Below are 112919 nucleotides of genomic sequence, written 5' to 3'. Positions count from 1 at the left end.
GCGCGCAAGGCCTTGCCGGAGCAGCGCAATGTGCGCTCGCGTCTGCTTTCCACGGCGCGCAGTTTTCTGTTCAATCAAGTGCTGGCCGCACGTGTTGCCGATGGCACCTGGCAGCGTGCCCTGGTGGGCGATCTGCTGGCATTCACCGACAGTCGTAGCTTTTTCCCGGCAGGCGAAGCCGAGTGCAGCGACCCGCGCCTGGCGATTCTCGATCTGCACCCGACCGGTCCGCAGTGGGGCGAAGGTGACTCGCCGGCCACTGGCGTTGTCCATGAACTGGAGCAGGCCATCGCCGCACGCGAAGCGGATTTGCGTGACTGGTTGATCAACGCCGGTATGAGCCACGAACGTCGCATCCTGCGGCTGCCCATTGGCGGGCTGACGTGGCATTATCCCGAGCCTGACATTCTGCAACTGGAATTCATCCTGCCGGCCGGATGCTTCGCCACCGTATTGGTGCGTGAGCTTGTTGATCTGGTGCCGGTGGGGCAGACGGACAGCCCATGCGTATTCTGATTTCTAACGACGATGGGGTAACCGCACCCGGTCTCGCCGCGCTTTATGCTGCGCTGGCGGATTACACCGAATGCGTGGTTATCGCCCCGGACCAGGACAAAAGCGGCGCCAGCAGTTCGCTGACGCTCGACCGTCCGTTGCACCCGCAAACCCTGGCCAACGGCTTTATCAGCCTCAACGGCACACCCACCGATTGCGTGCACCTGGGCCTCAACGGCCTGCTGGAGCGCGAAGCGGACATGGTGGTTTCCGGGATCAACCTGGGCGCGAACCTGGGGGACGATGTCCTGTATTCCGGCACGGTGGCGGCGGCCCTTGAGGGGCGTTTCCTGAAACACCCTTCGTTTGCCTTTTCGCTGGTCTCACGCCAGGTAGACAACCTTCCCACAGCTGCCCATTTCGCGCGCAAACTGGTCGAAGCCCATGCTGACCTGGATCTGCCACAGCGTACGGTACTGAACGTGAACATTCCCAATTTGCCGCTGGACCGTATCCGCGGTATCCAGTTGACCCGCCTGGGCCATCGCGCCCGTGCCGCGGCACCAATGAAAGTGGTGGATCCGCGGGGCAAGTCCGGTTACTGGATCGCGGCGGCCGGGGATGCCGAAGACGGTGGCCCGGGTACCGATTTCCATGCAGTGATGCAGGGTTATGTTTCGATCACGCCGCTGCAACTGGATCGCACGTTCAATGATGCCTTCAGAAGTCTGGATGGCTGGCTGGAGGGACTGCGCTGATGGGTCGCGAACAAGACGATATGCTGCGTCGCGGCATCGGCATGACCTCCCAGCGAACCCGGGAGCGGCTCATCCAGCGCCTGTACGAAGAAGGTATCTCCAACGCCAGGGTGCTGGAGGTCATTCGCCGGACCCCGCGCCACCTGTTCGTCGACGAAGCGCTGGCGCATCGTGCTTATGAAGACACAGCGCTGCCGATCGGCAATAACCAGACTATCTCCCAGCCATATATGGTGGCGCGCATGAGCGAGCTGCTGCTGGAGGCAGGTCCCCTCGACAAGGTGCTGGAGATCGGCACCGGCTCGGGTTATCAGACGGCGGTGCTGTCGCAACTCGTCGAGCGTGTGTTCTCGGTCGAGCGCATCAAGGTTTTGCAGGATCGTGCGAAGGAACGTCTGGTCGAACTGAACCTGCGCAACGTGGTGTTCCGCTGGGGCGATGGCTGGGAGGGCTGGCCGGCACTGGCGCCGTACAACGGGATTATCGTCACTGCAGTGGCGACCGATGTGCCCCAGGCATTGCTTGACCAGTTGGCACCGGGAGGCCGAATGGTGATCCCTGTCGGGTCCGGAGAAGTCCAGCAATTGATGCTGATCATTCGCGAGGAACAGGGTTTTTCCAGGCATGTTCTGGGTGCTGTACGCTTCGTGCCATTGCTCAATGGGCCACTGGCCTGAGCATTTGTTTCGGCACGCTGAATTCTCTGCGATTGCCTTTGTCTTACAGCGGCATCGTGCGGTTAAACGGGATTCATCGTCAGGCAGCAAACGTGTGCGCGACACCGATTCGCTACATTAAAGGTAAAGCGTGCACGGCCCGTTATACTTGCGACAGTTCATTGCCGGACTCCGGCATTTCACATTTTCAGCCACCACAGAGGGAGCGGCGGGTGAGTCTCACAGTCATTGCGCAGCGAATGAGTAAAACGAGCTTTCAGCGCCTGGTGACTGGCCTTGTCTTGAGCACCTTGCTGGTCGGTTGTTCCAGCAACAAATCCAGCGATGTTCGTGTCGTGGACCGCAACAATGCCGCGCCACAGCGACCGGTCGTGACCACCGGACAATACGTCGTTCGGCCCAAGGACACCCTGTTCTCCATCGCCTTTCGTTACGGCTGGGACTACAAGGCCCTGGCGGCACGCAATAACATTCCTGCGCCCTACACCATCCATCCGGGTCAGACGATTCGCTTTGATGGTCGCACTGATTCAACGTCGACGGCGGTGGTCAGTTCGTCCAGTTCAACACCTTCGTCGTCGAGTAAAACCACGGTCATCCGTCGCTCGGCAAACGGTACGACCACCAGTACAACGACGGTTGTACCGTCCGTCGCGAACAAGCCTGCACCCGCTCCATTGCCCCCTCCCGGACCAGCCCCGACCGGCTGGGGATGGCCATCTAATGGCATTCTTATCGGGAAATTCTCTTCAAACGGTAGTTTGAATAAAGGAATTGATATCGCCGGAGATTTGGGACAGCCTGTTTTAGCTGCGTCTGATGGGACGGTGGTGTATGCCGGGAGTGGCTTAAGGGGCTACGGCGAATTAGTGATCATCAAACACAGTGAAACCTACGTCAGTGCCTACGGACATAACCGCAGGCTGTTGGTTCGGGAGGGGCAGCAGGTCAAGGTTGGACAGACAATTGCCGAAATGGGGTCAACGGGTACAGACCGGGTGAAACTGCATTTTGAGATTCGCCGCCAGGGTAAACCTGTAGATCCGCTGCAATTCCTGCCACGTCGTTGATCGCTTACCAGCCTGTTCCGTCGCGTAGAGGGGACAGGCTCCAGCGTTGCCAGGGAGAAAGGCGCCGCTTGAGCTTGAGGTCGAACTCACCAAAGGACTATAACAATGGCTCTCAGTAAAGAAGTGCCGGAGTTTGACATCGACGATGAGGTTCTCCTGATGGAGAGCAGCATCGATATGGATTCGATGTCGAATGATGAAGGGGCGGCTCCACCTTCCGTTCGTGCCAAATCCAAACACTCCGCATCGTTGAAACAACACAAGTACATTGACTACACGCGGGCACTTGATGCCACGCAGCTGTATCTCAATGAAATTGGTTTCTCTCCCCTGCTGTCACCCGAAGAAGAAGTTCATTTTGCGCGCCTGTCGCAAAGTGGCGATCCGGCCGGGCGCAAACGCATGATTGAAAGTAACCTGCGGCTGGTGGTGAAAATCGCCCGACGCTACGTCAATCGTGGGTTGTCGCTGCTGGACCTGATCGAAGAGGGCAACCTCGGCTTGATCCGGGCGGTGGAGAAGTTCGATCCGGAACGCGGTTTCCGCTTCTCGACCTACGCGACCTGGTGGATTCGCCAGACCATCGAACGCGCAATCATGAATCAGACCCGGACCATCCGGTTGCCGATCCATGTGGTCAAAGAGCTGAATGTGTACCTGCGGGCCGCGCGGGAGCTGACGCAAAAACTCGACCATGAACCCTCACCCGAAGAAATCGCCAACCTGCTGGAAAAGCCGGTGGGAGAGGTCAAGCGTATGCTCGGCCTTAACGAACGGGTTTCTTCGGTCGACGTCTCGCTGGGTCCGGACTCGGATAAAACCCTGCTTGATACCCTGACTGACGACCGTCCAACCGATCCATGCGAACTGTTGCAGGACGACGACCTGTCCCAGAGCATCGATCAATGGCTCTCGGAGCTGACCGACAAACAACGCGAAGTGGTAGTACGCCGCTTCGGCTTACGCGGTCATGAAAGCAGCACCCTTGAAGATGTGGGCCTGGAGATCGGCCTGACCCGGGAACGGGTCAGACAGATTCAGGTGGAAGGCTTGAAGCGGCTGCGCGAGATCCTGGAAAAAAATGGTCTGTCGAGCGAGTCGCTGTTCCAATAAGGCGCTCACTGCGATGGCATAAAAAACCCCGACCGGCTCGGGGTTTTTTATTGTCTGGTCTGGGGATCGAATCCCCTCGGGATTTTGGTTTCGTGCTGTAAGCCTTGGCTTACTCTTGCGTAAGTGTTCGTTATTTTTACACTCTGGCAGTCGCCTATGTTGAGCGCTATTTGCCTCTATATTTTTGATTTATATAACTATTTTTTATTATTAATGATGTGTGACAGTTGGAGTTCGCGCCAAGGGGCGATTGATCCCGCAGGGGAAAGCTCTAGTATTCAGGTTGTGTCGACGGACAGACACGGCCTTCAAGGATGAGGGATATGGATATCGCAGGACGCGATTCATCAGGACGATGAAAAGGAACACAGGGAATAGGGAAAAAATGTGGGCGGGTCAAACCGCCCCTTTTTTTGCCTGCAAAAAAGCAAAAAGGCCCTTTTGGGGCCTTTTACAGGAACGCGGGGGTAATCAGCGTTCGAGGTCTTTGAGCTTGTTGCCAACAGATTTGTTGATGACGCGATCAAACTCTTCTGCATCAGGCAACGATTCTTTCTTCTCGGTGATGTTCGGCCAGATATCGGCCAACTCAGCGTTCAGCTCGATGAAGTTTTCCATGCCGGCCGGAACCTCATCTTCGGAGAAGATAGCCACGGCAGGGCATTCAGGTTCGCACAGCGCGCAATCGATGCACTCATCCGGGTGGATCACCAGGAAATTCGGGCCTTCGTAAAAGCAGTCCACCGGACAGACTTCTACGCAGTCGGTGTACTTGCACTTGATGCAGTTGTCGGTGACGACGAAGGTCATTTCTAATTTTCTCCTCAGGTGCGGCTTGCTGCGCCCCTTCTCGTAGGGGTCGCCAGGTTCGGGAGCGATAGTCTGCTAGCCAGGCTATTAGCCAGCAGCATCCCAAACCGCGCGAGATTCTAACAGCTTGCAAGCCGCTGCGTTAGATCCGTGTCTTAAGTGTATAGAGCATTTCGAGAGCACGACGTGGCGTCATGTCGTCCAGGTCGAGCTTGGCCAGGTCATCCAGCACCGGATGCGGCAGGCTGGCAAACAGGTCGCTTTGCTGCGGTGCCGCCGGTTTGCCTTTGGCCGGTGCCGGTGCTTCATGGGGCAGGGCGGTGTCTTCCAGGCGGCTCAAGTGCTCGCGAGCACGGGTGATGACTTCACTCGGTACGCCCGCCAGCTGCGCAACGGCCAGGCCATAACTCTGACTGGCCGGCCCGGGCAGAACGTGGTGCAGGAACACGATGCGTTCATTGTGCTCGGTGGCATTGAGGTGCACGTTGGCCACCAGTGGCTGGGCTTCCGGCAGGACGGTCAGTTCAAAGTAGTGGGTGGCGAACAGCGTGTAGGCACGCAGATGCGCCAGGCGTTCGGCCGCCGCCCATGCCAGGGAAAGACCGTCGAAGGTGCTGGTGCCGCGCCCGACTTCGTCCATCAGAACCAGGCTGCGCTCGGTGGCGTTGTGCAGAATGTTCGCGGTTTCGCTCATTTCCACCATGAAGGTCGAACGCCCGCCGGCCAGGTCATCGCTAGAGCCGATCCGGGTGAAGATGCGGTCGACCAGCGACAGTTCGCAACTGGCCGCTGGCACGAAGCTGCCGATATGCGCCAGGAGCACAATCAAGGCGGTCTGACGCATGTAGGTGGATTTACCGCCCATGTTCGGACCGGTGATCACCAGCATGCGGGTGTTGTCGTCCAGGCTCAGGTCGTTGGCCACGAATGGCGTGGTCAGCACTTGTTCGACCACCGGGTGACGACCCTGGCTGATGCGCATGCACGGTTCGCTGACGAAGCGCGGGCAGTTCAGGTCGAGGTTCAGCGCACGCTCGGCCAGGTTGCTCAACACGTCCAGCTCGGCCAGGGCGCCGGCGGTGTCCTGCAAGGGTGGCAGCTGGGCGATCAGGTCTTCGAGGAGTGCTTCGTACAGCATCTTCTCGCGGGCCAGGGCACGGCTCTTGGCCGACAATGCCTTGTCTTCGAACGCTTTGAGTTCCGGTGTAATGAAGCGCTCGGCACCTTTGAGCGTCTGGCGGCGAATATAGTCGGCAGGTGCCGATTCTGCCTGCTTGCTTGGCAACTCGATGAAGTAACCGTGGATGCGGTTGTAACCGACCTTCAGGTGCGACAGGCCGGTGCGGGCCTTTTCCCGTGCCTCGAGGTCGATCAGGAATTGCCCGGCGTTTTCGCTGAGCGACTGCAGTTCGTCGAGTTCGCTGTCGTAGCCGGTTTTCAGCACGCCGCCGTCACGAATGACTGCGGGCGGGTTGTCGATGATGGCTTTTTCCAGGAGTGCCGCCAGTTCCGGGTAGGTGCTGGTGATGGTCCCGAGTTGCTGGAGGTGCGGGGCTTCGAGCTCCGTCATTGCCACTTGCAGTTCGGGCAGTGCGCCGAGGGCGTCACGCAAACGGGCGAGGTCGCGCGGGCGGGCATTGCGCAGACCGATCCGCGCAAGAATCCGCTCGATGTCACCGATTTCCTTGAGTTGCGGTTGCAGTCTTTCGAAGCGGTAACCGTCGAGCAGGCAAGTGATCGAGGTCTGACGCGCCAACAGCACCGTCAAATCGCGTAACGGGCGATTCAGCCAGCGGGTCAGCAGTCGACTGCCCATGGCGGTCTGGCAACGGTCCACCACCGATTGCAGGGTGTTGTCGCGGCCGCCGGCCAGGTTGGTGTCGAGCTCCAGGTTGCGACGGCTGGCGCCATCGAGCACCACGGTGTCGTCCAGGCGCTCATGACGCAGGCTGCGCAAATGGGGCAGGGCGGTGCGCTGGGTTTCCTTGGCGTAGGCCAGCAGACAACCGGCGGCGCCGATGGCCAGGGTCAGGTTTTCGCAGCCAAAGCCTTTGAGATCCTGGGTCGAGAATTGCTGGCACAGGCTTTTGAGCGCCGAATCGCGCTCGAAATCCCAGGGGGCGCGGCGACGCACGCCACGGCGTTTTTCCGCCGGCAAGTCCTTGGGCCAGTCATCCGGGATCAGCAGTTCCACCGGGTTGACCCGCTCCAGTTCTGCCAGCAGGTTTTCCCAACCCTTGATTTCCAGCACGCTGAAGTTGCCGCTGGTGATGTCCAGCACCGCCAGGCCGAACAGGCGCTCATCGCCCAGGACGGCGGCGATCAGGTTGTCCCGACGCTCGTCGAGCAGCGCCTCGTCACTCACCGTCCCCGGCGTGATGATGCGCACCACCTGCCGCTCCACCGGCCCTTTGCTGGTGGCCGGGTCGCCGACCTGCTCGCAGATCACCACCGATTCGCCAAGCTTCACCAGTTTTGCCAGGTAACCCTCAGCAGCGTGGTAAGGAATTCCGCACATCGGAATCGCCTGGCCAGCCGACTGCCCGCGGGCCGTCAGGGTGATGTCCAGCAACTTGGCGGCCTTCTTCGCGTCTTCATAGAAGATCTCGTAGAAGTCGCCCATGCGGTAGAACATCAGCTGGTCCGGGTGCTGGTTTTTCAGGCGCCAGTACTGCTGCATCATCGGGGTGTGGGAGGACAGGTCGGAGACGGCTTTATTCATCGGATTGTCAGGAAGCTCGTTGAAAGAGATGGGGCAAAAGCGGGGCAACGGCCGGGCTTTTCCGCGATGGGCGCAAGGTTACCATGGGCGGTCTACCCGACGCAGGCATCACGGCCGGGTGACTTCCTTTGCCATTTAAAATCTGGATATGCATGACTTATGCAAATCGGCATTGTCTTCTTCGAGAAGAGCAAGCACTATGCGCGTTATGCAAAAACGCAACGTATCTACCGTATTAAGAGCATTGCTCGATCAGCACGGGATCTCCCCCACGGAGCTTCACCGTCGAACCGGCGTGCCTCAATCCACGCTCTCGCGCATTCTCAGCGGGAAGATCGTCGATCCTTCGGACAAACATATTTCGAAGATCGCCGAGTATTTCTCCTTGAGTACCGACCAGTTGCGTGGCCGCGCGGACGTCTCGTCTGCCGCAAATGCCGGGCGCGCTCCAGTGCATTCGGAACTCAAGGATATAAGTCTGTGGGATGACGATACCCCTGTCGATGACGACGAGGTGTCGGTCCCCTTTCTTCGCGAGGTTGAATTGGCCGCGGGATCAGGAAGATTCGTCATCGAAGAAAGCGAGCGCTCTAGCCTGCGCTTTGGCAAGCGAAGCCTGCGCCATAACGGTGTGCAGTTCGACCAGGCAAAATGCGTGACAGTACGGGGCAACAGCATGTTGCCGGTACTGCGCGACGGCGCCACGGTCGGGGTCAATGCCGGCAAGTGCGGCATTGGCGATATCGTTGACGGCGACCTTTATGCAATCAATCACAACGGTCAATTGCGGGTGAAGCAGCTGTATCGCCTGCCGTCCGGGATTCGCTTGCGCAGCTTCAATCGTGATGAGCATCCGGACGAAGATTACACCTTTCAGGAAGTCCAGGAGGAGCCGATTGTTATCCTGGGGCATGTCTTCTGGTGGGGCATGTACGCCCGCTGACACTCCCGGCGTTCAGATAAAGCCCGCTTCCCGAGCGGGTTTTTTTTGCGTGCTGAAAGCATTGGATGACATTTTCAATGCGTTAATGCATTGACTGACTATGCATCAATGCATAATCTGATGCCTGTCTATTCAAGAACGCGGTGTGACCGTTCACTCAAGGAGGCATGAAATGACCGCTGAGCAATATGCGTTGCTGGACATGCCTCTGTGGCTGGTCATCAGCCTGCCAATACTTGGTGGCGTTACCGGTGAAATGTGGCGTGCCGACAAAGAGGGCGTTCGTGGCTGGCCCCTTGTCCGGCGCCTGAGCCTGCGGTCCGGCTCCAGCATGATCTGCGGCGCCTCGGTCATCATGCTGCTGCACGCCGCCAATGTTTCCATCTGGGCTGCCTGTGCGGGTGGCTGTTTAGCGGCGATGGCCGGGACAGAAGTGGTTCTAGGGTTGTATGAGCGTTGGGTGGCCAAGCGTATGGGGGGCGGACATGTTCCGCCCGGCGACGTGGAAGATTGATTCTCCGACAGTCCCTTTCCAGAGCCTCTGATTCCTTACATTTTGATCGGCCCTGTCGCTTGCAAGTGCGGTCTGCTCGTGTACGGTTAACCTCATCCCGCCCGATCAGGAGATGACCGTGAACGAAATCACCCAGCTCGCCGCCGAACTCGGCAGACGCTTGCAGGTTCTCAATGCCCACGTCACCACGGCGGAGTCCTGCACCGGCGGAGGCATCGCCGAGGCTATTACCCGTATCCCCGGGAGTTCGGCCTGGTTCGAGGCCGGTTATGTCACCTACTCCAACCGGCAGAAAACCCTGCAACTGGATGTCCCGGTGGAGTTGTTCACCACCGTGGGCGCGGTCAGCCGCGAGGTGGTCGAGGCCATGGTCCGGGGGGCGCAGAAGAAAAACAGCGCGTATTTCTCCGTCGCGGTCAGTGGCATCGCCGGTCCGGATGGTGGAACGGCGAACAAGCCGGTTGGCACGGTATGGCTGGCCTGGGGCGTCGGAGACCAGGTGTTCTGTGAGCGGCAGCACTTCCCGGGTAATCGCGATGACGTCCGCCGACAAACGGTGAAGGCCGCGCTAGAGGGGCTGCTGCGGTATGCCGCGGCAGAAATCTCAAATCAGGGGTAGGCGATCCGGAATCGCTGTGGAATAATACTGGCTACTTATACAGGTGTTGGCCGTCAGGCCTTATTGATTACGTGAGGACTTTAATGGACGACAACAAGAAGAAAGCCTTGGCTGCGGCCCTGGGTCAGATCGAACGTCAATTCGGCAAGGGTGCCGTAATGCGTATGGGCGATCAGGACCGTCAGGCGATCCCGGCCATCTCCACGGGCTCTCTGGGTCTGGACATTGCTCTCGGCATCGGCGGTCTGCCAAAAGGCCGTATTGTTGAAATCTACGGTCCTGAATCTTCCGGTAAAACCACGCTGACCTTGTCCGTGATCGCCCAGGCTCAAAAAGCCGGCGCGACCTGCGCATTTGTCGACGCCGAACACGCCCTCGACCCTGAGTACGCCGGCAAGCTGGGCGTCAACGTCGACGACCTGCTGGTTTCCCAGCCGGACACCGGTGAACAGGCTCTGGAAATCACCGACATGCTGGTGCGTTCCAACGCGGTTGACGTGATCATCGTCGACTCCGTGGCCGCCCTGGTGCCAAAGGCTGAAATCGAAGGCGAAATGGGTGACATGCACGTGGGCCTGCAAGCTCGTCTGATGTCCCAGGCGCTGCGTAAAATCACCGGTAACATCAAGAACGCCAATTGCCTGGTGATCTTCATCAACCAGATCCGTATGAAAATCGGCGTGATGTTCGGTAGCCCGGAAACCACCACCGGTGGTAACGCGCTGAAGTTCTACGCATCGGTTCGCCTGGACATCCGCCGCACTGGCGCGGTGAAAGAAGGTGATGAAGTCGTCGGTAGCGAAACCCGCGTCAAGGTTGTGAAGAACAAAGTGGCTTCGCCGTTCCGTCAGGCCGAGTTCCAGATTCTTTACGGCAAGGGCATCTACCTCAACGGTGAGATGATCGACCTGGGTGTTCTGCACGGTTTCGTCGAGAAGTCCGGTGCCTGGTATGCCTATGAAGGCACCAAGATCGGTCAGGGCAAGGCCAACTCGGCCAAGTTCCTGGCAGACAACCCGGAAGTCGCGGCAAAGCTGGAGAAGCAACTGCGTGACAAGCTGTTGTCGCCTGCATCGGTAGCAGACGCCAAAGCTTCTGCGGTCAAAGAGACCGAAGTCGACCTGGCTGACGCTGATATCTGATCGAAGCGATGACCGCCGTACTCGATACACTCGTCGCGGTGCGGCGAACCGCAATGGACCTGCTCGCACGACGCGAGCACGGTCGTGTCGAGCTGACGCGTAAACTGCGTCAGCGCGGCGCCCTCCCTGAAATGATCGAAACAGCACTCGACCGGTTGACAGAAGAGGGGTTGTTGTCCGAAGCCCGTTACCTCGAAAGTTTCGTTTCCTACCGCGCCCGTTCCGGTTATGGCCCTTTGCGCATTCGTGAAGAGCTGGGCCAGCGCGGCCTGCAGCGCACCGATATTGAACTCGCCCTGCGTGAGAGCGGTATCGACTGGCAGGAGCAACTGGCCGATACCTGGCGGCGCAAGTTCTCCGGGCAATTGCCGACGGACGTCCGGGAGCGAGCCAAACAAGGCCGGTTCCTGGCGTATCGGGGATACTCCATGGAAATGATCAATCGCCTGTTCAGCGGTCGAGGAATGGATGATTGAACTGAAACGGCCCGCTATTTCGATAGCGGGCCGTTTTTTTATGCCTCAGGAAACCTTTGACGGCTCCCGCGTGCGTTGTTGTACCTGGGGTTTTGATTGTGCCCAGTTTTCCGGCAGGTTGATGTAGTCCACAAGTTCGCGCAGACGACCATGATTGCGGGCGTTGAAGTTGAAGACCAGCCGCGCCAGATGGCTGAACTCGGCTTCGTTGTGTTCTTCACCACTGTAAGCATGCTGATGGAAGTGATCGCTCAGGCACAGGTCGGCGAAAGCCTCCTGCATGTGTTCGAGTGCGTGGTCGCTGAGTGTGTGATTCATGCGAATCAGGAACTGATGCTTGAGCCAGCGACTGGAGTGGAAGTTGCTGTAGAACTGGTTGATGTGCTCTACCGCTTCTTCGACGTTGTAGACCAGTTTCACCAGCTTCATGTCAGTGGGCAGGATGTAGTGGTTTTCCTCCAGTTGCTGGTGAATGAAGTCCAGTGCGCCTTGCCAGAATTTGCCGCCCGGCGTGTCCAGTAGCACCACTGGCACCAATGGACTCTTGCCGGTCTGGATCAACGTCAGCACTTCCAGCGCCTCATCCAGCGTACCGAAGCCGCCGGGGCACAGCACCAGGGCGTCGGCTTCCTTGACGAAGAACAATTTGCGGGTGAAGAAGAAATGGAAGGGCAGCAGGTTGGTCGTGCCGTCGACAGTGGGGTTGGCATGTTGCTCGAAGGGCAGCGTGATGTTGAACCCCAGGCTGTGTGTCAGGCCAGCGCCATCATGGGCGGCGGCCATGATGCCGCCACCAGCGCCGGTAATGACCATCATGTCCGAGCGCGCCAGCGCAGCGCCGAGCTCCCGGGCCATGCTGTAGAGCGGATGTTCGGTGGGGGTGCGGGCCGAGCCGAAAACGGTGACTTTGCGTCGCCCCTTGAATTGTTCGAGTACGCGGAAAGCCTGTTCCAGTTCGCGCAGGGCTTGCAGGGTGATTTTGGCATTCCAGCGGTTGTGGTCTTCCTGGGCCATGCGCAGCACGGTCAGGATCATGTCGCGGTAGATCGGGGTGTTCGGGCTGTTGGGTGAAATCAGCTTGAGCTGTTCTTCGACCTTGCTGATGAGGTCATGGCCGCTTTCTTCAAAATGACGGCTCAGGAGGTCATTCGGTTGGTAAGGCATTCAACTTCTCCTTCTGCACAGAACCCTCGGCCCGACAACGTAAGTCGGTGCCACGACACTTCATGTGTCGCTGTCTGCCCAGGCCCATGCCTGGGCGATCTACTTGACCCGAAAGGTATCGGATCATCCAAACAGGCTCTGTTTTTCCCTTGGATGAAAGAAACGTTCGCACAACACGACAAGCGACGGCCAGCCCCTTTCCAGCCTGAAAAAGTGAACGTGGATACCCTGAAATCTAGACCTTCACAGTGATTTGCGCTGTCTTGATCATTGCGCCACAAAGTCTTTCCTGGCAACCGCTTATTGACGATTTGCAAGGTGCTTTCACCGCTCGTCTGAACGTACGTCGCATGTGCGGCACTCTGATTTACTAAGTTACAGGTGTCACACGACAACTTTGCGTCAACGACAGGGCGCACGGTACAAGCGGTTCAAGGATTTATCGCTCAAACATGAGTGAAGTGCAGGGAGGCGGGAAACCATGACCAGAGTCGTTCTGGAGATCGATACGCAACTGTATCGATTGCTGAAGTCATCAGCCGAGACCCATCATTTGAGTCTCGAAGAGGAGTGCTGCCGGCGTTTGCGCGGTGGCGAACGCCGTTCGCATTACTTGCAGGCGCTGCTGGCGGAATTGCGCGCCGAAGATGAACAACGGCGCGCCAATTCCCGGTGATTACTTTTTCTTCTTGGCCGGTTGCAGGCAATCCGACTCCTGGAAGCTTGCGGAGCCGACCGGGCGGTTGGTCTTCACCTCGGTGAAGTCGTAACGCATGATCGCCCCCTTGGCCATCAGCTTGCGAAACCCTTCGTTTCTGCAGACAGAAGCGCCCAACTGGAAGTACACCGCTTTCGGGTCTGCACGCATCTTGTCGGCGTGGCTGCTCTGCACGCTCAGATGGTTGATCAGCTGTTTGCCTTCAACGGTGTAGCCTTGATCGAGTATGTCTTCGTTGATCGCTCGTGGAGTGCCGACGCTGCTCTGGGTGGCGACGTTTTGCAGCATTTTGTTCAGTTCCGTGTCTTTCAGGGACGCAGCCTGAGCATTGAAGGACGACGCCAGCAAAATGGCCGCGGTAGGAACGATAAGGCGCAGCATGAAACTCTCCTGGTTCAGTGATGGGGGTTGGACCCGTCACGTGGCTGTGCGTTCAGTGGCGGCGAATTATAGGGGAGGCGGGCTGGACGGTACAGGCTTGCGCTGGGCGGTCTGGTAAACTGCTGGCACTTTTCACCCTGTCGAGTGTTTTTCGTGTCGATTTCCCTTCTCTGTGGGCGTTGCCCGCTATGAGTCATGCCCCCGCGCGCTTTGCCTTGAATGCCGTAGCCCGCTTGCGCGATCAGCGCGAGGAGGAGGGCATCAAGCCGATTCAGGCCCGCGGCTGGCGCGCGCCGCGTTGCCGCGACTGCCGGGTGATCGAGAGTCACTGCCTGTGTGCATGGCGTCCGCAGGTCGCTACCCGCTCCGGCGTGTGCCTGATCATGACCAACAAGGAAGTGTTCAAGCCGAGCAACACCGGTTGGCTGATCGCCGACGTGGTACCTGACAACCATGCCTTCATCTGGTCCCGTACCGAGGTCGATCCAAAGTTGCTGGCGCTGTTGTCCGACCCGCAATGGCAGCCTTACCTGGTGTTTCCGGGTGAGTACGTCGAGCCCGAGCGTGTGACAAACAGCGTGGATGTCGATGGCACGAAGCGTCCATTGTTCATTCTGTTGGATGCGACCTGGACCGAAGCGCGGAAGATCTTTCGCAAGAGCCCCTATTTCGATCGATTGCCGATCCTCAGCCTGCTGCCGGAGAAACTCTCCCGCTACCGGTTGCGCCGCTCGACTCGCAGCGAGCATCTGTGCACGGCGGAAGTGGCGGCGCTGTGCCTCGACCTTGCAGGCGATGTAACCGCAGCTTCGGCGCTGGATGCCTATTTTGATGTGTTCAGCCAGCATTACCTCGACGCCAAACATCAGTTGGACATGAACGTTTCGACCCCGGCGCACGCCGAGTTGATGCCCTATGTGCAGCCGGTCACTCCGTTGATGGGCTGATTGTTGCGCATTCTGCAATAACGTGTACCGGCCATGCTGCTTGACCACCCCGGCTTCGCTGGGCATGCTTGGCGCCGATCTGGGTGCGGCCAGAGTTTGCAACGTCGTTTTTTGCGTTGAGCGTGCTTTGTTGGTGCGGCTCCGTGGCTGTACCTTGAGTTGCTCTGGCGAAGCCCGAATGCATCGGGCGTCCCATGAAAAACAGGATCATTTGAAAAATGGCCACATACGAAATCCTGATTGCCGATGACCACCCACTTTTTCGTAGTGCCTTGCACCAAGCGCTGACCCTGAGCCTTGGCCCGGATGTCCGTCTGGTGGAAGTGGCGAGCATCGCCGAACTGGAAGTGCGCCTGACGGAAAAATCCGATTGGGATCTGGTGCTGCTGGACCTGAACATGCCGGGAGCCTACGGTTTTTCCGGACTGGTCCTGCTGCGCGGTCAGTATCCGCAGATTCCAGTAGTCATGGTTTCGGCCCAGGAAGAGCCGACCATCATGGTCAAGTCTCGTGAGTTCGGCGCCAGTGGCTTCATTCCCAAATCCAGCGACTTGAGTGTGATCCAGAAAGCCGTGCGTGCGGTTCTCGATGGCGACGTGTTCTGGCCGCCGCAGGCGTTCGAAGCGGTCAGCGTCTCGGATGAAGCCAAGGCAGCCAGCGAAGGCCTTGCCAGCCTGACGCCGCAGCAATTCCGGGTGCTGACCATGGTCTGCGAAGGCTTGCTGAACAAGCAGATCGCCTACGAGCTGAGTGTTTCCGAGGCGACGATCAAGGCGCATGTCACCGCGATTTTCCGTAAACTGAATGTACGGACCCGGACCCAGGCCGCGCTGCTCTTGCAACAACTTGAGTCAATTTCCAGCCATTAAAGGCTGGCAACTTCACGCTTTTTTGACTTTGGTTGATCTAGCTTTCCTACTTCTTTTTTGTCAGTTGCCCACTCTATGTCACCTTTCAAAGGCCAGACCGGTCTGAAACGTATTCTCAATGCCTCCAGTTATTCGCTGGACGGCCTGCGCGCAGCCTTCACCGGTGAAGCCGCCTTTCGGCAATTGGTATTGCTCAACGTCATCCTGATTCCCCTTTCGTTCTTCCTGAATGTCAGCCGGGTCGAACGGGCGTTGTTGATCGCGGTATGCCTGCTGGCGTTGATCGTCGAGTTGCTCAACTCGGCAGTGGAAGCGGCCATCGACCGCATTTCCCTTGAGCGGCACCCGCTGTCCAAGAATGCCAAGGACATGGGCAGTGCCGCCCAGTTCGTGGCATTGAGCATGATTGCCCTGGTGTGGGCGGTAATTCTGCTCTAGGCGATCGTCGGCAGCACGATCTCGTCGCTGCGCTGAACCCCGGCGGTGAAGGCGCGGCACAGATCGAGGAACTCGCGCATCGCCGAGGTCTGATACTTCTGTTTATGCCAGATGAAATAAAACTGTCGCGCCAGATCCAGATCCGGCGTCTCGACAGGCACCAGGCTGCCGCGGCGGAATGCGTCGCGCAAAGCCAGCCTGGAAATGCAGCCAATCCCCAAACCTGACTCCACCGCGCGCTTGATCGCTTCGGTGTGCTCGAGCTCCAGGCGAATGTTTAATGAAGTGCGGTGATGGCGCATGGCTTGATCGAAGGTCAACCGCGTGCCTGAGCCTTGTTCGCGCAAGATCCAGGCTTCGTGACTCAACTCATCCATGGTGGCCATGCCGCGCTTGGCCAGCGGATGCTGAGGGGCGCAAAACACCACCAGTTCGTCCTCGACCCAGCTTTGTACTTCGATGTCCGGGTGGCTGCAGTCGCCTTCGATTAGACCCAGATCAATTTCATAGTGGGCCACTTGTTGCACGATATTGGCAGTGTTCTGCACGTGCAGTTTCACCTGGCTTTCCGGATGGCGCTGCATGAAGCTGCCGATCAGCAGGGTGGCCAGGTAATTGCCGATGGTCAGGGTCGCGCCCACGGCCAGCGAGCCGAAACCGGACTTGCCGTTGAGCAGATCTTCGATTTCCTTGGCCTGGTCCAGCAGGGCGACAGCTTGCGGCAACAGTTGTTTGCCGAGCGCGTTGAGGCTCAGGCGTTTGCCGGCGCGGTCGAACAACTGGCAGCTGCACTGGCGCTCCAGCTCGGTGATCGAGGTGCTCGCCGCCGACTGCGAGAGGTTGAGCAGGCCCGCGGCACGGGATACGCTTTCCTGCTGGGCGACGGCGACGAATACTTGAAGTTGACGGAGAGTAAATCGCATATCTATATAACCGATAACCCTTATCTTAATAATCCATTTAACAGATATTGTCTCTGCCTTTAGAATGCGATGCAATTGCGCAGAGCTGGCTTTCTTTGCAGAGCACGCCGAACACGCGCAGACAAATCTCCAGGAGTCCCACGTACATGAGCAACATGAACCACGAGCGTGTCCTCAGTGTTCACCACTGGAACGACACTCTGTTCAGCTTCAAGTGCACCCGTGATCCGGGCCTGCGCTTCGAGAACGGTCAGTTCGTGATGATCGGCCTGCAACAGCCCAACGGCCGCCCGCTTATGCGCGCTTACTCGATTGCCAGCCCGAACTGGGAAGAGCATCTCGAGTTCTTCAGCATCAAGGTGCCTGATGGTCCGCTGACTTCGCAGTTGCAGCATCTGAAGGAAGGCGACGAGATCATCATCAGCAAGAAGCCTACCGGCACGCTGGTACTGGATGACTTGAAGCCTGGCAAACATTTGTACCTGCTCAGCACCGGTACCGGTCTGGCGCCGTTCATGAGCGTTATCCAGGACCCGGAAACCTACGAGCGTTTCGAGAAAGTGATCCTGTGCCACGGCGTGCGTTACGTCAACGAAGTCGCTTACCGCGAGTTCATCACCGAGCACCTGCCGCAGAACGAATTCTTCGGCGAAGCACTGCGTGACAAGTTGATCTACTACCCGACCGTGACCCGCGAGCCGTTCGAGAACGAAGGTCGCCTGACCGACCTGATGCGCAGCGGCAAGCTGTTCAGCGACATCGGCCTGCCACCGATCAACCCGCAGGACGACCGCGCCATGCTGTGCGGCAGCCCGAGCATGCTCGACGAGACCAGCGAAGTGCTGAACAGCTTCGGCCTGAAGGTTTCGCCGCGGATGCGCGAGCCGGGTGATTACCTGATCGAGCGTGCGTTCGTCGAGAAGTAAGAAGCGCGCAACACTGAAAAGCCCCCATTGTCTTCACAGGCAATGGGGGCTTTTTCGTGCCGGACACAAACCTTGTAGGAGCTGTCGAGTGAAACGAGGCTGCGATCTTTTGATCCTGTTTTTTAAAGCAACATCAAAAGATCGCAGCCTCGTTTCACTCGACAGCTCCTACACGTTGGATATGGGAATGACTTCCAGGACGCGGATCAGCTCCGGTGTCGGGTAATGCCAACGCACATCCAGATCCCAGAACTGCGCGCCGTATTCCCGCTCGGGTGCAGGCGTTTGATAGGCCGGGCGTGGATCCTGCGCCAGACATTGTTCGATCAGCTCAACCAAAGGCTCTTCCAGGCGCTGGGCATGCCCCTGAGCCTGTTGCAGTGCTGTATCCGTCCACTGCACGGGGATCAGCTGCGGCGCGGCGCTGGCGATGCTGTTGGTGGCTGTATCGATGATGTCGGCGTAGGGCACGTAGGGTTTGATGTCGAGAACCGGCGTGCCATCCAGCAGATCGATGCCCGAGATCCACAAGCGGTTGGCTTCGACCTTGTCCAGTTTCACCACTGACTGCCCGATGCCATTGGGACGGTGGGTGGCGCGGGTAGCGAACACGCCCATGGATTTGTTGCCGCCGAGACGAGGAGGGCGGACCTTCAGGCGAGGCTTTTCTTCCAGGGCCTGGTGGAACAGGAACAACAGCCATACATGGCTGACCTGCTCCAGGCCCTGTACGGCGTCCCCTTGATCGAACGGTGCCACCAGTTCCAGCACGCCACGGGCGGCCGGGGCCAGTTGCGGCTGGCGCGGAATGGCGAACTTCTCCTTGAAGCAGGAGCGCACGAAGCCGATGGGGGAAACGCTGTAGGTCATGGTTTGAGGTCGAGGTGGATTTAGATAGGGCATGATGCCGCAAAGATCAAAAGATCGCAGCCTGCGGCAGCTCCTACAGAGGAATTCGTTCGGCGTAGGAGCTGCCGCAGGCTGCGATCTTTTAAAGGCTGAATCCGCCATCCAGGGGAATGATATTCCCGGTCATGTAGGCCCCGGCAGTACTCGCCAGACTGATCGCCAGCGCCGCTACCCCTTGATAGGGTAGCTCTCCAGCAGTGCGCCGCAGGTGGTGCTGGCATTGTTCACCAGAATGTCCAGATGAGTGATCTGCTCGCCCAGGCGCCCGCCTCGAGATAGGCCTTGGCGATCATTTTACCGGTGCCGCGGGTGCCACCGGTCATCTGGGCAGTGCGGCCTTGCAGGGAAAAGTAGGGATGCATGGTGAATCCTGAGAGCTGAGGTCTTTACACCCTGGTCGTCAGCCGCGGTCAGCGGAGCCACTATTTTTGCGCGGAATGAGCGGGCATAGCGCCATGCGGGAACTGCGATGTGGCGTTCCGACTAGCCAGCGAAGGATGAGGGAACACCGCGTTCATACAGTCGGTACGCGTTATCGTTTGCGACCTTCGCTGGCAAGCCAGCTCCTACAGGCGAACGCGCAGGGTCAGGCCCTTGAGGAAATTGCGCAGCAACTGGTCGCCGCACGGGCGATAGTTGGTGTGGCCGAACTTGCGGAACAACGCGCTCAGTTCAGGCTTGGACACCGGGAACTCGGCGGCCTTGAGGATCGCGTGCATGTCGTCCTCTTTCAGCTCGAACGCCACCCGCAGCTTTTTCAGGATGATGTTGTTGGTCACCGGCACTTCGATCGGCTGCGGCGGACGGCTTTCGTCCTTGCCACGCTTGAAGATCACCAGACCGTCGAGGAAATGCGCCATGACTTCGTCCGGGCAGCGTACGAAGCCTTCCTCGTCTTCTTCTTTCTTGTCGAGGTAGGTCAGCAGGTCCGGCAGGGTCACGTTCAGGCCGCCGAGCTTGATGATCTCGATGACTTTCTTGTCGCTGATGTCGAGCATGTAGCGCACGCTGCGCAGTACGTCGTTATGAATCATGTGTGCAGTCCTGATATTCAGCTGTGGGCGTCGCGGCCAGGCGCGGCGCCGAAATGTGTGGCGGCGAGAAAAGCCTTAGAACTTCTCTTTGCCGGACAGGTAGCGCCATTGCCCCACCGGCACTTTGCCGATGGACACGCCGCCGATGCGGATGCGACGGATGGCGACGACCTTGAGGCCGACCGCCTGGCAAAGCAGGGCGATGATGCCCGGTTGCGGGTTCTTCATGGCAAAGCGCAGGCGGTTTTCGTTCTGCCAGCTGGCCTTGACCGCGGGCAATTCCTTGCCCTTGTAGGTCAGGCCGTGGTTCAGACGGTTGAGGCCGTGAGCCACCATCTCGCCTTCAACCTCGACCACATATTCTTGCTCGATCTTGCTGGAGTCAGCGGTGAGTTTGCGCAGGATTTTCCAGTCCTGGGTGAACACCAGCAGACCGCTGGCGTTGGCCTGCAGGTCGGTACTGGCGGTCAGGCGCAGGAAGTGCCCGCGCAACGGGCGCTTGCCGTAGCGGTGTTCTTCGCTCAGGGTTTCGGCGCCGAGGGTGGCCATGGCGGTATCTGCGTCCATGCCGGCGGGCACATTGAGCAGCAGGGTCACTGGTTCCGGTGCGGTGGCCTTGGCTTCGGGATCAAGCTCGACTTTCTGGGTGTCGACCTTGAATTGCGGCTCGTCGATGACCACACCGTCGACGGTGACCCAGCCGCCCTCGATGAACAGCTCAGCCTCCCGACGGGAACAGCCGACGAGTTCGATGAGACGTTTGGAGAGACGAATCGGGTCAGTCATGTCAGGGCCGTAACAAAAAGGGGGGAGGCATTGTACCTGCCTGGCGCCGGTTAATCCCGGTTCCATTTACACCGTAGAGCTTTTTGTAGGCGCTGGCTTGTCGGATCGCCGCACCGCAGCGAAAGCAGTGTGTCTGTGAAAACAATGCTGGATGTGCCGACGTCTTCGCTGGCAAGCCAGCTCCTACAGTTGTTCCGTGTTGTGTCAGCCATGTTGGGAGTGTTGCTGATTTTGGCGCATACGCATGTGCAACAACGGATACGGCTGCCCCATGCCATCGACCTCCGAGCGACCGATGACCTCGAAGCCCTGCTTGAAGTAAAAGCCCAGGGCTTGCGGGTTCTGTTCGTTGACGTCCAGTTCGTCGGCGTTCAGGTGTTCCAGGGCATAGCGCAACAATTTCTTGCCCAGGCCCTGGCCGCGATGGTCGGGGTCGATGAAGAGCATTTCGATCTTGCCGGCCGCGACGCCGGCGAACCCGGTGATGCGTTGGTTCGAATCCTTGGTGCAGATCAGCATCACCGCGTCGAGGTAGCGGGTCAGCACCAGGTTTCTCAGCAGTTTGATGTAGCTGTCCGGCAGAAAGTCGTGGGTAGCGCGTACCGAGGCCTCCCAGACCCGGGTCAATTCTTCGTAGTCGCCGAGTTTCGGCGTGTGGATGACCGAATGCTGACGCATGCCTGTCTGCCCCTGATGCGTGAGTGATGTGAGTCCGTTCAATCTCAAACGATAGCCGTAAAAAAGCCCCGCATCTCGTCAAGAGAGCGGGGCTTTGCGTATTTTTTGCGTTTAGATCTGTTCAGCCCACAGGTCGTATTCGTCGGCGTCGGTCACTTTGCACCAGACCTTGTCGCCCGGCTTGAGGTTGCTGCCGTTGTCGATGAATACGTTACCGTCGATTTCCGGAGCATCGAAGAAGCAGCGGCCGACCGCGCCTTGCTCGTCGACTTCATCGACCAGCACTTCGATCTCGCGGCCGATGCGCATTTGCAGGCGCGCCGAGCTGATGGCCTGCTGGTGCGCCATGAAGCGCTCCCAGCGGTCCTGCTTGACGTCATCCGGAACAACTTCCAGGTCCAGGTCATTGGCCGGTGCACCTTCTACCGGCGAGTACTGGAAGCAGCCGACGCGGTCGAGCTGGGCTTCAGTCAGCCAGTTCAGCAGGTACTGGAAGTCTTCTTCGGTTTCGCCCGGGAAGCCGACGATGAAGGTCGAACGGATGATCAGGTCCGGGCATATTTCGCGCCAGTTCTTGATCCGTGCCAGGGTCTTGTCTTCGAAAGCCGGGCGTTTCATCGACTTCAGCACTTTCGGGCTGGCGTGCTGGAACGGGATGTCCAGGTACGGCAGGATCTTGCCGGCGGCCATCAGCGGGATCAGCTCGTCAACGTGGGGGTACGGGTAAACGTAGTGCAGGCGAACCCAGACGCCGAGGGTGCTCAGGGCTTCGCAGAGTTCGGTCATGCGGGTTTTCACCGGCGCGCCGTTCCAGAAACCGGTGCGGTATTTCACGTCGACGCCATAGGCGCTGGTGTCCTGGGAGATCACCAACAGCTCTTTGACACCGGACTTGACCAGGCGCTGGGCCTCGTCGAGCACGTCGCCCACCGGACGGCTGACCAGTTTGCCGCGCATCGACGGGATGATGCAGAAGCTGCAGCTGTGGTTGCAGCCTTCGGAAATCTTCAGGTAGGCGTAGTGGCGCGGGGTCAGCTTGATGCCTTGCGGCGGCACCAGGTCGATCAGCGGGTTGTGGTCTTGGCGTGGCGGCACGACTTCGTGCACCGCGTTGACCACTTGCTCGTACTGCTGCGGACCGGTCACGGCCAGCACGCTCGGGTGTACGTTGCGAATGTTGCCTTCTTCGACGCCCATGCAGCCGGTCACGATGACCTTGCCGTTTTCCTTGATGGCTTCGCCGATCACTTCAAGGGACTCGGCCTTGGCCGAATCGATGAAGCCGCAGGTGTTGACGACTACGACGTCGGCGTCCTGGTAGGTGGACACCACGTCATAGCCTTCCATGCGCAGCTGGGTAAGGATGCGCTCGGAGTCGACCAGTGCTTTGGGGCAACCCAGGGATACGAAGCCAACCTTTGGATTGGCCGGCGCAGGAGTGGTGGACATGTCTAACCTCGGTATTTTGTGACGCCGCTTGCCGGGCAGGGCAAAACCGACGGACGGGCGCTTGAACTGCGCCTCTGATCAAAAAGTGCGCAATTCTAGCGATGAGTCGTTCACTTGACCAGCTTTATGCAGGGAAATACGACGAGTGCTGCGCTATGCTTCGCGCCGTTACGCTTTACTGATTTTTTACAGTCAACAAAACGTCTGTAACGTGAAGTAAAACAGCGCATGCTGCACGACAAAGCATAGTGCTTCTTTCAAAGAAGCCCGGGTCTGAGAAGTAGGAGTGGTGGATGGGTCAGGCAAGTAGTCAGGCTGCAGGTGCCGAGCATTCGGCGGTGAAGCCGATCGGCATGCTGGTCGCGGCAGTCGGGGTGGTTTATGGCGATATCGGCACCAGTCCGTTGTACACCCTCAAGGAAGTGTTTTCCGGCGGCTATGGCGTGCCGGTCAACCATGACGGGGTGCTGGGGATTCTGGCACTCATTTTCTGGTCGCTGATCTGGGTCGTGTCGATCAAGTACATGATGTTTGTGCTGCGCGCCGACAACCAGGGCGAAGGCGGGATCATGGCCTTGACCGCACTGGCCCGGCGGGCGGCGGCGGGGCACGCGAAATTGCGCACGTTGCTGGTGGTCTGCGGGCTGATCGGCGCGGCGTTGTTCTATGGCGACAGCATGATCACCCCGGCGATCTCCGTACTGTCGGCGATTGAAGGCCTGGGCCTGGCCTTCGATGGCATCGACCATTGGGTGGTGCCGCTGTCGCTGGTGGTACTGGTCGCGCTGTTTCTGATCCAGAGTCATGGTACTGCGCGGATCGGCATTCTGTTCGGGCCGATCATGGTCGCCTGGTTTTTGGTGTTGGGCGCGTTGGGCGTCTACGGCATCCTTCAACACCCGGAAGTATTGCAGGCAATGAATCCGGTGTGGGGCGTGCGCTTCTTCATCGACCACCCGGGCATGGGCGTGACAATTCTCGGCGCTGTAGTACTGGCATTGACCGGTGCCGAAGCGCTGTACGCGGACATGGGCCACTTCGGCCGCAAGCCGATCGCTCGTGCCTGGTTCATCCTCGTGCTGCCGGCGTTGGTACTGAACTATTTTGGTCAGGGTGCCTTGCTGCTAGGCGACCCGGAAGCGGCCCGCAACCCGTTCTACCTGCTGGCACCCAGCTGGGCATTGATCCCGCTGGTCGGCCTGTCGACCCTGGCCACGGTGATTGCCTCGCAAGCGGTGATTTCCGGTGCGTTCTCCCTGACCCGTCAGGCGATCCAGCTCGGTTACATTCCGCGCATGCACATCCGGCACACCTCCAGTGCAGAACAGGGCCAGATCTACATTGGCGCGGTGAACTGGGCGCTGATGGTCGGCGTGGTGCTGCTGGTGCTGGGTTTTGAATCCTCCGGTGCCCTGGCCTCGGCCTATGGTGTGGCGGTGACCGGGACCATGCTGATGACCACCATCCTGGTGGCGGCAGTGATACTGCTGTTGTGGAAATGGCCACCGCTTCTCGCAGTTCCGGTGCTGCTCGGTTTCCTGCTGGTGGACGGCCTGTACTTTGCCGCCAACGTGCCGAAAATCGTCCAGGGCGGGGCTTTCCCGGTGATCGCCGGTATTGTGCTGTTTGTGTTGATGACTACCTGGAAGCGCGGCAAGCAGCTGCTGGTCGAGCGCCTCGATGAGGGTGGACTGCCGTTGCCGATCTTCATCAGCAGCATTGCCGTACAACCGCCGCATCGAGTTCAGGGCACCGCCGTGTTCCTGACAGCGCGGCCGGATGCCGTGCCCCACGCGTTGTTGCACAACCTGCTGCATAACCAGGTGTTGCACGAGCAAGTGGTGTTGCTGACGGTGGTCTACGAAGACATCCCGCGGGTGCCACCACAACGGCGCTTCGAGGTCGACTCCTACGGCGAAGGTTTCTTCCGCGTAATCCTGCATTTCGGATTCACCGATGAGCCGGACGTACCGCAGGCGCTGAAACTGTGCCACCTCGATGAACTGGATTTCAGCCCGATGCGTACCACCTACTTCCTCAGCCGCGAGACGGTCATTGCCTCCAAGCTCGAAGGCATGGCCCGTTGGCGCGAGGGGTTGTTTGCCTTCATGTTGCAGAACGCCAATGGCAACCTGCGTTTCTTCAATCTGCCGCTAAACCGGGTGATTGAGCTGGGTACTCAGGTCGAGATGTAAGCCTCATCAAAAAGCCCCCGTTGCCATTGCGGCGGCGGGGGCTTTTTTGTGCCTGGGTTCAGCGTGATCCTGTAGGAGCTGGCTTGTCGGATCGCCGCACCGCAGCGAAAGCGGTATGTCTGTGAGACAAATGTTGAATATACCGACGTCTTCGCGGGCAAGCCCGCTCCTACAGGTTGGGTGGCGCACTCGAGAATGAAAAAGCCCCCGCTACCGTGAAGTAGCGGGGGTTCTTGTTCAGCGGGTCCGGATCACTCCTGAGCGGTCGCTTCGGCTTCCTTCGCCTGACGTTTCTCGATCACATCCACCAGACGCTTGGCCAGCGCCGGGTAGTTCTCGTCGAAGTGATGGCCGCCAGGCAGCTTGATGGCTTCGCCCACCGCAGTCTTGTCGGTGCAGCCGCTTTCGTCGGTTTCTTCTTCACCGTAGATGCACACCACTTTGGCGGCTGGCAGCTTGGCCATTTCCGGGCCGGTGGCGGCTTCCTTGCCGGCGTTGCCGAGCCAGCCTTCGACTTCGATCTCGAAGCTGCCGGTACGGGCGAAGGCCAGCAGGATGATCGCGTCGACGCGCTGCTGCTCCGACTCGGCCAGACGGTTGTAGATCGCTGGCAGGACATCGGCGCCGAACGAGTAACCGGTCAGGATGAAGCGCTTGGTGCCCCATTTCTGCCGGTAGTGTTGCATCAGTTCGGCCAGGTCCAGCGCGCTTTGCTCCGGGCTCTTGTGCTGCCAGTAGTAGCGCAGGGTGTCGATACCAACCACCGGGTAGCCGATCTTGGCCATCTCGCCCGCCACGTCGCGGTCGAGATCGCGCCAGCCGCCGTCACCGGACAGGAACAGAGTCACGGTGTCCCTGGCCTGGCCCGCCGGCACTTCGACCACCGGGATCTGCAGGCCGCCAGCGGCCTTGTCACCACCGACGAGGATCTTGCGCAACTCGTTGTTCAGCACTTGTGGCAGGTTGATGTCGTAGTCGCTGATGCTGGTTTCGGCATTGACCTGGTCGCGCACGAAGCCGGCGCTGGTGTCGTCCGGGTTGTCGTTCCATGCCACCAGCCAGTGGCCGTGGGCCGCGCTTTTCGGTAGCAGGTGCGTGCAGCCGGGCTTTTCCAGGGCCAGGTCCACCGAGACGGCCTGGGCCTTGTCGTTCTTCTGCTCGGACAACCAGCGCCAGGCCAGCACGGCGCCCGGGCCGATGCCGCTGACCAGGGTCGCCGGGCCTTTCAGTTCTCTCAGGCCCGATTGCAGGGCTCGGCTTTGCAGCAGGCAGTCCTTGGGCAGGATCACCTGGACAATCTGCGCCGCGCCACTGCGGCTGAGGGTCATCAATTGCTTGTCGCTGAGTTTCTGGTCTTCGTTGACGGCCACCAGTACCTGGGCGCGTGGCGTGGTACCGGGGATGACACGGGTCATCGCCGCACCATCGGCCGGGGTCAGCAATTCGAGGGTCGGTTCCGGTGCCGGGCGTTTCAGGTACCAGTAACCGCCACCGAGAACCAGGGCCACAATCACCAGTGTGCCCAATACATACCGCAAGGAGCGTTGAATCATCAGCGTTTCACCAATCCGGTCAAGCCACCCGCGATCAGGGCAGCAGTGTCGGCCAGCGCAACCAGCGGATCGAGTCCGGCGGGCACGGCCATATAACGGGGTTCCCAATCAGGCTGGAACTTGTCTTTGAAGCGGCGCAAGCCCTGGAAGTTGTACAGCTGCTCACCACGGCGGAATACCATCGAGCCCAGGCGCTGGGTCAATGGCGCGCCGCGACGGGGTTGCAACCCCGACAACGGCACCATGCCCAGGCTGAAACGCGCGTACCCATGGTTTTTATAATGTTGAATCAGGCCGACCATCATGAACTCCATGGTCAGCTTCGGGGCATCCGGGTGCGCGCGCATCAGGTCGAGGCTGGCCAGGTCATGGCCGTAGGTCTCGAGCAGGTTGGCGAACGCCACCGGGCGTCCTTCGAAGCGTATCACCGCGATGCGGAAATACTTGAGGTAGTCATCGCTGAAGCGGCCCAGCGAAAAGCCTTTCTCCCGGACGTTCTTGCCGGTCAGCCAGGCGTCGGAAATCACCTTGAGCTCATCCATCGGCGCGTGGCCCGGCTCATGGATTTCCAGGGACAGGCCGTCACGGGTGCCTCGGTTCCAGGTGTAGCGCAGGTCTTTCATCTCTTTGCCCTTGGCTTCGAGATCAAAACGCTTGAGGTCGACCCGGGCTTCTTCGCCGAGCTTGATCGCGGTCAGGCCGATGTCCATGTAGTACGGCAGGTTCTCTGCGCGCACTTGATAGAACACGGGACGGGCATGGTGGATGTCGCACAGATCGCGGAACTGCCAGATCATTTCCGCCCGTTGCTGGCCCGGGCCGATCGGGTCATACAACGCCACCAGGCTGCGGCCACGGCGGGCGTACATCAGGAACGCCTCGTCGTTGGGGTGAAACAGCAGCGCCTTGTCACCGGTCAGGGCCAGGCCGCCATCCGGTTGGGCCGATGCCATGAGGATCTTGCTGGCGCGCTCCAGTTCGTCGGGCGTCGGCAGGTGAATGACCGGACGCGCGGTGCGCAGCAGCCAGGTCAGCGACACCACCACCAACAGCACGGCAGCCCCGAGCAGCGAACGCAGGCCGCGGGGGGCATCGGCGTCCAGAGTGAACTGCCACCAGAGCTGGTGGCTGTACGGTACATCCTGGTAGGCGAACAGCAGCAACCAGATCGACGCGCCGAGCACGCACAGGCTGGCCACCAGGTACAGCGGCGAGAACGGTACTTCGGTCAGGCGGCTGGGGCGATAGAACGAGCGGCGGAATACCCCGAGCAGGCTCGCCGTCAGCACCATCAGGCTGGCTTCCTCCCAGTCGAAGCCTTTGAGCAGTGAGAGCAGGGCGCCGACCAGCAACAGAATGGTGGTCAGCATCCACGCAGCCGACAGCCGGCGACGCAGCCCCTGGGCCAGCAACAGGCAAAGAACGCCGACCAGGCTGGCACCAAAGTGCGAAGCATCGACCAGTCGATGGGGGATCAGAAACCCGATGTGTTCCAGGCGGGTGTCGATTTCCGGGGTGGCGCCGGAAAAGAGCAGGACAACACCGGACAGGAATACCAGCACCGCCAGTATCGGAGCCGCCAGGCCTGAGGCCGCGCGCAACGTCTGGCGTGTCTGGAACAGGCGCTGACCTTCGTTGATCAGCAACAGCAGGCAGGCCACCAGCAAGGGCAGGACCACGTAGATCAAGCGATAGAGCAGCAGGGCGGCCGCCAGTGGCGCAGCACCGAGGGTGTCGGAAAACGCCGCCAGCAAAATGGCTTCGAACACCCCGACACCGCCCGGCACATGGCTGAGCACGCCTGCAGCCAGCGCCAGCAGGTAAACCAAGAGGAAGGCACCGAAGGGCGGTGCTTCTGGCAGCAGCAGATAGAGCACGGTCGCGGCCGCCGCTACGTCCAGGGCAGTGATGACCAATTGCAGGAACGTCAGGCGACGCCCGGGCAGACGCAAGGTGCGGCGGCCGACCTTGACCAGCAGGTTGTCCGGGTAAGGCTGTTCCGGCAGCCGACGACGGTAGATACCAATGGCCAGCACCGAAAACAGTACGAGCACGGCGCTCGCCACCACGCCCAGCAACGTCTCGGAGAGACCCAGGGCGGTGGATGCCGCTGGCAGGTCGCTGAGCGTCGCCAGGGCGGCCAGCGGCGGCAGGGCGCAACCCAGCGAGAGGCTGGCGAACAGCGTCATGTGGGCGACTTCAGCCGCTCCCAGGCCATGACGGGCATAGAGGCGATAGCGAACCGAACCGCCCGACAGCATTGAAAGACCGATGGCGTTGCCGATGGCAAAGGCCGTGAAACCGCCTAGCGCCAACGTGCGCGGTGCCAGGCTCACCCCGGCATAGCGGCTGGCCGACCATTCGTAGCCGAGCAGAATGATGAAACCCGCCACCGTTGCGGCCAGTGCGCCCATCAAGGCAGGTTTTGGAACTTCGAGGATCGAGTCGTGCAGCGCGTAAAGGTCGAGTTCGCTCAACAGATGGCGACAGGCAATCAGCGCGATCGCGAACAACAGCAGGGTGACCGCCAGGCCAATGGGTTGACGGTATTTGCTTAATCGATCGAGCAGGCGCAGGCGCTCAGCCTTGATCGGTTGTGTCGCTGTGACAGTGTCTTGTGAATCAGACGAGTTGGCGCGCATCAATCACCTCTTGGATTGTGCGCGACAGGATGGGGGTATCCAGCCAAGTTACCAATCCCTGCAGAAAAAAATAATCACAAATATTAACGCCTATCACCGGGCAACGGGGACGGCGCGTCATCAGTCGTGAAGGCTTCAGCCTGCAATAGAGCATAGTCTGAACCCGGCGCATGGGTGCCCCCCAAACGGCTTGCTTCACAGTGACAGGTCATTGTTGCGAAAGGACTTTTTCAACAGATACAAAAAAGGCCACTCTTTCGAGTAGCCTTTTTTGATGTTTGGTTGCGGGAGCCGGATTTGAACCGACGACCTTCGGGTTATGAGCCCGACGAGCTACCAGACTGCTCCATCCCGCGTCTGTGTGGCGGCATTCTATAGAGATACGCCGGGGTGTCAACCGTTAATCCTGAATCAGGTCAAATAAACGTTGAATCGCGGCAAACGGTCGCGGCGATGGCCTAAGTTTCGGAATCAGAACGATTTCCGGTTTCGGTGTCATTGAGTATCCAGGCCTTGTTTCGGCGTTCGGCGCTACAAAACGAGCGCGCACAAAAAAGGCCACTCTTTCGAGTAGCCTTTTTTGATGTTTGGTTGCGGGAGCCGGATTTGAACCGACGACCTTCGGGTTATGAGCCCGACGAGCTACCAGACTGCTCCATCCCGCGTCTGTGTGGCTCATTCTATAGATATGCGCTCGGGTGTCAACCTCAAATTCCGATAAAATCTCTTCCCGTTCAATCGGTTAGCGTTCAAAAGGGGAGGTCGATCGGTCTGTGAGGCAGGCAGGACAAGGCCTGCGCGTCTATTGAAAGTAATTTTTCGATTGAGAAAATAAATTCACAATCGAATCTTCCTACGATTGGAAAAGAACATTCAGACTACTGGTGCTATATACAGGTGTCAGTGAGATACTGTTTGTCCGGCATGCCATGACGCCTTTTCTTTGCCATGAACACGGCTTTGCTATGACTCAACGCAAGATCATCCACGTCGATTGTGACTGCTTCTATGCAGCCATCGAAATGCGCGACGACCCACGCCTCGCCGGTAAACCACTGGCGGTAGGTGGGGCGGCGGACCGGCGCGGGGTGATCGCCACCTGCAATTATGAGGCGCGAGCGTACGGGGTGCGTTCGGCGATGTCCTCCGGGCATGCCTTGAAGCTGTGCCCGGACCTGACCATCGTCAAGCCACGCATGGACGCCTATAGAGAAGCGTCCAGGGAAATCCACACGATCTTTCGCGATTACACCGAGATCATCGAGCCGCTCTCGCTCGATGAGGCGTACCTCGATGTGTCGGACAGTGCGCATTTCGGTGGTAGCGCAACGCGCATTGCCCAGGACATCCGGCGCCGGGTCTCCAACCAGTTGCATATCACCGTGTCGGCGGGTGTGGCGCCGAACAAGTTTCTGGCCAAGATCGCCAGTGACTGGAAAAAGCCCAATGGCCTGTTCGTCATCACTCCGGACCAGGTCGAGGATTTTGTCAGTGGCTTGCCAGTGAGCAAATTGCACGGGGTCGGAAAAGTCACCGCCGACAAACTCGGCAAGCTGGGGATTACCGATTGCCTGCAATTGCGCGAGTGGGACAAGTTGGCGCTGGTGCGTGAATTCGGCAGCTTTGGCGAGCGACTCTGGAGCCTGGCCCGTGGGATCGATGACCGCGTGGTACATAACGACAGTCGCCGTCAGTCGATCAGTGTTGAAAATACCTATGACGTCGATCTGCCAGATCTGAAGAGTTGCCTGGATAAATTGCCCGAGCTGCTGGAGACCCTGGTTGGCCGCATGGCGCGAATTGACAGCAGCTATCGTCCGGGCAAGCCATTCGTCAAAGTGAAGTTCCACGACTTCACCCAGACTACATTGGAGCAGGCCGGGGCAGGGCGGGATCTGGGGAGTTATCAGTTGATGTTGACCCAGGCTTTCAATCGCGGCGGTAAACCGGTGCGGTTGTTGGGCGTCGGCGTGCGGCTGGAGGACTTGCGGGGCGGGTTCGAGCAGATGGAGTTGTTTGAGCGGTAAATTCTGAAACACAAAAGATCGCAGCCTGCGGCAGCTCCTACAGAAGAACGCGATCTGTTGTAGGAGCTGCCGCAGGCTGCGATCTTTTTTGGGGTTTAGTTCAGCCCCGGATTCGCCACCAGTCGCTCGCCATTGCGGGCCAGCGACTTCAGGAACTCGCTCTGCAATTCAGGATCATTGCGCGTCAGTTCGATCAGGCTCTGTTCCAGCTCACTGGCTTCCTCTTCAAGACCCAGCTCCGACAGGCGTTTGACCCGGTGGACCCATTGGCTGACTTCGTCACCTTCGAGATCGTCATAAATCAACCCGTGGGCCTCATAGAGCTTGCTGCGCAAGTTGCTGCTGATGACCAGTGTGGAGTCGTTGTGCACGTTGCCCTGGGCATCCTCAACGCGGATCAGCAAGCGGCTCAGATGGTTGATGTCATGTTCGGCGAACGGGTTGTCCAGCAGATTCAGGCGTAACACGCCGTTTTTGTCGGTGGTCAGCTCGAAGGTTTCCTTGCCGGCCTTGACCTCGACCGGGCGCTCGCTCCAGGGCAGGCTTGAGTATTCCGTACGCTTGTCGCGCTGGACTTCATCAATGCCGGCCAGGTTCTGCTGCGCGCGACCGTGGGACTGCACGTTCATGAACGGGTTGAGCCCGGCGAAACCGTAGCTCAGCCAATCCTTGGTCACGCTGTCCGGCAGATTGCCGAGGGCGAACACATTGACCACGTTGGCACCGACACCCGCCACCACGGCCACCGCGCCCAGCGGGATTTCGTAAATCTCCCGCCAGGGTTGGTACGGCGTATAGCGGTCGTAGTGACGCGTGACTTCGTACTCGGTGACTTCGAAAGTCTTCTGCTCGTGAATTTTCACCCGCCGTTGCGGCAGCTCAAGCACCTTGGGCTCACCGACATCGATCTGCAGGCTGTGATCGAGCAATTTGCGCTCGACCCGTTCCTCTTGCTCGCTGCGTTGTGACATGTGGTTGGCACAGCCACTGACCAGCAGGGTGCCGCACAAGGCGGCACCACCGAGGCCTAAGGTGTTTCGCTTGAACATGACGCCTCTATATCTGGTATCAGCGGCGGATGCGAGCCTGAAGGAAGGACAGTACGTCGGCGACCGGCAGCGCTTGTGCGTCGGCCTCGGTACGGCTCTTGTATTCCAGGTTGCCTTCGGCCAGGCCGCGGTCGCTGACCACGATCCGGTGTGGAATGCCGATCAGCTCCATGTCCGCGAACTTGATGCCTGGGCTGGTTTTCTTGTCACGGTCGTCGAGCAGCACTTCAAAGCCGGCAGCGGTGAGTTCCGCGTACAGCTTGTCGGTGGCTTCACGAACCTGTTCGGTTTCGTAGCGCAGCGGTACCAGGGCAATCTGGAACGGCGCGAGAGTGTCGCTCCAGATGATCCCGTTTTCGTCGTTGTTCTGCTCGATGGCCGCCGCTACCACGCGGGACACGCCGATGCCGTAGCAGCCCATTTCCAGGGTGACCGGCTTGCCGTTTTCGCCCAGCACTTCGCACTTCATCGCTTTGCTGTACTTGTTGCCCAGCTGGAAGATGTGCCCGACTTCGATGCCGCGCTTGATTTCCAGGGTGCCTTTGCCGTCCGGGCTCGGGTCGCCGGCCACAACGTTGCGCAGGTCGGCAACGGTCGGAACAGGCAAGTCGCGCTCCCAGTTCACGCCGAAGTAGTGCTTGTCGTCGATGTTGGCGCCGATGCCGAAATCGCTCATCAGTTCGACCGAGCGGTCGATGATGATCGGCAGGGGCAGGTTCAACGGACCCAGGGAACCGGCACCGGCGCCAATGGCGTCGCGCAGTTCGCTTTCCGAGGCCATGACCAGCGGGCTGGCAACGCCTGGCTGGTTGGCCGCCTTGATTTCGTTCAGCTCATGGTCGCCACGGATGATCAGGGCAATCAGCTTGCCTTCCTCTTCCGCGTGCACCACGAGGGTCTTGATGGTTTTCTCGATCGGCAGGTTGAAGCCTTCGACCAGTTGCGCAATGGTCTTGGCATTCGGCGTGTCGACCAGACGCAGTTCTTCGGTCGGAGCGGCGCGCGAGGTTTCCCGTGGCACGGCCTCGGCTTTCTCGATGTTCGCCGCGTAGTCGGAACCGTTACTGAAGACGATGTCGTCTTCGCCCGATTCGGCCAGAACGTGGAACTCGTGGGAACCGGCGCCGCCGATGGAGCCGTTGTCGGCTTCAACAGGGCGGAACCTCAGGCCCAGACGGGTGAACACGTTGCAGTAAGCCTGGTGCATGCGGTCGTAGGTGACCTGCAGCGAAGGCTGGTCGGCGTGGAACGAGTAGGCGTCCTTCATGATGAATTCGCGGCCACGCATCAAGCCGAAGCGTGGGCGGATTTCGTCACGGAATTTGGTCTGGATCTGGTACAGGTTGATTGGCAACTGCTTGTAGCTGCTCAATTCGTTGCGCATCAGATCGGTGATGACTTCTTCGTGGGTGGGACCTGCGCAGAAGTCGCGACCGTGGCGATCCTTGAAGCGCAGCAATTCAGGGCCGTACTCTTCCCAGCGCCCGGATTCCTGCCACAGCTCAGCCGGTTGCGTGCTCGGCATCAACACTTCGAGAGAGCCGGCGGCGTTCATTTCTTCGCGAACGACGGCTTCGACCTTGCGCATTACCCGCAAGCCCATCGGCAGCCAGGTGTACAGGCCCGAGGCGAGTTTGCGGATCATGCCAGCGCGCAGCATCAGCTGGTGGCTGATCACGACCGCGTCGGAAGGCGTTTCTTTTTGTGTGGCGAGCAAAAATTGACTGGTGCGCATGGTTGGCCGTTATCGATTGCTGATGACGAGAAATGACGGAGCATTGTACGGGCGAGATCCGCTGGCGTACAGGCGTGCGGTCGGTGGTGTGGCAGGAGGGCGTGATTCACACGGCCCTCCGCGATTCTTCCTGCGTAATGAGCCTACGATTCTTCAGCGACCGGGGTCTGCACCGGTTCCGGTGTCGGTGTCGGACCTGCGCGGCGGTTCTCCTGGAACCAGTGCAAGGCGATCAACAGCAGGGTCGGGACGCCCAGCAGGGCGGTGATCAGGAAGAAGTCGTGGTAACCGAATTTTTCCACCATGACCCCGGAGTAGCCACCGATCAGGCGCGGCAGCAACAGCATGATCGAGCTGAGCAGGGCGTATTGGGTGGCGGAGAACTTGAGGTTGGTCAGGCTCGACAGGTAGGCGACGAACGCCGAAGTCGCCAGGCCTGAACTGAAGTTGTCCAGGGAGATGGTCAGCACCAGCATGTTCAGGTTGGGGCCCATGTCGGCGAGCATCAGGAACAGGATGTTGGTCGCCGCGGATGCGACGCCACCGATGAACAGGATCGGCAGGATGCCGAAACGCACGATCAGCAGGCCGCCCATGCCGGCACCCACCAGGGTCATGATCAGGCCGAAGATTTTGCTGACGCTGGCGATCTGGTCCTTGGTGAAGCCCTGGTCGATGTAGAACACGTTGGCCATCACGCCCATGACCGTATCGGACATCCGATAGGTGGCGATCAAGCCGAGTAGCAGCAGCGCTTGCCAGCGGTATCGCAGGATGAAGTCGTTGACTGGCGTGAGCACCGGTGCCAGGCCGCGACGGCCCATGGCCGAGAGGCACAGGGCAGTGAGCGTGATATAGAGGATGGCCCGCAGGAGCGCGCGGTCTTCGAGCAGCAGGTCGAGCACGCTCACGCCTTCGAACAGTACGCTGGCGAAGTCGGTGTAGTAGAGCTGGGTGAACATGGCCGGCACGGACACCAGCAATATGATCAGCACGAACACCGAGGCCAGTTGATGCACGAAGCTGTAGCGTCCGGCCTGCAGTTGCGTGCGCAACGGCACGGGTGGTTCACGCATGAACATGGAAGTCAGCAGTACCGGGACCATCAGCACCCCGAACAGAATGTAAGTGCCGGCCCAGGCCGAATGCTTGTAGTTGAAGCCGGTGGAGCCAAAGCCTTCGGCGAAGTACAGCGCGCCTGCAGTCGCCAGCAGCGCGGCGACCCGGTAGCCGGACATGTAGCTGGCGGCCAGAGCGGCCTGACGATTGTCTTCGGCGATTTCCAGGCGATAGGCGTCTACCGCAATATCCTGCGTCGCTGATGCGAAAGCGACGACCACGGCAATGGCGATCAGCCAGGACAAATGTTTTTGCGGGTCGCAGAAACCCATCCCGATCAGGCCAAGGATGACCAGTGCCTGGGACAGCACGAGCCAGGATCGTCGTCGACCGAGTTTGCCAAGCAATGGCAGTCGCCATTGGTCGAGCAACGGTGACCAGACCCATTTGAAGGCATACGCCAGGCCAATCAGGCTTGCATAGCCAATGGTTTCACGCGCCACGCCAGCCTCACGCAGCCAGACTGAAAGCGTCGAAAACACCAGCATGTAGGGCAGGCCGGCGGCGAAACCAAGCAGCAACAGCACGAGTGTCGAAGGGCTGGCATAAGCGGCGAGCGCGGCGCGCCAGGTTTTACGGGGCATGGGCTGGAGTCTGCCTCAAGAAATACGGAAACAAAGCGCGCACTCTAACCGCTGTGCTCTACCGGACGCCAGCCATGGCGCTGAATATCAACACGATTATTCAGGATACTGATGCCCTCCATGCGTAATCGTGCGCGCTGCTCATCGCCCGAAGGGCTGCCGACCGGCAGGCTGATACGCCCGTTTGCACCCAGAACGCGATGCCAGGGTAATTTGCTGTCGCTCGGCAATTGGTTGAGGGTGCGGCCGACCCAGCGGGCGGCGCGACCCAGTCCTGCAAGCTCGGCCAATTGACCGTAGCTGATGACTTTGCCCTCGGGAACTTGCGCCAGTGTCAGATACAGCGCCGTGCGTCGGATTTGCGCTGCACTCTCGGGTTCATCGGTTGGATCGGTCACGTCCGTCAGTCCTGAAGAAGTTTGCTTTACCGTCTTTAGAGTAATTCCTGTACGGATAGTTGAGAAATGGACTCAACAGAAATAGTCGGGTCAGTCCTTGTCAGGACATCATTCCTACGGATAATGCCGACTTTACTCGCAAGTCCGAGTCCGTATTTTGCTTATTTATGTTGTCCAGATCCCTGCTATGTCTCGCCGTCCTTGGTGCTTCTTCTCCTTTGTTAGCCGATACCGTGTGGTTGAAGAACGGTGACAAGCTGAGCGGCAAGATCACGCTGTTCGATGGCGGCAAGCTGCTGATCCAGACCGAGTACGCGGGAGCGGTGACGATCGACTGGAAACAGGTCAAGACCCTGGACAGCGATCAGGAGTTGCTGGTCAAGCAGGATGCCTACAGTGGCGAGAAAGCGAAGTCGCTGAAAGCGGCGGACGCCGGCAAGGTGACGCTGGCCAATGGCGACGCACCGAAGACGGTCGAATTGGCGAGCATTCAGCAGATTCTCAAGCCAAAACCGGTGGTTGAGGATCTGGTGTGGAAAGGCAACGTCGATATCGCGCTGGATTACCAGCGGGCGGAAAACGACACCGATGACTACGACATCGATTTCAAGACCAGTGCGCGACACGGTCGCTGGCGGCACACCGCCGAAGGTGAATACAACCGTGAGTTCCAGGACGACGTGGTGACCACGGACAACTGGCGGGCCGAGTACTCCATCGACCGATTCCTGACCGACCAATGGTTCTGGCAGGGGCGCCTGGTGTACAAGCGCGACAAGGTCGAAGACCTTTCCCGTCAGCGCACCGTCGGTACCGGTCCCGGCTATCAGTTCTGGGATGACGAGCTCGGGGCGTTCTCCCTGGGCTCGCTGGTCAACCGCACGGACTATGAGTTCTCCGATGGCAGCAAGGTCAATTTCTACGCCCTGGCCATGAAATGGGACTACAACCGCTACCTGATCGGCAAACGCGTCGAGTTCTTCACCAATGGTGAGGTCGGCAAGCCGCTGTCGGATGTGGCCGACTACGCACTCGATGCCGAGATGGGGTTGCGCTACAAGGTGACTGACTGGGCTTCGCTGAACCTGAAGGCGGAGCGGGACATCATCAGCGGCACCGACGATGCGGATCTGGACAAGACACGCTACACCGCAGGATTTGGCGTGACTTGGTAAGACGCTAAAAGATCGCAGCCTGCGGCAGCTCCTACAGGGGAGTTATGTTCACCCTGTAGGCGCTGCCGCAGGCTGCGATCTTTTTACCTGTGAAAAACACACAGGCACAAAAAAGCCCCGCTGTTGAGGGCGGGGCTTTTTACTAAAGCAAGTACAAGTTAGATAACTTGAACTTCTTCAGCTTGCATGCCTTTCTGACCGCGGGTAGCGATGAAAGAAACCTGTTGGCCTTCTTTCAGGCTTTTGAAGCCGTCGGACTGGATAGCTTTGAAGTGAACGAACAGGTCGTCACCGGATTGTGGAGTGATGAAGCCGAAGCCTTTTTCATCGTTGAACCACTTAACGGTACCGGTTTGGCGATTAGACATGGTGTAACTCCTTGAACAAAGATAACTGCGACTCAGGAAGAACCCTGGCCGAGACTGAGTGCAAAGAGCAGGAAAAATTCTTGTAGATGGTTGGATCGAAATTCAACATATCGTGTAGAGATTCTCAGTGACACAAGCAGCACAGTGACGCCACCTTAACCCTTTTTCCTGAACGTGCCAATGCTTCTTGCGAAGGTTTCTCTGATTTAAGGATCGGCGGTGTGACGGTTCGTCGCCAGCGCAGGCAATTCCTGCCTGTTCGGCGAGAATTGCACCGCGGACTTTGAACCCGGCGGCGCGCCCGGTAAGATGCCGGACAGAATTTTTCGACCTCGCTATTCAGGACAACCGCCATGAGCATCAAATCGGACAAGTGGATTCGCCGCATGGCGCAGGAACACGGCATGATCGAGCCTTTCGTCGAGCGCCAGATGCGCGGCAGCGACGATAGCCGTGTGATCTCCTATGGCGTGTCGAGCTACGGCTACGATGTGCGTTGCACCAATCATTTCAAGGTGTTCACCAACATCAATTCGGCCATCGTCGACCCGAAGAACTTCGATGCCGGCAGCTTCGTCGACATCCACAGCGACGTGTGCATCATTCCGCCGAACTCGTTCGCCCTGGCCAGCACCGTCGAATACTTCCGCATTCCGCGCAATGTATTGACCATTTGCCTGGGTAAAAGCACCTACGCGCGCTGCGGCATCATCGTCAACGTCACGCCGCTCGAGCCTGAGTGGGAAGGTCACGTGACCCTGGAGTTCTCCAACACCACCAATCTGCCGGCGAAAATCTACGCGAACGAAGGCGTGGCGCAGATGCTGTTCCTTGAGTCTGACGAAGAATGTGAAGTGTCCTACAAGGACCGTGGCGGCAAGTATCAGGGCCAGCGTGGCGTGACCCTGCCTCGCACCTGAGTCAGCCGTCTGACAAATGTCGGGAATTCCTGAGCGGGCGTACACTCTATGGGGTGTACTGTTCCGACCCGCGCAAGGCGGGTCGGGCCATCGCTCAGGAGTGCCGAATGAAGATCGATCCGCGAATCAGTGCCGAACTGGCAAGGCTTGAACCCAATCAGGTGGGTGTTCTGGCCTGGTCGTTGTTGGCTCATCCGCCCGTCAGCATGGCAGGGGGGATCCCCGGCCAGCCTGATCCTGATACCCCGAATGAACAGCCTAACGAGCCGGGCGAGCCGACCCTGCCGGATGAGCCACCGCCTGCGCCTGTTGCCTGATTACCCGGACACTACCAATCAAATGTAGGCGCGAGCAGGCTCGCTCCTACAGGAATGTCTGTAGCCGTTACTTAAGGTTGCCGCTGAGGAACTGCTTCAACCGCTCGCTTTTCGGAGTGCCCAGTACGTCTTCCGGCGCGCCTTCTTCCTCAACCAGGCCCTGGTGCAGAAACAGCACCTGGCTCGACACTTTGCGGGCGAAGCTCATTTCGTGGGTCACCATGATCATGGTCCGGCCTTCTTCGGCCAGGCCCTGGATCACCTTCAGCACTTCACCCACCAGTTCCGGGTCCAGCGCCGAGGTCGGTTCGTCGAACAGCATGACTTCCGGCTCCATGGCCAGTGCGCGGGCAATCGCTACCCGCTGTTGCTGACCGCCGGACAGGAATGCCGGGTATTGGTCCGCCACACGGGAGGCCAGCCCCACCTTGTCGAGGTAGCGCCGGGCGCGGTCCTCGGCTTCTTTCCTGTCACACCCCAGCACCCGGCGCGGGGCCATGGTGATGTTTTCCAGCACCGTCATGTGGCTCCACAGGTTGAAGTGCTGGAACACCATGGCCAGGCGGGTGCGAATCCGCTGCAGTTCATCGGCATCGGCCACGTGCATGCCGTGACGATCCTTGATCATGCGGATGTTCTGCCCGTCGAGGCTCATGGCGCCGTCGTTGGGTTGTTCCAGAAAGTTGATGCAGCGCAGAAAGGTACTTTTACCCGAGCCGCTGGCGCCGATCAGGCTGATGACGTCGCCGGTCCTGGCCTTGAGCGAAACACCTTTGAGGACTTCATGGTCGCCATAGCTTTTATGCAGGCCTTCGATGGTCAATTTGTACATGGGGCGTGCATCCTCAAGGCGAAAGTAGATAGCCGCTGCGATAGGCTTCGGTGCCCGCGACGTGGGCGATCACCATGCCGGCAGTGGCCATGCGACGCAGCGAACGGGCGTACATCAGCCCGGCGGCGGAGCAGTGAACGGGAGTGACGCGATCGTTGACCGGATCAATGATCTCGGCGATCAGTTGCCCGGCTTCCAGGTACTGGCCGGGCCGCGCGGTGAACACCAGCAGGCCGCCGACGGGCGTGGCCACCGGTTCTACACCGGCCAGCGGTGTCGCCGGATAGGGCAGGTCGGGCAGGGGCGCGGGTTCGCCGGCGATCGCGCCGAAATGGATCAGGTAATCGATCAGTGCCTGGCAATCGAGGCTCGCCAGCGGGTGATTGACGTCGCCCTGGCCGCGCAGTTCGACGGTCACCGAAAAACTGCCCGGCGCAATGTCGAAGTGCTCGCCGAAGCGCTCCTTCAACTGCCACCAGAGCAGGGTGAAGCATTCGTCGAACGACTGACCGCCGGAATCGGTTGCCAGCAGGCTGGCTTCGGCGCCGATATAACGGGCCAGCGGCTCGACCAGTGGCCAGGCATCCGGCGTGGTGTAGAGGTGAGCGACCGCTTCGAAATCGCAATGCAGATCGAGCACCATGTCGGCGTCGCAGGCCAGCCGTTGCAGGGTCAGGCGCTGGGATTGCAATTGGGTGTTGGCGGTCTGCCGGGCCAGCGCATCGCACAGGCTGCTGCGGATCAGTTGCAGGTTGTGCTGCGGATCGTCACTGAGCTTGCCCTCTATCGCGTTGCCGACTTCCTCACTGAGGTCGACGAACCAGCGGTTGAAGTTCTGGCCGCTTTCCAGCTCGTAGCGGCCCAGCGGCACATCCATCAGCACCTGTTCCAGGCCCACCGGGTTGGCGATGGGCACCAGCACGATTTCGCTGCGCAGGCGACCGGCGGCTTCGAGCTCCGCCAGGCGTTGCTTGAGGTGCCAGGCCACCAGCATGCCGGGCATTTCGTCGGCGTGCAGGGAGGCCTGGATGTAGATCTTGCCGTTGGCCGGTTGTGGGCCGAAGTGAAAACTGTGGATCTGTCGCGCGGTGCCCGGCAGCGGGGCCAGCAGGTCATGTTTCTGGTGGCGCATCTGTTGTTTCCTGAAGCAGGTTGAGTGCTAGTGGGTCGGCCCGAGGAAGGCCAGCCATCGGCGTTCGGCAAGGCGGAACAGGCCGACCAGCGCAAAAGTGACGGTCAGGTAGATCAGCGCGGCGATGCCGAACGACTGGAAGGTCAGGAAGGTCGCCGAGTTGGCGTCCCGTGCGACTTTCAGGATGTCCGGGATAGTCGCGGTGAAGGCCACGGTGGTCGAGTGCAGCATCAGAATCACTTCGTTGCTGTAGTAAGGCAACGAGCGACGCAAGGCCGACGGCATGATCACGTAGGCATACAGCCTCCAGCCAGTCAGTCCGTAAGCCTTGGCGGCCTCGACTTCGCCGTGGTTCATGCTGCGAATGGCTCCGGCGAAGATCTCCGTGGTGTAGGCGCAGGTGTTCAGGGCGAAGGCCAGGATGGTGCAGTTCATCGCATCGCGGAAGAAGCTGTCGAGCAGCGGCTGCGCGCGTACGGCGGCCAGGCTGTAGATCCCGGTGTAGCAGATCAGCAGCTGGATATAGAGCGGCGTTCCGCGAAACAGGTAGGTGTAGAACTGCACCGGCCAGCGAATGTAGAGGCGCGGTGAAACCCGGGCGATAGACAGCGGAATCGAGACGATGAAACCGAAGAATATCGATGCGCTGAGCAACCACATGGTCATGGCCAGACCGGTGATGTTGTTGCCGTCGCTGTAAAGGAAGGGTTTCCAGTATTCCTGCAGGAGTTCGATCATCGTACGGCCTCCCGGGTACCGGCGGAGTAACGACGTTCAAGCCAGCGCAGAATGAAGTTGGACGCGCTGGTGATCACCAGGTAGATCAGCGCGGCAAGTACCAGGAAGTAAAACAGCTGATAGCTGCTTTTGCCGGCGTCCTGGGCAGCCTTGACCAGATCGGCGAGGCCGATGATCGACACCAGAGCGGTGGCCTTGAGCATCACCATCCAGTTGTTACCGATACCTGGCAGGGCATAACGCATCATCTGTGGGAACACCACGATCCAGAAACGCTGGCCGCGCTTGAGGCCATAGGCGGTGGCCGCTTCGACCTGACCCCGTGGGACGGCGAGAATCGCGCCACGGAAGGTTTCGGTGAAATACGCACCGTAGATGAAGCCCAGGGTTATTACCCCGGCGCTGAACGGGTTGATCTCGATGTATTCCCATTCCATGTAATCGGTAAGCGAGGTCAGCCATGTTTGCAGGCTGTAGAAAATCAGCAGCATCAGGACCAGGTCCGGAACGCCGCGAATGAGTGTGGTGTAGAGCTGGGCAGGCACGCGCATCAGTTTGACTTTGGACAACTTGGCACTGGCGCCGAGCAGTCCGAGCAACACGGCTACCAACAACGACAACGCCGACAATTTGATCGTCATCCAGGTGCCTTGCATCAGCAGCGGACCGAAGCCCTTGAGGCTGAAGGCAGAGAGCCCCAGATTTTCCAGTAGGTTTTCGAACATAAATCAGCAACCTGATCGGATGAAAAAAGCGCCCATCGAGAGATGGGCGCCGGGCATTATTTGCCGCTATACAGATTCAGATCGCCAAAGTGTTTCTTCTGAATGGTGGCGTAGGTGCCATCATCGTGTAACGCTTTGATACCTTTATCCAAAAGTGCTTTCAGCTCGGTGTTACCTTTCTTAATACCGACCGCTGTTTTGGCGGGTAGCAAAGCGTTGTCGACCGGCTTGCTGACATCGTAGTCGGCACCCTGTGGCGACTTCAGAAAGCCCAGTTTGGCTTGCAGCATGTCCTGAATCCCTGCATCGAGACGACCGGAAGTCAAGTCGGCGTAGACCTGATCCTGGTTGGCGTAGGCTTGGGTTTTCACGCCGGCCTTGTCCAGAACGGCTTTGGCATAGGCTTCCTGAATGGTGCCTTGTTCGTAGCCGACGGTCTTGCCCTTGAGCGAGGCGACGTCTTCAGTCACGCCAGAACCTTTCTTGGACACGTAGGCGGTTGGGCCGGAAAACAGTTCGCTGGAGAAGTCGATGACTTTTTCACGGGCTTCGGTAACGGTCATCGACGAGATCACGCCGTCGAATTTATTGGCTTTGAGGCCCGGAATCATGCCATCGAAATCACTTTCGACCCACTTGCACTTGACCTTCAGTTCGGCGCAGATCGCGTTCCCCAGATCGATGTCAAAGCCTACCAGGCTGCCATCGGCCGCTTTCGACTCGAACGGTGCGTAGGAAGGGTCAACGCCGAAGCGCAGTTCTTTGTACTCCTTCGCCATGGCGGAGCCAGCAGCCATGCACAACGCCAGTGCAGAAAGGGTCACCAATGCTTTTTTCATTATTCAATCCCTAAAAACCAATATGAGCGCTTGTGGCGCAGAATTATTGTTACTGGAAAGCGTAAGACCTGTTGAAAGTAGCAATTTCCGAACCAGAGTGCCGAACAAGCGTTTTAAAAGGTGCTTGGAAATGGCCGGAAACAGATTTATGCACGAAAACGGGCGCAGGGAAATGGGTGCACCAAATCAACTCGCCACAAAAGAACGGTTTGACTGAGCAGATTTTGCAGGGTCGCCAGGCTGTCCGCCTCCTCGACACGACTTGTCCTTGCGTCAGCGCAACCGCGATTCAACCTCTATTTTAAATGTTGAATCGCTATCGTCGGAACGCCGCCCGGAGCCGGCTCGCTCCCACAGGTAAGGGGCGCGGTTACTTTCCTGGTGTCAGCGTCATCCGAGTCTTGCCATAGGCGTTGTCGAAGTTCTGCGGCTGTATCGGCAGGCTCATGTACTGGCCCTTGAGCCACGGTTCGATGCTGTTGAGGTAGTTCGGGCTGGCCGGGTTTCCGGATTGGCCGGTGCCGTTTTGCGCCATCAGCGGCTCGGACTGGCCGAAGTCGACGATAAAGCGCATGGCTGGCGCCAGCGTAGTGTTGAAGTCCTGGCCCCAGGCGAAGGCAGCGGTGTTGAGCGTGGTGTGATCGCCACCGGCCGGCAGCGGTCCGCGTACGGTCTGGCCGCTGGTGTTCTTCCATTCATAGCGGTGCAGTTTGCCCCACTGCCAAGCCTTGTGATCACTGCCCAATTGGCTGTCGCCTGCGCTGATCGCTGCGGCGAGGCTGCGAGCGAGGATCACCGGTTTGTCTTCTTTCTGCGCGGTGCGCACGTCATCCCAGAATGGGCTGTCCTCACGCCCGAGCAAGTGATCGGCTTGGGCCGCGTAGGACAACTTGCCATCGGCGACAAAGGCCTTCCATGCCGGGCTGCTTTCAGGGCCCAGTTCATCGAGGAAGATCTGCCGGGCGCTTTCCTGCAGGAACAGTTCGTAGATTGCCGCATCGGTGGAGGTCGGGCTGAGCTTGCCGTCGAACGCCAACAGGCGGCTGTAGGCCTCGTGTGCCTTGGCGCGATCTGCCGCCGGCAAGGCGTCGATGGCTTGTTTGAGCGGCTGGGTCATACCTGGCGCTTCAAACATTTTCTTCAGCTTGGCAGCGAAGGTAGTGGTCTGGTCGTATTGCATGGCGATCAGGCTGCGGCTGTCGTGTTTGCCTGCGCCGGCCAGTTCGGCCAGGCGCTCGCCGCGCTCCGGAGCGGCCCAGGAATTGGACAATTGCATGCCGTAGCCATGGGGAATGACCCGCTGGTTGGCGGTGCCGAGCCAGCCTTGTGCCGGGTCCTGGTCGTACGGGTGCAACATCGGGTCGGCGTAGCCGTCCCAATCGTAACGACCTTCCCAGCCCGGTGAGGGCAGCAGACCTTCGCCTTCGCGACGGTTCGGGTAACGACCGGTGACTTGCCAGCCGATGTGGCTCGCGTCGGCAAACACCAGGTTCAGCGCGATGGCGCGGATTTCGCGGCTGGCATCAGAGGCTTTCTCGACGCTCTGGGCGCGGGACAGGTCGAAGAACGCGTCCAGGGTCTTGTCGTCGGTGAAGCTCGGCGTCTGCAAGGCCAGGCCGAAACCATTGGCCAGAGTGCTGCCCTGAGCGCTGTTGAGCAGCGGTCCATGGCGGGTTTCGTACACCGCTTCGCGAATCGGCCGCTGGCCTTTGACGAAATAGGTTTCGTTGCGCACGATCGCCGGCTGCCACTTCCCGGCATTTTCGTAGGTGAGCCCGTTGCCCTGGCGTTTGATCTTCTCCAGGAACAGGTCCTGGTTGTCGCCCATCACGGACGTCATGCTCCATGCCACCTTGCCGTTGAAACCACCGAGCACCATTGGCAGGCCCGCGATGGTCACGCCGGACGCCTGATACTTCGGCGCGCGAATCTGCACGTAACTGAACAACGAAGGCACGCCCAGCGGGCCGTGACTGTCACTGGCCAACAGGCTCTTGCCGCTGCGGCTGCGTTGCGGGGCGATAGCCCAGTTGTTCGACGAGGTGGCGCCGAGCAGGTTCAGGTCCGACAGTTGCCCGGTGGCCTTGCTGAGTTCGGCCAGCCCCGGCACTTGCCCGTTGAGTTTGATGCCTTGCAGTTTTTCGCTTTCGGCGACCGGCAGTTTTTCGTCGGGAGCCGACGGCGTCAACCACGCCAGTTTGTCGGTGGTGACAGTCTGGGCCAGTACCAGCGAGGAAATTTCTTCCGGCAGGTTGGTCGACTGGCTGAAGTTCAACAGGCAGAAAATCAGCGCCGAATCTTCCGGCTGCCAGTATTCAGGCTGGTACCCGGAGGCCGCGAGGTCCGCCGGCAGTTTGTCGCGGTAGCGGAACAGGTAGGCGTTGACGCCGCGCGCATAGACTTCGAAGAAGCGCTTGAGGCGCGGCGAAGAGGCCTTGTACAACTCGCCGGCACTTTTCTTCAGGTTGACCGCCCGCATGTAACGGTCGGCATCCAGCAGCTGCGCACCGTGCATCTCGGCCAAACGGCCCTGGGCCAGCAGGCGCAGGGTGACCATCTGCGTGATGCGGTCGCTGGCATGCACGTAACCGAGGGTGAACAGCGCGTCGTGGAAGCTGTTGCTTTCGATCAGCGGCATGCCCATGGCATTGCGGCGCACCGAAACGTTTTGCGCCAGGCCCTTGAGCGGCTGTACGCCGGAGGTCGGCGGGAGGGTGTCCTGGGCGTTGAAGTTCTGACAACCGGTCAGGCTCAAGGCACCGGCCACTGCTGCGGCAACGCCGAACCGGGGTAGAAAATGAGTAAGGGCTGGCGAGGCCATGGCAAAGCTCCTGCGGGGGTAGAGGCGGCGGCGCGCAATAAAGGCGCTACGTTAGTGAGCAGGAGGTGGCCGTGCAAGCGGGGTACAAGGTTATTTCAGGATTTGTCTGATAAACCGAAAAAATCACGGCCTTGCCAGTCGCAATGGGTGATGTTGAAGTGCGACACGGTCAACAATCCTGGAGAAAAGTCGGCATGGAGCTCAAGGCAAACGCGGCACTGATCATCATCGATCAACAGAAAGGCATCCTGCATCCCAGACTCGGCCGCAGGAATAATCCTCAGGCTGAAGAGCGCATGCTGGAATTGCTCGGTCATTGGCGGCGCACCGTTCGGCCGGTGATCCATGTGCAGCACCTGTCCCGCTCGGAGGACTCAGTGTTCTGGCCGCAGCAGTCGGGGGTGGAGTTTCAGGAACGGTTTCAGCCCATGGCCGGTGAACGCTTGATCCAGAAGCAGGTGCCGGATGCGTTTTGTTCGACGGGGCTGGAGGCTGAGTTGCGCGAGGCGGGGATCGGGCAATTGATCATCGTCGGTGTCGCGACCCACAACTCGGTGGAATCCACGGCGCGTACCGCAGGCAACCTGGGGTTTGATACCTGGGTGGCCGAGGATGCGTGCTTTACCTTCGACAAGGCTGATTTTTTCGGCCATGCCCATAGCGCCGAAGAGGTGCATGCGATGTCGCTGGGGAATTTGCACGGTGAGTATGCAACGGTGGTCAGTACTGCCGACCTATTAAAGGCTGACTGAAAAACTGTAGAAGCGAGCTTGCTCCGGGCGGCGTTCCGACGAAAGCGGCATGACCGTCACATCATTGTTGGATGTACCGCCGTCTTCGCGGGCAAGCCCGCTCCTACAGACGCTTATGTCGTTTATGACACCGCGGGAGCGAGCCCGCTCGCGATGGTGATTCAACAGGCGAAGCAAGCCTTCGCCCGAAGCATCAAGCGCCGTGGCACTTCTTGAATTTCTTGCCGTTTCCGCATGGGCACGGATCGTTGCGGCCGACGTCCTTCAGGGCATTGCGCACCGGTTCCTGGTGAGCGTGGCCGCAGTTCGGACCGTGGACATGGCCGTGGTCGTGATCATGGTGGTGATGGTCATGATCGTGGTTGCAGTCAGGGCCGTGGACGTGGGGTTGCTGGGTCATCGGTGTTGCTCCGGAATTAAATCGGCGGCGATTATCACGCCATTGCGCGCCAGGTGCACGTAGTGGGCGATGAATATACCGGTTTCCAGTTCACCTTCCAGACGATAGGGAATGGGTTGATCGGATTTTTTCAGCAGTTTGACCAGATCACGGACCTTGGACCACAGGTTGGTGCGGATCGGCACCTTGAAGTAAGCGCTGTGTCTGGGGCCGATGGTGAACCAGTGTTCGTACTCGCCGTCGGCCAGCAGTATGTCACCCAAGTGAACGCGGTACTCCAGACTGCGCACCGTCAGGTCACTGTCATTGGGGTTGTCGATGCGAAAGTGCAGGAGGAATTTCTGTTCCAGCAGTTTGGCGCTGACCACCTCGATCTTCACCAGATGGACCTCGGGGTCCGGCAAGTCGTCGCCGAACCACGATGCACAGCCGCCGAGCCCGAGTGTCAGGAACAACGTGAGCAGATAGAGTGCGCCGCGGCGGATGATCATCGTGGTGTTTCTCCCTTGGGCCTCAGTCCAGACCCAAAAGATCGCAGCCTTCGGCAGCTCCTGCGGGGTGGACAGACATTCCATGTCCTAACTGCTGAAATACCCTGCGCAACACTTCTTGAACTTCTGCCCACTCGCGCACGGGCAGGTGTCATTGCGTCCGGGCTTGAGCTGCACGGTAGGGTCGATGAAGTACCAGCGCCCGGTGTTTTGCACAAATGACGAACGCTCGCGGTGGCTGTGCTCGCCACTACTGTCGTGCCAGCGTGCAGTGAAGGTCACGAAGGCGTGTTCAGGCTGGCCGCCCAGCACTTCGGAGCTTTCCACCTCAAGGCCCAGCCACGTGCTTTGCGCGCTCCAGTCGCTGATCGATTGACGGTCCAGGCCGGCCTGCTGGGCGGGCAGGGTGGTGGCCACCAGATAGTCGACCAACCCCAGCACGTAGGCGCTATAGCGCGAGCGCATCAAGGCTTCGGCGCACGGCGCCGGGTGCCCGGCATGGTAGTGACCGCAGCAGGCGTCGAGCAGGGTGCCGCTGCCGCAAGGGCAAATGGATGTACTCATTGCATTACCACCAGTATTTCCCGAAGTTTTCCGGATTGGCCCAGAAGCGCGAATTGAGCCAGTCAGGGACTTGTTTGTATTCAAGCAGATCGTAGGTGAACAGGGTCAAGACCTGTTCGTCCCGTTGAAAGCGTTCGCTGGCTTGCAGGGCCAGGGAGAAAAAGTCGGTTTCCTGCCAGCCACACGCTGGCAGATCCGCCAACACGGCGATGCGGCTGGCGTTGAGGTTGCGAATGCCGCCCAAAAGATTCAGGCCGTTGCGCTTGGGCAAATGCTCCAGGCAATCGACCACCAGGGCCAGGTCGAATCGGCGGGCCGCCAACTCGTCGGGCAACGGCCCGGGGGCAGCGAAAGCGACGCTGCTGTCCGGGTGAGCGAGCTTGAAAGCCTCCAGCGCCGGGAACTCGCTGGCGCCGATCAACAACAGGCGCGCGGGGGCATATCGGTCAAGTAAAGCGGCCAGTGCCTGCTGCGGCGTGCGCGAAGAAATACCTGCAATCATCGAAGATCCTCAATCAGATCTGCCAAGACTAGCCTGACCGAACGTTCGGGCCTAGAGCGGCCTGGCGACAAAAGCGTCAACCTGTCGTTAATACACGAATAAACCGCATGGCCTATTGCTGGCGGAGATTAAAACTCGGGTCTTTACTACCTGAATCGGTTCCAAGCCGATCCCTCAGGAGAAAACTAGATGAGCATAGTTCGGACAGCATTACCCTTGGTTCTGCTAACCAGTGTCTTGACTGGTTGCGCAGGTTTGCAGAAAACCGACTGGCCGACCTGTGCGGCGGTCGGTGGTGTCGTGGGTGCGGGCCTCGGTGCGACCGAAAGCTCGGCATGGGCAGGGTATGGTGCTCTGCTCGTCGGCGGTACGGCAGCGGCTTATTGCTGGGTGCACGGTGATGGCGACGAAGACGGCGATGGTGTGCTGGATAGTCGCGACAAGTGCCCAGGCACGCCTAAAGGCGTTCGGGTCGATGCCAACGGTTGCCCACCACCAGCACCTGTGGTCGAAGAGGCGGTTGTGGTCAAGGAAGAAACCATCGTCATCCGCGATGTTCACTTCCAGTTTAATAAGGCCACGCTTACCGCGTCCGACAAACAGGTACTCGACAAGATTGCCGCTCGCCTGAAAGCCGAAGCCCCTACTGCTCAACTGACCGTAACCGGCCATACCGACAGCGTGGGCAGCGATTCCTACAACCAGAAACTGTCGGATAAACGCGCCCACTCGGTGGTTGAATACCTCATCGAACAAGGCGTACCTCGCAGCAACTTCGTGTCGGTTGTCGGTGCCGGTGAGAGTCAGCCAGTTGCGGACAACAAAACCGCTGACGGTCGTGCACAGAACCGTCGTACGGAAATCAAAATCCAGCGTTAAGCCCCCTCGCATCCGCGCCTTGTGCAGTCGCGGATGCGGGTCTTTACTCCTGTGTAACCGGTATTGGCCGGTGACACAGGAGCTTTCAACATGATCGTTCTCACAAGGACCGTCTTGCCGGTTGTGCTACTTGGCAGCCTGTTGAACGGTTGCGCGACCCACAGCGATGGCTCTGCCCCCCTCAATCAACGAACCTGGCCAATCTGCAGCCTGATCGGCGGCCTGGTCGGTGGTGGTCTGGGCGCAATCGAGAGTGGCGGTTGGGCAGCGGGTGGGGCGGCGCTGGGTATCTTGTCCGGCGGCTTGATCTGTTATGCCCAGGATGGCGACGAAGACGGCGACGGCGTTTTCGACCGACGCGACCGTTGCGCTGATACTCCCGCCAATACCCCGGTCGACCATCGCGGTTGCCCGGCGCCGCAGTATCCGGCCAGCGTCAAATCCGAGCCTGCGCAATCCGAAGTCATCACCCTGAGCGATGCCGGCGACGTGCTGTTTGCCTCCAGTCAATCCGGCCTTACCCCGACGGCCAAGAGTCAGCTGGACGCGTTGATGAGCAAGTTCGAGGATGCCGATGTGGTCAGCATCAAGGTGGTCGGCCATACCGACAGCGTCGGTTCGGATGCCTATAACCAGGCCTTGTCGGAGCGGCGTGCCAGCAGCGTGGCGGAATACCTGTTGAGCCAGGGTGTGGCGCCGAACAAAGTCACCAGCGAAGGCAAGGGCGAGAGTCAACCGATTGCCGACAATGAAACAGAAGCAGGCCGTGCGAAAAACCGTCGCGTGGACCTGCATGTAAATCGCTGAGCCATGAGATAGAGCAGTCGGGCGACAGGTGTGAGCGCTGTGACGGCCGTTCGGCGGCCTACATGAAGATTTTTCCGTTGCCCTCTGGCTTATCCCGCGTGGAAGCCGTTACTGTGCGTGCAAACAATAATTTACATCGGGGGAGCGTATGAAAGTCTTATGGGGGCTGGGGCGGTTACTGACCTTGCTGTTCTGGTCGGTAGTGCTGCTCAATCTGCTCACACCGTTCGTCTTTCCGCTGCACCCGTTGGTCAACCTGGCCGGCGGCCTGTTGGGCTTCATCCATCTTCTGGAAGCGTTGCTATGCTATCGCAGCCTTCGAGGTCGCGCCCATCCCTGGCTTGACCGCCTGAAGATCGTCATTTTCGGCGTATTCCACCTGCAAACCATTCCAGCCCCCACCGCTTCGAAGGCTTCCCATGCGTAAACTCTGTCTGCTTGCCGCACTCATCAGTCCATTGGCCAGCGCACAGGTGGTGAGTGTCGAACCCAACTCGCTGATGCGCTTGCCCAACACCGCCAGCACTCTGCAACTGGAACGCCTGGAAGTGGCCGATTACGGCACCTTGCTGATTCCCTCGAATGTGACCGAAGTCACCGTGGGTGAATTGCATCTGGGGCGTGAAGCGCGCATTGCCATCGTGCCGGGGGAACAGGCGCTGGCGCTGAAGGTCCGTCGCGCTGATTTGTCCGAAGGCAGCCAGATCACCGCCCGTGGCGCCCCCGGGACTTACCAGAAGGCCGCTCGATCCGGGCGCAATCTTGATTTGCAGATCAAGGCACTCAACGCACCGCAATTAATTGTTGATGCACGCGGTGGTGCGGGCGCACCGGGGTTTGTGGGTCTCGATGGGGCCAATGGCCAGGCACCGGGCTGCACCTGGGGCCAGGCCGGTCGCGGTGCTGATGGCAGCGATGGCAGTAACGGCCAGCCAGGGGCGCCGGGGGCACTGGTTAAACTGGCAGTACCGCATGAATTCCCGGCAGACCGGATCAAGGTTCAGGTGGCCGGCGGTGCCGGTGGCCTGGCCGGCCTGGGCGGCAAACCGGGCGTGGGTGGCAAGGCCAAGGGCTGCCTGATTTACAAGGCCGATGGCGGCAAGAGCGGTAAACCTGGGGCTGATGGGCAGCCGGGGCCTGAAGGCGCGGCGGGTTCGGTGACGGTGCAGCGCTTGTAAATCTCGTCAGGAAATATGTAGCAATTGATTTCCAGTGGCGAGGGAGCTTGCTCCCGTTCGACTGCGAAGCAGTCGTAAAAACGGTAACCACTTATTTTCTGAAAAACGTGTTCGCCAGTTTTAGGGTCGCTTCGCAACCCGGCGGGAGCAAGCTCCCTCGCCACAACAACCTCTCAGGCCAGAGTTACTTCAAAACATCGGCCGAGCCGCTGCAATCGCCACCACCGCCAAACCCACCAGCAGATTGATCCCCACCAACTGGCGAATCCGCCCAAGTACACTGGCACCCGCGGGCCAGTCCTGCCCGGTCACGGCGGTGCGCAGCTCCGGCAGCATCAGCGCCTGAATGCGGATAAACAGCGCGGTCATCACCACATACAAACCCATCATCACCTGCACATAGCGCGGTGCGGTTTCAAAACCATTGAAGTGCAAATTCAGCATGCCCACGCCGCTGACCGGCAGCAGAATCACTGCCACCCAGACCCAACGAAAGAAACCCTGAAACACTTCTACCCACAGTTTCAGCCGGGCAGGGCCTTCCAGTGCCTTCATCGCGGCGGGGCGCAGGACCATCCAGGCGAAAAACATGCCGCCGACCCAGACCAGGGCCGCCAGTACATGCAGGCTATAAATGAGGCTAAAAGGTGTCATTGGGTTACTCCGTTCTGCGCGGTATTCATTAGCGGGGTATGATAGCGACCGAACCGAACCACTGAAAATTTATCCAGCGTTTTTTGCGCCCGACAATCCATGATCAGCACCGAACTCAAAACCACGATCCAGGGCGCCTACTCGCGTTTTCTCGAAGCCAAGAGCCTCAAGCCGCGCTACGGCCAACGCCTGATGATCGCCGAAGTCGCCAAGGTCCTGGGTGACATCGACACCGACGACGAAGGCCGGCGCAGTGGCGACCCCGCGATAGTCGCGGTGGAAGCCGGCACCGGTACCGGCAAGACCGTGGCCTACAGCCTGGCGGCGATTCCCACGGCGAAGGCCGCCGGCAAACGCCTGGTGATCGCCACGGCCACCGTGGCCCTGCAAGAGCAGATCGTCTACAAGGACTTGCCCGACCTGATGCGCAACAGCGGGCTGAATTTCAGCTTCGCCCTGGCCAAGGGACGCGGGCGCTACATGTGCCTGTCCAAGCTCGACATGTTGCTCCAGGAAGGCCACGCGCAGACCGCCACGGCACAGTTGTTCGAAGAAGAAGGATTCAAGATCGAGGTCGATGAGGCCAGTCAGAAGCTGTTCACCAGCATGATCGAGAAGCTCGCCGGCAATAAGTGGGACGGCGACCGCGACAGTTGGTCCACCGCCCTGGAAGACGCCGACTGGGCGCGCCTGACCACCGACCACAGCCAGTGCACCAACCGTCATTGCCCGAACTTCGGCCAGTGCGCCTTCTACAAGGCCCGCGAAGGCATGGGCAAGGTCGACGTGATCGTCACCAACCACGACATGGTCCTGGCCGACCTCGCCCTGGGCGGCGGTGCGGTGTTGCCGGACCCGCGCGACACTATCTACGTGTTCGACGAAGGCCACCACCTGCCGGACAAGGCCATCGGCCACTTCGCCCATTACACGCGCCTGCGCTCCACCGCCGACTGGCTGGAAACCACCGCCAAGAACCTCACCAAACTGCTGGCCCAGCACCCGTTGCCGGGCGACTTGGGCAAGTTGATCGAGCAGGTGCCGGAACTGGCGCGGGAGATCAAGACCCAGCAGCAGTTCATGTTCACCGCGTGCGAGCAGATTGCCGATTTCAAACCCGGCGAAGACGTCGAAGGCCGCGAGCGCCCGCGTCACCGATTCGTCGGCGGTGTGATTCCCGAGCATATGCGCGAGATGGGCATTGAACTGAAGAAAGGCTTCGCGCGGCTGACGGACCTGTTCACCCGCCTGACCGACCTGCTCAAGGAAGGCATGGATGGCGAGGTCAACATCGGCATCGCCAGCAACCAGGCCGAAGAGTGGTATCCGCTGTTCGGCAGCCTGTTGTCGCGTTCTTCCGGCAACTGGGAGCTGTGGACCGCCTTTACCGTCGAAGACCCGGAAGACAACCCGCCCATGGCCCGCTGGCTGACCCTGGCCGAGAGCGGTTCACTGTTCGACATCGAGGTCAACGCAAGTCCCATCCTCGCGGCGGAAATGCTTCGTCGTAACCTGTGGAACGTGGCGTATGGCTGTCTGGTGACCTCGGCGACCTTGACCGCCCTCGGCACCTTCGACCGCTTCCGCATGCGCGCCGGCCTGCCGAAAAAGGCCGTAACGGCGGTGGTGCCAAGCCCGTTCCATCACGCCGACGCCGGTGTGTTGCGGGTACCGAACCTGAACGCCGACCCCCGTGATGCAGCGGCACATACCGCCGCGATCATTCGTGATCTGCCTGAATTGGTCGAAGGCTCGCGGGGCACGCTGGTGCTGTTTTCCTCGCGTAAACAGATGCAGGACGTGTTCGACGGCCTCGACCGCGATTGGCGCAAGCAAGTGTTCATTCAGGGCAACCTGTCGAAACAGGAAACCCTCAACAAGCACAAGGCGCGAGTCGATGGCGGCGATTCCAGCGTGCTGTTCGGCCTGGCGAGCTTCGCCGAAGGGGTCGACTTGCCAGGTGCCTATTGCGAGCACGTGGTCATTGCCAAGATTCCATTCTCGGTCCCCGATGATCCAGTCGAAGCCGCGCTGTCGGAATGGATCGAAGCCCGGGGTGGCAATCCGTTCATGGAAATCTCCGTGCCGGACGCCTCGCTGAAGCTGGTCCAGGCCTGCGGTCGCTTGCTGCGCACCGAAGAAGACCGCGGCACGATCACCTTGCTCGACCGGCGCCTGGTGACCCAACGTTATGGCAAAGCCATCCTCAACGCGTTGCCGCCGTTCCGTCGAGAAATTTCCTGAAACACTGGTGGGCAGTTTTGCCCACCGCGTTGTCTATCTCTCTGCCATCGCTTTTCCACTGGCCCATTGAAGGTCGTTAGGGAGATTTTCGTTCTCATGATTTGCCGTTCGTTGCCTGCTGTTTTTGCCCTGCTGTTCGCAACACCGCTGTTGGCCGCTCCCGCCAGCCCGCAGACTTTGTTCAACTTTGTGCGCCCCGCCGACGTGGTCCAGGTGGCGACTCAGGATGCCAGCCTGCCGCAATCCAACGCCGAGCAAACCCCCGAGGGCGAAGTGTTGCGTCGGGTGACGTTCAGCCCGGCCACACGGCCGACTTTGAGCCTGACCCCGCAAACCGGCGCCTGGGACTGGTCGCAGTCGGGCGTCATGAGCCTGCGGATCCAGAGCGCGATGAGCTGGGCCCTGACCCTGTACGTGACCATCCAGAGCAACGACGGCAAGACACTGGTCAGCCGCGTCGATTTGCCGGCGGGGCCTGCGCAAACCCTGTTGGTGCCTTTGCAAGCGACATCACCACTGAGCCAGGGCATGAAGGCTGGCCCGCCGATGCCAATGACCGTCGAGGGGCAGCGTGTGTTGCTGGCCAGTAGCGCCGGTGAACTGGATCGCAGCCAGGTGGTGTCGGTGAGTTTGTCGATGGACCAGCCGAAAGCGGCACAAAGCATCTTGCTGGAACGCTTTGGTGTGCAGGACGGCGAGTCGGTCACCCAAGACGTATATGGCGGGTTGGTGGATGCTTACGGCCAGTCGACCCGAGACAAATGGCCGGAAAAAATCAGCAGCGACGAACAATTGAAAAACGCCGCAAGCAAGGAGCAGCAGCAACTGAAAACCTGGCTGGCCGAGCGTGAAAGGTCGTCCCTGGACAAGTTCGGTGGTCTAACCAAAGGCCCGTCCTTCAAGGCCAGCGGCTTTTTCCGCACCGAGAAACGCGACGGACGCTGGTATCTGGTGACGCCGGAAGGCCATCCGTTTTATTCGCTAGGGGTTAACACCGTCGCTGCAGACGTCAACCAGACTTACGTTGCCGGTCGCGAGTGGATGTTCGAATCCCTGCCCAAGGCGGACGAGGCCCTGGCCAGTCATTTCGGCGAAGGCGACAACCGTGGCGGCAACGGTGCCGATCAGGGCCGCGGCTACAATGCCGGGCGCTGGTACGACTTCTACGGCGCCAATCTGCAGCGTCTGTATGGCGATCCGTGCGCGAAGGGTAGCGATACCAAGGCCGGTGTCGCCGAAGCGACAGCCGCTGAGCAAAAACCTGCCGAACCGTGCAAGGCGCAGTTCGACGAGCAGCGCTGGGCCAGTCACACCCTTGATCGTTTGCAGGCCTGGGGCTTCAACACCATCGGCAACTGGAGCGCCCCCGTACTGGGCGACGCGGATCGCGTGCCGTACACCTTGCCGCTGTCGATCGTCGGCGACTACGCCAGCATCAGCACCGGTACTGACTGGTGGGGCGGCATGCCCGACCCGTTTGACCCGCGTTTCGCCATGGCCACCGAGCGCGCAGTGGCGATTGCTGCCCGCGACCATCGTGACGATCCATGGCTGATCGGTTACTACGCCGACAACGAACTGGCCTGGACCGGTCCCGGCGACGACCCGAAAGCCCGTTATGCGCTGGCTTACGGCACCTTGAAAATGACCACCGACGTGCCGGCCAAGCGCGCATTCCTCAAGCAGTTGCGTGACAAGTACCGCAATCAGGCTGGCCTGTCGAAAGCCTGGGGCATTGATCTGCCAGCCTGGGAGCTGATGGAAGATCCGGGGTTCGTGCCACCGCTTCCGAGCGCCGAGTACCCGGAAATCGAAGCCGACTTCAAATACTTCCAGAAGGTCTTTGCCGACACTTACTTCAAGACCATCTCCGACTCGCTCAAGTGGCACGCGCCGAACCAGTTGCTGCTCGGCGGCCGTTTCGCGATCAGCACGCCGGAAGCGGTGGAGTCCTGCGCCCAGTACTGCGACGTGTTGAGTTTCAACATGTACACCTTGCAACCCCAGGACGGTTACGACTTCGCCAAACTGCGCAGTCTCGACAAACCGGTGCTGATCACCGAGTTCAATTTCGGCTCGGCTGATCGTGGCCCGTTCTGGGGCGGCGTCACGCCGTTGGCGAAGGAGGCGGACCGCGGTGCGGCTTATGCCAACTTCCTCAAGCAGGCCTTGAGCGAGCCGTCGATTGTTGGCGTGCATTGGTTTCAGTACCTCGATCAACCGGTCACCGGGCGTCTGCTTGACGGTGAAAACGGTCACTTCGGGTTGGTGGGCATTACTGATCTGCCGTTCCAGGGTTTTGTCGATAGCGTGCGCAAGAGCAACCTGGCGACGGTCGAGCAATTGGGCAAGGAGGCCGAGAAGGCTACGGCCGCCGCCGACAAAGCCAGCCACGACGCCGAGGGCGGGCGCAAGGCCGAGGCCGGCAAGGGGCCGGGGAAGGGCGCTGGTGGGCATTCCGGCAAAGGTCATTAAATTCTGAGGCAGCCAAGATCGCAGCCTTCGGCAGCTCCTACAGGGGAAGTGTGAACACCTTGTAGGAGCTGCCGCAGGCTGCGATCTTTTGATTTTCATCTTGATCTTGAATTGACCGCCCAGCCCGCCCCTGTTCCAAAAAACCTCAAGGGCTGGAACAATGCGGCCCACTTTACAGAACGTTTTCCGGGGAGTTGCGGGTGCAGATTCAGGGTCATTACGAGCTTAAGTTCGAAGCGGTGCGAGAGGCGTTCGCTGCGCTGTTCGACGATCCCCAGGAGCGTGGCGCAGCGTTGTGCGTTCAGATTGGTGGCGAAACCGTCCTCGATCTGTGGGCCGGCACTGCCGACAAGGACGGGGCCGAGGCCTGGCACAGCGACACCATCGCCAACCTGTTCTCCTGCACCAAGACTTTTACCGCTGTCACCGCGCTGCAACTGGTGGCCGAAGGCAAGCTGCAACTGGATGCCCCGGTCGCGCGCTACTGGCCTGAGTTCGCCGCCGCCGGCAAAGAGTCCGTCACCCTGCGACAATTGCTCTGCCATCAGGCCGGCCTTCCGGCATTGCGCGAGTTACTGGCCCCCGAAGCCCTTTACGACTGGCAAACCATGGTCGACGCCCTGGCCGCCGAAACGCCATGGTGGACGCCGGGCGAAGGCCATGGTTACGCGGCGATCACCTATGGCTGGCTGGTCGGTGAATTGCTGCGCCGTGCCGACGGTCGTGGACCGGGGGAATCCATCGTCGCGCGGGTCGCCAAGCCGTTGGGCCTGGACTTCCATGTCGGCCTGGCCGACGAAGAGTTCCATCGCGTGGCCCACATTGCGCGGGGCAAGGGCAATGTCGGCGATGCGGCCGCCCAGCGCCTGCTGCAAGTGACCATGCGTGAGCCAACGGCCATGACGACCCGGGCGTTCACCAACCCGCCGTCGATCATGACCAGCACCAACAAACCCGAGTGGCGACGCATGCAGCAGCCGGCCGCCAATGGCCATGGCAATGCCCGCAGCCTGGCCGGCTTCTATGCAGGCCTGCTCGATGGCAGCTTGCTGGAAAGCGAAATGCTCGATGAACTGACCCGCGAGCACAGCCTCGGCGAGGACAAGACTTTACTGACCCAGACCCGTTTCGGCCTGGGTTGCATGCTCGATCAACCGGACGTTGCCAATGCCACCTTCGGCCTTGGTCCGCGGGCGTTTGGTCATCCCGGCGCCGGCGGTTCCATCGGTTTTGCTGACCCGGAGCACGATGTGGCCTTCGGATTTGTGACAAATACCCTGGGGCCGTACGTCTTGATGGATCCGCGTGCGCAAAAGCTGGTGCGGGTTCTGGCCACTTGTCTGTAAAAGCGCTTATCGGGTTCCGGTGCTGGAACCCGATTGCCTTTCCAGTTTCAAAGCGTTTGTTTATACGGGCCGATGTGGCCTGATTTTTTTGACTTCATTTTTGTGGATATCCAATGTCATCCAATAAAACCCTCGCCTTGGCCCTGTGCTTCGCTATTACCGGTTGCGCACAGACTCCACAGAGAGATGCGACAGCCCCCGTTGCCAAGACTGAAAGTGGCAGCCATTGGTACTGGCCATTCGGTTCCGACGAGAGCGCCGGCAAGCCTGCGGCCAAGCCGGAGGTGAAACCTGAAGTCAAACCCGTTGCGGTGGCCAAGGCCGAAACCGATAGCGGCAGCAAGTGGTGGTGGCCGTTCGGCGGCAGCAAGCAGAGCGCCGCCAAGGCTGTGCCGATGCCAGATCCAAAAGTCACCCAGGCCTGGCTTGACGACTACGAACCGCGCCTGCGCGAGGCGGTCAAGGGCAGCAACCTGCAACTCGAGCGCCGTGAAAACGTGCTGGTGGTGACTGCGCCGGTCGAAGGCTCGTTCAACCCTGATCGTCCGGCCATGCTGCTGCCGGTCACACTCGGTCCGTTTACCCGCATTGCCAAAATCCTTGAAGCCGATCCACAGACCGCGGTCCTGATCCTCGGCCACAGCGATACGTCCGGTGCGGCGTCTGCCAACGTCAAGCTGAGCCAGGAACGTGCCCAGGCCGTCGCGGCGATTTTCCGTCTCAGTGGTTTGCAGCGTGATCGCCTGATGCTGCGTGGCCTGGGCGGTGATGCGCCGCGCGCCGCCAACGACAGCGCGGAAGGGCGTGCGTTGAACCGCCGCGTGGAGCTGCTGGTGACCCCGCAAAACACCATGGTCGCACTGCTGAGCAAGTACAACATGCCGGCGCCGGCCCCTGTGAGCAAGGTCACTGCCGCTGATGTCAAGCCGGTCGCCAAGCCTGTGACACCGGCCCCGGCTGCGAAAAAAGCGACCGTCCCGACCACGAAAAAAGCGCCAGCCAAAAAAGCTCCGGCCAAGAAATCACCTGCGAAAACCGCAACGCCGGCGAAAAAGACTACGCCAGCCAAAGCCTCCGCGGCTGACAAGAAAGGCGCCGCCACCGATACTGCAAAGCAGTGATTCGTTAACCAAAAGGAATGCGCCATGACCCAGGGCCTGGCTGATATGCGTCGTGACTACACCCGTGACGGCCTGACCGAGGCACAAGCCCCGGCCGAGCCGTTTGCGCTGTTCCACCAGTGGTTCGCCGACGCGGTGAAAACCGAACAGGCGCCGGTGGAAGCCAACGCCATGACCCTGGCTACCGTTGACCAGGACGGTCGACCGCACTGTCGCATTTTGTTGCTCAAGGGCCTGGACGAACAGGGCTTCACCTTTTTTACCAACTACGACAGCGCCAAGGGCCAGCACCTGGCCGTGAATCCGTTCGCGGCCATGACGTTTTTCTGGCCGGCGCTGGAGCGCCAGGTGCGCATCGAAGGGCGGGTGGTGAAGGTCACGCCTGAGGAGTCCGACGCCTATTATCAGGTCCGTCCGCTGGGCAGTCGCCTGGGGGCCTGGGCATCGCCGCAGAGCCGTGTGATCGCCGATCGTGGCGCGCTCGAAGCGTTGCTCAAGGACACCGAGCACCGTTTCAGCGACACCCAGCCGCATTGCCCGGAACACTGGGGCGGTTATCGCCTGCTGCCGGAGCGCATTGAATTCTGGCAGGGCCGCCCAAGCCGCCTGCACGACCGCCTCAATTACCGCCAGCAGGGCACCGGCTGGATTCTTGAACGTCTGGCCCCCTGAGCCGTTTACCTACCGGGATAGCCTGCCGCAGCGGCCTCTAGCCACTTCGGCAGGTCTCGACGCTTGATCTTCTGCACCTGAGCGCTCGCCAACTGTTCGAGCATGAAGGCTTTTTTCTGCTCGTCCTTGCCCGCCAGCGCTAGCGCCAGGTCGCGGTCCATCCAGCGTTTGATCCGTACGTACAACCATCCGTGGAAGTACAGACCAGCGACGGTAGTAACGAAAATGATAAAGTAGTCCATGAAAATCCTTGGCCAGTGGGGCAGTTTTCCGATTTTGCCGCTACTGTGTGAGTTCGTGGAGGCGCCTTAACGGAGCCTGAATCAAACCAATTTTACCCGGGCGGTGCCGTGACAGGCGTCAAGCTGCGGAGTTTAATGAATATCTGTTTCTTTGGAGTTGATGCTATGCGTAAGTCTGTTCTGCTGGTTGCTTCCTTTTCCACGATGGCGATGTTGCTCACTGGTTGCCAATCGAACCTGACCGGTGACTCCTACTCCCGTGACGAGGCGCGTCGTGTGCAGACCGTTCGCATGGGCACCATCGAAGCATTGCGTCCGGTGAAAATCGAAGGCACCAAAACCCCGATCGGCGGCGCTGCAGGCGCAGTGGTCGGCGGCGTTGGCGGTAGCTCCATCGGTGGTGGCAAAGGCAGCGTCGTTGCTGCCGTCATCGGTGCTGTGGCCGGCGGTCTGCTCGGTTCGGCCGCTGAAGAAGGCCTGACCCGCACCCAGGGCGTGGAAATCACCGTGCGCGAAGACGATGGCAGCATGCGCGCCTACGTTCAGGAAGTTCAGCCGAACGAGGTGTTCCGTGTTGGCGAGCGTGTGCGCATCGCCAGTGTGAATGGCACCAGCCGCGTTTCGCACTAAGCGCAAACACCGGATAAACAAAAAACCCGATCAGGTGACTGATCGGGTTTTTTGTTTTTGGCTGAGACGAGTCTTGATTGGCGCCAGGCGTTATCGCGGTTTATCAGGATGCCAGGCTGGAGTTCTTGCGGCTCGCCATCGCCGTCACCCCATAACCGATCAGCGCGGCCAGAATCGAACCGGTCAGGATCCCCATGCGGTCCATCCCGGCGAAATCACTCACGCCCGGCTCAAAGGCCAGCGAGCCGACAAACAGGCTCATGGTGAAGCCGATGCCGCAGAGAATCGCCACGCCCAATATCTGGCCCCAATTGGCGCCTTGGGGCAGGGCGGCGATACCGGTTTTCACGGCCAGCCAGGTCAGGCCGAAGACACCGACGGTCTTGCCCAGCAACAGCCCGATGGCGATGCCCATGGGGACGTGGTGAGTGAAGCTTTCGACGGTGACACCGCTCAGGGACAGGCCGGCATTGGCAAACGCGAACAGCGGCAGGATGCCGTAGGCGACCCACGGGTGCAGGGCGTGTTCCAGGGTCAGCAATGGCGAGGGCTCGGCATTTTTCGTGCGCAGCGGAATGCAGAAAGCCAGGGTTACACCGGCCAGGGTGGCGTGGACACCGCTCTTGAGCACGCAGACCCAGAGAATCAAGCCAATGATCATGTAGGGCCCGAGCTTGACCACGCCGAGCCGGTTCATCCCGATCAGCGCGGCAATACAGGCCGCGGCCAGCGCCAGGGACAGGGTCGACAGCGCACCGGAATAGAAGATCGCAATGATGATGATCGCGCCGAGGTCGTCGATGATCGCCAGGGTCATCAGGAACAGTTTCAGCGAGACCGGAACGCGTTTGCCCAGCAGCGCCAGCACACCAAGGGCGAAGGCGATGTCGGTAGCGGTCGGGATTGCCCAGCCGTTGAGGGCCGGTGGCGTGTCGCGATTGAGGTACCAGTAGATCAGCGCCGGCACTACCATGCCGCCAATCGCCGCCGCGCCAGGCAGGACGATTTGCGACGGTTTGGACAACTGGCCGTCGAGGACTTCGCGCTTCACTTCCAGGCCAATCAGCAGGAAAAACAGCGCCATCAGGCCGTCGTTGATCCACAGCAGCAACGGCTTGGCGATTTTAAGCGCGCCGATCTGCGCCACCACGGGGGTGTCCAGCAGGCCGTTGTACAGCCACGACAGCGGCGAGTTGTTGATGATTAGAGCCAGAACGGCAGCGGCGATCAGTAACAGACCGCTGGCAGCTTCCAACTGAAAGAAACGCGTGAAAGTGCTACGCAGAGGCAAGGTCGCTCTCCATCCGTGAATTCAAAAGGTGTTACACCCTAACAAGTACTGTTAGTTGTTAAAACAAAAGTTATATTCTTTTTTGTTATATGCTGTTACAGAGTGAACCGCCAGTACCGAGCAGAGCCTAGCAGTTGCCGGGCGTATTGGACCTCAGCTGTACCTGTGCTGGATGTAGGTTTTTTCCTAAGCTTGTTGGATGAGCCTCGATAAAAGGCCGACCCCTGCCCGATTCAACGAGAAAACCATCATGAGCGACAACCGACAGTGGTCCCGCGAAGCGATCCGGATCATCGAAGCCGATTTCCAGCGCAGCGCCGACACCCACTTGATCCCCTTGCCGCTGCCGGGTTTTCCAGGCATCGAGTTGTACTTCAAGGATGAATCCAGCCACCCCACGGGCAGTCTCAAGCACCGACTGGCCCGTTCGCTGTTCCTGTACGCGCTGTGTAATGGCTGGCTCAAGCCAGGAGCGCCGGTCATTGAGGCTTCCAGCGGTTCCACGGCGATTTCCGAAGCGTACTTCGCGCGCATGCTGGGCTTGCCGTTCATTGCGGTGATGCCGGCGACTACCTCGAAAGAAAAGATCGCGCAAATCGCCTTCTATGGCGGCCAAAGCCACCTGGTGGACGATCCGACCCAGATCTACGCCGAGTCCGAACGACTGGCCCGCGAAAACGACGGGCACTTCATTGACCAGTTCACCTACGCCGAGCGCGCCACCGACTGGCGGGCGAACAACAACATTGCCGAGTCGATCTTTCATCAGATGCGTTTCGAGCAGCATCCCGAGCCGAGCTGGCTGATTTCCAGTCCCGGTACCGGGGGCACCACGGCCACCCTGGGCCGATATGTGCGTTATCGCCAGTATTGCACCCGCGTGCTGTGTGCCGATGCCGAGCGTTCGGTGTTCTTCGATTACTACCAGACCGGCGATGCCAGCCTGCGACTGGACCACGGCTCGCGGATCGAAGGTATCGGCCGGCCGCGTGTGGAGGCGTCGTTTCTGCCCAAGGTGATCGACGCGATGGTCAAGGTGCCGGATGCCTTGTCACTGGCGGCCATGCACTACCTGGCGGAGCGTTTGGGACGCCATGTGGGCGGGTCGAGCGGGACCAACCTGATCGGCGCACTGATGGCCGCTCAGCACATGAAGGCGCAGGGGGAGACGGGGTCGATGGTGGCGATTCTGTGTGACAGCGGCGAGCGCTACGCCACAACCTATTACGATCAGGATTGGCTCAAGGCTCAGGGATATGAGTTGAGTGGTTTGATGGCTGCGGTAGCGGCGACGGTGGAGCGGGGTGAGGCGCTGCCGGCTAGCGTGTTGCGCGCCAATATCTGACACAAATGAAAAGATCGCAGCCTTCGGCAGCTCCTACAGGGAATGGTGTAAATCCTGTAGGAGCTGCCGAAGGCTGCGATCTTTTGCTCTAAGGCTTAAGCCTCCAGGCCGAGGATGTCCCGAGCCACAGCCTCTGCAATCCGAATCCCGTCAACACCCGCCGACAGAATCCCGCCCGCATAACCGGCACCCTCACCGGCCGGGAACAGGCCTTTCACGTTCAGGCTCTGCAACGACTCGTTACGGGTAATGCGCAGCGGTGAGGAGGTTCGGGTCTCGATGCCGGTCAACACCGCGTCGTGCAGCGAGTAACCACGAATCTGCTTCTCGAACGCCGGCAGGGCTTCGCGAATCGCTTCGATGGCGAACGCCGGCAGTGCCAACGCCAGGTCACCCAGGGCTACGCCCGGCTTGTAGGACGGTTCGACGCTGCCCAGTTCGGTGGACGGTTTGCCCGCGATAAAATCGCCGACCAGTTGCGCCGGGGCTTCGTAGTTGCTGCCGCCCAGCACAAAGGCGTGGGATTCCAGGCGCTCCTGCAGCTCGATACCGGCCAGCGGGCCGCCCGGGTAATCGACTTCCGGCGTGATGCCAACGACGATACCGGAGTTGGCATTGCGCTCGTTACGCGAGTACTGGCTCATGCCGTTGGTGACCACGCGGTTCGGCTCGGAAGTCGCTGCCACCACAGTACCGCCCGGGCACATGCAGAAGCTGTAGACCGAGCGGCCGTTCTTGGCGTGGTGCACCAGTTTGTAGTCGGCGGCGCCCAGTTTCGGGTGGCCGGCGTACTTGCCCAGGCGCGCACGGTCGATCAGCGACTGCGGGTGTTCGATGCGGAAACCCACCGAGAACGGCTTGGCTTCCATGAACACACCACGGCCGTGGAGCATGCGGAAAGTGTCGCGGGCGCTGTGGCCAAGGGCCAGGATCACGTGTTTCGAATGAATCTGTTCGCCGCCATTGAGTTCGACGCCGACCAGTTGTCCGTCTTCGATCAGCACGTCGGTGACACGCTGCTGGAAGCGCACTTCACCGCCCAGGGCGCGAATCTGCTCACGCATGTTTTCCACCACGCCGGTCAGACGGAACGTACCGATGTGCGGTTTGCTGACGTAGAGGATTTCTTCCGGGGCACCGGCCATGACGAATTCGTGCAGGACTTTACGACCGAGGAATTTCGGGTCCTTGATCTGGCTGTAGAGCTTGCCGTCGGAGAATGTCCCTGCTCCGCCTTCACCGAACTGCACGTTGGATTCCGGGTTGAGCACGCTTTTGCGCCACAGGCCCCAAGTGTCCTTGGTGCGCTGGCGTACTTCGGTGCCGCGTTCGAGGATGATCGGCTTGAAGCCCATTTGCGCCAGCAGCAGCCCGGCGAAAATCCCGCACGGGCCGAAGCCGACGACGATCGGCCGCGCGCTCAGGTCGGCCGGTGCCTGGCCTACCGCTTTGTAGCTGACATCAGGCGCCACGTTGACGTTACGGTCATCGGCAAACTTGTGCAGGACCAAAGCCTCATCGCGAACTTCAAGGTCGATGGTGTAGATGAAGCACAGCTCGGAGGACTTTTTTCGCGCATCGTAGCTGCGCTTGAACAAGGTGAAATCGAGCAGGTCATCGCTGGCAAGCCCTAAGCGCTGCACGATGGCAGGGCGCAGGTCTTCTTCGGGATGGTCGATCGGCAACTTGAGTTCGGTGATTCGTAACATGGCAGGATCCGGTTCGCGGGGCGCACAACTGCGCCAGGGCGTTTGAAGCCCGCGATTATAAGCCCCAAAGGCAATGCCCAGTGAGGCAAAAACCGCCTCTCGTCGAATCAGTCGTCGCGCGAGCCGCCGAAATACCCGCATCCACGCTGGACCTGGCCGTCAACGCGCAGCTCGGCACTCATGTGCTGGATGCTGCCAGTGCTGCTGTCGACGCAACGTTGCGGCGCAACCCACAGTTCGATGTGTTGGTTATTGGCTTCGGTGCTGAGGTTGAAACGGCCATCGCCCAGTTGCTCTTCCACGTAGGGCACGGCGAGGGGAGGCTGGCCGGCGCGGTCAATGACCATGCCTTTGCCGCTGACCTTGACGTTCCATTCCGGCGTATGGCCGGCGGCGCGCAGGATCAGCAGTTTGAAGTTCGGATCGTCGCACGCGGTGCCTGAGCGCTCGACACGGTACAACTGCTCCAGATCGACCTGACCGTCACCACCGCTGCCGGCCACAACCCGCCCACGCACGTCGGCAAACAGTTTGCCCTGCTTGTCCGCCAGGTTTGCCGCCTGCTGCAGGACGCTGGTACCACCCGTGTCGTTGACCACATAGCGGTTTGCCTGGTTGCACGGCTGGAACAGCAGCTTGCCGTCCGCCGCGGTCAGCTGGCCTTGCATGCGTGTCTGGCCGACGTGGGAGTCGCTCTGCCGTTCACCCTCGAACAACTGGCAAGCGGCGAACAGCGGAAGCAGGGCAACGAGGACTAGGGAACGGGCAACACGCATCTTGGGGTCTCCTGACAAGTGTCGCCACGTTACTCAGGCTGACCGTTCATCACAACCCGTTATTGCCTCCACTATGTACAGGCACTGTCACAACCTGTGTGCTTCGGTCTTCAGATGTGAAAGGTCTGACCGGTCTGCAACCCTTCCACGCTCTTGGCGTAGGCCAATGCAACATCCGCTGCAGGAACCGGCTTGAAGCCACGGAAGTACGGCGCGTATTTGCCCATGGCTTCCACCAGCACGTTCGGACTGATCGAATTCACCCGCAGACCGCGCGGCAGTTCGATGGCGGCGGCGCGGACGAAGCTGTCCAACGCTCCGTTGACCAAGGCTGCCGACGCGCCGCTGTAAATCGGATCGTGACTGAGCACGCCAGTGGTGAAGGTGAACGATGCGCCGTCATTGGCGAACTCGCGGCCGATCAACAGCAGGTTGACCTGGCCCATGAGTTTATCTTTCAGGCCCAGGGTAAAGCTCTCCTCGGTCATCTCATTGAGCGGTGCGAAGGTCACGTTGCCGGCGGCACACACCAGTGCATCGAATTTGCCGGTCTGCTCGAACAGTTTGCGAATCGAGGTGCTGTCGCTGATGTCCACCTGAAAATCGCCGCTGTTACGGCCAATCCGGATGATTTCGTGGCGTTGCGACAGTTCCTTGTCGACTGCCGAACCGATGGTGCCGTTTGCGCCGATCAAAAGAATTTTCATGGGGGCTGATCCTCGTATGGGTTGAACGAGGTATCAGTTTAGGGTGGTTTTTTCCGTAGATAAGCGCACTAATAGGCAACCTTTGGTTTTCAAATGGAAACAATCCATGAGCGAGATGGATGACCTGGCCGCGTTCGCCGTATTGATCGAAGCGGGAAGTTTCACCCTGGCGGCGCAGCAGCTCGGTTGCAGCAAAGGCCAGCTGTCCAAGCGCATCAGCCAGCTAGAAGCGCAGTTTTCCGTGGTGCTGTTGCAACGTACCACCCGCCGCTTGAGCCTGACCGCCGCCGGTGCTGCGTTGTTGCCCCAGGCACAGGCGCTGGTGGTGCAAGTCGAGCGGGCGCGTCAGGCCCTGGCGCGTCTGAAGGACGACATGGCCGGTCCGGTGCGGATGACGGTGCCGGTGTCGCTCGGGGAAACCTTCTTCGATGGGTTGTTGCTGGAGTTCTCCGCCAAATACCCTCAGGTGCAGATTGAGCTGGAGCTCAACAACAGCTACCGCGAACTGTCCCGCGACGGCTTCGATCTGGCGATTCGTTCTGACGTGGCGATTGACCAGCGACTGGTGGCGCGTCCGTTGCTGGCGTGGCAAGAACTGACCTGTGCCAGTCCGGCTTATCTGGAACAATACGGTGAGCCGCAAACGCCCCAGGCGCTGGCCGAACATCGCTGCCTGCTCAACAGCCATTACAGCGGCCGCGAAGAATGGCTGTATCACCAGCAGCATGAATTGTTGCGGGTGCGGGTGTCGGGGCCGTTCGCCAGCAACCACTACAACCTGTTGAAGAAAGCCGCACTGGTCGGTGCCGGTATTGCGCGCCTGCCGTCCTACTGTTTGCCAACGGAGCTGGCGGACGGGCGTTTGCGATGGCTGCTGCGCGATTATCAGACCCGCAGCATGCCGATGTATCTGGTGCATCCGTATCAGGGCGGTTTGCCCAAGCGCACGCAGGTACTGGCGGATTATTTGATCGGGTGGTTCAAGCGCAGCGGGGAGGTGCTGGATCGGCTGTAATCCTCACACGCGCCCTGTAGGAGCTGGCTTGCCAGCGAAGACGGTGGATCAGCCAACATCATCGTTGAATGTGAAAGCGCATTCGCTGGCAAGCCAGCTCCTACAGGAATGTACGCAGGCATAAAAAAACGGCCCGAAGGCCGTTTTCTGTTTAACGCAATGGTTTAGCCACCGAGGTACGCTTCGCGCACTTTCGGGTCGGTCAGCAGCGCTTCGCCGGTGCCTTGCATCACCACCCGGCCGTTCTCCAGCACGTAGGCGCGGTCAGCGATTTTCAGCGCCTGGTTGGCGTTCTGCTCGACCAGGAACACCGTCACACCGTCCTTGCGCAGCTGTTCGATGATGTCGAAGATCTGCTGGATGATGATCGGTGCCAGGCCCAGGGAAGGCTCGTCGAGCAGCAACAGCTTGGGCTTGCTCATCAGCGCACGGCCGATGGCGAGCATTTGCTGTTCGCCACCGGACATGGTGCCGCCACGCTGGGCGAAGCGTTCTTTCAGGCGTGGGAAAAGTCCGAGGACCTTGTCCATCTGTTCCTGATAATCGCCCTTGTCGGTGAAGAAACCACCCATGGAGAGGTTTTCTTCCACGGTCAGGCGGGAAAACACCCGACGACCTTCCGGTACCACGGCGATGCTCTTGCGCATGATCTGCGAGGAGTCCTGACCGACCAGTTCCTCACCCATGTAGCGGATGCTGCCGCTGTGGGCCTGCGGCGAACCGCAGAGCGTCATCAGCAGGGTCGACTTGCCGGCACCGTTGGCGCCGATCAGGGTCACGATCTCGCCCTGACGGACTTCGACGTTGACGCTGTGCAGGGCCTGGATCTTGCCGTAGAAGGTGGAAACGTTTTCGAACTGCAGCATTTACGCTTCCCCCAGGTAGGCTTTGATCACTTCAGGATTGTCGCGGATCTGTTCCGGCGTGCCGTTGGCCAGGGGGGTGCCCTGGTTGATCACGACGATGTGGTCGGAAATGCTCATGACCAGTTTCATGTCGTGTTCGATCAGCAGCACGGTGACGTTGTGCTCCTCACGCAGCACACTGATCAGCGCCTTGAGGTCTTCGGTTTCCTTTGGGTTCAGGCCGGCGGCCGGTTCGTCGAGCATGAGGATCCGCGGACGGGTCATCATGCAGCGGGCGATTTCCAGGCGACGTTGCTGACCGTAGGCCAGGGTGCCGGCCGGACGGTTGGCGAACTCCTTGAGGTGAACCTTTTCCAGCCAGTACTCGGCGTACTCCATGGCCTCGCGTTCGCTTCTGCGAAATGACGGGGTCTTGAACAGGCCGGACAGGAAGTTGGTGTTCAAGTGACGGTGCTGGGCGATCAAGAGGTTCTCGACCGCGGTCATGTCCTTGAACAGCCGCACGTTCTGGAAAGTACGCACCACGCCCTTGAGGGCGATCTTGTGGCCGGGCAGGCCCTCGATGGCCTCGCCGTCCAGCAGGATGCTGCCGCCGCTCGGCTTGTAGAAGCCGGTCAGGCAGTTGAACACGGTGGTCTTGCCGGCGCCGTTGGGGCCGATCAGTGCCACGACCTGCTTTTCCTTCACGCTCAGGGCTACGCCGTTGACCGCCAGCAAACCGCCGAAGCGCATGCTCAGATTTTCTACTTTAAGGATCTCGCGGCTCATTTACGCAGCTCCATGTGAGGACGTTGCATGGGCAGCAGACCTTGAGGACGCCAGATCATCATCAGCACCATCAAGGCACCGAACATCAACATGCGGTATTCGCTGAAGTCACGCATCAGCTCGGGCAACAGAATCATTACGACGGCCGCGAGGACCACGCCCAATTGCGAGCCCATGCCGCCCAGCACCACGATGGCGAGGATGGTGGCCGATTCGATGAAGGTAAATGACTCCGGCGTCACCAGACCCTGACGTGCAGCGAAGAAGCTACCGGCAAATCCGGCGAAGCAGGCGCCCAGGGTGAAGGCCGACAGCTTGATCACGGTCGGGTTCAGGCCCAAGGCACGGCAGGCGATTTCGTCTTCACGCAAGGCTTCCCAGGCACGGCCGATCGGCATACGCAGCAGACGGTTGATCACGAACAGCGCGAACAGCGCCAGCAACAGCGCCACCAGGTAGAGGAATACCACCTTGCTGACCGGGTTGTAAGTCAAGCCGAAGTACTCGTGGAAGGTCTGCATGCCTTCGGCGGCCGTTCTATCGAAGCTCAGACCGAACAGCGACGGTTTGGGGATGTTGCTGATGCCGTTCGGTCCGCCCGTGAGGTCCGTCAGGTTACGCAGGAACAGACGGATGATCTCACCGAAGCCCAGGGTCACGATCGCCAGATAGTCACCGCGCAGACGCAGCACCGGGAAGCCCAGCAGGAAGCCGAACGTCGCAGACATCAGTCCGGCGATGGGCAGGCAGATCCAGAAGCTCAGGCCGTAGTAGTGCGACAGCAGCGCATAGCTGTAGGCGCCCACCGCGTAGAAACCGACGTAGCCCAGGTCGAGCAACCCCGCCAGACCGACCACGATGTTCAGGCCCAGACCGAGCAGTACATAGATCAGAATCAGCGTGGCGATATCCACCGCACCGCGCGAGCCGAAGAACGGCCACACCAGAGCGACCACGATCAACCCCATGATGATCCAGCGTTGGGTGCTGGGCAGGGTCATGAAGTGGCTGACCTTCGGCGAAACCAGCGAGCCTTTCGGCGCTGACTTCATCATGGTGCTCCACTGCTTGTCGAACAGCACCCGCAGGAACATCAGCACCGAGCTGGCGGTGATGATGAACAGCGTGGAGGTACTGGCACCCAGTACTTCGAGGTTGATGCCGGCGATGGACAGTTTCAGACCGAGTACCGGATAGGCCACGGCCCAGACCAGCAGGGCGCTGAACAGCGCTTGTTTAAGATTCCTAGTCATACTTTCTCAATCTCCGGACGCCCCAACAGGCCGGTTGGCCGGAATAACAACACCAGAACCAGAAGGCCGAAAGCCACCACGTCCTTGTACTGGTCACCGAATATATCGGCACCGAATGCTTCCGCCACCCCCAGCACCAGACCACCGAGCATGGCGCCCGGAATGCTGCCGATGCCACCCAGTACCGCCGCGGTAAAGGCCTTGAGGCCCACCAGGAATCCGGCGTTCGGGTTGATCACGCCATACTGCATGCTGAGCAATACAGCCGCCACGGCCGCCAGGGCGGCACCGATAACGAAGGTCAGGGCGATGATGTTGTTGGTGTTGATGCCCAGCAGGTTGGCCATCTTGATGTCTTCGGCACAGGCCCGGCAGGCACGTCCCAAGCGTGAACGCGAGATGAACTGGGTGAGGCAGAGCATCACCACCAGGGTCACCACGAACACCAGGATCTGCATGTAGGAAATCAGCACTTCCTGTGCTCCGCCCGGACCGAAACTGAAGCTGCCCGGAATCAGGTTGGGGATCGATTTGTCCTTGGAGTCCTGCGAGAGCAGTACGGAGTTTTGCAGGAAGATCGACATGCCGATGGCCGAGATCAGCGGGATCAGGCGGTTACTGCCCCGCAGGGGGCGGTAGGCGATCCGTTCGATGCTGTAGCCGTAGGCACTGGTTACAACGATGGTCGCCAGGAATGCGGCGGTCATCAACAGTGGCAGAGAATGGATACCCAGCATGGCCAGTCCGGCAAGGACGATGAAGGCCACGTAGGAGCCGATCATGTAGACCTCGCCATGGGCGAAGTTGATCATTCCAATAATGCCGTAAACCATTGTGTAGCCAATGGCAATCAGGGCATAGGTGCTGCCAATGGTCAGACCATTAACCAGCTGTTGGAAGAAGTGATAGATCTCAGGCATTACAACGCTCCTAAAAACCTGATACGCATTTCACTGGTGGAGTCATGTTCCGGCCCGGGCTGTGTGGTCTGTAGCCACCTTCGCACGAGCGTTTGCCAGCGAACCGCTGGTGACGGTTTTAAGATTTTCAGGTAAGTCAGCTCCCGGATCGCGGGACTCTGACCTATTAACCTCGTAAAACAAAGCCCACTGCTTGCGCAGTGGGCTCTATTACTTATGGAGCCAGTTTACTGAGGCGAAACTTCGGTCTTTGGTTTACCGAAATGCCACTGATAAACCACGAACTTGAAGTCCTTCAGGTCGCCCTTTTCGTCGAACGACAGGTCGCCGGTCGGAGTCTTGAAGGTGCCTTTGTGAATGGCTTCAGCCACCTTGGCGGTGTCTTCGCTCTTCGCTGCCTTGATGCCTTCGGCGATCACTTCGACAGCCGAGTAGGCCGGGAACACGAACGGGCCGGTCGGGTCCTGTTTCTTGGCGGCGAACGCCTCAACCAGCGCCTTGTTGGACGGGTCCTGGTCGAAAGACTTCGGCAGGGTCACCAACAGGCCTTCGGAAGCGTCCTGGGCGATTTGCGAGATGGAGTCGTTGCCCACACCTTCAGGCCCCATGAACTTGGCGTTCAGGCCCTTTTCCTTGGATTGACGCAGGATCAGGCCCAGTTCCGGGTGGTAGCCGCCGTAGTAGACGAAGTCGACGTTGGCTTGCTTGAGCTTCTGGATGATCGAGGAGAAGTCCTTGTCACCGGCGTTGAGGCCTTCGAACACGGCAACCTTGACGCCTTTGCCTTCGAGGGTTTTCTTCACGGAAGTGGCGATGCCTTCACCGTATTGCTGTTTGTCGTGCAGCACAGCAACGATTTTCGGTTTTACGTGGTTGGCGATGTAGTTACCGGCAGCAGGGCCCTGGGCGCTGTCCAGGCCGATGGTGCGGAACACCATTTTGTAACCACGTGCGGTGATGTCCGGGCTGGTGGCAGCCGGGGTGATCATGATCACGCCTTCGTCTTCGTAGATGTCCGAAGCCGGTTGAGTGGAGCTGGAGCAGAGGTGACCGACAACGAATTTCACACCATCGTTGACCACTTTGTTGGCGACGGCCACGGCTTGTTTAGGGTCGCACGCGTCGTCGTATTCCTTGGCTTCGAGCATCTTTCCGTCGACGCCGCCCTTGGCGTTGATCTGCTCGATGGCCATCTTGGCACCGATGAACTGCATGTCGCCGTATTGAGTGACCGGGCCGGTTTTAGGGCCTGCGATGCCGATCTTGATGGTGTCAGCTGCGAACGAATGGCTGGCAACCCCGGCCAGAACCATAGCGGCAAACAGTTTGGAAATCTGCTTAGTAGCCTTAGTCATAGTGCTCCACTCTTACTGTTGTAGTTTTTATAGTCCTGGCGCCGATGGCAGCAGAACCGGGTCAGATATCCACGACATCCCCCCGGAAATGCCCCCCGGCAACTGTACCGGTACAGTGTAGAGCGCCGATTGTCAGCCTGGGAAGGCGGCGCCGGGGGGCAAAACCTGCAGGTGTCGCTTTATTGAAAGAAAAAGACAGAATTGCGGCGGGGGTGTTGAAGGGCTTATAGCCGGATTCAGTGCATTCCCTGGCTTTACTGCGCTTTTCATTTCGGTCACTCAATTGCATCCGGGTTTTTCTGCCAGACCAGCGACGTTATCATTCGCGTCGATTTCTTTTCCGGACAGTCCCATGAATCAAGAACCTAGCACCCTCTATGCCAAGCTGCTTGGTGAAACCGCATCTATTACCTGGAAAGAGCTGGAGCCGTTCTTCGCCAAGGGTGCCCTATTGTGGGTCGATCCCGGCCTGGATTTGATCGCCGCCGCCGAGGCCGTGGCCCAGGATGAAGGGGAGAAAGTGGCCGCCTGGCTGGCTGCTGACAAACTCGCCAAGCTCTCTGAAACACGGGCGCTGGATCTTTTTGAACGTGATCCACAGTTGTGGGCCGTGGTTGTTTCGCCGTGGATTCTGGTCCAGGAAAGGGCGCAGGCTTGAAAGATTGCACCTGTTTAGTGCGTTCATTTCAGGGGGAAAAGTGTGTAGCCGGGTAGCGTGATGGCATGTTGCCGTAGAGAAAGGCCACAGCTTCACGGTGACGTAAACGTAACGGGAACAGTTGAGAGGGCAACTGAACGGCTGCTCAATTGTTTCTGGATGTGGATAAAAGAAAAAGATCGCAGCCTGCGGCAGCTCCTACAGGGCCAGGTGTACGCCCGTAGGAGCTGCCGCAGGCTGCGATCTTTTCAGGTTTAAGCCGTCTTGCCCGTATGGTTGTTCAACGAAATGACCTTGGTCTTGCCAATGCGGTGACGGTAGATCTCGCGCAGGTACTTGATCGCTTTCTTCACACAGTCGCGCGACAGGCGGATGTCGTTGATCGAGACGAATTTTTCCTTGTCGTTGATCAGCTCACGGTACTTCTTCTCATACATTGGTTTGATCGCGTACCAGTTGGTATCGAGGATCTTCGCCGGGTTCTCGAATTCGTTGAGCAAGTCGTCGATGCGGCCTTCGTCGAATTCCTCCTGGACGATGAAGTCCAGGATCGAGTTGTCCAGGGTTTCGTCGAAACGGTAGGCAGACTTCGCAAAGCAGCGCTTGATGAAGGCCACGATCAGTGTCAGGAAGTCGTCCGACAGGCACGGGCTCTTGGCGATCAGGGTGGTCAGCGACAGGTTGGCCGAGGCACCGATCACCAGCGCGTAGCGCTTGAGCGTGGTGTTGGGGAACAGGCTGTTGAGGTGAGTCTTCAACCGGTTCAAATCCATATAGGACAGCTTGTAGTCCTTCGGCAAGGAAACGATCGACACCACCGACGAGCAATTCTTGAAGAAGTGCAGGTCGTGCAGGGCCGCCGCGTCGTAACCCGAGTTCTTGTACTGCTCCAGCGACGCGCGATAGCGTTTGGACTCGATCGGTAACAGGCTGATGCCTTCGATGGCCTGGGTGACCTTGTTGAAGTGCGGCAGGTCGATCGAACGGAAGAACAGGTCATCGATGTTCAGACGCTGCGGCTCTTTCTCGAACACCTTGAATTTGTCGCTGCTCGGCGGCGGGGTTTCCGGCACTACGGACTCTGCGTAGGCAATCGCCACCGGGCCGGCCAGGCTCATGAACAGGTCGTTGGCGTCCAGGCGGATGGTTTCGCCGATGTCGATGCCGGCGCGACGGAAATAGTTCTGGTCGTAGTCGGTGGTCACCGCCTGGGCCGTCAGAATGTTGAAGATCTGCTGTGAAATGTATTGGTTGGCATGCTTTTCCATGGCATTGACATCAATGTTCTGGATATTGCCGTCATCGTTCTCTTCGGCGTAACGCATGATGTCGTTGGAGATCAGCATCATCGCGTTCCATGGGCGGATGCGGCCCATGACGCTGGCTTCGCTGCTGTCTTCGTTGGCGAAGTTGTAGGAGAAGTCCCACTCTTCCGACAGGTACTTGCACAGCAGGCGGCCGGCATTTATGTGCAGGGCCTCGGACATTTCACTGCGGTGATCGGAAATGTTCGGCAGTACACAGATGCCACTGGTGAAGATCGGTTCGAAGACGAAGGCGTGGCCGCTCTTGCTGTCGTGCTCGTCCATCGGTTTGGTGTCGAACGTCTTGTTCATGTACGAGTGCTGCTGGGCCAGGCCGAATTCCGAGGCCATGCCCGAGCCGGTACCGCCGCCGGCACTGAAGATCGAGAAATACAGGCGCGACTGGTTGGCCTTGATGCCGCAGCTGTCGATCAGGTACGAGTGGATCATCTTCCAGTCAGGGCTGGAGAAACGCTGGGTGTCCTTGTTCAGGATGATCTTGGCCAGGTACTGACCGAGGATCGGCGCGTTACCGGCGCCACCGGCGTGGACTTCCGACAAGTCCATGATTTTCATCTTGCTGTAGTCGCGCAGGAAGCCGCTTTTTTCGCCCTTGCGCGAGAAACGGATGCGTCCGGCGATGTCCTTGTCCAGGTCGCCGAGCATCACCAGCGGCTCGACCAGAAACACCGGCTTGGTGTTTTTGTTCTGGCCCAGGCGCAGGTTGTTGCGGATCCACTGGGCCGGGCTGTAGCCCTTTTCGGCAAAACGCTTGTCCGGCGACAGGCGATCTTCGTTGTTGAATTCGTTGAGGTAGAACTTGCGGGCGTTGTACACCAGCTCCGCCACGTCCAGCGCAATGTTCGAGCCGCAGCGGCCCAGGCCGATCAGGCACACCGACGGGAATTCCTGATCGTTGTGCTGTTCGCTGTCGCCTTCCAGGTGCGGAGCGCGCGGGAACACCATGTCGCGCAGGCCGTCGAGGTTATCGAGGATGCGGTCGGTGTTGGTTTCGGTGAAGTACAGGTATTGCTGGGTCGCCAACGGGCGGGAGTGAGTCAATGGCTTCGGTGATGACGGGCTGTTGGCCGCGGGGCTCAACGTCAGATCGGTTACTGCAGTGGCCGGGTTGTTTTTAGAAGTCATGGTTCGCCATCTACCTGGGCTGATTGGTTGGCCGACTCGCTGTCGTCGAACCGTCACGGAATACAATCGCGTCTTTTTTCAGCGCGTACCTGGACCATGCCTTGGTCTTTAGCCTGAGCATTGCTCGGAGTGAATCCTTTCCTGAGTCATGATGAATCGGCCAATATTTGGTGATCTTTAATCAAGAAGAGGCAAAATGATGTCAACGCTACCTTCGCTAGGGTTTGCCGGGATCGGCCTGATGGGGCTGCCGATGTGCCGGCGCCTGTTGGCCGCGGGTTATCCGCTGGCGGTATGGAATCGCAATCCGGAGAAGTGCAAGCCGCTGGTGGAGGCAGGCGCACGCCAGGTCGCCAGCCCCGCCGAACTGTGCCAGCACGCGGACGTGGTGATGTTGTGCCTGGCGGATACGTCGGTCGTACGCGAGGTCGTGTTTGGTCCGGCAGGCATTGCGGAGGGAGCAGGAAAAGGCCAGTTACTGGTGGACCTTTCCAGCCTGGAGCCCAACGCCACGCGGGAAATGGCCGCAGAACTCGCCGGTAAAACCGGCATGGGCTGGCTCGACACGCCGGTGTCCGGCGGTGTGGTCGGCGCTGAAGCCGGGAGCCTGGCGATCATGGTGGGTGGCGAGTCACAGGATCTGGATCGGGTTCGTCCCGTTCTGCTGAACCTGGGGCAGCGTGTGACGCACATGGGCGGCATCGGGGCAGGGCAGGTGACCAAGGCGTGCAACCAGATGATCGTCGCCTGCAATGCCTTGGTGATTGCCGAAGTGGTCGCGTTGGCGGAGCGTTCCGGGGTTGATGCCAGCCTGATCGCCGAAGCGCTGGCCGGCGGCTTTGCCGATTCGAAACCCTTGCAGATCCTGGCCCCACAGATGGCGGAAAACCGTTTCGAGCCGGTCAAGTGGCACGTGCGCACGTTGCTCAAGGATCTGGATACCGCGGTGAAGTTTTCCCGTGAGCAAGGCTCGGCGACACCGATCAGCGGTCTGGCCGCGCAGTTGATGCGCCTGCATGGCAGTCAGGGCTTCCTTGAAAAGGACCCGTCTACATTAGTGCAGATGTACCGTGAGCCAGGCTCAACGTCGTGACGGTACAGGTGTGCTTGCGCTGGTTGATTTCGTTCAGCACCGGATGCAGCTCGGCCAGTGGCACCGGCCGACTGAGCAAATAGCCCTGAGCGAAGTCACAGCCATGGTTTTCCAGGAACTGATATTGCTCGAAGGTTTCGACCCCTTCGGTGACCACTTGCAGGTGCAGGGTATGGGCCATGACGATGATCGCCTGGACAATTTCCATGTCTTGGGTGGCCTTGGGGATGTCCTGGATGAACGAGCGGTCGATTTTCAGTGTGTTGAGCGGCAAGCGCTTGAGGTAGGCCAGGGATGAATAGCCGGTGCCGAAGTCATCGATTGACAGCGACACGCCGAGGGCACGAATCTGTCGCAGCAACATCAGTGTGTTGGCGATATTGCCCATCAAGGCGTTTTCCGTGACTTCCAGTTCCAGCCGGTGGGGCTCCACACCGGCGGCTCGCAATGCGTACTCGATTTCATCGGCCAGTTCTACGCGCGCCAGGCTCAGGGGCGAGCAATTCACGGCGATCTTGAGGTCTACACAACCCTGGCGCGACAGCTCGCCCAGATCCTCGCAGGCCTTGCGCAGCACCCAGTTGTCCAGTTCGGCGATCAGGCCGTTGGCCTCGGCGATGGCGATAAAACGATCCGGCACGAGGAAACCATGGACCGGGTGTTGCCAGCGAATCAAGGCTTCGAGCTTGCTGACCTGACCGGTCTTGAGGTCATAGATCGGCTGGTAATAGAGCATCAGGCCAGTGTCTTCACGCAAGGCATGGCGCAGTTCTTCTTCCAGTTGCAGTTCCAGTGTGGCGCGGGTTTTCAGGTTGGCGCTGAAAAAGCTCAGGCCGTTGCGGCCGCCGCCCTTGGACTGATACAGCGCCAGGTCGGCGTTTTTCAGCAGTTCCTCACAAGTCTTGCCGTCCTCCGGAAACAGGCTGATGCCGATGCTGGTGGTCATGACCATGCGCCTGCCGGCCAGTTCGATGGGCTCCTTCATTTTCAACATGATGCGTTGGGCCATCTGCCGCGCCTCTTCACGATCATGCAGGTCGATGAGCAGGCAGAACTCGTCGCCGCCGAAGCGCGCGACCACATCCTCATGACTGCGAATCGAACTCTTGATGTGCCCGGCAAGCACTTTGAGCAGTTCGTCACCGGCATCGTGGCCAAGGCTGTCGTTGATCCGCTTGAAATGGTCGATGTCCAGGAACATGACCGCCAGCATCCCGCCTTTACTGGATTTCTCGATGAGTTTTTCGGCGAAGACCTGGTTGAATCCGCGGCGGTTGATCAGGTTGGTCAGCGCGTCGTAGTGCGCCACCTGTTGCAGCGACATGCGCGCCTGGTCCAGCTGGCTGAGCAGGGAGTTGACCCGTTGCAAGTCGTGGTCCTTGCGTTGCAGTTTCTTGTCCGCCAGCGCCGCGCTGATGCTGCTGCCGATGATCAGCAGGGTCATGACCGCCACGGTCAGTGCCAGTTGCAGTTGGCTGTTTTCGCCGGTTTGCGCTGGCAGGCTGCCTTCGGGCAGCACCAGATTGAAGGCGGCCATGGCCGTGAGGTGCATACTGAGGATGCCAGCCCCGAGCAACAGGCTGGCGCAGTATTTGATGAGCTGATGCAGCATGCCGGCGCCGTCGCGCAGATACCATGCCAGTAACAAGGCTGCCAGCGCGGCACCGATCGCAATCACGATGGACAGGGCGAACAGGCCCGGATGGTAATAGACCGAGGCATTGGAGTGCATGGCCGTCATGCCCACGTAATGCATGGTCGCGATACCCAGGCCGATCCCGATCGATGACATGAGGCACTGTCGCAAACTCAGCTCGGGAAGGCTGAGGGTATGCATGGCCAGCCACGCGGCGAGCAGCGCGATGGTTAGCGAGAACACCGTGACAGGCAGTTGGTAGTGAAGATCGATAGGCGCCTGGAATGCCAGCATCCCGACGAAGTGCATGGCCCAGATACTGCCGGCCAGGCATCCGCTGCCAACCCAGCGCCAGAGTGTCTGGGAAGCGGATTTTTCAGCGTGAGCAACCCGTTCGGCGATGTCCAGTGTCGCGAAGCTGCCGACACAGGCGACCAGATAAGCCAGCAGCACCAGAAAAGGGTCATGTGTGCAATTAAGTACGACCTGCCCACTCTCTGGTAGCTCGGTAATGAAATGCAAACCAAGCCACTCCATAGCATGCCCCCATCGTTATCCCTCAGGCCGGCGCAAGGAGCGTCGGCGAATGTCCTGGAGTATAGAGGGCATGGGTGGGGCGCAAGCGGTAGTGGCACATTGCTTTCAATGATTTTGGCATTAGCCCAATAGCGACTAGTGCTAATGCTCAGGCGATTTGCTTCTGAGGCGTCTCGAATGCGGGTTGCAGGGCCGGCAAGCCGAAAGCGGCACGGGCCGCGTCGCAATCGGGATTGGCCACGCCATCGACCCACGAAGCGTCGAATTCCCGGCAGGTGCTGGAGCGTTTTTCGTAAATCGAGCACTGCACTGTACTGCCAACGTCTCCCACCAGGCTGGTGCAGCGCACGGGTTTGCAGCCGGTGCCGAGCATCGCGACCCGACTGGGGCTGATCTGCTCGACAAGCTCATCGGGTACCGTCCCCCCGGACGAGGCGCATTCACCCCAGAAAAATGACACGCGAAAATGAGAACAGCAGGCACCGCAATTCAGACACGGACTGGCTTCGGACATGGGCGATTATCGTAAGGAGGGGTGGAGACACAGGGGGGAATCAAGGCTGCTATTCTAGGCTTCGCCAACGGCTTGGGAAGGGGGGGTGAAAGGTATTTTTCAACGACCGGACGGACTGCGAAATACTCGCCCTGCGAAAGCTCCTACAGGTTGCGTCCCATGGGGGGGTATCAGCCTGGCGAATAATGAAAGACAGGTGTAGCCGGCCTGTCTAGATTGCAAAGTCCGGGGGCAGTGACGCCCCAAAAACAATAAAAGAGACGGACCCATGCAGAACTCGACCCAAGCGGCCAATGCCTGGCGCATCCTGTTCCTGTTGTTCCTGGCCAACCTGTTCAATTTTTTCGACCGCACCATTCCGGCCATCATCATCGAGCCCATTCGCATGGAATGGCACCTCAGTGATTTCCAGTTGGGGATCATCGGGACGGCATTCACCATCGTCTACGCCATTGCCGGCTTGCCGCTGGGGCGCATGGCCGATACCGGTTCGCGCAGCAAGCTGATGGGCTGGGGGCTGGCGGTGTGGAGCGGGTTGACCGCCGTCAACGGTATGGTGGGCAGTTTCTGGAGTTTCCTGATCGTGCGCATGGGCATCGGCATCGGCGAGGCCAGCTACGCGCCAGCCGCCAATTCGCTGATCGGCGACTTGTTCCCGGCGCACCGCCGGGCCCGCGCCATGGGCATCTTCATGCTGGGGCTGCCGTTGGGGCTGTTGCTGGCGTTCTTCACCATCGGCGCGATGGTCAAGGCCTTCGATAGCTGGCGCGCGCCGTTCTTTATCGCAGCGGTGCCCGGGCTGATCCTCGCGATCTTCATGTTTTTCATCAAGGAACCGAAGCGCGGCGCCGCCGAGAGCGTTCAGGTGTCGCAGGAAAAGATCGATCAGCCGATCCGTCGGGTATTGGCTGTGCCGACCTTCCTGTGGCTGGTGATGGCCGGCCTGTGTTTCAACTTCGCCACCTATGCCTGCAACTCGTTTCTGGTGCCGATGCTGCAACGGTACTTTCTCATGCCGTTGCAGGATGCCGCGGTCGCCACCGGAGTTATTGTCGGTGTGACCGGGTTGGTCGGCCTGACCCTCGGTGGCTGGATCGCGGACAAGATTCACCAGCGGATTGCCAACGGGCGGCTGTTGTTTGCGGCCTTCAGCCTGATGATTTCGACGGTCTGCACCGCGTGGGCGCTGCATTCCGGGCGCATCGAGATCGGTGTGTTTGTTGCGGTGTTTAGCCTGGGTTGGTTGTTCGCCTACAACTTCTACACCTGCGTGTACACGGCGATACAGGATGTGGTCGAGCCGAGGTTGCGGGCGACGGCGATGGCGCTGTTCTTTGCCGGGCTGTATCTGTTGGGCGGCGGTTTGGGGCCGGTGGTGGTCGGGGCCTTGTCGGATCACTTTGCCCACACGGCGATGCTCGAGGCAGGTGCGGAACAGATGACTGAGGCGTTTAAAGCGGTCGGCCTGCATGACGCGATGTACCTGATTCCGGTGGCGCTGTTGTTCACCGTGGTGTTTCTGTTCCTGGCTTCGCGGTGTTTCGTGCGCGATGCCAAGCGGATGAAGGAAGGGTTGGTGGCGGTGGGTGAACCTGAAGGTTCTGCGGTGACTGCTTAAGGTCAAAAGATCGTCCGAACGCGGCCCGAACCTTCGGCAGCTCCTACGCTAATCCTTGTAGGAGCTGCCGAAGGCTGCGATCTTTTGATGTTGATCTAAAACAAAAGGCCCGCATCACTGCGGGCCTTCTTTTTATAGCGGAGGAGGAGGAGGAGGAGGGTTGTTAACCCGCCACCAACACCCGAATCGCTTCCAGTCGCAAGGCAGCCTTGTCGAGCATGGCCAGGCCTTGCTCGCGTTGTTTGCGCAGGGCCACCAGTTCGCTGTCGCGCACGGTCGGGTTGACCGCTTGCAACGCGGTCAAGCGCGCCAGTTCTTCCTCGGTATCGGCGGCCAGGCGACGCTGTGCCTCGGCGACACGTTCTGTGTGGCGCGGCAGGATCTTCGCTTCACCGGCGTTGATCCGTGGCGTCAACTGGTCACGCTGGGCCTGGATGAACTTGTTGGCGCTGGCACGCGGCACGCTTTCGAGCTGATCGTTCAAGGTTTCGAACGACACGCGGGCCGACAGGTCGTTGCCGTTGGTATCGAGCAGGCAGCGCAGGGCGGCCGGCGGCAGGTAGCGGCCCAGTTGCAGTGAGCGCGGGGCAACCACTTCGCTGACATACAACAGTTCCAGCAACACGGTGCCCGGCTTGAGTGCCTTGTTCTTGATCAGCGCCACGGCGGTGTTGCCCATGGAGCCGGACAGCACCAGATCCATGCCGCCCTGAACCATCGGGTGCTCCCAGGTGATGAATTGCATGTCTTCGCGAGACAGCGCCTGGTTACGGTCGTAAGTGATGGTCACGCCTTCGTCGTCGCCCAGCGGGAAGCTGGCGTCGAGCATTTTTTCGCTCGGCTTGAGGATCAGTGCATTTTCCGAATGGTCTTCGCTGTCGATGCCGAAGGCGTCGAACAGGGTTTCCATGTAGATCGGCAGTGCGAACTGATCGTCTTGCTCAAGGATATCCTCCACCAGCGCATCGCCTTCGCCCGCGCCACCGGAGTTCAGCTCCAGCAAACGGTCACGACCGGTGTGCAACTCGGCTTCCAGGCGCTCACGCTCGGTGCGGGCTTCGTCGATCAGCGCTTGCCACTCGCCATCGTCGGCTTCTTCGAGCAGCGGCAGCAGGCGCGGGCCGAACTGGTGCTGCAGGGCGTTGCCGGTCGGGCAGGTATTGAGGAACGCGTTCAGCGCTTCGTGGTACCACTGGAACAGGCGCTCTTGCGGGCTGGTTTCCAGGTATGGCACGTGCAGTTCGATGATGTGCTTCTGACCGATCCGGTCCAGTCGACCGATACGTTGTTCCAGCAGGTCCGGGTGGGACGGCAGGTCGAACAGCACCAAGTGATGGGAGAACTGGAAGTTGCGACCTTCACTGCCGATTTCCGAGCAGATCAGCACTTGCGCGCCAAACTCTTCGTCGGCGAAGTAGGCGGCGGCGCGGTCACGCTCGAGGATGTTCATGCCTTCGTGGAACACCGTGGCCGGGATGCCGGAACGCACGCGCAGGGCGTCTTCCAGGTCCATGGCGGTTTCGGCGTGGGCGCAGATCACCAGTACTTTGGTGCGCTTGAGCATCTTCAGCTGATCAATCAACCACTCGACGCGCGGGTCGAACTTCCACCAGCGATCTTCTTCGCTGGCATCCGGTTGGGCCTGGAAGCTGACTTCCGGGTACAACTCGGCGTGATCGCCCAACGGCAGTTCGAGGTATTCGTCCGGGCACGGCAGCGGGTACGGGTGCAGCTTGCGCTCCGGGAAACCCTGCACGGCGGCGCGGGTGTTACGGAACAGCACGCGGCCGGTGCCGTGGCGGTCGAGCAATTCACGCACCAGGCGGGCGCTGGCTTCGGTGTCGCCATCGTTGACGGCGGCCAACAGGGCTTCGCCTTCGTTGCCGAGGAACCCGTGGATGGTCTTGTGGGCTTGCGGCGACAGGCGTCCCTTGTCCAGCAACTCCTGAACGGCTTCAGCCACCGGGCGATAGTTTTCGCTCTCGGCGCGGAAGGCTTGCAGGTCGTGGAAACGGTTCGGGTCGAGCAGGCGCAGACGAGCGAAGTGGCTGTCCTGGCCGAGTTGTTCCGGGGTGGCGGTCAACAGCAGCACGCCGGGAATGGTTTCGGCGAGTTGCTCGACCAGCGAATACTCAGGGCTGACCTGATCTTCGTGCCACACCAGGTGGTGAGCTTCGTCGACCACCAGCAAGTCCCAGCCGGCCGCGAACAGCGCGTCCTGGGCTTTCTCGTCGTCCACCAGCCACTCGAGCGCGACCAGCGCGAGTTGGGTGTCTTCGAATGGGTTGCTGGCATCGCTTTCGATGAAGCGCTCTTCGTCGAACAGCGCGACCTGCAAGTTGAAACGGCGGCGCATCTCGACCAGCCACTGGTGCTGCAGGTTTTCCGGAACCAGGATCAGCACACGGCTGGCGCGGCCCGAGAGCAATTGGCGATGGATCACCAAGCCGGCTTCGATGGTTTTGCCCAGGCCTACTTCGTCGGCCAGCAGAACCCGTGGTGCGATACGGTCGGCGACTTCGCGGGCAATGTGCAACTGGTGCGCGATCGGTTGCGCACGCACGCCGCCCAGGCCCCAAAGGGAGGACTGCAACTGGCGGCTGGTGTGTTCCAGGGTGTGATAACGCAGGGAGAACCAGGCCAGCGGGTCGATCTGGCCGGCGAACAGACGGTCGCTGGCCAGGCGGAACTGGATGAAGTTCGACAGTTGGGTTTCCGGCAGGGTGACCACTTCGCTCTGCCCGTTGAGGCCGTGGTAAACCAGCAGGCCATCAATGTCATCGACTTCGCGGACGGTAAGCTTCCAGCCTTCGAAGTGAGTGATGGAGTCACCCGGTGAAAACCGCACACGGGTGAGGGGCGCATTCCGTAGCGCGTACTGGCGGGTGTCGCCAGTGGCCGGGTAGAGCACGGTCAACAAGCGGCCGTCCTGTGCCAGAACGGTGCCTAAACCCAGCTCGGCTTCGCTGTCACTGATCCAGCGTTGCCCCGGTTGATACTGCTGCGCCATGCTGCCTGACTCCCACCTGAAAAAGCGGGCTATCTTAACGGAATGAGGGCTTCAGGGCCAAAGGACTCTCAGAAAAACTCACAGTCATACGTTAGCCCACCTGTGCATGACGCGCCGCTCGGTGCACTAATGAGTGCCAAATGAGTCACAGTTTGCGACCGATGGCTCAAGTCGCCATCCCCGCAGCCGACAGCCTGCTGACAGGAGACCGAAAACCATGCTGCCACCGATGCTTCCCCTGAGTGCCGTGCCGATCACTTCGCAAACCGACCCGATCCGCCAGCGTCCGGACATTCCACCGGTGGTGCCGGTGCAGGAAAGCTCCAGTGAAAGCACCATTGACCTGCAAAAGCGCAACCCTGAAGAGGACGGGTTAGTGCTGCGCGAGGAACAGCGCCGCAAGCAGGAGCAGGAACGGCGTCGACGCGAGGCTGATAATGACCCCGAGGCGCACCTGGCGATTCCCGGCGATGAACTCAATGCCGACAACACCGTGCCGGTGGCGCCGCTGATGGAAGATCAGCCGCGGCAGGGGCTGTGGGTCGATATCGAGATTTGAGCGCAGGCTGGTCAGCGCGGCCGTCAGGCCGCATTATTGGCGAAGGGTTGCCGAACGCTACGGTGGCTGAAATTCATTTCAAGCGATGCACTGACTGCCATGAGCCAAGACGACAAACTGATTGACCTCAATGCTGAACGCGCCAAGCGTATTCATGACCTCAATGACAAGCGGCTCAATGAAGTTCGCCAGGCGTTCGAGCAGGCCATGCCACTGGGCAAGGCCAGGAAAAAGCCGAAAAACAAACCGAAAAAGCGCTGAAATCCCCCGCATTCATTGATGCGGGTCAAACGTTTCCCTTCCTCTTGCCCCGTCTCGGGTGACATTGATCCCGGTCAATATTCTCTCCTGCCCGTTCGGTTAACTTAGCCCTATCGCAACAGGCCAAGTGCAGGAGACGCGTCATGTTTTTCGACAACGTGGTGATCGCCGGAGTGCTGACTGTCAGCCTCATGTTTGTGTTTTTTGCAGGATTCGGACTTTTTATCTGGAAGGATTCGCACAAGCGGAAATAACCGTAGTTCTTTCTGGATGTAATGAGCACGCAAGGCATTTTGGGCAACTTCGGTTGCCCTTTTTTTTGCCTGCAGATTTGTACGATATTCCCTGTAGGAGCTGCCGCAGCCTGCGGCAGCTCCTACAGGGGGAGTGTGGTGTTTTGGCAGCAATAAAAAAGGCGCGTTCCTTGCGGAGCGCGCCTTTTTCGTTTGGCTGCTTATCAGCTGCCAAGGGCCTTCGAAGCCAGCCAGAACAACCCGGCCGACAGGGCCACGGTGGCTGGCAGGGTCAATACCCAGGCCAGCAGGATGGTTCTGACGGTGCCGCCTTGCAGGCCGCTTTTGTTGGCGACCATGGTGCCTGCCACGCCCGAGGACAGCACGTGGGTGGTGGAAACCGGCAGGCTGAAGATGTTCGCCATGCCGATCAGGCTGGCAGTGGTGATCTGCGCCGACATGCCTTGGGAGTAGGTCATGCCTTGCTTGCCGATCTTCTCGCCAATGGTCAGTACCACGCGTTTCCAGCCGACCATGGTGCCCAGGCCCAAGGCCAGTGCAACCGCCAGAATCACCCAGAACGGCGCGTATTCAGTGGTAGTGGTCAGGTCTTTGCGCAGCTTGTCCAGGTCGGCCTTTTCACGAGCCCCGAGAGTTGGCAACTTGCTGACTTTCTTCGCGGTGTCGTCCAGGCAGAGCAGGTAGCGACGGACTTCGATACGGCTTTCCGCCGACAGCGAATGGTAGTCGGCTACACCCTTGAGGGTGCCGAGCAGGGCGGTGATGGTCGGTTCGGTCTGTTGCGGGTTGCAACGGAATTTCTCCGGCAAGTCGCCGTCCAAGCTCTTGCCCAGGGCCAGGAACTCGCCCAGGGTTTCGGAATTGCGCTGGTAGAACTGGCTCAGGTGCAGGGTCGCGTCGCGAGTCCGCTCGATCTGGTAGGTCGTGCTGTTCAGGTCGAGGACGAACTGGGCCGGCACGATACCGATCAGGACCAGCATGATCAGGCCGATACCTTTCTGGCCATCGTTGGAACCGTGCACGAAACTCACGGCCATGGCCGAAATCACCAGTACCAGGCGATTCCAGAACGGCGGGTGTTTCTTGTCGTCGATCTTGCGGCGCTGTTCCGGCGTCTTGTGCATCTTCGACAGCGGACGCCACCATTTAAGACCGATCAGGATCAGTGCGGCGATCAGGAAGCCGGCCATTGGCGAGAACACCAGGGAAGCGCCGATATCGATCGCTTTCTGCCAGTTCACACCGTCAGCCAGCGGAATGTCGTTGATCAGGGCGTTGGCCAGGCCGACACCGAGGATCGAACCGATCAGCGTGTGGGAACTGGAAGCGGGAATACCGAAGTACCAGGTGCCCAGGTTCCAGGCGATGGCGGCGGCGAGCAACGAGAACACCATGGCCAGTCCGTGACCGGTGTTCACATTGATCAGCAGTTCCACCGGCAGCAGGTGGACGATGGCGTACGCCACGCCGACCCCGCCCAGCAGCACGCCGAGGAAGTTGAACACACCGGAGAAGAACACCGCCAGGTGAGGCGGCATGGCTTTGGTGTAGATAACGGTCGCCACCGCGTTAGCGGTGTCATGAAAGCCGTTGATGAACTCGAAGGCGAGGACAAAGGCCAGGGCGAGCAAGAGGCTCACAAGCACCCAAGCATCCAGTCCGCTGAATAAATCGATCATGAAGGTTTTCTGACCCGGTCATAAGGGGGCGCGATTATGCCAGAAAAGACTGCTAATCAATGCACTAGCTGCTCATCGGTAACATTCTTCAACGAATTTTTTTGCCGCAACACCTGAAAACCCAGGGTTTTGCTGTGTTTTTTAAGCCATTGATTTTATTGGAAAAGTACGCTGTCACAAAACCTTCGCGACCCGGTAATTGGGGTTTGAGCGGTTGTGCGAAAAATCTGAGAAATAGGTCAGATACCGGAAATCTGCCTGATTCGACGACGGTGATGGCCGCTGCCCGCTCATGGCGGGCGCGAAAGGCAACATCGATACATCCCGCTTTTAACGGGTGCAGAGGCAGGCCCTGGTAAGGATCAGGCCGAAGCAGTCATGGCTCTTCGGCTTTGAGTTCCTTTTCCATTTTTTGAAGTTCCTGCTGGAAAACCTGATCCTGAACGGTGGCGCGTTTACGCCAGGGTTTGCGTTCCGGTTCGGGTTGAGCGGCGTAAGTGGTGACTTCTCCGCCGTAAACTTCCTTGTAGCGTTGTTCCTGGCGCTCTAGTTCCGCGCGCAGTTCGTCTTTCGTCACAGTGCTACCTGATTGAGTTGGGATAAATTCTGGTGAACACGCGCTGCATCAAATCGATTGATCACGTTCGTCGAATGGGCAATGCCCGTCAGGCATCGTTTTGGCAACAGGGTGATCAATACTTCCATGTCACAGGCGGCCACGGCACCAGATATAAACAGCTGACGTAGCTTCAGTTTCCTGTATCAGCAAGCGCACTGGCAAGGTGGTTCAATGCGAGTCTGGCGCTTGCAACGGGCAACGGCGATGGAACATCGCATTGCCGGGCAGCGGGTTCGGCAAGTAAAAAACCGAAGCGCTACTGAATTGTATTATAGCGGCCGATTTGAAGAACACTATCTCCAACGAGTTAAAAGCGGATCCCGGTGTGACCGTTTTGTTGCTAGAAACTTTACGATTAACTGGAACGCCGACGGGTACCACATTGCAGCGATGCCTGCCTGACGCCATTAAGTTCGAACAAGTTACGGTATTTAGATTGCCCCATTAAGTCCTGTGTCGAGTCGATGTAAACAGCGGTTCGTGAGTCAGCGAAAAACCGGACACCAGCGAATCGGGTGATTGATCCGGTGGATTGCGATTATCGGTCGAGCGTTCGATAATCGCCCGAAGATGGCAGGCCGGGCTTGAGTGCCAGGCGGTAGCCCTTTGTAATAGTCGCTGATCCGAGTGGGTAAAAGGACCTTGTATGAACGATCAAATGCGCAATTCCTTCACTTCAGTGGCTCCCCCCATCGTTGCTTCACCGGCCAAGCGGATCCAGGCACTGACCGGCGACCCGGACTTCATGACGTCCCTGGCCCGTGGCCTGGCCGTGGTGCAAGCGTTCCAGGAGCGCAAACGACACCTGACCATCGCCCAGATCAGTCACCGAACGGAAATTCCCCGCGCCGCCGTGCGCCGTTGCCTGCACACCCTGATCAAACTCGGCTACGCCACCACCGACGGCCGCACCTATTCGTTGCTACCCAAAGTGCTGACCCTCGGCCATGCCTATGTGTCATCGACGCCGCTGGCGGTGTCCGCCCAGCCTTACCTGGACCGCATGAGCGAGCAACTGCACGAGGCCTGCAACATGGCCACGCTGGAAGGTGATGACATTTTGTACATCGCCCGCTCCGCAACCACCCAGCGCCTGATTTCGGTGGACCTGTCGGTGGGCGGGCGCTTGCCGGCCTATTGCACGTCGATGGGGCGGATTCTGCTGGCCGCGCTGGATGACACGTCGCTGGGCGAATACCTCGATCACGCCGAATTGCAAGCCAAGACCAGCCGTACGATTCACACCCCCGAGGCATTGCTCGAATGCCTGCAAGAGGTGCGACAGCAAGGCTGGTGCATCGTTGACCAGGAACTTGAGCAAGGGCTGCGTTCAATTGCCGTTCCTGTATATGACGCCTCCGGCCAGGTGGTTGCGGCCCTCAACGTCAGCACTCACGCCGGGCGAGTCAGCCGCAATGAGCTGGAACAGCGATTTCTGCCTGGCCTGCTGAGTGCCAGCCGCGACCTCAGCGCCCAGCTGTTTGCCTAAGCTGTTCGATAAACGCACAGAGTTGCGTTTATCGAATTGACGCTGTTTCCTCCGGATCATTACTGTCGCGGCTTCGTCAGCATCTGCTGACACCGTTCGACTGCGATCCGTGGAATAAAAATAATGAACCAGCCTCAGTCTGCTGTAGGTAACTGCCTCGACGTGCAGTCCTTCATCAATGCCCAACCCATTTCGCGCTACCAGTGGCGCGTGGTGATCCTGTGTTTCCTGATTGTCTTCCTCGATGGCCTCGACACTGCGGCCATGGGTTTCATCGCCCCGGCCCTGTCCCAGGACTGGGGTATCGACCGCGCCAGCCTAGGCCCGGTGATGAGTGCGGCGCTGATCGGCATGGTCTTCGGCGCACTGGGCTCGGGCCCGTTGGCTGACCGCTTCGGACGAAAAGTCGTACTGGTCGGTGCGGTGCTGTTGTTCGGTGCCTTCAGCCTGGCCTCGGCCTACAGCAGCAATGTCGATCAGTTGCTGGTGTTGCGCTTCCTGACTGGTCTGGGTCTGGGCGCCGGCATGCCGAATGCCACGACCCTGCTGTCGGAGTACACCCCGGAGCGCAAAAAATCCCTGCTGGTAACCAGTATGTTCTGCGGTTTCAACCTGGGCATGGCCGGTGGCGGATTTATCTCGGCCAAGCTGATTCCGGCCTTTGGCTGGCACAGCCTGCTGCTGATCGGCGGGATTTTGCCGCTGATCCTCTCCGTCGTTTTGCTGCTCTGGCTGCCGGAGTCGGCGCGTTACCTGGTGGTACGCAATCGCGGTACGGACAAAGTGCGCAAGGCACTGGCGCCGATTGATCCGACGGTGGTGGCCCAGGCGTCCAGTTTCAGCGTGCCGGAACAGAAAACCGTGAAGGCGCGCAATGTGTTCGCGGTGATCTTCTCCGGCACCTACAGCGTCGGCACCTTGCTGCTGTGGCTGACCTACTTCATGGGCCTGGTGATCGTTTACCTGCTGACCAGCTGGCTGCCGACGCTGATGCGTGACAGTGGCGCGAGCATGGAGCAAGCCGCCTTCATCGGCGCGCTGTTCCAGTTTGGTGGCGTGCTGAGTGCAGTAGGCGTGGGCTGGGCAATGGACCGGTTCAATCCGCACAAGGTCATCGGCACTTTCTACCTGCTGGCCGGGGTGTTTGCCTACGCGGTAGGGCAGAGCCTGGGCAACATCACAATCCTGGCGACCCTGGTGCTGGTGGCCGGGATGTGTGTCAACGGCGCGCAATCGGCAATGCCGTCGCTGGCCGCACGGTTTTATCCGACTCAGGGGCGGGCCACCGGGGTGTCGTGGATGCTCGGGATCGGCCGCTTTGGCGCCATCCTCGGGGCGTGGATGGGTGCAACGCTGTTGGGGCTGGGCTGGAATTTCGAGCAAGTGCTGACAGCGCTGGTGATTCCGGCGGCGCTGGCGACCACGGCAGTGGTGATCAAGGGCATGGTCAGTCATGCGGATGCGACCTGATCCTGGTTTGAAATAGTGGTGTAACAGTAAAAGATCGCAGCTTGCGGCAGCTCCTACAGGGGAATGTGTAAATCTGTAGGAGCTGCCGCAGGCTGCGATCTTTTGGGGCAGCCTATAAAGATAGCCAGACAACAATATGTTCGATAATCGAACGCTTAGTCGATTATCGGATTGTTTGGCGTTTTGCACGGGCTTAATCTTCAGTCATTCCGGCGCTGCGCATCGGCGCCTTCTTCCACTGTCGGTTAACAATAAACGGGAGCCTGCCCCAATGGCTGAAATCCTTTCGCTGCACGACGCGGTGAAGCAATTCGTAAACGACGGCGATACGGTCGCGCTCGAAGGCTTTACTCACCTGATCCCGACGGCGGCGGGTCACGAAATCATTCGCCAGGGCAAGAAAGACCTGACCCTGGTGCGGATGACCCCTGACCTGATCTACGACCAGTTGATCGGTGCCGGTTGTGCCCGCAAGCTGATTTTCTCCTGGGGCGGCAACCCGGGTGTCGGCTCCCTGCATCGCCTGCGTGACGCAGTGGAGAAGCAGTGGCCCCACGCGCTGGAAATCGAAGAACACAGCCACGCCGACCTGGCCAATGCCTACGTCGCCGGTGCTTCCGGCCTGCCGTTCGCGGTGCTGCGTGCCTACGCCGGTTCCGACTTGCCGAAGGTCAACCCGCTGATCAAATCCGTCACTTGCCCGTTCACTGGCGAAGTGTTGGCCGCCGTGCCTTCGGTGCGCCCGGACATTACCGTGATTCACGCGCAGAAAGCCGACCGCAAGGGCAACGTGCTGCTCTGGGGCATCCTCGGCGTGCAGAAAGAAGCTGCACTGGCCGCCAAACGCTGCATCGTCACCGTTGAGGAAATCGTCGACGACCTCAATGCACCGATGAATTCCTGTGTACTGCCAACCTGGGCCTTGAGCGCTGTTTGCCACGTGCCAGGCGGCGCGCACCCGTCCTATGCCCACGGCTACAACGAGCGCGACAACCGTTTCTACCAGGCCTGGGACCCGATTGCCCGCGACCGTGAAACCTTCACCGCGTGGATCAACGAATACATCCACGGCAGCGCTGACTTCAGCGAGTTCCAGGCCAAACTGGCCGCCGCTTCGGAGGCGAAGTAATGACTTACACCACCAATGAAATGATGACCGTCGCCGCCGCTCGCCGCTTGAAGAACGGTTCGGTGTGCTTCGTCGGCATCGGCCTGCCGTCGAAAGCGGCCAACCTGGCGCGCCTGACGTCCTCGCCTGATGTCGTTCTGATCTACGAATCGGGTCCGATCGGTGCCAAGCCGAGCGTACTGCCGTTGTCGATCGGCGACGGTGAACTGGCGGAAACCGCCGACACCGTGGTCCCGACCGGCGAGATTTTCCGCTACTGGCTGCAAGGCGGGCGTATCGACGTCGGCTTCCTTGGTGCGGCGCAGGTCGACCGTTTCGGCAACATCAACACCACCGTGGTCGGCGATTACCACGCACCGAAAGTGCGCCTGCCAGGTGCCGGTGGCGCGCCGGAAATTGCCGGTTCGGCCAAGAGCGTGTTGATCATCCTCAAGCAGTCGTCGCGCTCCTTTGTCGACAAACTCGATTTCATTACTTCGGTCGGTCACGGTGAGGGTGGCGATTCGCGCAAGCGTCTTGGCCTGCCAGGCGCCGGTCCGGTGGGGATCATCACCGACCTGTGCATCATGGAACCGGAGGAGGGTACCCACGAATTCGTGGTCACCGCACTGCACCCCGGCGTGACCCGCGAGCAAGTGGTCGCAGCCACCGGTTGGGCGATACGTTTTGCCGACAACGTTGAGCAAACCGCTGAGCCAACAGAGGTCGAGCTGACCGCATTGCGTGATCTCGAAGCCCGCACTGCTGCCGCCCACGGCCAAGCACCCGGAGAAGCGTGATGCGTGACGTTTATATCTGCGACGCGATTCGTACCCCCATCGGCCGTTTCGGCGGCGGCCTGTCGACGGTGCGTGCCGACGACCTGGCTGCCGTGCCGATCAAAGCCTTGATGGAGCGCAACCCGTCGGTGGACTGGAACGCCGTGGACGAGGTATTCCTCGGCTGCGCCAACCAGGCCGGTGAAGACAACCGCAACGTCGCGCGTATGGCGCTGTTGCTGGCCGGGCTGCCGGAAACCATTCCGGGCGTGACCCTCAATCGCCTCTGTGCTTCGGGCATGGATGCCATCGGTACCGCGTTCCGCGCTATCGCCAGCGGCGAGATGGAGCTGGCGATTGCCGGTGGCGTCGAGTCGATGTCCCGTGCGCCGTTCGTGATGGGCAAAGCTGATGCCGCGTTCTCGCGCAACATGAAACTGGAAGACACCACCATTGGCTGGCGTTTTATCAACCCGTTGATGAAAGCCCAGTACGGTGTGGATGCGATGCCGCAGACCGCTGACAACGTGGCCGACGATTACAAGGTGTCCCGCGCCGATCAGGACGCGTTCGCCCTGCGCAGTCAACAACGCACAGCCGCCGCGCAAGCCGCCGGGTTCTTCGCCGAAGAAATTGTTGAAGTGCGCATTGCCCACAAGAAGGGTGAAACCGTGGTCAGCCAGGACGAGCATCCTCGCGCCGACACCACCCTGGAAGCCCTGACCAAACTCAAACCGGTCAACGGCCCCGACAAAACCGTCACCGCCGGCAACGCCTCCGGAGTGAACGATGGCGCGGCAGTATTGATCCTGGCCTCGGCCGAAGCCGTGAAGAAACACGGCCTGACGGCCCGCGCCAAAGTGCTGGGCATGGYCAGCGCCGGTGTTGCGCCGCGGGTGATGGGCATTGGCCCGGTGCCTGCGGTGCGCAAACTGACCGAACGCCTCGGTGTGGCTGTCAGCGATTTCGACGTGATCGAACTCAACGAAGCCTTCGCCAGCCAGGGTTTGGCGGTGCTGCGTGAACTGGGGATCGCGGACGATGCGGCCCAGGTCAATCCCAATGGTGGCGCGATTGCCTTGGGTCATCCGTTGGGCATGAGCGGTGCGCGACTGGTGTTGACCGCGTTGCATCAGCTGGAAAAAACCGGTGGCAAGAAAGGTCTGGCGACCATGTGTGTCGGTGTCGGTCAAGGTCTGGCCCTGGCGATCGAGCGCGTCTGACGCGCTCTGAAGACTTATAAGAACTGAGGAATGCTTCATGACTGACAAGCCTGGTTACCGTCGCCCGCAGGCGGGCACTCAGCCGGAATACCTGCACCCGACCTATCAATCCACCAACCTGCGCTCGCCGTCCAGGCCGTTGGTGTTTCTGCCGCATTCGTTGTCGGAAATCACCGGTCCGAGCGTCGGCGCCGAGCGCGTCAACGAGAAGGACAACGACCTGACCGCCCAGCATGAGGGGCAGCCACAGGGTGAGCGCATCATCATCCACGGTCGTGTACTGGATGAAAACGGTCTGCCGGTGCCGGGGATTCTGGTGGAGATCTGGCAGGCCAACGCCGCCGGTCGCTACGCCCATGCCCGCGACCTGCATGACGCACCGCTGGACCCGAATTTCACCGGCACGGGCCGCACCGTGACCGACGCCGATGGCTGGTATCAGTTCCAGACCATCAAGCCCGGCGCCTATCCATGGGGTAACCACCACAACGCCTGGCGCCCGGCGCACATCCATTTCTCGCTGTTCGGGCCGAGCATTCTGACGCGCCTGGTGACGCAGATGTATTTCCCGGGCGACCCGTTGCTGGCGTACGACCCGATCTACAACTGCGTGCCCGATACCGGCGCCAAAGAGCGCTTGATCGCCACGTTCGATCTGGAAAAAACCATCCCTTCCTATGCCCTCGGTTATCGCTGGGACATCGTATTGCGCGGCCGCGATGCCACGCCGATGGAGAAATAAGATGACGCTGACTGCGACCACGTCCCACACCGTCGGGCCGTACTACCACATCGGCCTGACCTGGCTGAACCGCGAAAACCTGACTGTCGAACAAACCCTGGGCGAGCGCGTGGCGATCACCGGGCAAGTGGTCGATGGCAACGGTGATGTCGTCAACGACGCAATGCTGGAAGTCTGGCAGGCCAACGCCGCCGGCAAGTACGATCACCCGGAAGATGACCAGGACAAACCCCTGGACCCGAACTTCGAAGGTTTTGGCCGGGTACCGGTGGATGCCGAAGGGCGTTTTCGCTTCACTACCATCAAGCCGGGCACGGTTGAGGGGCTCAAAGGCACGACCCAGGCGCCGCACTTGGTGGTGCTGGTGTTTGCCCGTGGCCTGGTGAAGCACTTGCTGACGCGGATTTACTTTGATGGCGAGGCGGCCAACGTGAGTGATCCGTTGCTGGAGTGCGTGCCGGCCGAGCGTCGCAATACGCTGATGGCGAAGCAGGATGCGTCGGGCGTGTACCAGTGGAACGTGATTCTGCAGGGTACCGATGCCGAGACGGTGTTTTTCGATTATTGAGTGAGCACTGTTCACCTGTAGGAGCGAGCCTGCTCGCGATGGCGTCGGTACATTCACCGTCGATGTCGTCTGACACACTGCTATCGCGAGCAGGCTCGCTCCTACAGGGGTTGCGTATTGCTGATCCATCTGCGGAACGGGGTTGTTGCAAAGTGTGTCTAGACTCTCACTGTCCCCATTGAGTGAAAAAAACAATGACAACACCCACGGCTCCTATAGCTCTTTATACGGGCGAAGAACGCAACAAGCGGATTTTCGCCATTGTCGGTGCTTCGTCCGGCAACCTGGTCGAATGGTTCGACTTCTATGTCTACGCCTTCTGTGCGATCTATTTCGCGCCGGCCTTTTTCCCGTCCGACAACCCCACGGTGCAGTTGGTCAACACGGCTGGCGTGTTTGCCGCCGGGTTCCTGATGCGGCCTATTGGTGGCTGGATTTTCGGGCGGTTGGCGGACAAGCACGGGCGCAAGAACTCGATGCTGATCTCGATTCTGATGATGTGCTTCGGCTCGTTGCTTATCGCCTGTTTGCCGACCTACAACAGTATCGGGGTCTGGGCGCCGGTGATGTTGCTGTTCGCCCGTTTGCTGCAAGGTTTGTCGGTGGGCGGTGAGTACGGCACTACCGCGACCTACATGAGTGAAGTGGCGCTCAAGGGCCAGCGCGGTTTCTTCGCCTCGTTCCAGTACGTGACCCTGATTGGCGGCCAGTTGCTCGCGGTGTCGCTGGTGGTGATCCTGCAACAGTTCCTCACCGAGGATGACCTGCGTGCCTACGGCTGGCGGATTCCCTTTGTGGTCGGTGCCATGGCGGCGTTGGTTTCGCTGTATTTGCGTCGTTCGCTTAAAGAAACTTCCAGCAAGGAAATGCGCGAAAACAAGGACGCCGGCAGTATCCGCGCGTTGTTTCGCGACCATAAAGCCGCGTTCATCACCGTGCTCGGTTACACCGCCGGTGGCTCGCTGATTTTCTACACCTTCACCACGTACATGCAGAAGTACCTGGTGAACACCGCCGGCATGCCGGCCAAGACCGCCAGCTACATCATGACCGGCGCGCTGTTCCTTTATATGTGCATGCAACCGGTTTTCGGCATGCTCGCCGACAAGATCGGCCGGCGTAACTCGATGCTCTGGTTCGGCGCCCTCGGCACGCTGTTCACCGTACCGATCCTGTTGAGCCTGAAAAGTGTCAGCAGTCCGTTCCTGGCCTTTGTGTTGATTACCCTGGCGCTGGTGATCGTCAGTTTCTACACCTCGATCAGCGGTCTGGTAAAAGCCGAGATGTTCCCGCCGGAAGTACGTGCCCTGGGTGTCGGCCTGGCGTATGCGGTGGCGAATGCGATCTTCGGTGGTTCGGCGGAGTATGTGGCCTTGAGCCTCAAGGCCGTGGGTATGGAAAACTCCTTCTACTGGTACGTCACGGTGATGATGGCGGTGGCATTCCTGTTCAGCCTGCGCCTGCCGAAACAGGCGAAGTATCTGCAGCAAGACCTTTGATCTTCACGCGCGGGTCGCAAAGGCCCGCGCCTCCAGGAACTGTTTATGAATCAGCGACCGGGCAATCAATTGTTCGATGCCTATTTCACTGCCCGCGATATGCGTGAGGTGTTCTGCGATCAGGGCCGGGTCCAGGCCATGCTCGATTTCGAAGCGGCACTGGCCCGGGCCGAAGCGCAGGTAGGGTTGATTCCGTCGAGTGCTGTCGCGCCGATTGAAGCGGCTTGCCGCGCAGGGCTTTATGACTTCGCGGCGTTGGGCGAGGCGATTGCCACGGCGGGTAACTCGGCCATTCCGTTGGTCAAGGCGCTGGGCAAACAGATCGCGGCCACCGATGCCGAAGCCGAGCGATATGTGCATCTGGGCGCGACCAGCCAGGACGTGATGGACAGCGGCCTGGTGCTGCAACTGCGCCGCGCACTGGCGCTGATCGAAAGCGATCTGGCGCAACTGGGCCAAACCCTTGCGACGCAGGCCCAACGTTATACAGCGACGCCATTGGCCGGGCGCACCTGGTTGCAACACGCAACGCCTGTCACCCTCGGCATGAAAATCGCCGGTTGGCTGGGGGCAGTGACGCGCAGTCGCCAGCGCTTGGCCGAACTCAAGCCGCGCCTGCTGGTGCTGCAATTCGGCGGTGCGTCCGGAACCCTTGCGGCCCTTGGCGACCTGGCCATGCCAATTGCCCAGGCGCTGGCCGAAGAACTGCAACTGGCCTTGCCCGAACAGCCGTGGCACACCCAGCGCGATCGCGTGGTTGAATTCGCTGCAGTACTCGGCCTGATCGCCGGCAGTCTCGGCAAACTCGGGCGCGATATCAGCCTGTTGATGCAAACCGAGGCTGGCGAAGTGTTCGAACCTTCGGCGCCGGGCAAGGGCGGTTCTTCGACCATGCCGCACAAGCGCAATCCGGTGGGCGCGGCGGTGCTGATCGGTGCGGCAACGCGTGTACCCGGTCTGCTCTCGACGCTGTTCAGCGCCATGCCCCAGGAACACGAACGCAGCCTCGGCCTGTGGCATGCCGAGTGGGAAACCCTGCCGGAGATTTGCTGCCTGGTGTCGGGCAGCCTGCAGCAAGCGCTGTTGATCGCCAAAGGACTGGAAGTGGATGCCGAGCGCATGGCGCGCAACCTCGATTTGACCCAGGGCCTGGTGCTTGCCGAAGCGGTGAGCATCGTCCTCGCGCAACGGGTAGGGCGCGACACTGCGCATCATCTCTTGGAGCAATGCTGCAAACGCGCCGTGGCCGAACAACGTCACCTGCGTGCGGTCCTCGGCGACGAACCGCAAGTGACCGCCGAACTGTCGGTGGCTGAACTCGATCATCTGCTGGACCCCGCCCATTACCTCGGTCAGGCCAAAACCTGGGTCGAGCGCGCGGTGGCTGAACATTCTGCATTGACTGCCTGAAGGAGACTTGCTGTGGCTTTTGTACAACTCGCCGAGGGCGAACTGCATTACCAACTCGATGGACCGGTCGATGCGCCGGTACTGGTGTTGTCCAATTCGTTGGGCACCGACCTGCACATGTGGGACGCGCAAATCCCGGCGTTCTCCGGGCATTTTCGCGTGTTGCGTTTCGACACCCGTGGTCATGGCCAGTCATTGGTGACGCCGGGGCCTTACAGCATCGAGCAACTGGGTCACGACGTGCTTGCCTTGCTGGATGCCTTGCACATCGAACGCGCGCATTTCTGCGGTCTGTCCATGGGTGGGTTGATTGGCCAGTGGCTGGGGATCAATGCCGGCGAACGCCTGAACAAGCTGATCGTGTGCAACACAGCAGCGAAAATCGGCGATCCGTCAGTGTGGAACCCACGTATCGAAATGGTGCTGCGTGATCGTCAGGCGGCTATGGTTGCCCTGCGCGATGCGTCGATTGCCCGCTGGTTCACCCCGGACTTCTCCGCCGCCAACCCGGCGGCAGCCAAGCAAATCACCGACATGCTCGCGGCCACTTCGCCCGAAGGCTATGCAGCCAATTGCGCTGCGGTGCGCGATGCCGATTTCCGCGATCAGTTGTCTGCGATCAAGGCGCCGCTGTTGGTGGTTGCCGGAAGCGAAGATGCGGTGACGCCACCGTCCGGTGGGCATTTCATCCAGGAGCATGTGCGCGGGGCCGAGTACGCCGAGTTCTATGCGGCGCACTTATCCAACGTCCAGGCAGGCAATGCGTTCAGCGAGCGTGTGCTGGCGTTTCTGTCGGCTGATTGAGGGGATTTCCGTGGACGAGAAACAACGTTATGACGAGGGCCTGAAGGTCCGTCGCGCGGTCTTGGGCGATGCCCACGTCGACCGCAGCCTGAATGCCTTGACCGAGTTCAACTCGGAGTTTCAGGAGATGATCACCCGTCACGCCTGGGGCGACATCTGGACCCGCCCTGGCCTGCCGCGCCACACCCGCAGCCTGATCACCATCGCCATGCTGATCGGCATGAATCGCAACGAAGAATTGAAACTGCACCTGCGCGCTGCCGCCAACAACGGCGTGAGTCGTGGCGAGATCAAGGAAGTGATCATGCAGAGCGCCATCTACTGCGGGATCCCGGCGGCCAATGCGACGTTCCATTTGGCCGAGTCGGTGTGGGATGAGTTGGGGGTTGAGTCGCGGGAGTGATCCCGGCGATTTTTGTTGCCTGAGCTGACGCCATCGCGAGCAGGCTCGCTCCTACAGTTGACCGTGTTGTCATGGCGGACGCGTCTAATGTAGGAGCGAGCCTGCTCGCGATGGCGGTGGTGAGGGTTACAACAGGCTGATCGGATAGCTGATGATCAGGCGGTTCTCATCGAACTCGTTATTGCTGTAATCCCGGCGCATGGTCGAGTTGCGCCATTTCAGGTTCAGGTCTTTCAGCGCACCGCTCTGCACGGTGTAGCCCAGTTCACTTTCACGCCCCCATTCCTTGCCATCGGTGATGCTGCCGGTGTGCACATTGTCGCCGCTGATATAGCGGTTCATCAGGGTCAAACCCGGTACGCCGAGGGCGGCGAAGTTGTAGTCGTGGCGTACCTGCCAGGAGCGTTCCTGGGCATTGTCGTAGCTGGAGTTGTAGCTGTCGTTGGCCAGTGTGCCGCCGCTGGTGCCATTGACCCGCATCCAGGCATTGTCGCCGGTGAGTTTTTGCAGGCCGACGTAGAAGGTGTTGCCGCCGTGCTTGGCCGAAAACAAGCCATACATTGTTTTGTTGTCCAGCTCGCCAGCCAGGGCGCTGCCGTCATCCTTGCCGTAGAAGAAACCCAGGTTGGCGCCCAGGGTCCAGTCGCCGATCGGTTGGTTGTGGGTCAGGTTGATGAATTGCTGGCTGTAGATGTCCTTGAGCTCGGCATTCCACAGACCGATCTGGGTGCGCTTGTCGTTGAATACGTACTCGCCGCCCTCGAAGTTGAAACGGTCAGAGTTGAACGCGGCTTTGCCGGTCATCGACATGTCGCTCATGCTGCTGTCGTCGCGCGGGCTGTTCTGGCGGAACTGGCCGCCGTAGAGCGTCAGGCCATTGATTTCCTTCGACGTGATCTGGCCGCCACGGAAGGTTTGCGGCAACGAGCGACCGTCGTCCGAACGCAGGATTGGCAGCACCGGCATCCATTCCCCAACTTTCACTTCGGTTTGCGACAGCTTTGCCTTGAACGCCACGTTGGTGCGGCCGAAATTGTCCGCCGGGCGACCGTCGTGATCCAGCGGCAGCAGTTGCGTGCCGCCGGTGCCTTTGCCGCCATCAAGCTTCACCGAATACAAACCGAGCACATCCATGCCGAACCCGACGGTGCCCTGGGTGAACCCGGATTTGGCGTCGAGGATGAAACTTTGCGTCCACTCTTCAGCCTTGCCCTGGGCCTTGGTCGGGTTGGTGAAGTTGCGGTTGATGTAGAAGTTGCGCAGGTTCAGGTTGACCTTGGCCCCATCGACGAAGCCCGACTCTTCGGCGTTGGCGGGCAGGGCCGCGCTGGCCAGGGCAATGGCAATCAGGCTGGGAACGAAATACTGCGCGGTGGAAGGCGTCATGGACTCGGGTCTCTCTAATTCTTGGGGATGAAACGGGGTGATGCCGCAACCCGGGGTTGCAGACGAATTTTCGAAATCAGTACAAACGAAGCGGATCAGCCGGAGAGGGCAGGGCGCGGGGACATGGTGTCGAACCTGTTGTTATTGGTTTTGTGGTTCGGATGGTGTGGGAAATGTACTGGATGGTTCAATTGCTAAAGGCGGTTTTTGGGCGATTATCGAACGGCAAAAGATCGCAGCCTTCGGCAGCTCCTACAAGGGAACGCGAATTTCCGCGTAGGAGCTGCCGAAGGCTGCGATCTTTTGATTTTAGCCAACAAAAAGCCCACCAATCGGTGGGCCCCTTGTTTTCACAGCGCTATCAGAAATACTTCATCTTCGGCGCTTCTTCTTTCAACGGCTCGTTCTTCGCCGTCTGTTCGTTCCAGCCACCACCCAGTGCCTTGTACAGATTGACCTGGCTGACCAACTGCGCCAGACGGTCGGTGATCAACACCTGTTGCGCACTGAACAGCTGACGCTGGGCATCGAGGAAGGTCAGGTTGCTGTCGACACCGATGCGGTAACGACGCTCGGCCAGGCGGTAGTATTGCTGGTTGGCACTGACGAAATCTTTCTGTGCCTGCAACTGCTGGACGTAGGTCTGGCGGGCGGCCAGGCCGTCGGCAACTTCCTGGAAGGCCGTTTGAATGGACTTCTCGTAGTTCGCCACGCCAATGTCTTTCTGGATTTTCGAGTAATCCAGGCTGGCGCTCAGGGAGCCGGCGTTGAAGATCGGCAGGTTGATCTGCGGCTGGAACAGCCACGTGCCCGAACCGCCCTTGAACAGGCCGGACAGGTCCGGGCTCAGAGTGCCGGCATTGGCCGTGAGGCTGATGCTCGGGAAGAACGCAGCCCGCGCCGCGCCGATGTTGGCGTTGGCGGCCTTCAGGTTGTACTCGGCCTGAAGGATGTCCGGACGACGATGCAGCAGGTCCGACGGCAGGCCGGGCGGAACGTCGCTCAGCAGGTCGTCGTCAAGCGGTTTGGCCGCTTGCAGGTTGGCCGGGATACCGGTGCCGAGCAGCAGCACCAGGATGTTCTCGTCCTGGGCGACCTGACGGGTGTACTTGGCCAGTTGCGCACGGGCGTTTTCCACCGAGGTGCGCGACTGCGCCAGGTCCAGGGCCGAGGCGACCCCGACTTCGTTGCTGCGGGCGGTGAGCTTGTAGCTCTCCTCGAATGCGGCGAGGGTGTCCTGGGTCAGCTTGTACAGTTCCTTGTCGGCCTGCCAGGTCAGGTAGGCATTGGCGACACTGGCCACCAGGCTGATTTGCGTGCTGCGGCGGCCTTCTTCGGTGGCGAAGTACTTCTGCAGCGCCTCTTCGTTCAGGCTGCGAACCCGACCGAACAGGTCGAGTTCATAGGCGCTGACCCCGACCGTGGCCGAGTAGGAACTGACGATGCCCGACTGACCTGTTTGCGAGGAGTTTTCCGGAACCCGCTGGCGGCTGCCGGTGCCGTTGGCCGAAACGGCCGGGAACAGATCGGCACGGGAAATGCGGTACTGGGCCGCAAACGCGTCGATGTTCAGGGCCGCGACACGCAGGTCACGGTTGTTTTCCAGGGCCACCTGGATCAGCTGTTGCAGCGCCGGGTCATGGAAAAATTGCTTCCAGCCTTGCTCGGCAGCCGCTTGCGCCGGTGCCTGGGCCGGCGAGTACGCCGGGCCCTGCGGGTATTGGCCCGCCACCGGCGCTTCGGGCTGCTGATAATCAGGTATCAGCGAGCAGCCACCGAGCACGAAGGCGGCGACTGCCAGGGAGAGTAGCGACTTGCTCATTAGCCAGCCTCTTGAGGAGTTTCAGTGGCGTCATCCTGGTCGGCGATTTTGCGCTGGCCTATGGACGACACGGTGACGAAGAACAACGGGACCCAGAAAATCGCCAGCACAGTGGCCGTGATCATACCGCCGATCACACCGGTGCCGATTGCATGCTGGCTACCGGAACCCGCGCCGGTGGATATCGCCAGTGGTACCACACCCAGAACGAAGGCGAGCGAGGTCATGATGATCGGTCGCAGACGCATGCGACTGGCTTCAATTGCCGCATCGCGCAGGCTACGCCCTTGTTCGTGCAGTTCCTTGGCAAATTCGACAATCAGAATGGCGTTTTTCGCCGCCAGACCAATGGTCGTCAACAGACCTACCTGGAAGTACACGTCGTTGGACAAACCGCGCAGGCTGGTGGCCATCAATGCACCGATGATCCCCAGCGGCACCACCAACATCACCGCGATCGGAATCGACCAGCTCTCATACAACGCCGCCAGACACAAGAACACCATCAGCAGCGACAGGGCGTACAGCGCGGGTGCTTGCGAACCGGACAGACGTTCTTCGTACGACAGACCGGTCCAGGAAATACCGACACCCGCCGGTAGCTTCTGCGCGATGGCTTCGACTTCGGCCATGGCTTCACCGGTGGAATAGCCAGGCGCCGGGGCTCCGAGGACTTCCATCGCTTCCACGCCGTTGTAGCGGGCCAGTTTCGGCGAACCGTAAATCCACTCGCCCCTGGCGAACGCCGAGAACGGAACCATGGTGCCGCTGCTATTGCGCACGTACCACTTCTGCAGGTCTTCAGGGTTCATTCGAGCGCCTGGCTGGCCTTGCACGTAAACCTTCTTCACGCGACCGCGGTCGATGAAGTCGTTGACGTAGCTACTGCCCAGGGCAATCGACAGAGTGTTGTTGATATCGGCGATGGTAATGCCCAGGGCACTGGCCTTCTCGTCATCGATTTCCAGTTGGTATTGCGGTTCGTCGTTCAGGCCGTTCGGACGCACCTGAGTCAGAATCTTGCTTTGCGCGGCCATGCCGAGGAACTGGTTACGTGCAGCCATCAGTTTGTCGTGGCCGATGCCGGCGCGGTCCTGCAGGAACACGTCGAAACCGGTGGCGTTACCCAACTCCAGTACCGCCGGTGGCGCGAAGGCGAACACCATGGCGTCACGGAAGGTGAAGAAGTGCTGTTGGGCACGGGCCGCTACCTTGAACACGTTGTTGTCGGCGTTACGCTCGTCCCACGGCCGGAGCATGATGAACGCCATGCCCGAACTCTGGCCACGGCCGGCGAAGTTGAAGCCGGTCACGGTAAACACCGAGTTCACCGCATCGCCTTCACCGCCATCCTTGCCCGGACGCAGCAGGAATTCCCGCATCTCGTCCACGACCACCTGGGTGCGCTGGGCACTGGAACCGGCCGGGGTCTGCACCTGGGCAAACAGTACGCCCTGGTCTTCTTCCGGCAGGAACGCCGTTGGAATACGGGTGAACAGCCAGATCATGCCGACGACGATGATCAGGTAGGCCAGCAGGTACGGGGCCTTTTGCGCGAGCATATTGCCCACGCCACGCTCGTAGCTCCTGACGCCGCGGTCGAAGTTGCGGTTGAACCAGCCGAAGAAACCGCGTTTCGGGGTGCCGTGCTCGCCTTTCGGAATCGGCTTGAGCATGGTCGCGCAGAGCGCCGGGGTGAAGATCAGTGCAACCAGTACCGACAGGGCCATGGCCGAGACGATGGTGATCGAGAACTGCTTGTAGATCACACCGGTGGAGCCGCTGAAGAACGCCATCGGCAGCAGCACCGCCGACAGCACCAGGGCAATACCCACCAGTGCGCCCTGGATCTGGCCCATGGATTTCTTGGTGGCTTCCTTGGGTGACAGGCCTTCTTCGCTCATCACCCGTTCGACGTTTTCCACCACGACGATGGCGTCGTCCACCAGCAAGCCGATGGCCAGCACCATACCGAACATGGTCAGGGTGTTGATGCTGAAACCGGCTGCCGCGAGGATCCCGAACGTACCGAGCAATACCACCGGCACGGTCATCGTGGTGATGATGGTGGCACGGAAGTTCTGCAGGAACAGGAACATCACCAGGAACACCAGTGCGACCGCTTCGACCAGGGTGTGAACCACGCCTTTGATCGATTCGGTCACCACCGGAGTAGTGTCATACGGGAACACCACTTCCATCCCTTGCGGGAAGAACGGCTTGAGGTTGTCGATGGTCGCGCGCAGGGCTTTGGCCGTATCGAGAGCGTTGGCACCGGTAGCCAGTTTCACCGCCAGGCCGGATGCCGGGGCACCGTTGAACTGGGCGTTAATGCTGTAGTTCTCACCCCCCAAACCGACTTCGGCGACATCTTTGAGGCGAACCTGGGAACCGTCCTTGTTGACCTTGAGCAGGATCTTGTCGAATTGCTCCGCGGTCTGCAGACGGGTCTTGCCGATGATCGTCGCGTTCAACTGGGTGCCGGGCAGGGCCGGCAGGCCGCCGAGCTGGCCGGACGACACCTGGACGTTCTGCGCAGCGATGGCGGTCTTGGCGTCGATAGGGGTCAGGTTGAATTTGTTCAACTTGGCCGGATCGAGCCAAATCCGCATGGCGTACTGGGAACCGAACACCTGGAAGTCACCGACACCGGCGGTCCGCGAGATCGGGTCCTGCATGTTCGACACGATGTAGTTGGACAGGTCGTCCTTGGTCATGCTGCCGTCACGCGACACCACGCCGATCACCAACAGGAAGTTCTTCACCGCCTTGGTGACGCGGATACCTTGCTGCTGCACTTCTTGCGGCAGCAGTGGGGTAGCCAGGTTCAGCTTGTTCTGGACCTGAACCTGCGCGGTATCGGAGTTGGTGCCTTGCTCGAAGGTCGCGGTAATGGTCATGGTGCCGTCGGAGTTACTTTCCGACGAGACATAACGCAGGTGGTCGATACCATTGAGCTGTTGTTCGATCACCTGCACCACGGTGTCCTGTACGGTCTGTGCCGAAGCACCCGGATAGGCAACGGAAATGGCGATCGCTGGCGGCGCAATGCTCGGGTATTGGTTGATCGGCAGTTTGAGGATCGATAGAGCCCCGACCAACATGATCACCAGGGCAATTACCCAGGCGAAAATCGGACGGTCGATAAAAAATTTCGACATGGTTTACTCCCCTTTACCGCCAGAAGCTGTATTAGCTGCCTGGGCGGGGGCCGGGTTCTTTGCGGCTACGTTGGTCGCTTCACTGGCCTTGACTTCGATGCCGGGTTTGACGAATTGCAGACCTTCGGTGATCAGTCGATCGCCGGCCTTCAGGCCGTCTTCGATCAGCCATTGGTTACCGACGGTGCGGTTGGCCTTGAGGTGACGCAGTTCGACCTTGTTGTCCGGGCCGACAACCAGTGCGGTCGGGGTACCCTTGAGGTCGCGGGTCACGCCTTGCTGCGGGGCCAGGATCGCTGCGCTGTTCACACCGGCCAGCAACTTGGCGTGCACGAACATGCCAGGCAGAAGGGTGTGATCAGGGTTCGGGAAAATCGCGCGCAGGGTGACGGAACCGGTGGTCTGGTCAACCGAAATTTCGGAGAATTCCAGCTTGCCGTCCAGCTTGTACTCGCTGCCGTCTTCGAGGGTCAGCTTGACCGATGCCGCGTTATCGCCAGCCTTTTGCAAGCGACCGCTTTCCAGCTCACGGCGCAGTTGCAACAACTCGACCGAGGACTGCGTCACGTCGACGTAGATCGGGTCGATTTGCTGAATCACCGCCATCGCGTCGACCTGGGCATTGCTGACCAGCGCGCCTTCAGTCACCGAGGAGCGGCCGATACGGCCGGTCAACGGGGCATAGACCTTGGTGTAGCGCACGTTGATCTGGGCAGATTGCAACGCGGCTTCCGATTGCAGGCGGTTGGCCACGGCGGTGTCGTACTCCTGACGGCTTACGGCTTGCTCGTCGACCAGTTGCTTGTAGCGGTCGGAAATCGATTTGGTCGAACGCAGGTTGGCTTCGGCGCTGGCGAGCGTTGCTTCATAGACCGATGGATCGATCTGATAGAGCTGCTGGCCGGCCTTGACGTCACTGCCTTCCTTGAACAGGCGCTTGAGAATGATGCCGTTGACCTGAGGACGGACTTCGGCAATGCGGAACGCACTGGTACGGCCGGGCAGATCGGATGTCAGGGTGAAAGCTTGCGGTTGCAGAGTCACGACGCCGACCTGAGGCGGTGGGGCGGCCGGTGCTGCCTCTTCCTTTTTGCATCCGCTGAGTAGCGATGCCAAGGCGACGGCGGCGACCAGAGCGGTAACAGCTGGCTTGAATTGCATGAAAATCCTCGGGTCAGGCGCGCAAGGAGCGCACTAGAAAGGTGGAAGGTTGAAAAATGTTTGCAGAGTGGATAAGTAGCTTGCTAATGAATATACTTACGTACATGGCTGTTTGTAAATACCCAGGCTGCGTATCAACGTCGTTACTCAAGCCGTTACACAAGCCGTTGAAAGGTTGGAATTGTAGGCCGGGGACGAACCCCCAGAACGTTCGCCCCACTTTTATTCAGCTGATATTCAGACATCGCTGAAGCACCCTGATTGAGGTTGTACTGCCATGGTCCGTCGTACCAAAGAGGAAGCTCAGGAAACCCGCGCACAAATTCTCGAGGCGGCCGAAAAGGCCTTTTTCGAGCGGGGCGTGGCGCGCACGACCCTGGCGGACATCGCGACCTTGGCCGGCGTCACTCGCGGGGCCATTTACTGGCATTTCAGCAACAAGGCGGATCTGGTGCAGGCCATGCTCGACACTTTGCATGAGCCGTTGGAAGAAATGGCCAAGGCCAGCGAGAGCGAAGACGAACTCGATCCCCTGGGCTGCATGCGCAAACTGTTGATTCATTTGTTTCATCAAATTGCGCTGGACCCGAAAACCCGCCGCATCAATGAGATTCTTTATCATAAGTGCGAATTCACCGATGAAATGTGCGACCTGCGCCAACAACGGGTATCAGCCAGCCTCGAATGCAATGTGCGGATCGGCCTGGCCCTGAGTAATGCAGTGAATCGTGGCCAGTTGCCGGAAAACCTCGACACCGCCCGCGCCGCGATCAGCTTGCATGCTTATATTGATGGCATCCTGTACCAGTGGCTGCTGGCCCCCGACAGTTTTGAATTGCACACCGAAGCCGAGCGTTGGGTCGATACCGGGCTGGATATGCTGCGCTTGAGCCCCAGCCTGCGCAAATGAAACAAAATTCGTAATTGGGTCCGCGTGTGTCAACCGAGGGCCTTTTTTGTCATTCGATGTGCCGTAATGGGGTGCTTTTATATACGTACCCTTGGCGGGATAACAGGTAGCAAGCTCAGTATTTTGTAGGGAATTTGTGTCGCCTTTATGAGGCCCCTTCATTGCACGGTCCCTGTAGGAGCTGCCGAAGGCTCGGGCTCGATACTCAACAAAAAGCCCCGGCTCTTTCGAATCGGGGCTTTTGTATTTCCACGGTTGCTGATTACAGCGTCGGGTAGTCGATGTAACCGGCCGGGCCCTTGGCGTAGAACAGTTCCGGACGCGCGTCGTTCAGCGGCGCGTCAGCCTGCAAACGCGCTGGCAGGTCCGGGTTGGCAATGAAAGGTACGCCGAAGGCGACGGCATCGGCCTTGCCAGTGGCAAGCAACGCGTTGGCGCTGTCCTTGGTGAAACGCTCGTTGGCAATGTATGGGCCGCCGAACGCTTCCTTGAGTTGAGGGCCGAGGCTGTCGGCACCTTCTTTCTCGCGCGAGCAGATGAAGGCGATGCCACGCTTGCCCAGTTCGCGAGCGACGTAGGTGAAGGTTTCGGCCAGGTTGTCGTCGCCCATGTCATGCAAGTCGGCGCGTGGCGACAGGTGCACACCCACGCGGCCGGCACCCCAGATTTCGATGGCGGCGTCAGTCACTTCCAGCAGCAGGCGGGCACGGTTTTCCAGGGAGCCGCCGTAGTTGTCGGTGCGCTGGTTGGTGCTGCTTTGCAGGAACTGGTCGAGCAGGTAACCGTTGGCGGCATGGATTTCCACACCATCGAAGCCGGCGGCCTTGGCGTTCTCGGCACCGACGCGGTAAGCGTCGACGATGTCGGCGATTTCAGCGGTTTCCAGGGCGCGCGGGACAGGGAAGTCGGCCAACGGACGAACCAGGTTGACGTGGCCCTTTGGCTGGATGGCGCTCGGGGCGACCGGGGCTTCACCGTTCAGGTACAAACCGTGGGAAATGCGACCCACGTGCCACAACTGCAGGAAGATCTTGCCGCCGGCACCGTGGATTGCCTTGGTCACGTTGGACCAGCCACGTACCTGATCGTTGGACCAGATGCCCGGGGTGTCCGGGTAGCCGACGCCCATCGGCGTCACCGAAGTGGCTTCGCTGAGGATCAGCCCGGCGGAGGCACGTTGCACGTAGTACTCGGCCATCAACGCATTGGGCACGCGACCTTCGTCGGCGCGGCAGCGGGTCAGTGGCGCCATGATGATGCGGTTGGCCAACTCGAGGTCGCCCAGTTTGATCGGATCGAAAATAGTCGTCATTTAGTGTAACCCTCGTGAGGTAATGGTTGATCAGTTGGTAGCAGGGGCCAGATCGGGATTGCCGCTCTGACGGAAAGTAATCAGGGTCACCAGCAGGGCGAGTACCGCCAGTGCGGCTGCCGCGAGCGGCACGCTGGTCAGGCCGAAGCCGTGGGCGATCACGCTGCCGCCGACCCAGGCACCCAAGGCGTTGCCGATGTTGAAAGCGCCGATGTTCAGGGTCGATACCAGGTTCGGTGCGGCGTTGCCGAAGGTCACCACGTTCACTTGCAGCGCCGGTACGGCGGCGAAGCACGCGGTGGCCCAGAGGAACAGGGTGATTTCGGTCGGGATCAGCGCGACGCTGGTCCAGGTGAGCACGGTGGACACCACGGCCATGGTGATGAACACGCCGATCAGCGTCGCGGCCATGCCTTTGTCGGCCAGCTTGCCGCCGATGATGTTGCCGACCGTCAGGCCCAGGCCGATGAGCATCAGGGTCCAGGTCACGCCACGGGGCGAGACGCCGGTGACTTCGCCCAGCAGCGGCGCGACGTAGGTGAACAGGGTGAACACCGAGGCGGCAAACAGCGCGGTCATGCTCAGGGACAGCCAGATCCCGCCGCCCTTGAGTGCGGCGAGTTCGGCGCGCATGTCGAGTTTTTCTTCATCACGCTTGGCCGGCAGGAAGCGGATCAGACCGATCAGTGCGATCACACCGATCACGGTCACGGCCCAGAAGGTCGAACGCCAGCCGGCTGCCTGACCGAGGGCGGTGCCCAGCGGTACGCCGAGGACGTTGGCCAGGGTCAGGCCGGTGAACATCAGGGCCACGGCCGAAGCGCGTTTGTTCGCAGGCACCAGGCCGGCGGCTACCACTGAACCGATACCGAAGAAGGCGCCATGACACAGGGCGGTGACCACACGGGCGAACATCAGCACGTTGTAGTCGCTAGCCACTGCGCAGAGCAGGTTGCCAATAATGAAAATGCCCATCAACGCCACCAGGGCGGCCTTGCGCGGCAGTCGGGCGGTGGCCAGCGCCATGAATGGTGCGCCGATGGCCACGCCCAGGGCGTAACCGGTCACCAGCCAGCCGGCACCGGGAATCGACACACCGAGGTCAGCCGCCACGTTGGGTCCCGGCGCTGTGTGAAAACCAATTGAGAACGCCCCCACAGGGTCAGAGCTCTTTACTGAAGGTTTTGAGGAATTCCTGGATGGTTTCCTCATTACGTTTGAAGAAGTGCCACTGGCCGACTTTACGGCTGCTGATCAGGCCGGCGCGTTGCAGGGTCGCCAGGTGTGCGGACACCGTGGACTGCGACAGGCCGCAACGTTGATCGATCTGCCCGGCGCAAACGCCGTGCTCGTTGCTGTGGGACTGGTCGGGGAATTCGACGCTCGGGTCCTTGAGCCAGTGCAGGATGTCTCGCCGTACCGGGTGCGCCAAGGCTTTTATTATTTCGTCGAGATTCATGGTCATGATGTGGGCTCGTGATGTTTAAAACGCTATATCGCGATGAGGCGAACTTTAAATCGGTATTTCGCGATATACAAATATGATTTGGCTCTGACCAGCTCGCATTTCGGTATATCGAGTTATAACGATATGTTGAGTGTAACAAGACAAGATGGCGGTGCTAAGCTGCGCCCATGAACTATCTCGCACATCTTCACCTCGGTGGTCAGCGTCCAGGTCAATTGCTCGGCAGTCTGTATGGCGATTTCGTCAAGGGACGGCTGCAAGGGCAGTTCGCTCCGGAAATCGAGGGGGCCATCCAGCTGCACCGCAGCATCGACGTGTTCACCGATCGCCATCCGCTGGTGGACGTCGCGTTGTCGCGTTTTTCCCTGACCCGTCGTCGCTACGCCGGGATCGTGCTCGACGTGTTTTTCGACCATTGCCTGGCCCGGGACTGGACACTGTATGCCGACCGGCCCCTGGCGTTGTTCATCTCGGACGTTTACCTGGTGCTTTCCAGCGAACGGCAATTGCCGGAGCGGCTGGCGAAGATAGCGCCGCACATGGTGGCCAATGACTGGTTGGGTTCGTATCAGGAATTCGAGGTACTGGAGCAGGTGTTGCGCGGGATCTCGCGGCGCCTGACCCGGCCGGAGGAACTGGCGGCGGCGATGCAGGAGTTGCGGCGGTTGTATGAACCGTTGAGCGAGGATTTTCGGTTGTTCTATCCGCAGTTGCAGGCATTTGCCCGGAACTATCCAACACCATAAAACCCCTGTAGGAGCGAGCCTGCTCGCGATTGCGGTCTGTCCTTCAGCATCATCGTTGAATGTTAAGCCGCTATCGCGAGCAGGCTCGCTCCTACAGGGGGCATGTGTTTACGCTGCAATTGCAGGGCGCATTGGTGCTCGTTGCGGTTCGACAATTTCACCAAACAACGCCTTCTGCACCGCCTGCTGCGCCTCGAACGCCAGCGCCGCGCGTTCCCGTCCTTCGCAAGCGATTGGCTTGAGCAGATGAATCTCCACGCCACCACGGTCGTTGGCGAACAGACGCATCAAGTGCGAGAGCAGATCATCGTCGCCAATGAACGGCGCCAGCGCGCAAGGCTCACCGTCGCGCACATAACGAATCGCCACCGGCTGCATCGCCACTTCGGAATCGATGGCGGCGGACAGCAGGCGACCATGGAAGGTACGCAGCGAGCGGCCATCAGTAGTGGTGCCTTCCGGGAACATCAGCAAGGGATGGGCTTGTTCCAGGTGACGGGTCATCTGCTTGCGGATCAACTGGCTGTCACCCGAGCCACGGCGGATGAACAGGCTGCCGGCCTTGGCCGCCAACCAGCCGGCCACTGGCCAGGTGCGGACTTCGGCCTTGGACAGGAACGACAGTGGCGTGAGCATGCCCAGCAGCGGGATATCGGTCCAGGATACATGATTGCTGACCCAGAGCATCGGTGTCTTCGGCAGCTCGCCATGGACGGTCACGTCAAAGGGCAGGGCGTTGCTCAGACGGGCCATGAAAAACCGCGACCAGCGCTGACGACGTGCCATCGAATGGGCCGGGCCCAGGCGCTCGAACACCCCGAACACACTGGCCATGCCCAAGCCCAGTGTCACCACCAACAGCACTCGCGCGATTCGCGCGTACACCCGCAACCGGCTCATTACACAGCCGCCTTGAAGTGTTTGGCGTAACGCGGGCAGAGCTCGTCGCGCTTGAGCAGGATGAACACGTCGGCGACCTGGAAGTCTTCGTCCCAGCATGGCTCGCCGCAGATCTTCGCGCCCAGGCGCATGTAGGCCTTGAGCAGCGGTGGCATTTCGGCGATCACGTTCGACGGGATGTCCAGGCTTGGCAGCGGGTTTTTCGGCTCGGCGCGCAGATGTTCGGTGCACAGGTAGCGTTCGCGCAGACGCTGCATGATCGCGTGGGCCTGCACGCCGCCATCCTGCATCGGAATGCTCGCGCATCCCATCAGGTAGCTGTAGCCGCCCTGGTTCAGGACTTCGGCCAGTTCACCCCAGAGCACGGCGATGGTACCGCCGTTACGGTAGGCCGGGTCGACGCAGGTGCGACCGATTTCCAGGATCGGGCCTTGCAGGTGCACCAGGCCGTGCAGGCTGAATTCTTCTTCGCTGTAAAACCTGCCCAGGCTGCTGGCAGCGGTGTGGTCGAGCAAACGGGTGGTCGCCACCAGACGTCCGGTATTCAAGTCACGTACGCCGATGTGGGCGCAGTGAACGTCGTAGTCATCCATGTCCAGACCCAATTCAGCGCCCTTGAGCCTGGCGTTGAATTCGCCGCTGAACACGTTGAAGCGCAAGGCCTGGGCCTCCTGCAATGCCTCGGCACCCACCAGGCGTTCGGCTTGCAGGCGGCGTTCGTTGCCGGTGTCGCTGATGCGGGCGATCTGAGTCATGGCGAATCTCCGTGCGGGCTGCTCACCCGTCTTTGGGCTACAGCGAATCGACTTTCTTTGTCTAGGGGGCGTTCTCAATTAGTTTCCCCACCGCGTTGTCGCCTTAAAGCTGGCCAGGCAAGGCGTAGGCCGCTGGGAATGGTTGTTCCCTTTCCAAGGCCTGCAACGCAGCATGGCCAGCTTTAAGGCACAACCCGGCGCGGTAGGGAAACTAATTGAGAAC

105 protein-coding genes, 2 tRNA genes and 2 pseudogenes (1 of these 109 running past the window's edge) are annotated in these 112919 nt (G+C 59.9%); 52 read left to right on the top strand and 57 right to left on the bottom strand.

What is annotated here, in order from left to right; all coding sequences use genetic code 11:
* The 5 genes from truD to rpoS form a co-directional block, all read left to right on the top strand.
* Nucleotides 1-516 carry the final stretch of a tRNA pseudouridine(13) synthase TruD gene (truD, locus tag AC1DWG_RS12700; RefSeq protein ID WP_477763875.1) on the top strand. 543 nt of this gene lie to the left of the window's left edge, so 516 of the gene's 1059 nt are visible here — the last part of the coding sequence; the start codon falls outside the window, past its left edge; the stop codon is at nt 514-516.
* Nucleotides 504-1253 (top strand): 5'/3'-nucleotidase SurE, encoded by a 750-nt coding sequence (gene surE, locus AC1DWG_RS12695; protein WP_477763874.1) that lies wholly within the window; start codon nt 504-506, stop codon nt 1251-1253. The genes truD and surE overlap by 13 nt, the downstream gene beginning before the upstream one ends.
* Nucleotides 1254-1294: 41 nt before the next feature.
* A complete protein-coding gene (locus tag AC1DWG_RS12690) occupies nt 1295-1930 on the top strand; it encodes a protein-L-isoaspartate(D-aspartate) O-methyltransferase (protein WP_177323574.1) in 636 nt (211 codons plus the stop codon).
* A gap of 212 nt (nt 1931-2142) precedes the next feature.
* Nucleotides 2143-3000, top strand: coding sequence for a peptidoglycan DD-metalloendopeptidase family protein (locus AC1DWG_RS12685; protein ID WP_477753005.1), 858 nt, complete (start codon nt 2143-2145; stop codon nt 2998-3000).
* A gap of 105 nt (nt 3001-3105) precedes the next feature.
* Nucleotides 3106-4113 carry an RNA polymerase sigma factor RpoS gene (gene rpoS, locus AC1DWG_RS12680; protein WP_108216679.1) on the top strand — a complete coding sequence of 336 codons (1008 nt, stop codon included), beginning with the start codon at nt 3106-3108 and terminating at the stop codon, nt 4111-4113.
* Between the two features lie 471 nt (nt 4114-4584).
* On the opposite strand, the gene fdxA is transcribed toward rpoS, so the two are convergent.
* Both fdxA and mutS read right to left on the bottom strand, forming a co-directional pair.
* The gene (gene fdxA / locus AC1DWG_RS12675; protein WP_347910910.1) at nt 4585-4923 is read right to left on the bottom strand and encodes a ferredoxin FdxA; all 339 of its coding nucleotides are present in this window, start codon (nt 4921-4923) and stop codon (nt 4585-4587) included.
* A gap of 142 nt (nt 4924-5065) precedes the next feature.
* The gene (mutS, locus tag AC1DWG_RS12670; protein ID WP_477763872.1) at nt 5066-7645 is read right to left on the bottom strand and encodes a DNA mismatch repair protein MutS; all 2580 of its coding nucleotides are present in this window, start codon (nt 7643-7645) and stop codon (nt 5066-5068) included.
* Nucleotides 7646-7853: 208 nt separating this feature from the next.
* On the opposite strand from mutS, the gene AC1DWG_RS12665 reads away from it, so the two are divergent.
* The 5 genes from AC1DWG_RS12665 (at nt 7854) to recX (ending at nt 11339) form a co-directional block, all read left to right on the top strand.
* Nucleotides 7854-8588, top strand: a complete 735-nt coding sequence (locus tag AC1DWG_RS12665; RefSeq protein ID WP_477753009.1) for a LexA family transcriptional regulator — start codon at nt 7854-7856, stop codon at nt 8586-8588.
* 172 nt (nt 8589-8760) lie between these two features.
* Entirely contained in the window at nt 8761-9102 is a 342-nt protein-coding gene (locus AC1DWG_RS12660; protein WP_477753002.1) for a phage holin family protein, read from the top strand.
* A 118-nt stretch (nt 9103-9220) separates the two neighbouring features.
* Nucleotides 9221-9721 (top strand): CinA family protein, encoded by a 501-nt coding sequence (locus tag AC1DWG_RS12655; RefSeq protein WP_056722269.1) that lies wholly within the window; start codon nt 9221-9223, stop codon nt 9719-9721.
* An 83-nt stretch (nt 9722-9804) separates the two neighbouring features.
* Nucleotides 9805-10863 (top strand): recombinase RecA, encoded by a 1059-nt coding sequence (gene recA, locus AC1DWG_RS12650; RefSeq protein ID WP_477753001.1) that lies wholly within the window; start codon nt 9805-9807, stop codon nt 10861-10863.
* Nucleotides 10864-10871: 8 nt separating this feature from the next.
* Nucleotides 10872-11339 (top strand): recombination regulator RecX, encoded by a 468-nt coding sequence (recX, locus tag AC1DWG_RS12645; RefSeq protein WP_477753000.1) that lies wholly within the window; start codon nt 10872-10874, stop codon nt 11337-11339.
* Between the two features lie 45 nt (nt 11340-11384).
* Here the strand turns inward: recX and AC1DWG_RS12640 are convergent, their stop codons facing one another.
* The gene (locus tag AC1DWG_RS12640) at nt 11385-12503 is read right to left on the bottom strand and encodes an LOG family protein (RefSeq protein ID WP_477752999.1); all 1119 of its coding nucleotides are present in this window, start codon (nt 12501-12503) and stop codon (nt 11385-11387) included.
* A 481-nt stretch (nt 12504-12984) separates the two neighbouring features.
* On the opposite strand from AC1DWG_RS12640, the gene AC1DWG_RS12635 reads away from it, so the two are divergent.
* Nucleotides 12985-13179 (top strand): hypothetical protein, encoded by a 195-nt coding sequence (locus AC1DWG_RS12635; RefSeq protein ID WP_218430242.1) that lies wholly within the window; start codon nt 12985-12987, stop codon nt 13177-13179.
* Here AC1DWG_RS12635 and AC1DWG_RS12630 read toward each other — a convergent pair whose 3' ends face one another.
* Nucleotides 13180-13602 carry a quorum-sensing-regulated virulence factor family protein gene (locus AC1DWG_RS12630; protein ID WP_007990204.1) on the bottom strand — a complete coding sequence of 141 codons (423 nt, stop codon included), beginning with the start codon at nt 13600-13602 and terminating at the stop codon, nt 13180-13182. It abuts the gene before it with no gap.
* 188 nt (nt 13603-13790) lie between these two features.
* Between AC1DWG_RS12630 and AC1DWG_RS12625 the strand changes: the two genes are divergently transcribed.
* The 3 genes from AC1DWG_RS12625 (at nt 13791) to AC1DWG_RS12615 (ending at nt 15856) form a co-directional block, all read left to right on the top strand.
* Entirely contained in the window at nt 13791-14549 is a 759-nt protein-coding gene (locus AC1DWG_RS12625) for a tRNA-uridine aminocarboxypropyltransferase (protein ID WP_477763871.1), read from the top strand.
* 218 nt (nt 14550-14767) lie between these two features.
* Complete coding sequence (gene erdR, locus AC1DWG_RS12620; RefSeq protein WP_477759812.1) at nt 14768-15418, top strand: response regulator transcription factor ErdR; 651 nt, start codon at nt 14768-14770, stop codon at nt 15416-15418.
* A 75-nt stretch (nt 15419-15493) separates the two neighbouring features.
* The gene (locus tag AC1DWG_RS12615; protein ID WP_477752996.1) at nt 15494-15856 is read left to right on the top strand and encodes a diacylglycerol kinase; all 363 of its coding nucleotides are present in this window, start codon (nt 15494-15496) and stop codon (nt 15854-15856) included.
* Here the strand turns inward: AC1DWG_RS12615 and AC1DWG_RS12610 are convergent.
* The gene (locus AC1DWG_RS12610) at nt 15853-16779 is read right to left on the bottom strand and encodes a LysR family transcriptional regulator (protein WP_477787857.1); all 927 of its coding nucleotides are present in this window, start codon (nt 16777-16779) and stop codon (nt 15853-15855) included. The genes AC1DWG_RS12615 and AC1DWG_RS12610 overlap by 4 nt on opposite strands.
* A gap of 146 nt (nt 16780-16925) precedes the next feature.
* On the opposite strand from AC1DWG_RS12610, the gene fpr reads away from it, so the two are divergent.
* Nucleotides 16926-17705 carry a ferredoxin-NADP reductase gene (gene fpr, locus AC1DWG_RS12605; RefSeq protein WP_003443014.1) on the top strand — a complete coding sequence of 260 codons (780 nt, stop codon included), beginning with the start codon at nt 16926-16928 and terminating at the stop codon, nt 17703-17705.
* Nucleotides 17706-17873: 168 nt separating this feature from the next.
* Here the strand turns inward: fpr and tsaA are convergent, their stop codons facing one another.
* The 7 genes and pseudogenes from tsaA to rimO form a co-directional block, all read right to left on the bottom strand.
* On the bottom strand, nt 17874-18575 hold the full coding sequence (tsaA, locus tag AC1DWG_RS12600; RefSeq protein WP_477763869.1) for a tRNA (N6-threonylcarbamoyladenosine(37)-N6)-methyltransferase TrmO: 702 nt from the start codon (nt 18573-18575) through the stop codon (nt 17874-17876).
* Between the two features lie 121 nt (nt 18576-18696).
* A pseudogene (locus tag AC1DWG_RS12595) lies at nt 18697-18786 on the bottom strand (3-oxoacyl-ACP reductase); the annotation flags it as partial.
* A gap of 52 nt (nt 18787-18838) precedes the next feature.
* Complete coding sequence (locus AC1DWG_RS12590) at nt 18839-18976, bottom strand: hypothetical protein (RefSeq protein ID WP_477763868.1); 138 nt, start codon at nt 18974-18976, stop codon at nt 18839-18841.
* Between the two features lie 204 nt (nt 18977-19180).
* Nucleotides 19181-19648, bottom strand: coding sequence for a YehS family protein (locus tag AC1DWG_RS12585; RefSeq protein WP_477752994.1), 468 nt, complete (start codon nt 19646-19648; stop codon nt 19181-19183).
* A gap of 75 nt (nt 19649-19723) precedes the next feature.
* Nucleotides 19724-20434, bottom strand: coding sequence for an rRNA pseudouridine synthase (locus AC1DWG_RS12580; RefSeq protein ID WP_007971163.1), 711 nt, complete (start codon nt 20432-20434; stop codon nt 19724-19726).
* A gap of 204 nt (nt 20435-20638) precedes the next feature.
* Nucleotides 20639-21112 carry a GNAT family N-acetyltransferase gene (locus AC1DWG_RS12575; RefSeq protein WP_477752992.1) on the bottom strand — a complete coding sequence of 158 codons (474 nt, stop codon included), beginning with the start codon at nt 21110-21112 and terminating at the stop codon, nt 20639-20641.
* Between the two features lie 111 nt (nt 21113-21223).
* Nucleotides 21224-22561, bottom strand: a complete 1338-nt coding sequence (rimO, locus tag AC1DWG_RS12570; RefSeq protein WP_008052161.1) for a 30S ribosomal protein S12 methylthiotransferase RimO — start codon at nt 22559-22561, stop codon at nt 21224-21226.
* 293 nt (nt 22562-22854) lie between these two features.
* On the opposite strand from rimO, the gene AC1DWG_RS12565 reads away from it, so the two are divergent.
* Nucleotides 22855-24756: a potassium transporter Kup gene (locus AC1DWG_RS12565; RefSeq protein ID WP_477763867.1), complete on the top strand. Its 1902-nt coding sequence runs from the start codon at nt 22855-22857 to the stop codon at nt 24754-24756.
* A gap of 251 nt (nt 24757-25007) precedes the next feature.
* Here the strand turns inward: AC1DWG_RS12565 and AC1DWG_RS12560 are convergent, their stop codons facing one another.
* From AC1DWG_RS12560 to AC1DWG_RS12545, 4 genes are all read right to left on the bottom strand, one after another.
* Nucleotides 25008-26309: a virulence factor family protein gene (locus AC1DWG_RS12560; RefSeq protein WP_477763866.1), complete on the bottom strand. Its 1302-nt coding sequence runs from the start codon at nt 26307-26309 to the stop codon at nt 25008-25010.
* Complete coding sequence (gene mprF, locus AC1DWG_RS12555; RefSeq protein WP_477759810.1) at nt 26309-28951, bottom strand: bifunctional lysylphosphatidylglycerol flippase/synthetase MprF; 2643 nt, start codon at nt 28949-28951, stop codon at nt 26309-26311. Before mprF ends, AC1DWG_RS12560 begins: the two co-directional genes overlap by 1 nt.
* A 279-nt stretch (nt 28952-29230) precedes the next feature.
* A tRNA-Met gene (locus AC1DWG_RS12550) sits at nt 29231-29307 on the bottom strand.
* 232 nt (nt 29308-29539) lie between these two features.
* A tRNA-Met gene (locus AC1DWG_RS12545) sits at nt 29540-29616 on the bottom strand.
* 300 nt (nt 29617-29916) lie between these two features.
* On the opposite strand from AC1DWG_RS12545, the gene dinB reads away from it, so the two are divergent.
* On the top strand, nt 29917-30978 hold the full coding sequence (gene dinB / locus AC1DWG_RS12540) for a DNA polymerase IV (RefSeq protein WP_477752988.1): 1062 nt from the start codon (nt 29917-29919) through the stop codon (nt 30976-30978).
* 95 nt (nt 30979-31073) lie between these two features.
* Here dinB and AC1DWG_RS12535 read toward each other — a convergent pair whose 3' ends face one another.
* The 4 genes from AC1DWG_RS12535 to AC1DWG_RS12520 form a co-directional block, all read right to left on the bottom strand.
* A complete protein-coding gene (locus AC1DWG_RS12535; protein ID WP_477763864.1) occupies nt 31074-32027 on the bottom strand; it encodes a hypothetical protein in 954 nt (317 codons plus the stop codon).
* A 19-nt stretch (nt 32028-32046) separates the two neighbouring features.
* Nucleotides 32047-33762 carry a proline--tRNA ligase gene (locus tag AC1DWG_RS12530; RefSeq protein ID WP_477787856.1) on the bottom strand — a complete coding sequence of 572 codons (1716 nt, stop codon included), beginning with the start codon at nt 33760-33762 and terminating at the stop codon, nt 32047-32049.
* Between the two features lie 143 nt (nt 33763-33905).
* Nucleotides 33906-35465 carry an AmpG family muropeptide MFS transporter gene (locus tag AC1DWG_RS12525; RefSeq protein ID WP_477763863.1) on the bottom strand — a complete coding sequence of 520 codons (1560 nt, stop codon included), beginning with the start codon at nt 35463-35465 and terminating at the stop codon, nt 33906-33908.
* Between the two features lie 44 nt (nt 35466-35509).
* Nucleotides 35510-35863: an MGMT family protein gene (locus AC1DWG_RS12520; protein WP_477763862.1), complete on the bottom strand. Its 354-nt coding sequence runs from the start codon at nt 35861-35863 to the stop codon at nt 35510-35512.
* 167 nt (nt 35864-36030) lie between these two features.
* Here AC1DWG_RS12520 and AC1DWG_RS12515 point away from each other — a divergent pair, with 167 nt between their 5' ends.
* Complete coding sequence (locus AC1DWG_RS12515; RefSeq protein WP_477763861.1) at nt 36031-37038, top strand: DUF481 domain-containing protein; 1008 nt, start codon at nt 36031-36033, stop codon at nt 37036-37038.
* A gap of 158 nt (nt 37039-37196) precedes the next feature.
* Here AC1DWG_RS12515 and AC1DWG_RS12510 read toward each other — a convergent pair whose 3' ends face one another.
* Nucleotides 37197-37406 (bottom strand): cold-shock protein, encoded by a 210-nt coding sequence (locus AC1DWG_RS12510; protein WP_002554837.1) that lies wholly within the window; start codon nt 37404-37406, stop codon nt 37197-37199.
* 353 nt (nt 37407-37759) lie between these two features.
* Between AC1DWG_RS12510 and dcd the strand changes: the two genes are divergently transcribed.
* Nucleotides 37760-38326: a dCTP deaminase gene (gene dcd / locus AC1DWG_RS12505; protein ID WP_007940589.1), complete on the top strand. Its 567-nt coding sequence runs from the start codon at nt 37760-37762 to the stop codon at nt 38324-38326.
* Between the two features lie 107 nt (nt 38327-38433).
* Nucleotides 38434-38643 (top strand): hypothetical protein, encoded by a 210-nt coding sequence (locus AC1DWG_RS12500; protein ID WP_033047523.1) that lies wholly within the window; start codon nt 38434-38436, stop codon nt 38641-38643.
* A 67-nt stretch (nt 38644-38710) separates the two neighbouring features.
* Here the strand turns inward: AC1DWG_RS12500 and AC1DWG_RS12495 are convergent, their stop codons facing one another.
* From AC1DWG_RS12495 to AC1DWG_RS12470, 6 genes are all read right to left on the bottom strand, one after another.
* Nucleotides 38711-39475 (bottom strand): ABC transporter ATP-binding protein, encoded by a 765-nt coding sequence (locus AC1DWG_RS12495; RefSeq protein ID WP_477763860.1) that lies wholly within the window; start codon nt 39473-39475, stop codon nt 38711-38713.
* 13 nt (nt 39476-39488) lie between these two features.
* The gene (locus AC1DWG_RS12490; RefSeq protein WP_477787855.1) at nt 39489-40607 is read right to left on the bottom strand and encodes a succinylglutamate desuccinylase/aspartoacylase family protein; all 1119 of its coding nucleotides are present in this window, start codon (nt 40605-40607) and stop codon (nt 39489-39491) included.
* Between the two features lie 27 nt (nt 40608-40634).
* Nucleotides 40635-41345: an ABC transporter permease gene (locus AC1DWG_RS12485; protein WP_477752980.1), complete on the bottom strand. Its 711-nt coding sequence runs from the start codon at nt 41343-41345 to the stop codon at nt 40635-40637.
* On the bottom strand, nt 41342-42070 hold the full coding sequence (locus AC1DWG_RS12480; protein WP_477759807.1) for an ABC transporter permease: 729 nt from the start codon (nt 42068-42070) through the stop codon (nt 41342-41344). The genes AC1DWG_RS12485 and AC1DWG_RS12480 overlap by 4 nt, the downstream gene beginning before the upstream one ends.
* A gap of 56 nt (nt 42071-42126) precedes the next feature.
* Nucleotides 42127-42909: a transporter substrate-binding domain-containing protein gene (locus AC1DWG_RS12475; RefSeq protein ID WP_477752978.1), complete on the bottom strand. Its 783-nt coding sequence runs from the start codon at nt 42907-42909 to the stop codon at nt 42127-42129.
* A 370-nt stretch (nt 42910-43279) separates the two neighbouring features.
* Nucleotides 43280-45730 (bottom strand): penicillin acylase family protein, encoded by a 2451-nt coding sequence (locus tag AC1DWG_RS12470; protein ID WP_477752977.1) that lies wholly within the window; start codon nt 45728-45730, stop codon nt 43280-43282.
* A gap of 194 nt (nt 45731-45924) precedes the next feature.
* On the opposite strand from AC1DWG_RS12470, the gene AC1DWG_RS12465 reads away from it, so the two are divergent.
* Nucleotides 45925-46482: a cysteine hydrolase family protein gene (locus AC1DWG_RS12465; RefSeq protein ID WP_477787854.1), complete on the top strand. Its 558-nt coding sequence runs from the start codon at nt 45925-45927 to the stop codon at nt 46480-46482.
* 193 nt (nt 46483-46675) lie between these two features.
* Here AC1DWG_RS12465 and AC1DWG_RS12460 read toward each other — a convergent pair whose 3' ends face one another.
* From AC1DWG_RS12460 to AC1DWG_RS12445, 4 genes are all read right to left on the bottom strand, one after another.
* Entirely contained in the window at nt 46676-46882 is a 207-nt protein-coding gene (locus AC1DWG_RS12460; RefSeq protein WP_007955014.1) for an SEC-C metal-binding domain-containing protein, read from the bottom strand.
* A complete protein-coding gene (locus AC1DWG_RS12455; RefSeq protein ID WP_477753008.1) occupies nt 46879-47373 on the bottom strand; it encodes an LEA/WHy family protein in 495 nt (164 codons plus the stop codon). Before AC1DWG_RS12455 ends, AC1DWG_RS12460 begins: the two co-directional genes overlap by 4 nt.
* Nucleotides 47374-47460: 87 nt before the next feature.
* Nucleotides 47461-47937, bottom strand: coding sequence for a YchJ family protein (locus AC1DWG_RS12450; RefSeq protein ID WP_477763857.1), 477 nt, complete (start codon nt 47935-47937; stop codon nt 47461-47463).
* Between the two features lie 4 nt (nt 47938-47941).
* Nucleotides 47942-48439 carry a DUF6231 family protein gene (locus AC1DWG_RS12445; protein WP_477759806.1) on the bottom strand — a complete coding sequence of 166 codons (498 nt, stop codon included), beginning with the start codon at nt 48437-48439 and terminating at the stop codon, nt 47942-47944.
* A gap of 189 nt (nt 48440-48628) precedes the next feature.
* Here AC1DWG_RS12445 and AC1DWG_RS12440 point away from each other — a divergent pair, with 189 nt between their 5' ends.
* From AC1DWG_RS12440 to AC1DWG_RS12425, 4 genes are all read left to right on the top strand, one after another.
* Complete coding sequence (locus AC1DWG_RS12440) at nt 48629-49318, top strand: PA1041 family peptidoglycan-binding anchor lipoprotein (RefSeq protein WP_477752973.1); 690 nt, start codon at nt 48629-48631, stop codon at nt 49316-49318.
* A 90-nt stretch (nt 49319-49408) separates the two neighbouring features.
* Nucleotides 49409-50125 carry a PA1041 family peptidoglycan-binding anchor lipoprotein gene (locus AC1DWG_RS12435; RefSeq protein ID WP_477752972.1) on the top strand — a complete coding sequence of 239 codons (717 nt, stop codon included), beginning with the start codon at nt 49409-49411 and terminating at the stop codon, nt 50123-50125.
* A gap of 148 nt (nt 50126-50273) precedes the next feature.
* On the top strand, nt 50274-50552 hold the full coding sequence (locus AC1DWG_RS12430) for a DUF1145 domain-containing protein (protein WP_477752971.1): 279 nt from the start codon (nt 50274-50276) through the stop codon (nt 50550-50552).
* Nucleotides 50545-51303: a collagen-like protein gene (locus AC1DWG_RS12425; protein ID WP_477763856.1), complete on the top strand. Its 759-nt coding sequence runs from the start codon at nt 50545-50547 to the stop codon at nt 51301-51303. Before AC1DWG_RS12430 ends, AC1DWG_RS12425 begins: the two co-directional genes overlap by 8 nt.
* A 189-nt stretch (nt 51304-51492) precedes the next feature.
* Here the strand turns inward: AC1DWG_RS12425 and AC1DWG_RS12420 are convergent, their stop codons facing one another.
* Entirely contained in the window at nt 51493-51957 is a 465-nt protein-coding gene (locus tag AC1DWG_RS12420) for a CopD family protein (RefSeq protein ID WP_477763855.1), read from the bottom strand.
* 99 nt (nt 51958-52056) lie between these two features.
* On the opposite strand from AC1DWG_RS12420, the gene dinG reads away from it, so the two are divergent.
* From dinG to pdxH, 5 genes are all read left to right on the top strand, one after another.
* Nucleotides 52057-54201 (top strand): ATP-dependent DNA helicase DinG, encoded by a 2145-nt coding sequence (dinG, locus tag AC1DWG_RS12415; protein WP_008016067.1) that lies wholly within the window; start codon nt 52057-52059, stop codon nt 54199-54201.
* A gap of 96 nt (nt 54202-54297) precedes the next feature.
* Nucleotides 54298-56676 carry a beta-agarase gene (locus AC1DWG_RS12410; protein WP_477787853.1) on the top strand — a complete coding sequence of 793 codons (2379 nt, stop codon included), beginning with the start codon at nt 54298-54300 and terminating at the stop codon, nt 56674-56676.
* A 200-nt stretch (nt 56677-56876) separates the two neighbouring features.
* Nucleotides 56877-58022, top strand: a complete 1146-nt coding sequence (locus AC1DWG_RS12405) for a serine hydrolase domain-containing protein (protein WP_477763853.1) — start codon at nt 56877-56879, stop codon at nt 58020-58022.
* A gap of 113 nt (nt 58023-58135) precedes the next feature.
* Entirely contained in the window at nt 58136-59143 is a 1008-nt protein-coding gene (locus AC1DWG_RS12400) for an OmpA family protein (RefSeq protein ID WP_477763852.1), read from the top strand.
* Between the two features lie 24 nt (nt 59144-59167).
* Nucleotides 59168-59815, top strand: coding sequence for a pyridoxamine 5'-phosphate oxidase (pdxH, locus tag AC1DWG_RS12395; protein WP_477763851.1), 648 nt, complete (start codon nt 59168-59170; stop codon nt 59813-59815).
* Between the two features lie 5 nt (nt 59816-59820).
* Here pdxH and AC1DWG_RS12390 read toward each other — a convergent pair whose 3' ends face one another.
* The gene (locus AC1DWG_RS12390; protein WP_477752964.1) at nt 59821-60057 is read right to left on the bottom strand and encodes a hypothetical protein; all 237 of its coding nucleotides are present in this window, start codon (nt 60055-60057) and stop codon (nt 59821-59823) included.
* A 165-nt stretch (nt 60058-60222) separates the two neighbouring features.
* On the opposite strand from AC1DWG_RS12390, the gene AC1DWG_RS12385 reads away from it, so the two are divergent.
* Entirely contained in the window at nt 60223-60687 is a 465-nt protein-coding gene (locus tag AC1DWG_RS12385) for an outer membrane lipoprotein (protein ID WP_111281476.1), read from the top strand.
* Between the two features lie 103 nt (nt 60688-60790).
* On the opposite strand, the gene nhaA is transcribed toward AC1DWG_RS12385, so the two are convergent.
* Nucleotides 60791-61978, bottom strand: coding sequence for a Na+/H+ antiporter NhaA (nhaA, locus tag AC1DWG_RS12380; protein WP_477763850.1), 1188 nt, complete (start codon nt 61976-61978; stop codon nt 60791-60793).
* A gap of 247 nt (nt 61979-62225) precedes the next feature.
* Here nhaA and AC1DWG_RS12375 point away from each other — a divergent pair, with 247 nt between their 5' ends.
* Nucleotides 62226-63323, top strand: a complete 1098-nt coding sequence (locus AC1DWG_RS12375; RefSeq protein ID WP_477763956.1) for a PLP-dependent cysteine synthase family protein — start codon at nt 62226-62228, stop codon at nt 63321-63323.
* 95 nt (nt 63324-63418) lie between these two features.
* Here AC1DWG_RS12375 and AC1DWG_RS12370 read toward each other — a convergent pair whose 3' ends face one another.
* From AC1DWG_RS12370 to AC1DWG_RS12360, 3 genes are all read right to left on the bottom strand, one after another.
* Complete coding sequence (locus tag AC1DWG_RS12370; RefSeq protein WP_477763849.1) at nt 63419-65032, bottom strand: NAD(P)/FAD-dependent oxidoreductase; 1614 nt, start codon at nt 65030-65032, stop codon at nt 63419-63421.
* A gap of 107 nt (nt 65033-65139) precedes the next feature.
* Nucleotides 65140-65808: a COG3650 family protein gene (locus AC1DWG_RS12365; protein WP_477752961.1), complete on the bottom strand. Its 669-nt coding sequence runs from the start codon at nt 65806-65808 to the stop codon at nt 65140-65142.
* Between the two features lie 110 nt (nt 65809-65918).
* Nucleotides 65919-66515: a short chain dehydrogenase gene (locus AC1DWG_RS12360; protein WP_477752960.1), complete on the bottom strand. Its 597-nt coding sequence runs from the start codon at nt 66513-66515 to the stop codon at nt 65919-65921.
* Between the two features lie 106 nt (nt 66516-66621).
* Here AC1DWG_RS12360 and AC1DWG_RS12355 point away from each other — a divergent pair, with 106 nt between their 5' ends.
* On the top strand, nt 66622-67530 hold the full coding sequence (locus AC1DWG_RS12355; protein WP_046041267.1) for a LysR family transcriptional regulator: 909 nt from the start codon (nt 66622-66624) through the stop codon (nt 67528-67530).
* A gap of 164 nt (nt 67531-67694) precedes the next feature.
* Here AC1DWG_RS12355 and AC1DWG_RS12350 read toward each other — a convergent pair whose 3' ends face one another.
* The 5 genes from AC1DWG_RS12350 to AC1DWG_RS12330 all read right to left on the bottom strand — a co-directional run bounded on the left by AC1DWG_RS12350 (nt 67695) and on the right by AC1DWG_RS12330 (nt 72692).
* Nucleotides 67695-68396, bottom strand: a complete 702-nt coding sequence (locus AC1DWG_RS12350) for an ABC transporter ATP-binding protein (RefSeq protein WP_046043979.1) — start codon at nt 68394-68396, stop codon at nt 67695-67697.
* Complete coding sequence (livG, locus tag AC1DWG_RS12345) at nt 68397-69164, bottom strand: high-affinity branched-chain amino acid ABC transporter ATP-binding protein LivG (protein ID WP_116262161.1); 768 nt, start codon at nt 69162-69164, stop codon at nt 68397-68399.
* Nucleotides 69161-70417, bottom strand: a complete 1257-nt coding sequence (locus tag AC1DWG_RS12340; RefSeq protein WP_310056572.1) for a high-affinity branched-chain amino acid ABC transporter permease LivM — start codon at nt 70415-70417, stop codon at nt 69161-69163. Before AC1DWG_RS12340 ends, livG begins: the two co-directional genes overlap by 4 nt.
* Entirely contained in the window at nt 70414-71337 is a 924-nt protein-coding gene (gene livH, locus AC1DWG_RS12335; protein WP_046043982.1) for a high-affinity branched-chain amino acid ABC transporter permease LivH, read from the bottom strand. The genes AC1DWG_RS12340 and livH overlap by 4 nt, the downstream gene beginning before the upstream one ends.
* A 227-nt stretch (nt 71338-71564) precedes the next feature.
* Nucleotides 71565-72692, bottom strand: coding sequence for a branched-chain amino acid ABC transporter substrate-binding protein (locus AC1DWG_RS12330; protein ID WP_477755256.1), 1128 nt, complete (start codon nt 72690-72692; stop codon nt 71565-71567).
* A gap of 352 nt (nt 72693-73044) precedes the next feature.
* Here AC1DWG_RS12330 and AC1DWG_RS12325 point away from each other — a divergent pair, with 352 nt between their 5' ends.
* Nucleotides 73045-73350, top strand: coding sequence for a DUF2288 domain-containing protein (locus AC1DWG_RS12325; protein ID WP_046043985.1), 306 nt, complete (start codon nt 73045-73047; stop codon nt 73348-73350).
* A gap of 254 nt (nt 73351-73604) precedes the next feature.
* Here the strand turns inward: AC1DWG_RS12325 and AC1DWG_RS12320 are convergent, their stop codons facing one another.
* Complete coding sequence (locus AC1DWG_RS12320; RefSeq protein ID WP_477763848.1) at nt 73605-75800, bottom strand: hypothetical protein; 2196 nt, start codon at nt 75798-75800, stop codon at nt 73605-73607.
* 196 nt (nt 75801-75996) lie between these two features.
* On the opposite strand from AC1DWG_RS12320, the gene AC1DWG_RS12315 reads away from it, so the two are divergent.
* Nucleotides 75997-76893: an NAD(P)-dependent oxidoreductase gene (locus AC1DWG_RS12315; RefSeq protein WP_477787852.1), complete on the top strand. Its 897-nt coding sequence runs from the start codon at nt 75997-75999 to the stop codon at nt 76891-76893.
* Here AC1DWG_RS12315 and AC1DWG_RS12310 read toward each other — a convergent pair.
* Nucleotides 76850-79066: a putative bifunctional diguanylate cyclase/phosphodiesterase gene (locus AC1DWG_RS12310; protein WP_477763846.1), complete on the bottom strand. Its 2217-nt coding sequence runs from the start codon at nt 79064-79066 to the stop codon at nt 76850-76852. The two genes, AC1DWG_RS12315 and AC1DWG_RS12310, sit on opposite strands and share 44 nt — an antisense overlap.
* Before the next feature lie 148 nt (nt 79067-79214).
* On the bottom strand, nt 79215-79580 hold the full coding sequence (locus tag AC1DWG_RS12305; RefSeq protein WP_150727609.1) for a YkgJ family cysteine cluster protein: 366 nt from the start codon (nt 79578-79580) through the stop codon (nt 79215-79217).
* Between the two features lie 268 nt (nt 79581-79848).
* Between AC1DWG_RS12305 and AC1DWG_RS12300 the strand changes: the two genes are divergently transcribed.
* On the top strand, nt 79849-81198 hold the full coding sequence (locus AC1DWG_RS12300; protein WP_477763845.1) for a spinster family MFS transporter: 1350 nt from the start codon (nt 79849-79851) through the stop codon (nt 81196-81198).
* A 163-nt stretch (nt 81199-81361) separates the two neighbouring features.
* On the opposite strand, the gene rapA is transcribed toward AC1DWG_RS12300, so the two are convergent.
* Nucleotides 81362-84208, bottom strand: coding sequence for an RNA polymerase-associated protein RapA (gene rapA / locus AC1DWG_RS12295; RefSeq protein ID WP_477763844.1), 2847 nt, complete (start codon nt 84206-84208; stop codon nt 81362-81364).
* Between the two features lie 217 nt (nt 84209-84425).
* Between rapA and AC1DWG_RS12290 the strand changes: the two genes are divergently transcribed.
* The 3 genes from AC1DWG_RS12290 (at nt 84426) to ccoM (ending at nt 85282) form a co-directional block, all read left to right on the top strand.
* Nucleotides 84426-84767 carry an aspartate-semialdehyde dehydrogenase gene (locus AC1DWG_RS12290; RefSeq protein WP_477763843.1) on the top strand — a complete coding sequence of 114 codons (342 nt, stop codon included), beginning with the start codon at nt 84426-84428 and terminating at the stop codon, nt 84765-84767.
* A 99-nt stretch (nt 84768-84866) separates the two neighbouring features.
* Entirely contained in the window at nt 84867-85028 is a 162-nt protein-coding gene (locus AC1DWG_RS12285) for a hypothetical protein (protein WP_218430314.1), read from the top strand.
* A 143-nt stretch (nt 85029-85171) separates the two neighbouring features.
* Complete coding sequence (ccoM, locus tag AC1DWG_RS12280) at nt 85172-85282, top strand: cytochrome c oxidase subunit CcoM (RefSeq protein ID WP_007976669.1); 111 nt, start codon at nt 85172-85174, stop codon at nt 85280-85282.
* 203 nt (nt 85283-85485) lie between these two features.
* Here ccoM and AC1DWG_RS12275 read toward each other — a convergent pair whose 3' ends face one another.
* Nucleotides 85486-86961 (bottom strand): inorganic phosphate transporter, encoded by a 1476-nt coding sequence (locus AC1DWG_RS12275; protein ID WP_477755315.1) that lies wholly within the window; start codon nt 86959-86961, stop codon nt 85486-85488.
* A gap of 376 nt (nt 86962-87337) precedes the next feature.
* Nucleotides 87338-87538: a hypothetical protein gene (locus AC1DWG_RS12270; RefSeq protein WP_007986337.1), complete on the bottom strand. Its 201-nt coding sequence runs from the start codon at nt 87536-87538 to the stop codon at nt 87338-87340.
* 688 nt (nt 87539-88226) lie between these two features.
* On the opposite strand from AC1DWG_RS12270, the gene pcaR reads away from it, so the two are divergent.
* From pcaR to pcaC, 11 genes are all read left to right on the top strand, one after another.
* Nucleotides 88227-89069, top strand: a complete 843-nt coding sequence (gene pcaR, locus AC1DWG_RS12265) for a pca regulon transcriptional regulator PcaR (protein WP_223550841.1) — start codon at nt 88227-88229, stop codon at nt 89067-89069.
* 123 nt (nt 89070-89192) lie between these two features.
* Complete coding sequence (pcaK, locus tag AC1DWG_RS12260) at nt 89193-90539, top strand: 4-hydroxybenzoate transporter PcaK (RefSeq protein ID WP_477763842.1); 1347 nt, start codon at nt 89193-89195, stop codon at nt 90537-90539.
* 271 nt (nt 90540-90810) lie between these two features.
* Nucleotides 90811-91668: a CoA transferase subunit A gene (locus tag AC1DWG_RS12255; protein WP_008054173.1), complete on the top strand. Its 858-nt coding sequence runs from the start codon at nt 90811-90813 to the stop codon at nt 91666-91668.
* Complete coding sequence (locus AC1DWG_RS12250) at nt 91668-92447, top strand: CoA-transferase subunit beta (protein ID WP_095945398.1); 780 nt, start codon at nt 91668-91670, stop codon at nt 92445-92447. The genes AC1DWG_RS12255 and AC1DWG_RS12250 overlap by 1 nt, the downstream gene beginning before the upstream one ends.
* The gene (gene pcaF / locus AC1DWG_RS12245) at nt 92444-93649 is read left to right on the top strand and encodes a 3-oxoadipyl-CoA thiolase (RefSeq protein WP_477787851.1); all 1206 of its coding nucleotides are present in this window, start codon (nt 92444-92446) and stop codon (nt 93647-93649) included. Before AC1DWG_RS12250 ends, pcaF begins: the two co-directional genes overlap by 4 nt.
* Before the next feature lie 37 nt (nt 93650-93686).
* Nucleotides 93687-94391 carry a protocatechuate 3,4-dioxygenase subunit beta gene (pcaH, locus tag AC1DWG_RS12240; RefSeq protein ID WP_477755557.1) on the top strand — a complete coding sequence of 235 codons (705 nt, stop codon included), beginning with the start codon at nt 93687-93689 and terminating at the stop codon, nt 94389-94391.
* Between the two features lies 1 nt (nt 94392).
* Complete coding sequence (pcaG, locus tag AC1DWG_RS12235) at nt 94393-94959, top strand: protocatechuate 3,4-dioxygenase subunit alpha (protein WP_477763840.1); 567 nt, start codon at nt 94393-94395, stop codon at nt 94957-94959.
* Nucleotides 94960-95153: 194 nt separating this feature from the next.
* Nucleotides 95154-96458, top strand: a complete 1305-nt coding sequence (locus AC1DWG_RS12230) for an MFS family transporter (protein ID WP_477763839.1) — start codon at nt 95154-95156, stop codon at nt 96456-96458.
* Between the two features lie 45 nt (nt 96459-96503).
* The gene (locus tag AC1DWG_RS12225) at nt 96504-97868 is read left to right on the top strand and encodes a 3-carboxy-cis,cis-muconate cycloisomerase (RefSeq protein WP_477763838.1); all 1365 of its coding nucleotides are present in this window, start codon (nt 96504-96506) and stop codon (nt 97866-97868) included.
* A gap of 12 nt (nt 97869-97880) precedes the next feature.
* Complete coding sequence (gene pcaD / locus AC1DWG_RS12220) at nt 97881-98672, top strand: 3-oxoadipate enol-lactonase (protein ID WP_477755561.1); 792 nt, start codon at nt 97881-97883, stop codon at nt 98670-98672.
* Nucleotides 98673-98682: 10 nt separating this feature from the next.
* Entirely contained in the window at nt 98683-99075 is a 393-nt protein-coding gene (gene pcaC, locus AC1DWG_RS12215) for a 4-carboxymuconolactone decarboxylase (RefSeq protein WP_007986313.1), read from the top strand.
* A 126-nt stretch (nt 99076-99201) separates the two neighbouring features.
* Here pcaC and AC1DWG_RS12210 read toward each other — a convergent pair whose 3' ends face one another.
* The 4 genes from AC1DWG_RS12210 to AC1DWG_RS12195 all read right to left on the bottom strand — a co-directional run bounded on the left by AC1DWG_RS12210 (nt 99202) and on the right by AC1DWG_RS12195 (nt 106605).
* Complete coding sequence (locus tag AC1DWG_RS12210; protein WP_477763837.1) at nt 99202-100461, bottom strand: OprD family porin; 1260 nt, start codon at nt 100459-100461, stop codon at nt 99202-99204.
* A 361-nt stretch (nt 100462-100822) separates the two neighbouring features.
* The gene (gene emhC, locus AC1DWG_RS12205) at nt 100823-102283 is read right to left on the bottom strand and encodes an efflux RND transporter outer membrane subunit EmhC (RefSeq protein ID WP_477755438.1); all 1461 of its coding nucleotides are present in this window, start codon (nt 102281-102283) and stop codon (nt 100823-100825) included.
* The gene (emhB, locus tag AC1DWG_RS12200; RefSeq protein WP_477765071.1) at nt 102283-105444 is read right to left on the bottom strand and encodes an efflux RND transporter permease subunit EmhB; all 3162 of its coding nucleotides are present in this window, start codon (nt 105442-105444) and stop codon (nt 102283-102285) included. Before emhB ends, emhC begins: the two co-directional genes overlap by 1 nt.
* A gap of 3 nt (nt 105445-105447) precedes the next feature.
* Complete coding sequence (locus AC1DWG_RS12195; RefSeq protein ID WP_477765072.1) at nt 105448-106605, bottom strand: efflux RND transporter periplasmic adaptor subunit; 1158 nt, start codon at nt 106603-106605, stop codon at nt 105448-105450.
* A 277-nt stretch (nt 106606-106882) separates the two neighbouring features.
* Between AC1DWG_RS12195 and emhR the strand changes: the two genes are divergently transcribed.
* A complete protein-coding gene (gene emhR, locus AC1DWG_RS12190; protein WP_477765073.1) occupies nt 106883-107515 on the top strand; it encodes an efflux system transcriptional repressor EmhR in 633 nt (210 codons plus the stop codon).
* A gap of 262 nt (nt 107516-107777) precedes the next feature.
* On the opposite strand, the gene AC1DWG_RS12185 is transcribed toward emhR, so the two are convergent.
* From AC1DWG_RS12185 to AC1DWG_RS12175, 3 genes and pseudogenes are all read right to left on the bottom strand, one after another.
* Nucleotides 107778-108827: an alkene reductase gene (locus tag AC1DWG_RS12185; RefSeq protein WP_477787850.1), complete on the bottom strand. Its 1050-nt coding sequence runs from the start codon at nt 108825-108827 to the stop codon at nt 107778-107780.
* A gap of 30 nt (nt 108828-108857) precedes the next feature.
* Nucleotides 108858-109946: pseudogene (locus tag AC1DWG_RS12180) on the bottom strand (MFS transporter); the annotation flags it as partial.
* A 43-nt stretch (nt 109947-109989) separates the two neighbouring features.
* Nucleotides 109990-110292, bottom strand: coding sequence for an ArsR/SmtB family transcription factor (locus tag AC1DWG_RS12175; RefSeq protein ID WP_477765076.1), 303 nt, complete (start codon nt 110290-110292; stop codon nt 109990-109992).
* Nucleotides 110293-110462: 170 nt separating this feature from the next.
* Here AC1DWG_RS12175 and AC1DWG_RS12170 point away from each other — a divergent pair, with 170 nt between their 5' ends.
* Complete coding sequence (locus AC1DWG_RS12170; RefSeq protein WP_477787849.1) at nt 110463-111041, top strand: acyl carrier protein phosphodiesterase; 579 nt, start codon at nt 110463-110465, stop codon at nt 111039-111041.
* A gap of 108 nt (nt 111042-111149) precedes the next feature.
* On the opposite strand, the gene AC1DWG_RS12165 is transcribed toward AC1DWG_RS12170, so the two are convergent.
* Nucleotides 111150-111941, bottom strand: coding sequence for a lysophospholipid acyltransferase family protein (locus tag AC1DWG_RS12165; protein WP_477765078.1), 792 nt, complete (start codon nt 111939-111941; stop codon nt 111150-111152).
* Complete coding sequence (gene olsB / locus AC1DWG_RS12160; protein ID WP_477755429.1) at nt 111941-112696, bottom strand: L-ornithine N(alpha)-acyltransferase; 756 nt, start codon at nt 112694-112696, stop codon at nt 111941-111943. Before olsB ends, AC1DWG_RS12165 begins: the two co-directional genes overlap by 1 nt.
* Between the last annotated feature and the right edge of the window lie 223 nt (nt 112697-112919).

The sequence above is a fragment of the Pseudomonas sp. P4_B3 genome, assembly GCF_056402295.1.
The sequence above is the reverse complement of the archived record's forward strand: the minus strand, read 5'-3'. Positions and strand labels throughout refer to the sequence as shown.

Bases quoted from the DNA above. Each gene is read 5' to 3' on its own strand.
- dinB (WP_477752988.1), top strand. From the start codon at position 29,917: ATGACTCAACGCAAGATCATCCACGTCGATTGTGACTGCTTCTATGCA.
- AC1DWG_RS12470 (WP_477752977.1), bottom strand. From the start codon at position 45,730: ATGGCCTCGCCAGCCCTTACTCATTTTCTACCCCGGTTCGGCGTTGCC.
- pcaR (WP_223550841.1), top strand. From the start codon at position 88,227: ATGAACGATCAAATGCGCAATTCCTTCACTTCAGTGGCTCCCCCCATC.
- AC1DWG_RS12165 (WP_477765078.1), bottom strand. From the start codon at position 111,941: ATGAGCCGGTTGCGGGTGTACGCGCGAATCGCGCGAGTGCTGTTGGTG.
- AC1DWG_RS12510 (WP_002554837.1), bottom strand. From the start codon at position 37,406: ATGTCTAATCGCCAAACCGGTACCGTTAAGTGGTTCAACGATGAAAAA.
- AC1DWG_RS12640 (WP_477752999.1), bottom strand. From the start codon at position 12,503: ATGCCTTACCAACCGAATGACCTCCTGAGCCGTCATTTTGAAGAAAGC.
- AC1DWG_RS12185 (WP_477787850.1), bottom strand. From the start codon at position 108,827: ATGACGACTATTTTCGATCCGATCAAACTGGGCGACCTCGAGTTGGCC.
- AC1DWG_RS12210 (WP_477763837.1), bottom strand. From the start codon at position 100,461: ATGACGCCTTCCACCGCGCAGTATTTCGTTCCCAGCCTGATTGCCATT.
- AC1DWG_RS12250 (WP_095945398.1), top strand. From the start codon at position 91,668: ATGACTTACACCACCAATGAAATGATGACCGTCGCCGCCGCTCGCCGC.
- AC1DWG_RS12525 (WP_477763863.1), bottom strand. From the start codon at position 35,465: ATGCCCCGTAAAACCTGGCGCGCCGCGCTCGCCGCTTATGCCAGCCCT.
- AC1DWG_RS12175 (WP_477765076.1), bottom strand. From the start codon at position 110,292: ATGACCATGAATCTCGACGAAATAATAAAAGCCTTGGCGCACCCGGTA.
- AC1DWG_RS12315 (WP_477787852.1), top strand. From the start codon at position 75,997: ATGATGTCAACGCTACCTTCGCTAGGGTTTGCCGGGATCGGCCTGATG.
- pcaH (WP_477755557.1), top strand. From the start codon at position 93,687: ATGACTGACAAGCCTGGTTACCGTCGCCCGCAGGCGGGCACTCAGCCG.
- AC1DWG_RS12610 (WP_477787857.1), bottom strand. From the start codon at position 16,779: ATGCGATTTACTCTCCGTCAACTTCAAGTATTCGTCGCCGTCGCCCAG.
- AC1DWG_RS12535 (WP_477763864.1), bottom strand. From the start codon at position 32,027: ATGTTCAAGCGAAACACCTTAGGCCTCGGTGGTGCCGCCTTGTGCGGC.
- AC1DWG_RS12500 (WP_033047523.1), top strand. From the start codon at position 38,434: ATGAAGATCGATCCGCGAATCAGTGCCGAACTGGCAAGGCTTGAACCC.
- AC1DWG_RS12225 (WP_477763838.1), top strand. From the start codon at position 96,504: ATGAATCAGCGACCGGGCAATCAATTGTTCGATGCCTATTTCACTGCC.
- emhC (WP_477755438.1), bottom strand. From the start codon at position 102,283: ATGAGCAAGTCGCTACTCTCCCTGGCAGTCGCCGCCTTCGTGCTCGGT.
- dcd (WP_007940589.1), top strand. From the start codon at position 37,760: ATGAGCATCAAATCGGACAAGTGGATTCGCCGCATGGCGCAGGAACAC.
- AC1DWG_RS12490 (WP_477787855.1), bottom strand. From the start codon at position 40,607: ATGCGCCACCAGAAACATGACCTGCTGGCCCCGCTGCCGGGCACCGCG.
- AC1DWG_RS12430 (WP_477752971.1), top strand. From the start codon at position 50,274: ATGAAAGTCTTATGGGGGCTGGGGCGGTTACTGACCTTGCTGTTCTGG.
- AC1DWG_RS12255 (WP_008054173.1), top strand. From the start codon at position 90,811: ATGGCTGAAATCCTTTCGCTGCACGACGCGGTGAAGCAATTCGTAAAC.
- AC1DWG_RS12305 (WP_150727609.1), bottom strand. From the start codon at position 79,580: ATGTCCGAAGCCAGTCCGTGTCTGAATTGCGGTGCCTGCTGTTCTCAT.
- livH (WP_046043982.1), bottom strand. From the start codon at position 71,337: ATGCCTGAGATCTATCACTTCTTCCAACAGCTGGTTAATGGTCTGACC.
- AC1DWG_RS12660 (WP_477753002.1), top strand. From the start codon at position 8,761: ATGACCGCTGAGCAATATGCGTTGCTGGACATGCCTCTGTGGCTGGTC.
- AC1DWG_RS12340 (WP_310056572.1), bottom strand. From the start codon at position 70,417: ATGACTAGGAATCTTAAACAAGCGCTGTTCAGCGCCCTGCTGGTCTGG.
- AC1DWG_RS12455 (WP_477753008.1), bottom strand. From the start codon at position 47,373: ATGATCATCCGCCGCGGCGCACTCTATCTGCTCACGTTGTTCCTGACA.
- AC1DWG_RS12170 (WP_477787849.1), top strand. From the start codon at position 110,463: ATGAACTATCTCGCACATCTTCACCTCGGTGGTCAGCGTCCAGGTCAA.
- AC1DWG_RS12300 (WP_477763845.1), top strand. From the start codon at position 79,849: ATGCAGAACTCGACCCAAGCGGCCAATGCCTGGCGCATCCTGTTCCTG.
- surE (WP_477763874.1), top strand. From the start codon at position 504: ATGCGTATTCTGATTTCTAACGACGATGGGGTAACCGCACCCGGTCTC.
- AC1DWG_RS12310 (WP_477763846.1), bottom strand. From the start codon at position 79,066: ATGGAGTGGCTTGGTTTGCATTTCATTACCGAGCTACCAGAGAGTGGG.
- AC1DWG_RS12630 (WP_007990204.1), bottom strand. From the start codon at position 13,602: ATGCTGCGCCTTATCGTTCCTACCGCGGCCATTTTGCTGGCGTCGTCC.
- mutS (WP_477763872.1), bottom strand. From the start codon at position 7,645: ATGAATAAAGCCGTCTCCGACCTGTCCTCCCACACCCCGATGATGCAG.
- AC1DWG_RS12580 (WP_007971163.1), bottom strand. From the start codon at position 20,434: ATGACTGACCCGATTCGTCTCTCCAAACGTCTCATCGAACTCGTCGGC.
- AC1DWG_RS12515 (WP_477763861.1), top strand. From the start codon at position 36,031: ATGTTGTCCAGATCCCTGCTATGTCTCGCCGTCCTTGGTGCTTCTTCT.
- AC1DWG_RS12350 (WP_046043979.1), bottom strand. From the start codon at position 68,396: ATGCTGCAGTTCGAAAACGTTTCCACCTTCTACGGCAAGATCCAGGCC.
- rapA (WP_477763844.1), bottom strand. From the start codon at position 84,208: ATGGCGCAGCAGTATCAACCGGGGCAACGCTGGATCAGTGACAGCGAA.
- AC1DWG_RS12410 (WP_477787853.1), top strand. From the start codon at position 54,298: ATGATTTGCCGTTCGTTGCCTGCTGTTTTTGCCCTGCTGTTCGCAACA.
- ccoM (WP_007976669.1), top strand. From the start codon at position 85,172: ATGTTTTTCGACAACGTGGTGATCGCCGGAGTGCTGACTGTCAGCCTC.
- AC1DWG_RS12390 (WP_477752964.1), bottom strand. From the start codon at position 60,057: ATGGACTACTTTATCATTTTCGTTACTACCGTCGCTGGTCTGTACTTC.
- pcaK (WP_477763842.1), top strand. From the start codon at position 89,193: ATGAACCAGCCTCAGTCTGCTGTAGGTAACTGCCTCGACGTGCAGTCC.
- AC1DWG_RS12585 (WP_477752994.1), bottom strand. From the start codon at position 19,648: ATGATTCATAACGACGTACTGCGCAGCGTGCGCTACATGCTCGACATC.
- AC1DWG_RS12475 (WP_477752978.1), bottom strand. From the start codon at position 42,909: ATGAAAAAAGCATTGGTGACCCTTTCTGCACTGGCGTTGTGCATGGCT.
- AC1DWG_RS12290 (WP_477763843.1), top strand. From the start codon at position 84,426: ATGCTGCCACCGATGCTTCCCCTGAGTGCCGTGCCGATCACTTCGCAA.
- pdxH (WP_477763851.1), top strand. From the start codon at position 59,168: ATGACCCAGGGCCTGGCTGATATGCGTCGTGACTACACCCGTGACGGC.
- AC1DWG_RS12485 (WP_477752980.1), bottom strand. From the start codon at position 41,345: ATGATCGAACTCCTGCAGGAATACTGGAAACCCTTCCTTTACAGCGAC.
- AC1DWG_RS12320 (WP_477763848.1), bottom strand. From the start codon at position 75,800: ATGACTTCTAAAAACAACCCGGCCACTGCAGTAACCGATCTGACGTTG.
- AC1DWG_RS12495 (WP_477763860.1), bottom strand. From the start codon at position 39,475: ATGTACAAATTGACCATCGAAGGCCTGCATAAAAGCTATGGCGACCAT.
- AC1DWG_RS12530 (WP_477787856.1), bottom strand. From the start codon at position 33,762: ATGCGCACCAGTCAATTTTTGCTCGCCACACAAAAAGAAACGCCTTCC.
- AC1DWG_RS12560 (WP_477763866.1), bottom strand. From the start codon at position 26,309: ATGATTCAACGCTCCTTGCGGTATGTATTGGGCACACTGGTGATTGTG.
- dinG (WP_008016067.1), top strand. From the start codon at position 52,057: ATGATCAGCACCGAACTCAAAACCACGATCCAGGGCGCCTACTCGCGT.
- AC1DWG_RS12480 (WP_477759807.1), bottom strand. From the start codon at position 42,070: ATGTTCGAAAACCTACTGGAAAATCTGGGGCTCTCTGCCTTCAGCCTC.
- AC1DWG_RS12230 (WP_477763839.1), top strand. From the start codon at position 95,154: ATGACAACACCCACGGCTCCTATAGCTCTTTATACGGGCGAAGAACGC.
- olsB (WP_477755429.1), bottom strand. From the start codon at position 112,696: ATGACTCAGATCGCCCGCATCAGCGACACCGGCAACGAACGCCGCCTG.
- AC1DWG_RS12450 (WP_477763857.1), bottom strand. From the start codon at position 47,937: ATGAGTACATCCATTTGCCCTTGCGGCAGCGGCACCCTGCTCGACGCC.
- AC1DWG_RS12625 (WP_477763871.1), top strand. From the start codon at position 13,791: ATGAGTCATGCCCCCGCGCGCTTTGCCTTGAATGCCGTAGCCCGCTTG.
- AC1DWG_RS12445 (WP_477759806.1), bottom strand. From the start codon at position 48,439: ATGATTGCAGGTATTTCTTCGCGCACGCCGCAGCAGGCACTGGCCGCT.
- AC1DWG_RS12575 (WP_477752992.1), bottom strand. From the start codon at position 21,112: ATGCGTCAGCATTCGGTCATCCACACGCCGAAACTCGGCGACTACGAA.
- AC1DWG_RS12325 (WP_046043985.1), top strand. From the start codon at position 73,045: ATGAATCAAGAACCTAGCACCCTCTATGCCAAGCTGCTTGGTGAAACC.
- recA (WP_477753001.1), top strand. From the start codon at position 9,805: ATGGACGACAACAAGAAGAAAGCCTTGGCTGCGGCCCTGGGTCAGATC.
- AC1DWG_RS12565 (WP_477763867.1), top strand. From the start codon at position 22,855: ATGGGTCAGGCAAGTAGTCAGGCTGCAGGTGCCGAGCATTCGGCGGTG.
- AC1DWG_RS12355 (WP_046041267.1), top strand. From the start codon at position 66,622: ATGAGCGAGATGGATGACCTGGCCGCGTTCGCCGTATTGATCGAAGCG.
- AC1DWG_RS12465 (WP_477787854.1), top strand. From the start codon at position 45,925: ATGGAGCTCAAGGCAAACGCGGCACTGATCATCATCGATCAACAGAAA.
- AC1DWG_RS12420 (WP_477763855.1), bottom strand. From the start codon at position 51,957: ATGACACCTTTTAGCCTCATTTATAGCCTGCATGTACTGGCGGCCCTG.
- fpr (WP_003443014.1), top strand. From the start codon at position 16,926: ATGAGCAACATGAACCACGAGCGTGTCCTCAGTGTTCACCACTGGAAC.
- tsaA (WP_477763869.1), bottom strand. From the start codon at position 18,575: ATGACCTACAGCGTTTCCCCCATCGGCTTCGTGCGCTCCTGCTTCAAG.
- AC1DWG_RS12425 (WP_477763856.1), top strand. From the start codon at position 50,545: ATGCGTAAACTCTGTCTGCTTGCCGCACTCATCAGTCCATTGGCCAGC.
- AC1DWG_RS12590 (WP_477763868.1), bottom strand. From the start codon at position 18,976: ATGCATCCCTACTTTTCCCTGCAAGGCCGCACTGCCCAGATGACCGGT.
- AC1DWG_RS12690 (WP_177323574.1), top strand. From the start codon at position 1,295: ATGACCTCCCAGCGAACCCGGGAGCGGCTCATCCAGCGCCTGTACGAA.
- rpoS (WP_108216679.1), top strand. From the start codon at position 3,106: ATGGCTCTCAGTAAAGAAGTGCCGGAGTTTGACATCGACGATGAGGTT.
- mprF (WP_477759810.1), bottom strand. From the start codon at position 28,951: ATGCGCGCCAACTCGTCTGATTCACAAGACACTGTCACAGCGACACAA.
- rimO (WP_008052161.1), bottom strand. From the start codon at position 22,561: ATGTCCACCACTCCTGCGCCGGCCAATCCAAAGGTTGGCTTCGTATCC.
- AC1DWG_RS12370 (WP_477763849.1), bottom strand. From the start codon at position 65,032: ATGTTACGAATCACCGAACTCAAGTTGCCGATCGACCATCCCGAAGAA.
- livG (WP_116262161.1), bottom strand. From the start codon at position 69,164: ATGAGCCGCGAGATCCTTAAAGTAGAAAATCTGAGCATGCGCTTCGGC.
- AC1DWG_RS12330 (WP_477755256.1), bottom strand. From the start codon at position 72,692: ATGACTAAGGCTACTAAGCAGATTTCCAAACTGTTTGCCGCTATGGTT.
- recX (WP_477753000.1), top strand. From the start codon at position 10,872: ATGACCGCCGTACTCGATACACTCGTCGCGGTGCGGCGAACCGCAATG.
- pcaG (WP_477763840.1), top strand. From the start codon at position 94,393: ATGACGCTGACTGCGACCACGTCCCACACCGTCGGGCCGTACTACCAC.
- fdxA (WP_347910910.1), bottom strand. From the start codon at position 4,923: ATGACCTTCGTCGTCACCGACAACTGCATCAAGTGCAAGTACACCGAC.
- AC1DWG_RS12635 (WP_218430242.1), top strand. From the start codon at position 12,985: ATGACCAGAGTCGTTCTGGAGATCGATACGCAACTGTATCGATTGCTG.
- erdR (WP_477759812.1), top strand. From the start codon at position 14,768: ATGGCCACATACGAAATCCTGATTGCCGATGACCACCCACTTTTTCGT.
- AC1DWG_RS12400 (WP_477763852.1), top strand. From the start codon at position 58,136: ATGTCATCCAATAAAACCCTCGCCTTGGCCCTGTGCTTCGCTATTACC.
- AC1DWG_RS12615 (WP_477752996.1), top strand. From the start codon at position 15,494: ATGTCACCTTTCAAAGGCCAGACCGGTCTGAAACGTATTCTCAATGCC.
- AC1DWG_RS12460 (WP_007955014.1), bottom strand. From the start codon at position 46,882: ATGACCCAGCAACCCCACGTCCACGGCCCTGACTGCAACCACGATCAT.
- AC1DWG_RS12440 (WP_477752973.1), top strand. From the start codon at position 48,629: ATGAGCATAGTTCGGACAGCATTACCCTTGGTTCTGCTAACCAGTGTC.
- emhR (WP_477765073.1), top strand. From the start codon at position 106,883: ATGGTCCGTCGTACCAAAGAGGAAGCTCAGGAAACCCGCGCACAAATT.
- AC1DWG_RS12365 (WP_477752961.1), bottom strand. From the start codon at position 65,808: ATGCGTGTTGCCCGTTCCCTAGTCCTCGTTGCCCTGCTTCCGCTGTTC.
- emhB (WP_477765071.1), bottom strand. From the start codon at position 105,444: ATGTCGAAATTTTTTATCGACCGTCCGATTTTCGCCTGGGTAATTGCC.
- AC1DWG_RS12665 (WP_477753009.1), top strand. From the start codon at position 7,854: ATGCAAAAACGCAACGTATCTACCGTATTAAGAGCATTGCTCGATCAG.
- AC1DWG_RS12285 (WP_218430314.1), top strand. From the start codon at position 84,867: ATGAGCCAAGACGACAAACTGATTGACCTCAATGCTGAACGCGCCAAG.
- AC1DWG_RS12360 (WP_477752960.1), bottom strand. From the start codon at position 66,515: ATGAAAATTCTTTTGATCGGCGCAAACGGCACCATCGGTTCGGCAGTC.
- AC1DWG_RS12275 (WP_477755315.1), bottom strand. From the start codon at position 86,961: ATGATCGATTTATTCAGCGGACTGGATGCTTGGGTGCTTGTGAGCCTC.
- AC1DWG_RS12435 (WP_477752972.1), top strand. From the start codon at position 49,409: ATGATCGTTCTCACAAGGACCGTCTTGCCGGTTGTGCTACTTGGCAGC.
- AC1DWG_RS12385 (WP_111281476.1), top strand. From the start codon at position 60,223: ATGCGTAAGTCTGTTCTGCTGGTTGCTTCCTTTTCCACGATGGCGATG.
- AC1DWG_RS12195 (WP_477765072.1), bottom strand. From the start codon at position 106,605: ATGCAATTCAAGCCAGCTGTTACCGCTCTGGTCGCCGCCGTCGCCTTG.